Annotated in this window: 94 protein-coding genes (2 of these 94 cut by a window edge); 53 read left to right on the top strand and 41 right to left on the bottom strand. The window is 46.1% G+C overall.

The window, feature by feature from the left end:
* The 4 genes from VCHENC03_RS07500 to VCHENC03_RS07515 all read right to left on the bottom strand — a co-directional run.
* Positions 1-1,940, bottom strand: the 5' portion of a protein-coding gene (locus VCHENC03_RS07500) for an error-prone DNA polymerase (RefSeq protein ID WP_009707014.1). The gene continues 1,135 nt to the left of window position 1, outside the view; only the first 1,940 of its 3,075 coding nucleotides appear in the window; it begins with the start codon at positions 1,938-1,940; its stop codon lies off the left edge, out of view.
* Between the two features lie 27 nt (positions 1,941-1,967).
* Complete coding sequence (locus VCHENC03_RS07505; RefSeq protein WP_009707013.1) at positions 1,968-3,371, bottom strand: Y-family DNA polymerase; 1,404 nt, start codon at positions 3,369-3,371, stop codon at positions 1,968-1,970.
* Between the two features lie 4 nt (positions 3,372-3,375).
* Positions 3,376-4,068 carry a translesion DNA synthesis-associated protein ImuA gene (gene imuA, locus VCHENC03_RS07510; RefSeq protein ID WP_009707012.1) on the bottom strand — a complete coding sequence of 231 codons (693 nt, stop codon included), beginning with the start codon at positions 4,066-4,068 and terminating at the stop codon, positions 3,376-3,378.
* Positions 4,069-4,198: 130 nt separating this feature from the next.
* On the bottom strand, positions 4,199-4,945 hold the full coding sequence (locus VCHENC03_RS07515) for a YciK family oxidoreductase (RefSeq protein WP_005439551.1): 747 nt from the start codon (positions 4,943-4,945) through the stop codon (positions 4,199-4,201).
* Between the two features lie 274 nt (positions 4,946-5,219).
* On the opposite strand from VCHENC03_RS07515, the gene sohB reads away from it, so the two are divergent.
* On the top strand, positions 5,220-6,281 hold the full coding sequence (gene sohB, locus VCHENC03_RS07520; RefSeq protein WP_005439550.1) for a protease SohB: 1,062 nt from the start codon (positions 5,220-5,222) through the stop codon (positions 6,279-6,281).
* 83 nt (positions 6,282-6,364) lie between these two features.
* On the opposite strand, the gene VCHENC03_RS07525 is transcribed toward sohB, so the two are convergent.
* Positions 6,365-7,408 carry a polysaccharide lyase family 7 protein gene (locus tag VCHENC03_RS07525; protein ID WP_009707010.1) on the bottom strand — a complete coding sequence of 348 codons (1,044 nt, stop codon included), beginning with the start codon at positions 7,406-7,408 and terminating at the stop codon, positions 6,365-6,367.
* Positions 7,409-7,701: 293 nt separating this feature from the next.
* On the opposite strand from VCHENC03_RS07525, the gene cmk reads away from it, so the two are divergent.
* The 7 genes from cmk to VCHENC03_RS07560 all read left to right on the top strand — a co-directional run bounded on the left by cmk (position 7,702) and on the right by VCHENC03_RS07560 (position 15,345).
* Positions 7,702-8,382 carry a (d)CMP kinase gene (cmk, locus tag VCHENC03_RS07530; protein ID WP_005438973.1) on the top strand — a complete coding sequence of 227 codons (681 nt, stop codon included), beginning with the start codon at positions 7,702-7,704 and terminating at the stop codon, positions 8,380-8,382.
* A gap of 110 nt (positions 8,383-8,492) precedes the next feature.
* The gene (rpsA, locus tag VCHENC03_RS07535) at positions 8,493-10,163 is read left to right on the top strand and encodes a 30S ribosomal protein S1 (protein ID WP_005438969.1); all 1,671 of its coding nucleotides are present in this window, start codon (positions 8,493-8,495) and stop codon (positions 10,161-10,163) included.
* Positions 10,164-10,376: 213 nt separating this feature from the next.
* Positions 10,377-10,661 carry an integration host factor subunit beta gene (gene ihfB, locus VCHENC03_RS07540; RefSeq protein ID WP_005438967.1) on the top strand — a complete coding sequence of 95 codons (285 nt, stop codon included), beginning with the start codon at positions 10,377-10,379 and terminating at the stop codon, positions 10,659-10,661.
* A 140-nt stretch (positions 10,662-10,801) separates the two neighbouring features.
* On the top strand, positions 10,802-11,095 hold the full coding sequence (locus tag VCHENC03_RS07545) for a lipopolysaccharide assembly protein LapA domain-containing protein (RefSeq protein ID WP_009707009.1): 294 nt from the start codon (positions 10,802-10,804) through the stop codon (positions 11,093-11,095).
* An 18-nt stretch (positions 11,096-11,113) separates the two neighbouring features.
* Entirely contained in the window at positions 11,114-12,289 is a 1,176-nt protein-coding gene (gene lapB / locus VCHENC03_RS07550; protein ID WP_005438965.1) for a lipopolysaccharide assembly protein LapB, read from the top strand.
* An 83-nt stretch (positions 12,290-12,372) separates the two neighbouring features.
* Positions 12,373-13,074 carry an orotidine-5'-phosphate decarboxylase gene (pyrF, locus tag VCHENC03_RS07555; protein WP_009707008.1) on the top strand — a complete coding sequence of 234 codons (702 nt, stop codon included), beginning with the start codon at positions 12,373-12,375 and terminating at the stop codon, positions 13,072-13,074.
* Between the two features lie 423 nt (positions 13,075-13,497).
* A complete protein-coding gene (locus VCHENC03_RS07560) occupies positions 13,498-15,345 on the top strand; it encodes an extracellular solute-binding protein (protein ID WP_009707007.1) in 1,848 nt (615 codons plus the stop codon).
* A gap of 70 nt (positions 15,346-15,415) precedes the next feature.
* Here the strand turns inward: VCHENC03_RS07560 and VCHENC03_RS07565 are convergent, their stop codons facing one another.
* The 3 genes from VCHENC03_RS07565 to VCHENC03_RS07570 all read right to left on the bottom strand — a co-directional run bounded on the left by VCHENC03_RS07565 (position 15,416) and on the right by VCHENC03_RS07570 (position 17,158).
* Positions 15,416-15,655 carry a hypothetical protein gene (locus VCHENC03_RS07565; RefSeq protein WP_005438959.1) on the bottom strand — a complete coding sequence of 80 codons (240 nt, stop codon included), beginning with the start codon at positions 15,653-15,655 and terminating at the stop codon, positions 15,416-15,418.
* A 158-nt stretch (positions 15,656-15,813) separates the two neighbouring features.
* Positions 15,814-16,296: an SRPBCC domain-containing protein gene (locus tag VCHENC03_RS0126095; protein ID WP_005438955.1), complete on the bottom strand. Its 483-nt coding sequence runs from the start codon at positions 16,294-16,296 to the stop codon at positions 15,814-15,816.
* Positions 16,297-16,378: 82 nt separating this feature from the next.
* Entirely contained in the window at positions 16,379-17,158 is a 780-nt protein-coding gene (locus VCHENC03_RS07570; protein WP_009707005.1) for a hypothetical protein, read from the bottom strand.
* 440 nt (positions 17,159-17,598) lie between these two features.
* On the opposite strand from VCHENC03_RS07570, the gene VCHENC03_RS07575 reads away from it, so the two are divergent.
* Positions 17,599-17,985, top strand: a complete 387-nt coding sequence (locus VCHENC03_RS07575) for a DUF4345 domain-containing protein (RefSeq protein ID WP_009707003.1) — start codon at positions 17,599-17,601, stop codon at positions 17,983-17,985.
* 9 nt (positions 17,986-17,994) lie between these two features.
* Complete coding sequence (locus VCHENC03_RS07580) at positions 17,995-19,497, top strand: arylsulfatase (RefSeq protein WP_009707002.1); 1,503 nt, start codon at positions 17,995-17,997, stop codon at positions 19,495-19,497.
* Between the two features lie 114 nt (positions 19,498-19,611).
* On the opposite strand, the gene VCHENC03_RS07585 is transcribed toward VCHENC03_RS07580, so the two are convergent.
* The 10 genes from VCHENC03_RS07585 to dsrO all read right to left on the bottom strand — a co-directional run bounded on the left by VCHENC03_RS07585 (position 19,612) and on the right by dsrO (position 31,936).
* Positions 19,612-20,184, bottom strand: coding sequence for a TetR/AcrR family transcriptional regulator (locus VCHENC03_RS07585; RefSeq protein WP_009707001.1), 573 nt, complete (start codon positions 20,182-20,184; stop codon positions 19,612-19,614).
* Between the two features lie 95 nt (positions 20,185-20,279).
* A complete protein-coding gene (locus tag VCHENC03_RS07590; RefSeq protein WP_009707000.1) occupies positions 20,280-20,849 on the bottom strand; it encodes a PqiC family protein in 570 nt (189 codons plus the stop codon).
* The gene (gene pqiB, locus VCHENC03_RS07595; RefSeq protein WP_009706999.1) at positions 20,849-22,495 is read right to left on the bottom strand and encodes an intermembrane transport protein PqiB; all 1,647 of its coding nucleotides are present in this window, start codon (positions 22,493-22,495) and stop codon (positions 20,849-20,851) included. Before pqiB ends, VCHENC03_RS07590 begins: the two co-directional genes overlap by 1 nt.
* Positions 22,488-23,819 carry a paraquat-inducible protein A gene (locus VCHENC03_RS07600; RefSeq protein ID WP_005438939.1) on the bottom strand — a complete coding sequence of 444 codons (1,332 nt, stop codon included), beginning with the start codon at positions 23,817-23,819 and terminating at the stop codon, positions 22,488-22,490. Before VCHENC03_RS07600 ends, pqiB begins: the two co-directional genes overlap by 8 nt.
* Positions 23,820-23,952: 133 nt before the next feature.
* Positions 23,953-24,957: a substrate-binding domain-containing protein gene (locus VCHENC03_RS07605; RefSeq protein ID WP_009706997.1), complete on the bottom strand. Its 1,005-nt coding sequence runs from the start codon at positions 24,955-24,957 to the stop codon at positions 23,953-23,955.
* Between the two features lie 150 nt (positions 24,958-25,107).
* Positions 25,108-26,169, bottom strand: coding sequence for a c-type cytochrome (locus VCHENC03_RS07610; RefSeq protein ID WP_009706995.1), 1,062 nt, complete (start codon positions 26,167-26,169; stop codon positions 25,108-25,110).
* Positions 26,166-26,789, bottom strand: a complete 624-nt coding sequence (locus tag VCHENC03_RS07615) for a c-type cytochrome (RefSeq protein ID WP_009706994.1) — start codon at positions 26,787-26,789, stop codon at positions 26,166-26,168. The genes VCHENC03_RS07610 and VCHENC03_RS07615 overlap by 4 nt, the downstream gene beginning before the upstream one ends.
* Positions 26,790-26,964: 175 nt before the next feature.
* Positions 26,965-30,057, bottom strand: coding sequence for a tetrathionate reductase subunit A (locus VCHENC03_RS07620; RefSeq protein WP_009706993.1), 3,093 nt, complete (start codon positions 30,055-30,057; stop codon positions 26,965-26,967).
* Between the two features lie 17 nt (positions 30,058-30,074).
* The gene (nrfD, locus tag VCHENC03_RS07625; RefSeq protein WP_009706992.1) at positions 30,075-31,172 is read right to left on the bottom strand and encodes an NrfD/PsrC family molybdoenzyme membrane anchor subunit; all 1,098 of its coding nucleotides are present in this window, start codon (positions 31,170-31,172) and stop codon (positions 30,075-30,077) included.
* Positions 31,169-31,936 carry a sulfate reduction electron transfer complex DsrMKJOP subunit DsrO gene (gene dsrO, locus VCHENC03_RS07630; RefSeq protein ID WP_009706991.1) on the bottom strand — a complete coding sequence of 256 codons (768 nt, stop codon included), beginning with the start codon at positions 31,934-31,936 and terminating at the stop codon, positions 31,169-31,171. The genes nrfD and dsrO overlap by 4 nt, the downstream gene beginning before the upstream one ends.
* Before the next feature lie 171 nt (positions 31,937-32,107).
* Between dsrO and VCHENC03_RS07635 the strand changes: the two genes are divergently transcribed.
* Together VCHENC03_RS07635 and VCHENC03_RS07640 are read left to right on the top strand one after the other, a co-directional pair.
* Positions 32,108-34,000 (top strand): sensor histidine kinase, encoded by a 1,893-nt coding sequence (locus tag VCHENC03_RS07635; protein ID WP_009706990.1) that lies wholly within the window; start codon positions 32,108-32,110, stop codon positions 33,998-34,000.
* Positions 33,993-34,592, top strand: a complete 600-nt coding sequence (locus VCHENC03_RS07640) for a response regulator transcription factor (RefSeq protein WP_009706989.1) — start codon at positions 33,993-33,995, stop codon at positions 34,590-34,592. Before VCHENC03_RS07635 ends, VCHENC03_RS07640 begins: the two co-directional genes overlap by 8 nt.
* Before the next feature lie 97 nt (positions 34,593-34,689).
* On the opposite strand, the gene VCHENC03_RS07645 is transcribed toward VCHENC03_RS07640, so the two are convergent.
* The 3 genes from VCHENC03_RS07645 to VCHENC03_RS07655 form a co-directional block, all read right to left on the bottom strand.
* Positions 34,690-37,782 carry a beta-galactosidase gene (locus VCHENC03_RS07645; RefSeq protein ID WP_009706988.1) on the bottom strand — a complete coding sequence of 1,031 codons (3,093 nt, stop codon included), beginning with the start codon at positions 37,780-37,782 and terminating at the stop codon, positions 34,690-34,692.
* 90 nt (positions 37,783-37,872) lie between these two features.
* Entirely contained in the window at positions 37,873-38,748 is an 876-nt protein-coding gene (locus VCHENC03_RS07650; protein ID WP_009706987.1) for a MalM family protein, read from the bottom strand.
* A 69-nt stretch (positions 38,749-38,817) separates the two neighbouring features.
* Positions 38,818-40,059 carry a carbohydrate porin gene (locus VCHENC03_RS07655; protein ID WP_009706986.1) on the bottom strand — a complete coding sequence of 414 codons (1,242 nt, stop codon included), beginning with the start codon at positions 40,057-40,059 and terminating at the stop codon, positions 38,818-38,820.
* An 838-nt stretch (positions 40,060-40,897) separates the two neighbouring features.
* Between VCHENC03_RS07655 and VCHENC03_RS07660 the strand changes: the two genes are divergently transcribed.
* From VCHENC03_RS07660 to VCHENC03_RS07670, 3 genes are all read left to right on the top strand, one after another.
* Positions 40,898-43,015, top strand: coding sequence for an alpha-galactosidase (locus VCHENC03_RS07660; protein ID WP_009706984.1), 2,118 nt, complete (start codon positions 40,898-40,900; stop codon positions 43,013-43,015).
* Between the two features lie 395 nt (positions 43,016-43,410).
* Positions 43,411-44,784 (top strand): melibiose:sodium transporter MelB, encoded by a 1,374-nt coding sequence (gene melB, locus VCHENC03_RS07665; protein ID WP_005438913.1) that lies wholly within the window; start codon positions 43,411-43,413, stop codon positions 44,782-44,784.
* 178 nt (positions 44,785-44,962) lie between these two features.
* Complete coding sequence (locus tag VCHENC03_RS07670; RefSeq protein WP_032802910.1) at positions 44,963-48,097, top strand: HD domain-containing phosphohydrolase; 3,135 nt, start codon at positions 44,963-44,965, stop codon at positions 48,095-48,097.
* 65 nt (positions 48,098-48,162) lie between these two features.
* On the opposite strand, the gene VCHENC03_RS07675 is transcribed toward VCHENC03_RS07670, so the two are convergent.
* Positions 48,163-49,068: a LysR family transcriptional regulator gene (locus tag VCHENC03_RS07675; protein ID WP_005438909.1), complete on the bottom strand. Its 906-nt coding sequence runs from the start codon at positions 49,066-49,068 to the stop codon at positions 48,163-48,165.
* A 139-nt stretch (positions 49,069-49,207) separates the two neighbouring features.
* Between VCHENC03_RS07675 and VCHENC03_RS07680 the strand changes: the two genes are divergently transcribed.
* From VCHENC03_RS07680 to VCHENC03_RS07710, 7 genes are all read left to right on the top strand, one after another.
* Positions 49,208-49,606, top strand: coding sequence for a hypothetical protein (locus VCHENC03_RS07680; protein WP_232310361.1), 399 nt, complete (start codon positions 49,208-49,210; stop codon positions 49,604-49,606).
* A 62-nt stretch (positions 49,607-49,668) separates the two neighbouring features.
* Complete coding sequence (locus VCHENC03_RS07685; protein WP_009706981.1) at positions 49,669-51,780, top strand: protein-disulfide reductase DsbD family protein; 2,112 nt, start codon at positions 49,669-49,671, stop codon at positions 51,778-51,780.
* Positions 51,777-52,289 carry a protein disulfide oxidoreductase gene (locus tag VCHENC03_RS07690; RefSeq protein WP_009706980.1) on the top strand — a complete coding sequence of 171 codons (513 nt, stop codon included), beginning with the start codon at positions 51,777-51,779 and terminating at the stop codon, positions 52,287-52,289. Before VCHENC03_RS07685 ends, VCHENC03_RS07690 begins: the two co-directional genes overlap by 4 nt.
* A 106-nt stretch (positions 52,290-52,395) precedes the next feature.
* Complete coding sequence (locus VCHENC03_RS07695; protein ID WP_009706979.1) at positions 52,396-53,025, top strand: class I SAM-dependent DNA methyltransferase; 630 nt, start codon at positions 52,396-52,398, stop codon at positions 53,023-53,025.
* A 25-nt stretch (positions 53,026-53,050) separates the two neighbouring features.
* Positions 53,051-53,806, top strand: coding sequence for a class I SAM-dependent methyltransferase (locus tag VCHENC03_RS07700; RefSeq protein WP_009706978.1), 756 nt, complete (start codon positions 53,051-53,053; stop codon positions 53,804-53,806).
* Positions 53,807-53,823: 17 nt separating this feature from the next.
* The gene (locus VCHENC03_RS07705; RefSeq protein WP_009706977.1) at positions 53,824-54,258 is read left to right on the top strand and encodes a GNAT family N-acetyltransferase; all 435 of its coding nucleotides are present in this window, start codon (positions 53,824-53,826) and stop codon (positions 54,256-54,258) included.
* Entirely contained in the window at positions 54,255-54,779 is a 525-nt protein-coding gene (locus VCHENC03_RS07710; RefSeq protein WP_009706976.1) for a GNAT family N-acetyltransferase, read from the top strand. Before VCHENC03_RS07705 ends, VCHENC03_RS07710 begins: the two co-directional genes overlap by 4 nt.
* Positions 54,780-54,821: 42 nt before the next feature.
* On the opposite strand, the gene VCHENC03_RS07715 is transcribed toward VCHENC03_RS07710, so the two are convergent.
* Complete coding sequence (locus VCHENC03_RS07715; protein ID WP_009706975.1) at positions 54,822-55,331, bottom strand: GNAT family N-acetyltransferase; 510 nt, start codon at positions 55,329-55,331, stop codon at positions 54,822-54,824.
* Between the two features lie 107 nt (positions 55,332-55,438).
* Complete coding sequence (locus tag VCHENC03_RS07720) at positions 55,439-55,978, bottom strand: TetR/AcrR family transcriptional regulator (protein WP_009706974.1); 540 nt, start codon at positions 55,976-55,978, stop codon at positions 55,439-55,441.
* A gap of 257 nt (positions 55,979-56,235) precedes the next feature.
* Here VCHENC03_RS07720 and VCHENC03_RS07725 point away from each other — a divergent pair, with 257 nt between their 5' ends.
* From VCHENC03_RS07725 to VCHENC03_RS07775, 11 genes are all read left to right on the top strand, one after another.
* Entirely contained in the window at positions 56,236-57,084 is an 849-nt protein-coding gene (locus tag VCHENC03_RS07725; RefSeq protein ID WP_009706973.1) for an MBL fold metallo-hydrolase, read from the top strand.
* A gap of 30 nt (positions 57,085-57,114) precedes the next feature.
* Positions 57,115-57,579 (top strand): acyltransferase, encoded by a 465-nt coding sequence (locus tag VCHENC03_RS07730; RefSeq protein ID WP_009706972.1) that lies wholly within the window; start codon positions 57,115-57,117, stop codon positions 57,577-57,579.
* A 39-nt stretch (positions 57,580-57,618) separates the two neighbouring features.
* Positions 57,619-58,089: a GNAT family N-acetyltransferase gene (locus tag VCHENC03_RS07735; protein ID WP_009706971.1), complete on the top strand. Its 471-nt coding sequence runs from the start codon at positions 57,619-57,621 to the stop codon at positions 58,087-58,089.
* Positions 58,090-58,139: 50 nt separating this feature from the next.
* Positions 58,140-58,595: a GNAT family N-acetyltransferase gene (locus tag VCHENC03_RS07740; protein WP_009706970.1), complete on the top strand. Its 456-nt coding sequence runs from the start codon at positions 58,140-58,142 to the stop codon at positions 58,593-58,595.
* A gap of 74 nt (positions 58,596-58,669) precedes the next feature.
* The gene (locus VCHENC03_RS07745; RefSeq protein WP_032802908.1) at positions 58,670-59,125 is read left to right on the top strand and encodes a GNAT family N-acetyltransferase; all 456 of its coding nucleotides are present in this window, start codon (positions 58,670-58,672) and stop codon (positions 59,123-59,125) included.
* A 148-nt stretch (positions 59,126-59,273) separates the two neighbouring features.
* On the top strand, positions 59,274-60,455 hold the full coding sequence (locus tag VCHENC03_RS07750) for an alpha/beta hydrolase (RefSeq protein ID WP_032802907.1): 1,182 nt from the start codon (positions 59,274-59,276) through the stop codon (positions 60,453-60,455).
* Positions 60,456-60,790: 335 nt separating this feature from the next.
* A complete protein-coding gene (locus VCHENC03_RS07755; RefSeq protein WP_009706967.1) occupies positions 60,791-61,927 on the top strand; it encodes an efflux RND transporter periplasmic adaptor subunit in 1,137 nt (378 codons plus the stop codon).
* Positions 61,920-63,191: a TolC family protein gene (locus tag VCHENC03_RS07760; protein ID WP_009706966.1), complete on the top strand. Its 1,272-nt coding sequence runs from the start codon at positions 61,920-61,922 to the stop codon at positions 63,189-63,191. Before VCHENC03_RS07755 ends, VCHENC03_RS07760 begins: the two co-directional genes overlap by 8 nt.
* Positions 63,188-64,402 carry an ABC transporter permease gene (locus VCHENC03_RS07765; protein WP_009706965.1) on the top strand — a complete coding sequence of 405 codons (1,215 nt, stop codon included), beginning with the start codon at positions 63,188-63,190 and terminating at the stop codon, positions 64,400-64,402. Before VCHENC03_RS07760 ends, VCHENC03_RS07765 begins: the two co-directional genes overlap by 4 nt.
* Positions 64,403-64,404: 2 nt before the next feature.
* On the top strand, positions 64,405-65,688 hold the full coding sequence (locus VCHENC03_RS07770) for an ABC transporter permease (protein ID WP_009706964.1): 1,284 nt from the start codon (positions 64,405-64,407) through the stop codon (positions 65,686-65,688).
* A 22-nt stretch (positions 65,689-65,710) separates the two neighbouring features.
* Entirely contained in the window at positions 65,711-66,403 is a 693-nt protein-coding gene (locus tag VCHENC03_RS07775; RefSeq protein ID WP_009706963.1) for an ABC transporter ATP-binding protein, read from the top strand.
* 55 nt (positions 66,404-66,458) lie between these two features.
* On the opposite strand, the gene VCHENC03_RS07780 is transcribed toward VCHENC03_RS07775, so the two are convergent.
* The 4 genes from VCHENC03_RS07780 to eamB form a co-directional block, all read right to left on the bottom strand.
* Entirely contained in the window at positions 66,459-67,073 is a 615-nt protein-coding gene (locus tag VCHENC03_RS07780) for a 3'-5' exonuclease (protein ID WP_009706962.1), read from the bottom strand.
* Positions 67,074-67,224: 151 nt separating this feature from the next.
* On the bottom strand, positions 67,225-69,897 hold the full coding sequence (locus tag VCHENC03_RS07785) for a TrlF family AAA-like ATPase (protein ID WP_009706961.1): 2,673 nt from the start codon (positions 69,895-69,897) through the stop codon (positions 67,225-67,227).
* Between the two features lie 221 nt (positions 69,898-70,118).
* On the bottom strand, positions 70,119-71,900 hold the full coding sequence (locus VCHENC03_RS07790) for a hypothetical protein (protein WP_009706960.1): 1,782 nt from the start codon (positions 71,898-71,900) through the stop codon (positions 70,119-70,121).
* A 280-nt stretch (positions 71,901-72,180) separates the two neighbouring features.
* Entirely contained in the window at positions 72,181-72,765 is a 585-nt protein-coding gene (gene eamB, locus VCHENC03_RS07795) for a cysteine/O-acetylserine transporter (protein WP_009706959.1), read from the bottom strand.
* Between the two features lie 112 nt (positions 72,766-72,877).
* Between eamB and VCHENC03_RS07800 the strand changes: the two genes are divergently transcribed.
* The 3 genes from VCHENC03_RS07800 (at position 72,878) to VCHENC03_RS07810 (ending at position 76,041) form a co-directional block, all read left to right on the top strand.
* A complete protein-coding gene (locus VCHENC03_RS07800; RefSeq protein WP_009706958.1) occupies positions 72,878-73,753 on the top strand; it encodes a LysR family transcriptional regulator in 876 nt (291 codons plus the stop codon).
* A 254-nt stretch (positions 73,754-74,007) separates the two neighbouring features.
* Positions 74,008-74,982, top strand: a complete 975-nt coding sequence (locus VCHENC03_RS07805) for a DUF1852 domain-containing protein (RefSeq protein WP_009706956.1) — start codon at positions 74,008-74,010, stop codon at positions 74,980-74,982.
* Positions 74,983-75,012: 30 nt separating this feature from the next.
* Positions 75,013-76,041 (top strand): methionine synthase, encoded by a 1,029-nt coding sequence (locus VCHENC03_RS07810; protein WP_009706955.1) that lies wholly within the window; start codon positions 75,013-75,015, stop codon positions 76,039-76,041.
* 413 nt (positions 76,042-76,454) lie between these two features.
* Here VCHENC03_RS07810 and VCHENC03_RS07815 read toward each other — a convergent pair whose 3' ends face one another.
* Both VCHENC03_RS07815 and VCHENC03_RS07820 read right to left on the bottom strand, forming a co-directional pair.
* A complete protein-coding gene (locus VCHENC03_RS07815; protein ID WP_009706954.1) occupies positions 76,455-77,474 on the bottom strand; it encodes a DUF2955 domain-containing protein in 1,020 nt (339 codons plus the stop codon).
* 9 nt (positions 77,475-77,483) lie between these two features.
* Positions 77,484-78,548: an HlyD family secretion protein gene (locus VCHENC03_RS07820; RefSeq protein WP_009706953.1), complete on the bottom strand. Its 1,065-nt coding sequence runs from the start codon at positions 78,546-78,548 to the stop codon at positions 77,484-77,486.
* 114 nt (positions 78,549-78,662) lie between these two features.
* Here VCHENC03_RS07820 and VCHENC03_RS07825 point away from each other — a divergent pair, with 114 nt between their 5' ends.
* The 4 genes from VCHENC03_RS07825 (at position 78,663) to VCHENC03_RS07840 (ending at position 81,289) form a co-directional block, all read left to right on the top strand.
* Positions 78,663-79,523: a LysR family transcriptional regulator gene (locus tag VCHENC03_RS07825; RefSeq protein WP_009706952.1), complete on the top strand. Its 861-nt coding sequence runs from the start codon at positions 78,663-78,665 to the stop codon at positions 79,521-79,523.
* Between the two features lie 118 nt (positions 79,524-79,641).
* Entirely contained in the window at positions 79,642-80,184 is a 543-nt protein-coding gene (locus VCHENC03_RS07830) for a hydrolase (RefSeq protein ID WP_005435018.1), read from the top strand.
* A 51-nt stretch (positions 80,185-80,235) separates the two neighbouring features.
* Entirely contained in the window at positions 80,236-80,712 is a 477-nt protein-coding gene (locus VCHENC03_RS07835) for a GNAT family N-acetyltransferase (protein WP_009706951.1), read from the top strand.
* An 82-nt stretch (positions 80,713-80,794) separates the two neighbouring features.
* On the top strand, positions 80,795-81,289 hold the full coding sequence (locus tag VCHENC03_RS07840) for a GNAT family N-acetyltransferase (RefSeq protein ID WP_009706950.1): 495 nt from the start codon (positions 80,795-80,797) through the stop codon (positions 81,287-81,289).
* Between the two features lie 79 nt (positions 81,290-81,368).
* On the opposite strand, the gene VCHENC03_RS07845 is transcribed toward VCHENC03_RS07840, so the two are convergent.
* The 3 genes from VCHENC03_RS07845 to VCHENC03_RS07855 all read right to left on the bottom strand — a co-directional run bounded on the left by VCHENC03_RS07845 (position 81,369) and on the right by VCHENC03_RS07855 (position 85,524).
* A complete protein-coding gene (locus VCHENC03_RS07845; protein ID WP_009706949.1) occupies positions 81,369-82,820 on the bottom strand; it encodes a hypothetical protein in 1,452 nt (483 codons plus the stop codon).
* 93 nt (positions 82,821-82,913) lie between these two features.
* The gene (locus VCHENC03_RS07850) at positions 82,914-84,266 is read right to left on the bottom strand and encodes a LysM peptidoglycan-binding domain-containing protein (RefSeq protein ID WP_009706948.1); all 1,353 of its coding nucleotides are present in this window, start codon (positions 84,264-84,266) and stop codon (positions 82,914-82,916) included.
* A gap of 361 nt (positions 84,267-84,627) precedes the next feature.
* Entirely contained in the window at positions 84,628-85,524 is an 897-nt protein-coding gene (locus tag VCHENC03_RS07855) for a 1-aminocyclopropane-1-carboxylate deaminase/D-cysteine desulfhydrase (RefSeq protein WP_009706947.1), read from the bottom strand.
* Positions 85,525-85,746: 222 nt separating this feature from the next.
* Here VCHENC03_RS07855 and VCHENC03_RS07860 point away from each other — a divergent pair, with 222 nt between their 5' ends.
* The gene (locus tag VCHENC03_RS07860) at positions 85,747-86,985 is read left to right on the top strand and encodes a leucine-rich repeat-containing protein kinase family protein (protein WP_009706946.1); all 1,239 of its coding nucleotides are present in this window, start codon (positions 85,747-85,749) and stop codon (positions 86,983-86,985) included.
* 96 nt (positions 86,986-87,081) lie between these two features.
* On the opposite strand, the gene VCHENC03_RS07865 is transcribed toward VCHENC03_RS07860, so the two are convergent.
* Together VCHENC03_RS07865 and VCHENC03_RS07870 are read right to left on the bottom strand one after the other, a co-directional pair.
* Positions 87,082-88,380 (bottom strand): sensor histidine kinase, encoded by a 1,299-nt coding sequence (locus tag VCHENC03_RS07865; protein ID WP_009706945.1) that lies wholly within the window; start codon positions 88,378-88,380, stop codon positions 87,082-87,084.
* The gene (locus VCHENC03_RS07870; RefSeq protein ID WP_005389368.1) at positions 88,377-89,054 is read right to left on the bottom strand and encodes a response regulator transcription factor; all 678 of its coding nucleotides are present in this window, start codon (positions 89,052-89,054) and stop codon (positions 88,377-88,379) included. Before VCHENC03_RS07870 ends, VCHENC03_RS07865 begins: the two co-directional genes overlap by 4 nt.
* Positions 89,055-89,206: 152 nt before the next feature.
* On the opposite strand from VCHENC03_RS07870, the gene VCHENC03_RS07875 reads away from it, so the two are divergent.
* The 8 genes from VCHENC03_RS07875 (at position 89,207) to VCHENC03_RS07910 (ending at position 99,026) form a co-directional block, all read left to right on the top strand.
* The gene (locus VCHENC03_RS07875) at positions 89,207-90,247 is read left to right on the top strand and encodes a glycosyltransferase family 2 protein (protein WP_009706944.1); all 1,041 of its coding nucleotides are present in this window, start codon (positions 89,207-89,209) and stop codon (positions 90,245-90,247) included.
* Between the two features lie 2 nt (positions 90,248-90,249).
* A complete protein-coding gene (locus tag VCHENC03_RS07880) occupies positions 90,250-91,656 on the top strand; it encodes an ArnT family glycosyltransferase (protein ID WP_009706943.1) in 1,407 nt (468 codons plus the stop codon).
* A 4-nt stretch (positions 91,657-91,660) separates the two neighbouring features.
* Entirely contained in the window at positions 91,661-92,065 is a 405-nt protein-coding gene (locus tag VCHENC03_RS07885; RefSeq protein ID WP_009706942.1) for a GtrA family protein, read from the top strand.
* Between the two features lie 389 nt (positions 92,066-92,454).
* The gene (locus VCHENC03_RS07890; protein ID WP_032802906.1) at positions 92,455-94,551 is read left to right on the top strand and encodes a methyl-accepting chemotaxis protein; all 2,097 of its coding nucleotides are present in this window, start codon (positions 92,455-92,457) and stop codon (positions 94,549-94,551) included.
* A gap of 552 nt (positions 94,552-95,103) precedes the next feature.
* Entirely contained in the window at positions 95,104-95,772 is a 669-nt protein-coding gene (locus VCHENC03_RS07895) for a helix-turn-helix transcriptional regulator (RefSeq protein WP_005434997.1), read from the top strand.
* Between the two features lie 24 nt (positions 95,773-95,796).
* Entirely contained in the window at positions 95,797-96,180 is a 384-nt protein-coding gene (locus VCHENC03_RS07900) for a RidA family protein (RefSeq protein WP_005434996.1), read from the top strand.
* A 40-nt stretch (positions 96,181-96,220) separates the two neighbouring features.
* The gene (locus tag VCHENC03_RS07905; RefSeq protein ID WP_009706940.1) at positions 96,221-97,627 is read left to right on the top strand and encodes a cation:dicarboxylate symporter family transporter; all 1,407 of its coding nucleotides are present in this window, start codon (positions 96,221-96,223) and stop codon (positions 97,625-97,627) included.
* 76 nt (positions 97,628-97,703) lie between these two features.
* Complete coding sequence (locus tag VCHENC03_RS07910; RefSeq protein WP_009706939.1) at positions 97,704-99,026, top strand: CoA-disulfide reductase; 1,323 nt, start codon at positions 97,704-97,706, stop codon at positions 99,024-99,026.
* A 79-nt stretch (positions 99,027-99,105) separates the two neighbouring features.
* Here VCHENC03_RS07910 and VCHENC03_RS07915 read toward each other — a convergent pair whose 3' ends face one another.
* The 5 genes from VCHENC03_RS07915 to VCHENC03_RS07935 form a co-directional block, all read right to left on the bottom strand.
* Positions 99,106-100,059 carry a hypothetical protein gene (locus VCHENC03_RS07915; protein WP_009706938.1) on the bottom strand — a complete coding sequence of 318 codons (954 nt, stop codon included), beginning with the start codon at positions 100,057-100,059 and terminating at the stop codon, positions 99,106-99,108.
* A 3-nt stretch (positions 100,060-100,062) separates the two neighbouring features.
* The gene (locus VCHENC03_RS07920) at positions 100,063-101,010 is read right to left on the bottom strand and encodes a hypothetical protein (protein ID WP_009706937.1); all 948 of its coding nucleotides are present in this window, start codon (positions 101,008-101,010) and stop codon (positions 100,063-100,065) included.
* 3 nt (positions 101,011-101,013) lie between these two features.
* The gene (locus VCHENC03_RS07925) at positions 101,014-104,535 is read right to left on the bottom strand and encodes a T6SS effector BTH_I2691 family protein (protein ID WP_009706936.1); all 3,522 of its coding nucleotides are present in this window, start codon (positions 104,533-104,535) and stop codon (positions 101,014-101,016) included.
* A 381-nt stretch (positions 104,536-104,916) separates the two neighbouring features.
* Positions 104,917-105,399 (bottom strand): hypothetical protein, encoded by a 483-nt coding sequence (locus tag VCHENC03_RS07930; RefSeq protein ID WP_009706935.1) that lies wholly within the window; start codon positions 105,397-105,399, stop codon positions 104,917-104,919.
* Positions 105,400-105,718: 319 nt separating this feature from the next.
* Positions 105,719-108,082 (bottom strand): YgiQ family radical SAM protein, encoded by a 2,364-nt coding sequence (locus VCHENC03_RS07935; protein ID WP_009706934.1) that lies wholly within the window; start codon positions 108,080-108,082, stop codon positions 105,719-105,721.
* A 413-nt stretch (positions 108,083-108,495) separates the two neighbouring features.
* Between VCHENC03_RS07935 and VCHENC03_RS07940 the strand changes: the two genes are divergently transcribed.
* From VCHENC03_RS07940 to VCHENC03_RS07950, 3 genes are all read left to right on the top strand, one after another.
* On the top strand, positions 108,496-110,952 hold the full coding sequence (locus tag VCHENC03_RS07940) for an EAL domain-containing protein (protein ID WP_009706933.1): 2,457 nt from the start codon (positions 108,496-108,498) through the stop codon (positions 110,950-110,952).
* 88 nt (positions 110,953-111,040) lie between these two features.
* The gene (locus tag VCHENC03_RS07945) at positions 111,041-111,751 is read left to right on the top strand and encodes a hypothetical protein (protein ID WP_032802905.1); all 711 of its coding nucleotides are present in this window, start codon (positions 111,041-111,043) and stop codon (positions 111,749-111,751) included.
* A 184-nt stretch (positions 111,752-111,935) separates the two neighbouring features.
* Positions 111,936-112,136, top strand: coding sequence for a DUF4250 domain-containing protein (locus VCHENC03_RS07950; RefSeq protein ID WP_009706930.1), 201 nt, complete (start codon positions 111,936-111,938; stop codon positions 112,134-112,136).
* 22 nt (positions 112,137-112,158) lie between these two features.
* On the opposite strand, the gene metR is transcribed toward VCHENC03_RS07950, so the two are convergent.
* On the bottom strand, positions 112,159-113,070 hold the full coding sequence (gene metR / locus VCHENC03_RS07955) for an HTH-type transcriptional regulator MetR (protein ID WP_009706929.1): 912 nt from the start codon (positions 113,068-113,070) through the stop codon (positions 112,159-112,161).
* Between the two features lie 264 nt (positions 113,071-113,334).
* Between metR and metE the strand changes: the two genes are divergently transcribed.
* On the top strand, positions 113,335-115,343 hold the 5' portion of the coding sequence (gene metE, locus VCHENC03_RS07960) for a 5-methyltetrahydropteroyltriglutamate--homocysteine S-methyltransferase (RefSeq protein ID WP_009706928.1). 274 nt of this gene lie beyond the right edge of the window; only the first 2,009 of its 2,283 coding nucleotides appear in the window; the start codon lies at positions 113,335-113,337; its stop codon lies off the right edge, out of view.

Genomic DNA, 115,343 nt, shown 5'->3' with positions numbered 1-115,343 from the left:
TCTTGGAAAATCGGCACGCCCATAGTGCGCTCTAGTACGCTTTTCACTTCTTCCGATGGATAGCTGATCGGTTCTTCACCATTTCGTCGTTTTAGAAACGGATGGACCATATCACCTTGAATTGGGCCCGGGCGAACAATAGCAATCTGTACGACTAAGTCGTAGTAACGTGCAGGCTTTAAGCGTGGCAACATGCTCATCTGCGCGCGAGACTCAATTTGGAATACGCCAACGGTATCGGCTTTTTGGATCATGCGGTATACGTGCGGATCGTCTTGCAGGCGCGTGATCTCAGCAATCGACAGGGATCGCTGGTGGTGCTTCTCGACCAATTGAAAGCATTTACGGATCGCGTTCAACATGCCGAGTGCAAGTACATCGACTTTCAACAGCTTTAAGCTTTCTAAATCATCTTTATCCCATTGAATAATCGTGCGATCTTCCATCGAAGCATTCTCGACAGGCACCAGTTCATACAAAGGGCCAGATGAAATCACAAAGCCGCCTACATGCTGAGATAAATGGCGCGGGAATCCGATGATCTCGTTCACCAACTGGATAAACTGCTGCCCTTTTAACGACTCTGGTTGTAACCCCAATTCGATGATTTGCGCTTGCCAACCTTGGCTACGATCACGGCGATTGACGTTTTTGATGAAGAAGTCTAGCTGAGTTTCTTCAATCCCCAACGCTTTGCCCACTTCACGCACGGCACTTTTAAAGCGATAGCTGATCACGGTGGCTGCCAAAGCGGCACGCTCGCGGCCATACTTTTTGTAAATATATTGAATCACTTCCTCACGGCGCTCGTGTTCAAAGTCGACATCAATGTCTGGCGGCTCTTTTCGCTCTCGACTAATAAAGCGTTCGAATAGAACCGAGATTTGCCTAGGATCGACAGCGGTGATTTCTAAGCAGTAACACACTACCGAGTTTGCCGCAGAGCCTCGTCCTTGATAGAGAATGCCTTGCTGCTTAGCGAACATTACAATGTCGTGAATGGTCAGAAAGTAATAATGATATTCCAGCTCTTCAATGAGGGTTAATTCATTCTCGATGGTCTGATGAATGTCTGTGGGTACGCCTTCAGGGAAGCGCAGTTTCTTACCACGCTCGACCAACAGACGCAGATAAGAGGTTGGAGTGTGACCGTCAGGGATGAGCTCTGTCGGGTATTCGTATTTCAAATCTGAGAGGTTGAATTCGCACAAGCTCGCAATATGGGTGCTTTCTGCCAACCATTCGGGTCTGTAAATTCGAGACAGTTTGTTCAATGGACGCAATGCTCGTTCGGCATTGGATAAACGACCAAAGCCGAGCTTATCAACGCTACAACCGTGTTTTACTGCTGTCAGGACATGTTGTAACGGTAAGCGTTCAACAGCATGCATCAAAACGCCACCACAAGCGGTAATCGGCAGTTGGAACTCGTTTGCTAATAATTCACAGTGTGTGGTGTAAGCATCGTCATCACCACCTAAATGACGCTGAATCGCGACCCATAAGCGATGAGCGTGATGCTGCTGGAGCCAGCGCCCCCAATAATGGTCATTCTCTTGATGAGTCGGGAGCCACAACACAAGGCAGTGACGAATCGACATCAAATCCCACTCCGACAGTTGATAAGTGCCTTTCTCGCTGCGTCGTCTGGCATTGGTGATGATACGGCACAGCTCAGCGTAAGCTTTACGGCAAGGGCAAAGCAGCACGACTTGGCACTCGCCATTGAGCCAAAACATGCTGCCGACGATTTGTTTGATGTCGAGTTTGTGTTGCTCGATGGTCGCATGAGCTTTTACTACGCCTGCAACTGAGCACTCATCGGTGATCGCAATGGCTTGATAGCGATAAAATGCCGCCTGCAGCACCAACTCTTCTGCATGAGAAGCGCCAGTGAGAAAGGAGAAGTTGGACTGACAAAACAGTTCTGCGTAACTCATAACGACCTAACAAAAATAACTGTCGATTTAACAAAAATAGCCATGGAGAAACCAGCGCTTGTGCTGATCGCGAAACACCCATAACCAGCGACCTTGCTTGGTGTGCGCAATGTAGTAATCACGCATGATCTCGTCACCATCCCACCATCCAGAGACAATCCGCTCAGGTCCATGCACTAGAGATACTTGCTCTTGTAGCGCGATAGGGGCGGGTAATTGCATCGCTGGGCGCAGCAGTGCAGGGATGGTGTTAATCGGCACATCCGGCTCATCGGCTTGGCGATATTGACTGGCCTTCTCTGGCCTTGGATCGCAGGCTATATTAGGTTTGAGTACCGCGCTTTTGCCCAACTTAGCTTGCAGCAGAGAGAGCAACTCTAACGCGTTCATTTGCCCTTTTTGCCCAGCAAAGAAATCGCGTGCAGAGCTTAAAGGTTCACCTTGACGCTCTACTTTTAACGTCAGGCCAATAACAGGACCGTTTAACGTGACGGATTCCAAACTCAAACTCGCCAATTGTTGCCAGCGTTGGCACAAGTAATCGCCTTGCGCGGATGTGAGTTGAAGGTGCTGTGCTTGTTTGTCCCGCTGATGCAGGGTTAAACACAGCTCAAACGCGACTTTATCGCGCAGCTTGAGAAAGGTTTCGAGTTGACGAAGCAATTTAGCCAGTGGCTTCTCCACCCATTGGACGTTTTCAATCTCAAATAACAGTTCCAAATAGACTTGGAAGGATTCGGTTGGGTGATAAAAGTCGACAGGATGTTTAAATTGCCCTGTCAGGCGACCAACATAGTTCACCAAATCAATGTCGAATCGACGCGCGATGTCTTGCAGTGGCAGTTCAAGTAACCCTTGCAGTGTGGTGACACCTACACGTTGTAGCTTCTCTACGGTGGTGCTTGATAAATCCGTTAATGTGAGCGGCAGCGGTGATAAGGCTTGTTGCATGACAGACCTATCTTCACTGATGAAGTTCGCTCCTGCTAATGCCATCAATTTGGCCGAAAAAGGCGAAAAGCCACACCCGAATTGAAAACTCAGTTTCAGCTCCGATAAATGAGCGCTGACTTTAGTCCAATAGTTTTGTAGCCCTTCATACAGATTAAGCATTGGGGTTGCGCGTAACAGAATACCTTGGCTTGGCATCAAGACGACATCAGACGTAATCAAATACAGCCATTGAGCAATTTCTTGTAACTTGCTCAGTTCGGTTTGCGGATGATAAGGATGCACTTGCAAATCTCGGCACAAAGAAGCCGCGCTACCCAAGCCCATATTTGGCTTAATGCCTTGTTGCTCGGCAATCTCGTTGTATTGAATGATCCGACAACGTTGGCTTTCTACAATCACCACGGGCTGCTCTTGGTTATCACCAAAGAGTGCATCTAACTGTAGACGAGGGAAGTGCAAGTATATCCACAAAGCCATGTCACTAACCTTGGTTCGCCAATGGGAAATTGACCACTGTGGATGGAATACGAGTTGTGCTTGGCATCACCAGTTGCGGATAGTGGTGCTGGAAGTTGATATCGACGCTACCTTTGCTCCAACCGCCTTTTCGTTTGAGAACTTCTACACTTACACCTTGCTCATGACCTTGTAGCTTCAGGCTCAATGAAACTGGCAAAGACAAGCGATTTGTCATGTTAGGTTTGAGCATAAACAGAGGGCAAGAGCCTTGCTCACTCGCCACTTGCAGACGTTTTACCTGATGGATCTCTAGCTCATCTTGCCATAACAAAACGTTGGTACACACGCCGCTCTTGAGGCATTGCTCTGCTGCCCACAGCGCATCGCGTTGATGTTCAGGCGTGATTACCCATACTTGGTTGATGTCCAAGCCAATGCTGTGTAGGAACAATGAATTCATCAACGCTGGTGGTTGAATGAATGCCGTCACCCCTCTCGAAAGAGACGCTTCTAAATAAGGCGCAAGCAAGCGCAGTTCGCCAATGCTGCCAACAGATTCCATTTCCACCACGCCATGAGGAGGAAAGCCGCCGCCAAGCAGGGCGTCGAGTTCAGGGAAACCTGAGCTATTAAGGAACTGATGCTCGTCCGCTTTGGTCAAATTTGCTTGCCAAACAAGGTGTTGGCTTTTTAAGTGTTGGATGATGTCTTGCATAAATAAATACCTGTATATATGTACAGTATATTTCTGTGATGGAAAGTCGCAAGATTTTTATAGGCAGAAATACGAAAAAAGGCAGCGTTTGCTGCCTTTTCAATCGATTATGTGAGGTGACCTGAAGAGGTTACTTACGCTTTGGTTGAGCGTCGATGCACTGACCGTTTACATCTGTAACCGCTGGGTCCATCAAGTGAAGGTAAAGCGGCATGATATCCAGTGGTGTTTTTAGTGTGTTTGCATCTTCACCTGGATAAGCTTTTTCACGCATTCGAGTACGAGTTGCACCTGGGTTAATCGCGTTAACACGCATTGGTGTATCGCTAAGTTCATCTGCCAATACTTGCATCATACCTTCTACAGCAAATTTGGAGATGGCGTACGAACCCCAGAAAGCGCGGCCTGAATGGCCCACCGTTGAAGACGTAAAGATAATACGACCTGCGTCTGAATTACGCATAATAGGCAGTAGCGCTTGAGTCATTAGAACTTCTGCTTTCACGTTAATCTGCATGATGTCGTCGAAGTCTTCTTCATTGATTTGCTCAAACGGGCACAGCGTGCTTAAAACGCCAGCGTTGTGTAGCAGACCATCCAAACGACCAAACTGACCTTCGATGGTTTCTGCCATATCGATGTAGTGCTGCTTAGTTGCGCCTTTCAGATCAAGTGGAATGATCGCGGGTTGAGGGTAACCTGCAGATTCGATTTCATCATAAATGGATTCAAGGTTTTGAACGTTTCGACCAAGTAGAATCACAGTCGCACCGTGCTGAGCGTAAGAAAGTGCCGCTTGGCGACCGATACCATTGCCTGCACCAGTGACAAGAATGACTTTACCTTTTAGGGCATCTGCTGAAACGGAGTAGTTCACGGTAGTTAATCCTTATTATTGTATCTAATTCCGACGAACAGACGCCATCTTAGTGTAGAAATGCGCCTGTTTCTCAATGGAAAATCTTGGTAATCGTGACAAGTTGGTTACAATACACCAATTCATGTGTTATACCAATTCCAGAACGGTTGTCCGGTATGTTATTTGAACGCCATCAATCAGAACAAGAGGTTACCGATTTTCTTGCCTTCTCTCTGATTTTTCTACGTAACATATTGATGACTATTACTGGTATGAGATAGAGGAACTCTCATTGGAATTTTTATTAGATTACGGTCTGTTTTTAGCCAAGATTGTCACCGTTGTTGCGGCAGTAGTTGTGCTGCTGATTATTGCAAAATCAGCGGGTGGTAAATCTGGTGCTGCGAAGGGCGAATTGGAAGTCACTAATCTTTCTGAACGTCACAAAGATGCAATCGAACAATTAGAGCATCACCTACACGATGACGCTTTCATCAAAGCTCGTGATAAAGCGGCTAAGAAGGAAGAAAAAGAAAAGAACAAATCTCGCGAGAAAGAAATCAAACAAGCGAGCAAAGAAGGTTCTCTTGATAGTAAGCGCGAACCGCATCTTTTCGTGTTGGACTTCAATGGCAGCATTGATGCAAAAGAAGTGGGTTCGCTACGCGAAGAGATCACTGCGGTATTAGCAGTAGCTCGTGAAGGCGATGAAGTGCTACTTCGTCTAGAGTCTGGTGGCGGCATGGTTCATGGCTATGGCTTAGCATCTTCTCAACTTGACCGAATCAAAGCAGCTGGTTTACCTCTGACGATTTCTGTCGACAAAGTGGCTGCAAGTGGCGGCTACATGATGGCATGTGTGGCAGACAAGATTGTTTCAGCTCCGTTTGCAATTGTCGGTTCTATCGGCGTTATCGCGCAGATCCCTAACTTCAACAAACTGTTGAAAAAGCACGATATCGAATATGAGCAGCTAACAGCAGGTGAGTACAAACGCACACTAACGATGTTTGGTGAGAACACCGACAAAGCGCGCGATAAGTTCAAACAAGAACTTGAAGAAACACACGTACTGTTCAAAGACTTCATCAGTGAACGCCGCCCAGCACTAGAACTTGAGAAAGTCGCAACAGGTGAGCACTGGTTTGGTACGCAAGCGAAAGAGCTAGGACTGGTAGATGAAATCAGCACTTCCGACGATCTAGTTGTCGCAGCATGCAAAGAGAAAACCGTACTAGCAGTGCACTACGTGCAAAAGAAAAAACTGGCAGACAAGCTTGCCGGTGTTGCAAGTAAAGTGGCTGATAGTGTCGTACTTAAACTTGCAGAACGTGGTCAAAAGCCAATTGTGTAATGCTTAAGAAATAACAACAAAAAAACCAACTGTTTAGTTGGTTTTTTTGTTTCAGCGGTGGGTTATTAGTTCAGCTCTAACCGTTATTGTTTCAGTTCTAACTGATAGAAGCTTGCTTGAGCATAATCACCCGCTTCCATGCCGCGCCATTCACAGTCTGAACTGCTTTTCTTCGTATTACATTGGTTGTAAGCACCGGCTTTGTAATACATCCAATCGTTACCATAGCCTTGGTCTACTTCATGACCTTGGTATTTGCCTTCTGCTAAATTCACATCAAATGTCTTAGTGACTTCATTTTTCTCACCTGGGTTCTTAGTGAAAGTCAGGTGCATGATGTTACCTTCTACGTTGACGCTGTATGAGAAGATTTCACCCAGTTTGATGCCGTCTTGTGGGTCTGCGTCGCCTTTACGTAAGTTGTATTGTCCGAATACGTTGTGGCGGATGTCTTGGCGAAGCTTCTTACCATTTTCATCTTTCGCGTCTTGAAGTTCTTTGGTTGGGTTTAACTCGTAGTTCCATGAAAGAGAGCCGTATTCATGTTCAGGCAGTTTGCGGTAAGAAATCTTTAAAGGCTCATTGTCAGAGCCATGAATTTGGCCAATCACGACAGCGAATGCGCCATTCTTTTTGTAGTTGCCACTTGTACTGACTTGGTCAACAGACAGGGTCGCGTTTAGCTCGCCACCAATTGCACCATACTCAGCAGCATTTGGGTGAGAAGCGACGACAAAGTTGTTTTTTGGCTCACCGTAGTGTGTTGCCAGCATGGCACGAAGTTCACTACGAGTGTTCTTACTATTAGGAGTGGTCGGTGCTTCATTTGGTGCAACAAAAACCACGGCGCCTGTTTCTTTGTTGGTATAGAACCACTCAGAGTGAACATAAGGGGTTTCTGTATTGCCCAACTCATCTTTGGCTATTTCTAATGCTTTACCTTTGCGTTCACCTTCTTTAGTCAGTTCAGGCAAGGTAATTTTCCAATTCGTCATATCAAAGTTTTGAGCTGGAGCCTTTGTCGGATCTAGCTGATATTTGCTCGCTAATTCATTAGACGAAGTTGCAGCCATAGCAGACGCAGAGGCAATGCTGGCAGCAAGAAAAGTAAGCGCTAATTTCTTCATATTGTGTTCTCAATTTTTATAGGGTCGTCGATAAGATGATTTAATATACAATAATATTGTATTACTAATGTGTGATCGGGTCGGAAAAATGAAACTTAGAGAAAATTTGTCATTTAGTATTGCGCTTTAAAGAGAAAGAATCAGAACAGAGAAAACGGCAAATTCTGAACCGGGGAGAGGGCAAAGAAATGGTATCCTGAGACTATTAGGTATATACTCCCGCACCGTAAAATTAAGAATGAAATGAATTTGGGTGGAAGTACCGAAATTCGCACATCAACGTGGAGAAAAACATGTCCTCTCAAACTCCGGTTGTTACCGTAGATGGACCTAGTGGTGCAGGTAAAGGCACTTTATGTATGTTGCTAGCGAAGAAGTTAGGCTTTCAACTTCTTGATTCTGGCGCCATTTACCGTGTTCTTGCACTCGCAGCGATTCACCACGGCGTAGACACTGAGTCAGAAGATGCGCTTGTTCCACTGGCTACTCACCTAGACGTTCAGTTTGTTGCTGAAGGTGACCTAGTAAAAGTGATTCTAGAAGGCGAAGATGTCTCTGGTGAACTTCGTAAAGAAGAGACGGGGATGGCAGCGTCTAAAGTGGCTGCACTGCCACGCGTTCGTGAAGCATTATTGCGTCGTCAGCGCGCATTTGAGACCGCTCCGGGTCTGGTTGCTGATGGTCGTGACATGGGTACGGTTGTATTCCAAAATGCACAAGCGAAAATTTTCCTTGATGCGAGCGCAGAAGAGCGTGCAAATCGACGCCTTAAACAGTTGCAAGATAAAGGGTTAGATGTTAGATTTGCTGACCTTTTGAGCGAGATCCAAGAGCGTGACGACCGAGATCGTAACCGCCCAGTGGCGCCACTACGCCCTGCAGAGGATGCGCTTGTGCTAGATTCTACGTCGATGACTATCGACGAAGTAGTAGAAAAGGCACTACAATATATCGAATCGAAGCTAGCTGAGTAATTACGCTCGGCTAGGCTAAGAGCGTTGGTCGCAAGGATGATGACTGGCGAATTTAATAACCCCATGCGGTAGGATACCCGTGGACGTTTAATTTATTGAAGATTAAATAAATGACTGAATCTTTTGCTCAACTCTTTGAAGAGTTTCTAAACGAAACAGAATTCCAACAAGGCAGCATCGTTAAAGGTACTGTAGTAGCTATCGAGAACGGTTTCGTTCTTGTTGACGCTGGTCTTAAGTCTGAATCTGCTATCCCTGCTGAACAGTTCAAGAACGCTGCTGGCGAACTTGAAGTTGAAGTTGGCGCTGAAGTAGACGTAGCTCTAGACGCTGTTGAAGATGGTTTCGGTGAAACTCAACTTTCTCGTGAGAAAGCTAAGCGTCACGAAGCTTGGATCGTTCTTGAGAAAGCTTACGAAGAAGCTGAAACTGTTGTTGGTATCATCAACGGTAAAGTTAAAGGCGGTTTCACTGTTGAACTAAACGGTATCCGTGCTTTCCTTCCTGGCTCTCTAGTAGACGTACGTCCAATCCGCGACACTGCTCACCTAGAAAACAAAGAGCTAGAGTTCAAAGTTATCAAACTTGACCAAAAACGTAACAACGTAGTTGTTTCACGTCGCGCAGTTATCGAATCTGAGAACAGCGTTGAGCGTGACGAGCTTCTAGAAACTCTACAAGAAGGTTCTGAAGTTAAAGGTATCGTTAAGAACCTTACTGACTACGGTGCGTTCGTTGACCTAGGTGGCGTTGACGGTCTTCTACATATCACTGATATGGCTTGGAAGCGCGTTAAGCACCCATCTGAAATCGTTAACGTTGGTGACGAGATCCAAGTTAAAGTTCTTAAGTTCGACCGTGAGCGTACTCGCGTATCACTAGGTCTTAAGCAACTAGGCGAAGATCCATGGGTAGCAATCGCTAAGCGTTACCCAGAAGGTCACAAACTAACTGGTCGCGTAACTAACCTAACTGACTACGGCTGCTTCGTTGAAATCGAAGAAGGCGTTGAAGGTCTAGTACACGTTTCAGAAATGGATTGGACTAACAAGAACATCCACCCATCTAAAGTTGTTAATGTTGGCGACGAAGTTGAGGTTATGGTTCTTGAGATCGACGAAGAGCGTCGTCGTATTTCTCTAGGTCTGAAACAGTGTAAAGCTAACCCATGGCAGTCATTCGCTGAAGCACAAGCTAAAGGCGACAAAGTTACTGGTAAGATCAAGTCTATCACTGACTTCGGTATCTTCATCGGTCTAGAAGGCGGCATCGACGGTCTAGTTCACCTATCTGACATTTCTTGGAATGTTGCTGGCGAAGAAGCTGTACGTGAGTACAAGAAAGGCGACGAGATCTCTGCAGTTGTTCTAGCAGTAGACGCTGAGCGTGAGCGCATTTCTCTAGGCGTTAAGCAAATGGAAAATGACCCATTCAATGCTTACGTTGCTGACAACAAGAAAGGTGTTCTAGTTAACGCTACTGTAACTGCTGTTGACGCTAAAGGCGCTACAGTTGAAATCGCAGAAGGCGTTGAAGGTTACATCCGTGCTTCTGAAGTATCACGCGATCGCGTAGAAGATGCTTCTCTAATCCTAAGCGCTGGTGATGTTGTTGAAGCTAAGTTCACAGGTGTAGACCGTAAGAACCGCGTAATCAACCTATCTATCAAAGCTAAAGATGAAGCTGAAGAGCAAGAAGCAATGGCATCTATCAACAAGCAAGACGAAGCTGCTTTTGGTAATGCAATGGCTGACGCTTTCAAAGCTGCTAAAGGCGAATAATTTACTCGCTTAAGCTAAAAAGGAGCCGCAAGGCTCCTTTTTTATGCTTGCTACTTTCCGAGTAGTAATACTAATGTTGATAAACTATGCTAAAAAAAGACATTTTTTGATTGCGCATTTTGTGTAAAATTTGTCTAGAATTGATAGCAAGTGTTTGTTGGAATTAGTATTACTTACTATAATGAGTGATAAAGATACTCAAAGAGGGCAACTATGACTAAGTCTGAACTGATTGAAAGACTCTGCGCTGAGCAAACACATTTATCAGCGAAAGAGGTAGAAGATGCTGTAAAAGATATTTTAGAGCACATGGCCTCTACACTAGAGAGCGGTGATCGTATCGAGATCCGTGGCTTTGGTAGTTTTTCTCTTCATTACCGCGAACCTCGCGTAGGTCGTAACCCTAAAACGGGTGATAAAGTGGAGTTGGAAGGTAAATACGTTCCTCACTTCAAACCAGGTAAAGAGCTTCGTGAGCGTGTAAATATCGATAGCTAAGGCTCTCTTATTAGTTTGAAAAAGCGGCATACTCTCGTGTATGCCGCTTTTTTATAACTAGATTATTGGTAATATACATGGTCTGAAGAAACATTTTACTGCATAATCTTACCTACTTACTCCTCGAAGGGTGATGTAACATGAAAATTATAAAAATCATTGCTGTTTTAGCTCTCTTTTTAATTGCACTGGCTTTAGGTTCTCAAAACCAAGAGATCGTAACCTTTAATTATCTTCTGGCGAAAGGCGAGTTCCATCTATCAACGCTATTGGGTGTGGTATTCGTGGTTGGCTTTGGTCTAGCATGGATTATCTTTGCTAGCATCCAATTTAAGACTCAACTTCAAGTTCGTCGTCTGAAAAAGAAACTTAAAAAGTATGAGCCCGCTGAAGCAGAGAAACCTGCAAAACCAGCAGTAGAAAAACAGGCATAAGGATAAGGCTTAACTTTAATGCTTGAACTACTCTTCTTGTTATTGCCGATAGCCGCCGCTTATGGCTGGTACATGGGCCATCGCAGCGCTCAGCAAGACAAGCAGAAGCAATCTCATCAAATATCCCGTCAGTATGTGACGGGTCTTAACCTGCTCTTATCTGATCAGTCAGATAAGGCGGTTGACCACTTTATTGAATTGCTCCAAGTTGACAACGAAACGATAGATACACACCTAGCGTTGGGTAATCTTTTCCGTTCTCGTGGTGAAGTCGACCGTGCAATTCGTATCCACCAAAACCTCATCTCCCGTTCTGGGCTCACTCTAGATCAGAAAAACTTAGCGCTTCAACAGCTCGCGAAGGACTACATGGCGTCCGGCTTTTTAGATCGTGCTGAGAAAATCTTTGAGCAATTGGTGGAAGAGCCCGATCACCGTGAAAGTGCACTTCAGCAACTTGTCACCATCTACCAGCAAACGCGTGAGTGGGAAAAAGCCATTCATTACGCAAACCAACTGGCTAAGATGGGTAAGAAGCGCACTCGTATTCGCGCCAATATTGCACACTTCTGGTGTGAGCTGGCCATGCTTGACCAAGCCGATGGCAATACCAGTAAAGCGATTCAACACTTTAAAAAAGCACTATCAGAAGATCCAAAATGTGTGCGTGCAAGCATTGCGCTTGGTCGTATCTATCTTGAGTCAGAAGACTACAAACACACCATCAAATATCTGACGGGTGTGCTTGAGCAAGATAAAGATTTCATTAGTGATGTTCTACCGACTATTGCAGAGTGTTATCACCACTTAGGCCAAGAAGACGAGCTGGTGGAATTCTTGCGTGCGTGTATCGATAAGAAAGCGGGCGTATCGTCTGAATTGATGCTAGCGCAGCTTGTCGCGCATCATGAGAGCGTTGGGGCAGCACAAGAGCTGTTGACCAAGCAACTATTGAAAAACCCAACCATGAAAGGCTTCTACCGTCTTATCGATTACCATATTGCTGAAGCAGAGGATGGCCGTGCGAAAGACAGCTTGTCGACGCTACAAGCGATGGTTGGTGAACAGTTAAAAGTTAAACCGCATTACCGATGCAGGAAATGTGGTTTCTCCACCCATTCTCTTTACTGGCATTGTCCATCGTGTAAAGGGTGGGGGACGATCAAGCCAATCCGAGGATTGGACGGTGAATAGTTTTAATGCAGCTGGCAGAGTTTCTGTCCGCTGCATTTTTTTGACCTTTATTTAATAAGAACCAAAAACAGTTAGGAGATGAAATGATCGACCAAAAAGTTATTGTCGCACTGGATTATGATAACCAAGCAGATGCGCTTGCGTTTGTAGATAGAATTGATCCTGCGTCATGTCGCCTAAAAGTAGGCAAGGAAATGTTTACGCTATTTGGTCCTGATTTCGTACGTGAGCTTCATCAACGTGGTTTCTCTGTATTTCTAGACCTGAAGTTTCACGATATCCCGAATACGTGTTCAAAAGCAGTTCGCGCTGCGGCTGAACTGGGTGTATGGATGGTGAACGTGCACGCGAGTGGTGGTGAACGCATGATGGCGGCATCACGTGAAATTCTTGAGCCTTACGGTAAAGACCGTCCGTTGCTGATTGGTGTGACGGTATTGACCAGTATGGAGCAAAGTGACCTTGCTGGTATTGGCTTGGACGTTGCGCCTCAAGAGCAAGTGATTCGCCTAGCTACGCTGACTAAAAACTCTGGCCTTGATGGCGTGGTGTGTTCAGCGCAAGAGTCTTCTTTGCTTAAGAGTGAATTAGGTAAAGAGTTCAAGTTAGTGACACCTGGTATTCGCCCTGCAGGTTCTGAACAAGGTGACCAGCGCCGTATCATGACGCCAGTCGATGCAATTCAAGCAGGTTCTGATTACTTAGTGATTGGTCGTCCAATTACTCAAGCAACAGATCCTGCGGCTGTGCTTAAATCTATCAACGACAGCCTAGCGAACATGTAAGACTAGTTTGGGGCTAAAACGAAAGGTGAAGTGGTAAACACTTCGCCTTTTTTATTACCTGTAACACAAACATGCTCAACATAAAGACACTATATCGCTGGGCAATAATGGCTTAGCGGATGGTACTGTTATGATCACACTTCTCTAACATAAATCGCTGTGATAGTCGGAATGTGCAACCATGTGTTATGGATGGGTTGCGTTACAAATGTGTAACGAATACTATGGAGTGGATGCATTCACTGCGTTGTAAGGTCAGGATGACCTAGTGAAACTCTCTGATATTAATACGGAAGTGGGCAGGACTTCACTTTGTATTCGCTCCCTTTATTTTCTTTGCTGTGTATCGCGCGCAGTCATTCTGAGATTCACTTGTTGTCGCTCTTCCTACCTCACTGCGCAAACACAACAAGGAAGAAAACAATGATAAAGACCCTGCCATTTTCGGCACTGGCAATGTTGGTTGCAGGAAGTTTTCAGCTAAACGCAGCTGAGTTACCTGCAGATATCGAATGGACTTCGAACAACAACGAACCGCTTTTTGCTTCAGAAGAAGCGGTCCGTGGTGGTACTTACCGCACCTCTATCCGTAGTTTCCCTCAAACGCTTCGCAGTGTTGGCCCTGATGCGAATTCAGGTCTTCGTCAGTACCTAATGGATGGCACGCCGAAACTGGCGCAACGCCATCCAGATACAGGCAAATGGATTCCACAGCTTGCGAAAGCATGGGCATTCGGTGAAGACAACAAAACCGTTTACTTCCAATTAGATGAAACAGCGAAATGGTCGGATGGTGAAAAGATCACGGCAGACGATTACGTGTTCATGATGAAGTACTACACCTCAGAAGACATCATTGATCCGTGGTACAACGACTTCTTTAAAACGAGCATCTTAAGTGTCGAGAAAATTGATGATTACACCATCAAAGTAAATCTTGCTGTGGAACAGAGCCAAGATGCGTTGATGGTTCTGATCAATATGCCAAGTAACGGCTTCCAACCTCGTCCAGAGCACTTCTTCGAGGGTGAAAAAGACGCGAACAACGATGGTATGCCAGACAACTTCGTACGTAAGTTCAACTTTAAATCTGAGCCTACCGCTGCGCCTTACTATATTGATAAAGTGAAGAAAGGTAAGAGCGTGACATTCAAACACGTTGGTGAAGATTGGTGGGGCTACAACAACCGTTATTACAAAAACCGTTACAACGTAGACAAAGTTCGTATCACAGTCATTCGTGATGAAGACATCGCAATGAAGCACTTTGAGAAGGGTAATTTAGATTACTTCGAGATGGTACTACCAAACTTCTGGCACGATAAAACAGACAGTGAAGTGTACAAGAAAGGCTATGTGCAAAAATACTGGGGCTTTAACCAAGCACCTCAAGGTGCGGGTGGCCTCTGGATGAATACCGCGATGCCAATGTTGGATAGTCTAGAAGTGCGTAAAGGTATCATGGCGGCGACTGATTACGACGGTATGATCGAAAACATTATGCGTGGTGACTACTCTCGTAAACCGCATGGCCTTGGTTTTGGTCATGGTGATTACGATGATCCAAACAACAAGCCGCCGAAGTTTGATCCTGCAGAAGCGATTAAGCACTTCGAAAAAGCAGGCTTTGACAAGGTTGGCTCTGATGGTATCCGTGTAAACGACAAAGGCGAGCGTCTAAGTTTTGCAATTACCTATGGTTACAACTCACACACACCACGTATCGCTTATCTAAAAGAGCAAGCGAAACTCGCCGGTTTGGAGTTTACTCTGAATCTAGTTGATGGCTCTTCGGCGTTCAAATACATTCTCGAGAAGAAGCACCAGTTAGCGTTCTTGAACATGGGTTCTGGTGAGATCCCTGCGTACTGGGAGTACTTCCATTCAGATAACGCGAACAAGCCACAGACAAACGCACACACCAACTACAGTAGCCCAGAGTTAGATAAACTGATTGAAGCGTATGACAATGAGTTTGAACAGCAAAAACGTTACGATTTGTCGCGTCAGATTCAAAAATACGTGGGTGATGCGAACGTGATCGTTCCTGGCTACATGGTACCTTACACGCGTGATGCGCACTGGCGTTGGGTTAAGATCCCGAAAAACGGTATGACAAAAAATACTGAACGAATTCTTCACCCAATGGACATTGCGAACTTCTGGATTGATAAATCTGTGAAGAAAGAAACTGAGAAAGCAATGAAGGCGGGCAAATCGTTCCCTGAAGTGACGGTTATCGACGACCGTTATAAGCTTTCAGCGAATTAGTTGTTTAGTAGGTAGACAGTAAAAAGCCCCGATGCTTGATTGCATCGGGGCTTTTTTAGTTCTCAAAACATTAACTTACAAGGTAAGAAGCTTCCAGCAAGTAAGTTTTAACGTCACCAAGTGAAGCAAATGCTGTATCGATGGTCTTAAAACGTTCATCAATAGAGCTACTTGAAACGATTTGGCTAAATGTATTTAGTGAGAAGGTCTCATTTGCTTTAAAAAACTGGTGCACGTTTTCCAATTGAACTTTGTGGATGTGTTCAACCTTGTTTAAAGCGGCGGTGAGATCGGAAATATTAATCGACATTGCTAATTTAACGCCTTTCTATCGACCAACAGGTCATAGGATTGGGGATTTATAATTTTGGCTAAGGGTATCTCATGCAATGTGTCTCAAATATGATTGAGATCAGGGAGGGAGCATTTATTGTACATATCTGGTCGGTAGGCGGTGGAAATTGGTGTTTATTTTCCGCAGTGACCATGAGACTGACGACATAACTCTTCTAGCCATTTGAGATGGTATTTTCTCAACCTTTTTGGGGCAAAGTATTTGGTAAGCCAAGTCATGCCACCACGTTGCGTGCTTTCGGTGACAATACTGCAACCGGTTTTGGTTGGTTCCAACACCCACGCGTGGTACATATCAACGCCGCCTTTTTTCCCTTTCCAAGCCAAGCGCTGATGCTGTGTGTATTCGACAACCGTACAATGGAAGTCTAGCCAAGAGGCTTTCCAACGAAACATGGTGTTTTTGCACAATGTGCTGTCACCACTTAGGATCTGCACCATGGTTTTTCCGTCTCGCCACGCAGGCCATTCATGAGCTCGAACTAGGTGCTGCCAAACAACCTCGGGCGGTTCGGGGATTTCGATTTGGCTACGCACATGAATGTGGGAATGTTTGGGATGATAATAATCCGGCCAGATAACTTCCGATTTGTTCATCTAAGCAACACCTTATGACACTCGTTCTTATTAGCTTAGGAGAATCCGGTACGAAGTGCCGAAACACTTCGCCCTAAAGTGATTAAAAGTACAAACCAAGACCGATTAAGAAGCCGTGCGAAGCGGTATCGTATTCAAAAGTTCCTTCGTTTACGTAATCAACCCAAGTGGATTTATAAGCGAGGTTAACGTCCGACCAATCATTAATGTGGTAACGCAAACCAAATTGGGTCGCATAGGTAAAGTTTGTGTCTTTGCCTAAACCGGCATCCAAGCTGGCATGAAAGCGCCAATCTTTGGTTAGGTCATTGATCCATCTAACACCCATTAGAAAATCAACCCAGTCTTCTTTGATGTTGAGCCTATCCACCAGAATGCGGTTATCGTTGCGGTAAACCTTGCCCTTGATGTCGTTATCCCACCAACGTAAGCCAAACATGTAATCGATCATGCCGAAGGAGTAGGTTTCACGCTGAAATGCTTTTGCTTCGAGAACGCCTTGGCGGATCTCCAAATCAGCACGATAACTGACATTTGGGAGAATACCTGACAGGTTATTTACGTCACCACTGAGGTCCATAAAACTGTAATCGATGTAGTAACCCCATTTGTTTTGATATACCCCTTCAAGTCTTGCCATAGCACCAATGTCGAGATGATCCATGATGAACTTTGGATCGACATCGAGACTGGAAGAGAAGTTACCCATGGTGGTATCACCATTGATATTTAGGGCGAGCATGTAGATCTCGACACTGTGTTGCCAGTTACTTGGTGGGGATTGCGTATCTTCTGCTATTGCGTTTGGCGCCACTGCAAGCGAGGAAATAAGGGCGATAGAAGGGAAGGTCATCTTAGCCATATCAACGTCCGTGTTTGTAATCGTTATTAAATGAATTGCACAAAATTAGCGTAGAGCATGGATTGCAGTAATTCAAAATCTCAGGTTTATGGATAAGTTTCTTTTCAATTCAGCGTGATACCGATTCTCTATGATCGAGCTAAGATCTTTTTTGTAAATAACTCTAGACCGACCGGTTTGTATTGTGTATTCTTTAACCATCGAAGAGCGTGGTAACGCGTTCAAAATTCAACGTCGATGGAATGACATTTGACGGAGAATCCCAGATGAAAATCGAAAACGTCCTGCTATCCGGTTTGTGTATTTTGGCGCCTTTATTGATGTTTGCTTAAGGACACACAGGCTTCATCAAGCCTCTTTCAAAAACGCATTAGTTATGCAACTTGTTTAATTTGTTAATTTAACTACGCTGTATGTGAAACAGCGAATCAGGAGATGTCATGAAAATTCAAAGTATTTTTCTTCTCTTAGCTGCGGCAGGTCTTACCCCAATTGCACTTTCTTATGGTTTTTCACCAGTTGACTCGCTCTCATTTTTATTTGGGGTTGATGCATCTTCGGTGAACGTTAGCCACATTTTCCGAGCGGTCATGGGATTGTATTTAGCGCTCGCTATGTTTTGGGTAATGGGGGCGATGAGCACCAAATATCGTCTATCTGCACTGTATAGCTTGGTCATTTTTATGTGGGGCTTAGCGATGGGAAGGCTCTTGAGTTTGCTAGTAGACGGAATGCCGCATTGGTTGTTAGTCGTGTATCTATTTTTGGAGTTCGGCTTTGGCTTAGTGGGGCTGAAGATGATCAGAAAAGAAGAGCAAACAGCATAAGGAAAATTTATGAAAGGGATACTTCGTCGTATAGCGCTAGGATTGGCTTCATTGATGTCCTTCGCTGCAACTGCAGCGCAGGACCAACCCAATATCTTCGTGATATTTACTGATGATATTGGTGTCTCTAACGTCAGCGCTTATCACCGTGGGTTGATGAGTAGCCAGACGCCAAACATTGATAGCATCGCTGAAAAAGGCATGTTACTTACCGATTATTACGCCCAGCCATCTTGTACTGCTGGGCGTTCTGCTTTTTTAACTGGACAATTACCGGTAAGAACAGGCATGCACACTGTCGGCCTACCTGGTGGTCCTGTTGGGCTTAACCAAAATACTCCAACTCTACCTGAGTTACTTAAAGAGCTTGGCTACGTCACAGGGCAATTTGGTAAAAACCATTTAGGTGACCGCGATGAGTTTCTTCCTACCATGCATGGTTTTGACGAGTATTGGGGTTGGCTTTACCACCTAAACGCTATGGAATACACCGAAGATCCTGATTGGCCAAAGGATGAAGCTTTCCAGAAGTTTGCACCCCGTAATGTGATTCATGCGAAAGCCGATGGAAAAGGCGGCCAGTCGATTAAAGATGATGGCGCTCTCACCATTGAGCGAATGCGTACTCTTGATGATGAGGTCAACAGGCATGCGATCGATTTTATTGAGCGTGCGGTGAAGGCCGAAAAACCGTTCTTTACTTGGTACTGCCCATCACGAGGCCATGTATGGACGCATCTCTCTCCGAAATATGAAGCGATGCTTGGTACTAACGGTTGGGGATTGCAAGAGGTCGTAATGAAAGACCTCGATGACCACGTTGGAGAAATGCTTGCGAAGCTTGAAGAGCTCGGCGTTGCTGACAACACCATAGTGATCTTCACCGCCGATAATGGGCCTGAGATCATGACATGGCCAGACGGTGGTATGACGCCTTTCCACGGTGAGAAAGGCACAACATGGGAGGGTGGGGTTAGAGCACCTTTCTTGATCAGTTGGCCTGAAAAAATCCCAGCAAATAAAGTCAGCAATGGTATGTTTGATGGTATGGATCTACTGCCGACGTTGGTTGAAGCAGCTGGTGGTCCTGCTGATTTAAAACAGCAAATGCTGAAAGGTTACAAAGGCCACAAAGCACACCTTGATGGCTACAACCAAATGGAGATGCTAACCAATAACGGCAAATCTAATCGCAATGAAATCTTTTACTACGAGCGCGATAAACTGCAAGCCGTTCGTGTGGGGGATTGGAAAGCGCATTTTGTGGTACAAAACCACGGTTGGAGTGGCCCCAAAGAAGAGTTGAATGCGCCACTGTTATTCAACCTACGCCAAGATCCTTATGAACGAGCGGAAGAAGAGTCCGGTATGTACTTAAAATGGATGGGGCAGAAAATGTGGGCCTTTGGTCCAGCCCAAGCCGCTGTTCAGCAGCATTTGGAAACCTTCAAGAAGTGGCCTCCAGTGACGCCAGAAACACCTGCAGAAACCGTCGGTGGAGTCGGAAATTAGCATTAGCCATCTAATCAACATAAAGCCAGCGAAATGCTGGCTTTGTTGTCTTTGCCTTGATGGGGGCGACGTATGTGCTGCGCTGTGTTTTGCCGAGTATGTGAGAGGTTCAGCTTACTCGTTTAGGAGCTTGACGGTGGTTTGCATCGCATCATCTAAAATTGCGCGATCCTTTTGCATTGCCGCAAGCAAGGTATAACCCAACCACAAGCTAAACAGTGTTTTTGCTGTTTGTTCCGGTGCAGACAAACTAAGCGTGCCTTCTTGGTTGCTGCGCTCAAAGAAAGCCGTCATTTTTTCAATCATTTTCTTAGTGCCCGCAGCCATTTCACTTTGCATTTCGGTGTCGTGACCAGAAACTTCACCAGCGAGCTTGACGACTAAGCATTGAATACGAAAGTCTTCGGTCAACTTAACGACGCACCAATCATCAAAGTAGGCTTGTACGCGTTCGCTTGGCGCTTTGGATTCGTCACTCAAAAAACGTTCGAGACGCTCAAGGTGCGTTTCAAAGTAGTCGTGCAGCAAAATCGCACCAAAGTGTTCTTTTGATTTGAAGTAGTGATAAAACGACCCTTTAGTACCTTCTGCTTCGTTAATGATCTTCATTAAACCCACACCAGCAAAGCCGTGTTCATTGATCAAATGCAATCCGGCATCGAGCAACGCTTGTCGCATGTCTTTCATTCTTTATCACTCACTAAAAGGGCAGGGTTACAGTGTATCGAGAAAACAAGGGGAGAAAAAGTCGCCCACTCAGAGAACTGAATGGGCGAGGAGTGTTATAGCTGCGCTGCGATTTGATCTGTCAGGTTGTTCAAGCCTACCGATAGTGCATCGACAAGCGCATCGTAGCCTTCATCTTGTAAAGGCATGCTGATTTTGACTGGTGCACTGGTCTTCACTTTGCCGTTAGCATCAACAAGGAGCCATTCACCTTCGATTTCAGCGTTGCCTTCATAACTGCCATTGAACTTACTTAACGACAATTGAAGCTTGCTCTCATCACTCTGGTCGAGCAGGTTATTTACTTCTACCGGCCAGTATTGGCTTTGCTTGCTACGCAGTTCGTCGATTACACGTGTCGTGATTTGCTCAGAGATACTGTGCGCCCACTGATTATGCTTCGCTTGGATGATCTGAGTCTCTGAAGCGCGATACACAATACCACTGTCGGCAAGGTAACTTGCCAATTCAACTGGGCGAACCACAAGTTGTGGGCGTTGTGCGATCATAGTATCGCTTACTTTTGCTGAGCTTGCTTCCGGTAAGACATACAAAGCGCCTGTGTCTTCAGGAGCACTACTACAACCTGCCAATAGGGCAGAAATCAATAAAAGTCCGCGTTTCATTATTTTTGCCCTCTTGCTGGAATTGGATCGCTCACTTCATCTTCACCAAACACCAATGAGTTTGGTTTTTCATTCAATTGTTTTAACACTGGTTTGAACTCAGTCATTACTTTTTCAAGCTCTTTCAGTGTTGATTCCATTTCGCTGTACATGGTGGAGTTTGGACCATAGCCATCCAACGTTTTTTGCAATTGTTCCAAACTCTTACGAATATCCGATGGAATCGCTTTAGTGTCTTCTTGGTTTAGGAGACGATCCACGCTGTTCGCAACACGCTCTGCCGAAGCCAGTGTTTTTTCTGAGTTCTTCAGTGTCTTATTCAGTGAGTTCAACGTATCTTCCATTGGTAAGCTGTTTAGCTTGGATAGGAAGTCATTCACTTGGCGCTGAACCTGAGCAAAGCCACCTTGTTTGGTCGGGAATACATCGAAATCTTCGAACTTGCTTGGTACGTATGGGTCTTCATCTGGGTAGAAGTCTGTGTCGATGTACAGCGCACCGGTCAACAAGTTGCCGGTTTTCAGCGTACCGCGAAGCCCTTTGGCAAACTCTTCTTTGAGCTTCTCTTTGAATCTTGGTAGTTCGCTAGACGGTAGGTTTTCATAAACGCGACCGAGCTCAATACGCACAAGTACTGGGATTTTTTTCGCCGAGAAATCTTCTTCCGGTGTTGGCATACGCATTGGCACTTTCATAACTGTACCGATACGAAGGCCGCGATATTCCACAGGTGCTTTGCGTTTTAGACCACGTACCGATTCTTCAAACATCATGACGAATTGAATGTAGTCGTCGTACATACCTTCGCGTACTTGCTTCACATCATCGAAAAGGCGGAAGTGCAACATATCTTCTTTGACTTCATCACCAGCGCCTTGACCTGGAAGTGTGTCAAAAGTGACACCGCCTGTAATGAGGCTTTCTAATGAGCCAAACTTCACTTCAAAGCCTTCTGCATTAAGCTGTAAATCGACGCCAGAGCTTAACCAGAAATGGGTTTTGGTGCGTACTAAGCTGTCGTATGGTTTGAAAATGAACAACTGGTACAGTGCACGACGAGTTTCAACATCAAAGCTGGTTGTTTCCACTCGACCTACGGTAAAGCCTTTGTAGATAACGGGATCGCCAACACCAAGTTTTCCGGCTTCACGGTGAGTTAAAACGATACGCAGGCCTTCTGCATCAGGGGAGGCTACTGGCGGCACATCGAGTACGTCGAAATGATCTTTTTCTATCTCAGAATTGCCCGGTTGCAGTTGAATATAAGCACCTGATAACAAGGTCTCTAAGCCAGAGACACCTTCACGACCGATGCGAGGTTTTACCACCCAGAACATTGAGTCTTCACGCAGCATACGCTTCGCGTCTTTGTTCATTTGCGCCGTGGCAATGATGTGGTCATAGTCTTCGCTAAGTTTAACGTCCGTAATCACGCCCACCTTTACGTTCAGAGCTTTGATTTCGGTTTTGCCGACTTCAATGCCTTCCGCTGTAGGAAGTTTTAACGTGATTTCTGGTCCAGTGCTGTTGATGTATTGGAACAGCATCCACGCTCCCATCGCTAGCGCAAGGATCGGGATGATCCAAATCGCAGAGACCTGCTTTTGAGGTTTTATTTGAGCGGTTGCGTTGTTCTCATCACTCATATTTGGCTTTCTCAGTTAAGTTATTGTTCATTGGCTCCTGCGCTTCGTTTTGTGGTAATTGCCACAACAAACGCGAGTCAAAAATCATTGCAGAGAGCATGGTTAGTATGACCACTGCAGCAAATGAGAGTGCAGCTGGACCAGGGTAAATCGCCATTAGGTTTTGCAACTGTACGAGCGCAACCAAAATCGCGACAACAAAAATATCAATCATTGACCAACGACCGATAAATTCTGTAATTCGATAGACCTTTAAACGGGAAATGCTTTCTTCCGGTGGTAAGTACTGTGCTTTTTGAGCGTTGTAGTAAAGCCACGCTAATGCCAGCATTTTTGCCATAGGGATGAACACACTAGCAAAGAAGATAACCGCTGCAATAGGGTAAGAACCCAGTTGCCACAGGAGAACCACACCTTCCATGATGGTGGAACCTTCGGAATGACCAAGGCTAACGGTATACATCATTGGATATAAATTGGCAGGAATGTAGAAAATGACCGCTGCAAACAGCAAAGCCCAAGCTTTCTGCATGTTATCTTTTGGGTTGTATCTGTGCACTGGGCTATCACAACGAAGGCATTTTTGGTGTTTTTTATCTTCAATTGGATTGAGTTGATGACACGTGTGGCAACCGATGTGGTTTTCGTTATGGTGTGTGTCACCTTCTTTCACATTTGGTAATTCAATCGCAGGAATGAAGTGTCCCCATAGCCAACTCTTGTCGACCATCGAAATGCACTTCACGACCAGCACGGTGTACACACAGAATGCCCAGAATGAGCTGCCCATACCGATTTCTGCCAGCGAGGCAATCTTAATCAAGCTCACCAAAACGCCAATCAAAAATACATCAACCATCAGCCAAGGCTCGACTCGGAATAAGAGTCGACACAGCGTTTTTGCCATGCGGATTTGTTTTTTACCCAACGGATGTTTGAGTGATTTTAAGGCTTCAAGGTGAAGAAAGAGGATCAAACCAACATAGATAGCGGGTAACACGACCACAGTCGCGAGCAGTAACGCACCGAGTAGCGCGTTATGAAATTCCGCCAACATCTTCGCCGCGTGCATCAAAGTGATCTCTTGAGAAAGACCTTGAACACTGAATGACATGAATGGGAAGGAGACACTTAAAACCAAGGTGATCAGGCAAGCCACCGACACAGCGATAACGCTTTGATACGGCTTGGCGTTGACTTTGGTTAGCGAATGCTCACAGCGAGGGCATTGGGCTTTTTGACCTTGTTCAATATCGGGGATACGAACGACCAAGCCGCACTCCTCACAGGAGATCAGTTGACGTGAATTTGGTTGAGTGCTCATTCAGTTATTATTTCGTACTTTTAATAACTAAGAATAACTCTTTTTCTTCTTAGGCGCTTGTTTTTGCGGGGATGTTTTACAAGCTTCTAACCTGTTTAGATGGAAAAACCAGTCTCGGAGACTGGTTTGAGCTTTATTTGATACTGCCAACGGAAGAGCGTCTGACCAGAATTGGCATGAACAATTTGTGTTCCGTACGTTCTGTTTCTTCGTTATTGACCAACTGAAGTGAGAGCTTCACAGCCTCGTTTGCCATGACTTGAATTGGGTAACGAATGGTCGTTAGGCGAGGGTAAATGTAGCGCGCGATATGACCATCATCGAATCCAATCACTGACATGTCTTCAGGAATACGGATGCCATTTTCCTGTAGCAAGGTCATGCAGCCCGCAGCCATGTAGTCGTTGTAGGTAGCAACAGCAGTGATGGGGGTGTTCTTCGCCATCAGGTTCACCATAGCTTGTTCACCGCCGGTTTCATCTGGCTCGCCGTACTCGATGTATTCTTCACGAATCTTTATGCCGTTATCTCGCAGAGCATCAAGGTAACCGTCGCGGCGATCTCTTGCATCTTCTATGTCATGGCCTGAGCAGATGTAGCCGATGTGTTCGTGTCCATTGCGAATCAAATGCTCAGTGGCAATGTAAGAGCCTTTGCGGTTATCCAAAGCAATACAGCGTGAAGCGATGTCTGGCACGATACGGTTGATCAGCACCATGCCCGGAATTTCATTGGCAAGCGTGGTTAGCTCGGCATCCGTCATGCCTTTGCTGTGTACGACCAAAGATTCACAGCGGCTGTTGATCAGCAAGTTGATTGCGTTGCGCTCTTTCACGGCATCATGATAACCGCTGCCGATCAGAAGCTGTTTCTCTTGCTCACTGGCAATGGTGTCGATGGCTTTGACCATGGTGCCAAAAAAGGGCGCAGAAACGTCGTTCACCAATACCCCAATCGCGTTGGACGATTTACTGACCAATGCGCGCGCATTGGCGTTCGGCCGATAGCCTAGTTTCTTCATTGCTTCTTTGACGGCGACAATCGCGGATTCACTGGTGTGTGGGGCGTCATTGATGACGCGAGATGCGGTTGCAATGGATACGCCTGCTTCTTTTGCGACGTCTTTGATGGTAGCCATAGGGAACTCAGGATCTGAAATTTGCTTCATTTAACAATGCGCAGCGGATGAACTCAAACACCCAATTGAGAATAGTGGCGGTGTATCAAGGTTTTAAAACAAAAAAGCGTGCTCAGGTGAACACGCTTTTAGTTGAATCGAAGCTCTTGCTTAATCTACCGTAGTTGGCTGGAAGGCTTCGCTGCCTAAAACATGACCATTCACTTCTTTGCCGTAGTACCCTTGGTGATTGTGGTACTTCGCCGCGTTTGCTTGCAAATCACCTTTGTAGCGAGGGTCTTGTGGTCGTTCGTAGCTGTTAATATAAGCCGCGACATCCCATGCATCTTGTTTACTCAATTGAACGCTTTTGCCCAAAGGCATGTTCTCGTAGATGAAGTAAGCCGCAGTGTTGATGCGGTGCATACCAGCCCCCCAGTTGTAAGCGTATTCGCCCCACAAAGGTGGAATGTAAGAGCGGCCGTTTTCATCGTGAATACCTTGACCACTTTCTCCATGACAGGCCGCACAGTTGTCGACGTATACTTGCGCGCCACGCTCTGGTGAAGGCTCAAGCTCAGGATTATCTATTTTTGGGTAGCCACGGCCTGCTAGGTTGCCACGTTTCTCCGCAGGTAAGGCGTTAGCGATTTTTTCCGGCAACGGAAAGTCTTCTGCTTTACCGCCCGTTAATAATTGTTCAGTGCTGATGGCAGGAACTGGCTCATCTTGCATACCGTATTGATCCAACAAGCCTCCCATTGCTAACCAGTAGGCATAAGCGCTGAGCGCCTCTAATTCCTTTGAGTCTTTTGCTGGTGGCTTACCGTTCATCGAATAGGTGAAACAGCCTTGAATGCGGTCGGCGTAACTGTTTACTTTGTCGTTCTTTTTGCGATAAGCAGGGTAGGCCATATAAGCTGCCCACAGAGGTGCGGCGTTAGCTTTACGTCCGGCTTCCATGTGGCAATTTACACAGTTTTGCTCGTTACCCACATAACGCCCACGCATTTGCTGTGAGTTCACAAACAGTGAGTAGCCGTATCTTACTTTCTGACCAAATTCGTCGTTTTCGATGGTGCTTAAATCGCGAGGTTTAAGGTACTGTGTGTCAGCGTGCTTTTGTACCGCTGGCAATTCGGTTTGGCGATCTGGCAGTTCATGGTTTGCTGCATCACTGGCGTGTGCAAGGGTAGAGATGCTTGCAAGCAGTAGGGAATAAATCAGTTTCATTTCGACTCCTCATAACGCAAAGAAGCGAAGTAGTAAGACAAGTTTTCGATTTCTTTATCGGTGAGCTTTTTCGCAATGCTGCCCATCATATTGAGCGGATCACCGCTGCGTGTGCCGTTCTTCCAAGCATGAAGTTGGTTTTGTAAGTAATCGGCTTGTTGGCTCGCAAGGCGCGGGAATTTGTCTACGCCCATACCACTTGCGCCGTGGCAAGTTGAACAAGCGGGAATGTTTCTATCCCAGTCTCCTTGATAAACCAGTTTGCGATAAGGATTGCTGATATCGGCTTGATCACCGCGCTGCTCAAGGTCGGTAAATTCCCAAGTCGGCAATTGAGCAAAATATTGCAGAACTTCTGCACGAAGTGTCGGGTCGCTAAGCTCATCGGCCATGCCTTTCATGATGACATTGTGGCGCTTGTCGTTCGAGAACAGCTCGAGCTGACTTTCCATATAGTCGGCATTAAGTCCGGCAAGCATAGGTGCGATACCTGCTTGACCTTTACCGTCGACACCATGGCATCCGGTACAGATCTCACCGTGTTCGGGGAGTGGGGCAGAATAGGCTGCGAAAGAGGCGGCACTCAGGCAAAGCACAGCCAAAGATAAGTTACGAAACATGCTGACTCACATTTGATTATTATTTGAGCGCATTATTGTGAGTATTGTTATTAGTTGTGGCTATTGTGGAAATCCACATAAATCCTGTGGAGAGGCATGGCGGCTTACTGCAGAAATAAAAAAGGCTTCCACCCTATAAGGGAAGAAGCCTAACGAACAAATGATGGCTGAATCGCTACGCTTTGCGAATCTTCGCAGGCAGAGATTGACGAGCTGCAGCACCAACCACCCAATCCAGCATCACACCTTTACCTTCACGAGTAGGGTCAATTAAACCTATGTCGTTGATGTTGACGCCATCATGGCCGCTGGTCTTGACTGGTTGTTGTTTATCACCAATCCAGTGCGCACGCTGACCTAACTCTGTGTGGCCAAAACCATGTTCAAAACCGAGCGTTCCTTGGCGAATACCAGACATGACCATTGCAAGCGCTGTGGTGCTGGCTCCTGGAGTTTCAATCACGAAATGATCGCCAGTTTGAATGCCAGCCGCTGCGGCATCCGTTGGATGGATATAAACAGGGTTAACGCCTTTAATCGAGTTCAAGCGTGGTGACAAATTGGATACCGCGCTGTGAATGTTCGATTTAAAGTTGGTTAGGCTGAATGGCCACTCGGCTTTCGGATACTGAGTCTCAAGTGGCGTGCCATCTGCGAGTTTTTGTGGATGCCAAGTCGGACAGCCACTGTAGAACTCGCCTGTCATAGTGTTTCTTGCGCTGCCAACACGCTCGTTCCAAATCGCGACAGGACGTGACCACTTATATTTCATTTGCTCACCTTTGTAGGCTTCTGTGGCGTTTTCAAAACGACCACCGCGAGCAAAAATGTACGCCACGCGCTTCATCTCATCTGGTGTTAGTGCTTTTTGCATGCTTGGCAATAGGCGCTCAAGACCAGACCAAGCAATGTCTTCTGCACTCACTTCCGGAACGCCACCTTTCACGTAGGCAAGGTTGGCTGCTGAGCGAAGATAGAAGTCTTCAGCAGAGTGAATACCGTGTAAACGACCTTGCGTGTCTTTGATTGCGTTGTCACCAAAGCCGCCTAGCTGCATCTTTTTGGCGATATCAATCAGGAAGTTCTCTAGACAAATACTGCGACCATCGGCGGTTTTTTCTGTGCGAGCTTCCACGATTGGCCAGCGAGCCGTCACTGCTTTTACTGGAACATCATGCCAAGGTGATGCCATGCCCCAGCTTTCGTAAGTGACAGTATCTGGCACAATGTAGTCCGATAGTGCAGTGGTCTCGTTGATGAAGGCATCGACAGAAACAATCAAACCAAGCTGCTTTGGATCTTTTAGCTTGTCTTCAAGCAGCGTTTTTAAACCCGGCACACCATAGATTGGGTTCGCCATGTGGTTGATCCACGCTTTTACTCGATATGGATAACCATCGATCGCAGCCGATAGATGCTCGGTAAGCAAAGGCGCTGCAAACGGATACCAAGGTGCACGAGTAGGGTAAGGGGATTCGCCTGCCTCCACGCGACGTTTGTATTCGCTGGTTTTCTGGTAAGGGAATTTGCTGCGTGAAAGGAACACGCCTTTTGGTCCCACCTTGCCTTCAAATTGAGTGAAGTCGTAGCGAGGGCCTGCCGCAGATGTCGGATAACCGCCTGCTTTCGCCATTGCGCCGCCTTTCATATTGATATTACCAATCAGAGCATTGAGCATCATGATGGTGAAGGCGTTGTAGAAGCCGTTGGTGTGCATGTTGCCGCCGTGAGTATCAACCACCGCTTTAGTACCATGACTGGTAAAGCGTTTTGCTAGCGCGATGATTTGATCCACTGGGATCTCACATTGCTCGCTGTAGAAGTCCAGATCGTATTTAAACGCTTCTTCTTTCAAACGTTGCAATGATGACTTAACGCGAACGACACCAGATGCCAGCTCTACATCTTGGTCGACAAACAACGATGCTTCACCTGCCTGCTTGTGTACGCTCAACTCACCGCTTTGCGCATCGACAATCACGTATGGATCTGTCTCTGATAGTGCTTCCCCTTCAAATGGCATGCCCATTTCCGATGCACGTAAGAAGTGCCCGTGACGTGGGTGAGATTCGTCGCTGATCACAAGGTGAGTGGCATTACACCAATGTGCCGTGCCCGCTCTTTGCATCGCCGTTGCTCCTGGTTGAGCAAGGAAGGTTTTGTTGTAGCGTTCGTTGGCGATGATCCACTGAATCATGCCAAGAACCAAGGCTGAATCGGTGCCCGGTTTAATTGGCATCCAATGGTTGTTGTCACCCGCAGCAAGGCTTGATGAACCTGCTGGCAAGCTCGGCGTGATAATGGTGTATTCCATTTTGCCTTCGGTGCGCGCTTTGGCTAGCTGACGGGCTTGACGTTTGAACGGGTTGCCCGCTTGTGCTGGTGACATGCCAATAAAAATAACGTATTCGGCATTATCGAAGTCTGGCTTTAAGTGGGCGTTCTTATCCAGATCGTTCATGAACGCGCCGCTGCCTGCACGGAAAGCGTAGCCACAGTAAGAACCATGATGGCCAAAGTTACGCGTACCAAAACTATTAAAAGCAAAACGCTTGAAGATGTCGTCACGGCCTTCGTTACCGGCGTTAGTCATCAACAGCTGGTTGGCTTTCGGGCCGTATTCAGGGTTTTGCGGATCAACGGGCGCCGTGAGGTCACGAATGTCTTTCAAACCTTCAACATGACCTTCGCCAAACAGATCACCACCGTTGACGACTTCGTCCACCAACTGCTCGTAGCTGATCGGTTCCCATTTACCTTCACCACGTTTGCCCACACGCTTCAGTGGTTGGGTTATACGATAAGGGCTATTTCGAATTTCCATCATGCCGTTACCGCGAGCACACGCTGTGGAGCGGCCTTCTAAACCGTTTTCCCCCGCCAAGCTCAAGTAAGCGTCTTTTACAGGCGTCTCAAATGGAACGTGTTGCTGATGTGATAACGGATGGTAAGGGTTGCCCGAAATGCGCAGGATCTCGTCGTTACGATTGTCGATACGAACGCGCAAACCACATAGGCTCCAACAACCAAAACACATTGATGGCGCAACACGCTGATTTGGATTCGGGATTAAGTTGCCCTTGTCGTTCACCTTATATTCGGGCTCCAGTGAGTTGCCGTGGTGAATATCACGGGTTTTCTCACCCGCAGTGCCGTGAATAGCACCTTCTACCATGTGTTTTGTGGTGGTTGCGTAGCCCGCAGCAAAGGCTCCAAGCCCGCCCACTGCAAGGCCAGATTTCAAAAACTGACGGCGTTTGTTATCCATAATGAAATCCTCTTAGATCAGTGTTGAGTTAGGGTTGAAGATGTAGATTCACGCTTTGGTTGAATCAGTTCGGAACCAAGTAATGCCAGCGCAATCCACAGTCCAAACATGCCGATGATGCCGAGCAGACCATTACTGCCAATTGGCAAGTCATATGGATATGGGCCAACATCAAACTTAGCGATGGTTTGTACTTCCATCATGGTGATCCAACGAACCGTCCATGCTGTGGTGAGAGCCATCCCAGACATGAATAACACTCGAATGAAGTGACGATTAGTATCACGCAGTGTAAACAGTGCAAGCAGTACGCTACCCAGCAGCAAAGACGTTAGTAATGCGATGTGCTGTACCCATAATGGGGAAGCGTAAAGGGATGAGCTGGCATTGTTCGAAGCCCAGATAGGAATCAACAGCAACGATAATGCGCCGCTAATTGCGGTCGTCTGACGCAGTAAACGAGTATCTCCGAAGGTCAGGCGGTCCGACTTCGATGGAATCAAAAGCCAAATAAGTAGGGTAAAACCGACCGCGCCAATAAACGCAGTCACAAACCAAAGCACAGGTGATGCAGGTTGATGCCACAACGAACGAGATTTCACGATCGCAATCTCTGCGCCAGTGTAAAGCGCGATGGTGAGGCCAGATAAGACCGTCACAATCGACACAGTAATCATCAGCTTACGGCTGGTTTTCCAACGACCTAGCGAGAGCTTCGCAAGAAGCGGAAATACCTTACCCGGTTGGCTCTCTAGGTTGATCAATTCATTACGCAGATATAGCCATGCCGTTGCCACAGCCAAGCCAGAGAACAGAGGTAAGAACAACGAACCTAATGACATCCAAGACCAAGGGGTGAGATGTGCGTAGAAATGCCAAGCACGCCCCGGCTGGTGGAGATCGCCTGTTAACGCGAGCGGGCCAACGATCGCGCCAATTGCAAGAGTCAGCACCAAGGCGGCGCGCAGACGATGGCTAGTGTGAGATTCAAACAACAGCGCGATTAAGAACAAAATAGCCGCCGCATAAGCTGAGCCAATGTAGAAGAAATATTGTACCGCCCAAGGAAGCCAAGCGATGGCCTGAGGCTGTACGAGCACTTCGGTTATGTTCATGCTTTTTCTCCTTGTGGATCGTAAATCGCAGGCTGACCTTCAATGTGTTGAGTGAAGCGTTCATTCATGCCGATGTAGAACACGTGAGGTTTGGTGTCTTCGTTTGGCTTAAGCACTTTGATGTCGTCTTGGTGCTCTGTCATCAGGCGGCGAACTTCGCTGTTCGGATCGTTGATGTCACCAATCACGCGAGCACCACCGACACACGTTTCCACACAAGCTGGCAGCAAACCTTCTTCAAGGCGATGTGCGCAGAAAGTACATTTATCCGCAGTTAGGGTCTCTTCGTTGATGAAACGCGCATCGTAAGGGCAGGCTTGAACGCAGTATGCACACGCCACGCAGCGACTGTTATCGACCATCACGATGCCGTCTTCTCGTTGGAAGGTGGCTTGCACCGGACAAACAGCCACACACGGTGGGTTATCACAGTGGTTACACAAGCGTGGCAGCATGAAAGACTTCACTTCTTCTGTCGCGGTTGAGCCATCATCGAGGGTGACTTCATACTGTTTAACCGTGGTTCGGAACTGGCCAATAGGGGCTTGGTTCTCGATGCTGCAACCGACAGTACAAGCCTGACAGCCAACGCATTTACGCAAGTCGACAACCATGGCGTAGCGTTTACCGACTTGGCCTTTACGGTCTGGTTCATTGTTGTTTCTGATCACCGTGCCTGCTGTGGCTGTGCCAATTCCGGCTATCGGAATCAGCGCAGCGCCTGCGGTAACGGCACTGAGAAAACGGCGTTTGGTGGAATCCATAACTCACCTGCTAAGATTGATTAGAGCTTGTTTTCATTGTCAGAATTGCAGCCGTTTGCCGATATAGTGGATTTCCACATACCGAGAGCAAAGTTGATCTAAAACAAATGTGGATTCCGCTATGTTGCTGTTATTCTGATGCTCCCAATACCGAGGATTAAGAAACAATTCATGCTGAAAAAATCGCTAAACTTCATTCGCTTATGGATTGTTTTTATCAGTCTTATGCTCGGCTGCTTGATGGCTTCTTTTGCACATGCAGCACCAACGCAGACATTAGATTCCAGCGCTTTCTCTAAACCGCAAGTCGATGTAGGTGTGCTAGCCATACGTGGCCATTTATATGCGGAGCAGCGTTGGCAACCGACGATTTACTGGCTCAATCAACAGATCCCTGAAGTGCGGTTTGTTCTCCATCCGCTAGATCTCGATGGCATGACCAAAGCAGTCGAAAACCAAAGTATGGATTTCATTCTCACTAACCCCGGACAAGCGGTGCGTTTGGGACGTCAGTACGCGTTGTCTTGGATAGCGACGTTGACCAGCCAAGCGCCAGAAAACTCCAATTACGGCATTGGGTCGGCGTTGGTGGTGCGTTCTGATTCGCCTTATTCCACACTCAATGATGTTTCCGGTTTGCCGATTGCAGCAGTGTCAGAGAAAGCCTTTGGCGGTTACCTCACATTGCGTTATCAAGTGATAGAGAAAGGATTAGATCCGAATGACTTTTTCTCGGACGTGCGCTTTTTAGGTTTCCCAATTGATGCCAATCTCTACCAACTGCGTGATCACAATGTGGAAGCCGCCGTGGTTCCAGCTTGTTTGGTTGAGCAAATGGAAGGTGAAGGGCTATTGGAAGAGGGGCAACTGCGGGTTTTAAGTCCGCTTAAACTTCCTCAAACCGAGTGTGCAGTGTCGACGCCCTTGTATCCAAATTGGTCCTTTGCGAAAACGGAACGTGGCTCGTCTCAATTAGCCAAGAAGATCAGTCGAGTCTTACTTGCGATGCCTGCCGATAATCCCGCTGCGATTGCAGCTAAAGCATCCGGTTGGACATCACCAGTCAGCTTGTTGTCGATAGATAAACTCTACCAAGCGATGGACTTGCACCCACTGCAGCAACCTTGGTGGAAAGAGGCGCTACGCTGGCTGCGTTTCCATCAAGAATGGGCGTGGGCGTTATTTCTGTTTGTGATTGTGTTGAACATTTACCACTTCTGGCTGGAGTATCGTTTCAGCAAGAGTAAACAAGCGCTAGAGAAAACCTTACTGCGTTTAAAAGAGAAGAGCGAAATGCTAGAGCACTCACAACGAGTGGCCATTGTGGGCGAATTAGGCAGCAGTCTTGCGCACGAGATAAACCAACCTTTAGCGGCGATCCGAAACTACAGCGAAGGTGGTTTGTTACGATTAGCTAAGAAGCGTCCTCATGAAGATATCGTGCCGGTATTAGAAAAGATCCAGACCCAAGTAGAACGCGCCGACGCGATCGTTTGTCGCTTGCGAACCTTAATTAAAAAGCGCAGTGTCGACATGGCGGCATGCGATGTGGAGCAACTGATCTCTGATACGGTGGAGCTGCTGAATTTCCGCTTGCAGAAGCAAGGCATTGAAGTGGTTCGTAGCAGCGAAGGACAAGCCCAATGGGTCGAAGCTGATGCCGTAGGTCTGCAGCAAGTGTTGGTGAACGTGATGAACAACTCGATAGATGCTTGTGTGATGTACGCAGAAAATCACCCTAATAATTATCAAGGCAAAATTGCGCTTCACACGGATTATCAAGCGCAAAGTATGTCGATTCGAGTGTTGGATAACGGTACGGGCTTGGAGCATGAGAACCCGACCGCTGCCTTTGTGAGTACAAAACAGGAAGGATTAGGGCTGGGGCTGGCGATCTGTCGTGATGTTATGGAGATGCACGGTGGTGAATTCGTTATCCAATCTACTCAGCCACACGGTTGCTTGGTGGTATTAACCTTGCCGTATCAAACCATGAAAACAACCGATGCAAAACGCAATGAAGAAGAGCAAACAAAAAGAAACACAGGAGAAGTGAATGAGTGATAAGCAACTGCCCGTATTTGTGGTCGACGATGATGAGTCGGTGCGAGATTCGTTGGCGTTTATGCTCGAAGAACATGACTTCTCTGTGACGACGTTTGCCGATGGACAGGCATTTCTTGATGGCGTGAATATCCATCAAGCAGGTTGTGTAATTCTGGATAGCCGAATGCCCAATTTGCGTGGCCAACAAGTGCATCAAATTCTCAATGAAGCCAAAAGTCCACTGGCGGTGATTTACTTAACCGGACATGGCGATGTGCCAATGGCGGTGGATGCGCTGCAAGCAGGCGCGGTGAATTTCTTCCAAAAACCGGTAAAAGGGGATGAGCTGGCACAAGCGATTTTGAAAGGCCAAGTTCAGTCTGCGGCGAATCTGGATATCGCGGGCGCGAAAGCGGCATATGAATCGCTGACGCCAAGAGAGAAAGACATTCTGCGTTTGATCATCGCTGGCAAACGCAATATTCGCATTGCCGATGAGCTGTGTATTGCGATGCGAACGGTGGAAGTGCATCGCGCAAGTCTGTTGAAAAAGTTCTCAGCGAAAACCGTGGCAGAGCTCGCTTACATCTACGGCAAACTGGCGCAATAAAACCAGCATAAAACTTATGCTCAAATAAAAAAATCCCCAAGCCGAAACTTGGGGATTAAGCCACACTGACGTGTTTTATGTTTAGGATATCAATCGATTACTGAGCAGGTTTAAACGTCACTTTGTAAGCGTATTGATTGTCCGTTAACTGGAATTCCTTGTGCACACTAGGGCTCCAAGAGTCATCACCGCCAACGCCCATGTGTTTATGGTCTAGGCGCACGTAAATCTTCTCTTCCGCGACCAAATCGTTGGTGTGTTTCGCTGTTGCTAAGTGTTGCTGAGCGTACTGACTCACACTGAACTGGAAGTCACCCGAGATTTCTAACTCATTCACCTTCAACCATTGCGTACCACAACGCAGACCGCTATCGGTTGGGAAAATGTATGGCGTGTGCATTTGCTCAAGTGTTTGTGTGTGCTGGCCGAAGCGCGCCGCTGCCAAACGGTCAGGGTAGTTTTCAAATGGACCTAAGCCTTGCCATGTGATCGGCGCGTTTTGCTCATTCAATGGCAGTTCGAATTCCAAACCGATGCGTGGCATTGGTGGTAAATCATCAGCCAATTTCACGTCGACAGCCAATGCCATCTCACCGTTATTGCTTAGTGTGTGTGTCCAAGTCGTGATCGCCTGTACTTCACCATTAAAGTGGTAAGCGAACGTCGAAGTCACTTTCACTGCATGCGCCAGAGTTTCACTGTGGCAAGCGACACATTGGCGTTCCCACTGGCCGATACCCGCCATGTCCCAACGACACATCCAAGCGTTTGGATCGACGTTGTCGATTTCGCTCACACCGATGTCGTTATCTAGTGGCGCACGGAAGAAGTTATCTTGTGGTGCCGCAAGCATTTGTGCTTCGCCATCGACACGCCAGTCGGTCATCAAGCCAGTTTGACTATCCCAACGCCATTGATATTTTTCATCCACGCTAGACACCAAAATGGCATTGTCTTGCTGCGTTAACATTGGCGCTAGTTGCGTTTCCAATGTTGGTAGAGCAAGGCCTGCTGTATTGCGTAGTGACATTTGCTCAGAAGCAACGACGTGTTCTGCGTCTGCCCAAGGCGTTGCAGCAATCAGAGTAATGTCGGTATTTAAGTGATATTGCGCTTCCGCATTTGGCGTGAAGTTAAGGGCAATCTCAATGCTTGCTTGGCTGTCGGCTTCTACGTTAAGCGCCAATGAACCCGTTTGGATGACTTTGCCATCTTCCAACAGAGACCAGTTCAATTGCTCGTTATCGGTTGCGCGGAACAAGTTCTCGTTAGTTACCAATAGTGTGCAAGCTTCTTTGGTTTGCTTTTGCAGTGACACAGTGATCATGCGTTGGCAATATTTTGCTTCTTCCAACGTTGGATGAACCGTGCGATCTGGGAAGATCAAACCGTTGATGCAGAACTGACGGTCATTGATTTCATCGCCAAAGTCGCCGCCGTAAGCCCAGAAATGTTGGTCGTTTTCATCCCATTGGCTCAAACCTTGATCCACCCAATCCCAAATAAAGCCGCCTTGTAGGCGAGGGTAATCGCGGAACGCATCCCAGTAGTCATTAAAGCTACCCAGACTGTTGCCCATCGCGTGTGCGTATTCACACAAGATCAAAGGACGAGTTTCATTTGGTAACGACACCCATTTCTTGATTGCCCATTTAGGCACGGCTTCGTCTTCGATGACCGTATTAACACGCGCGTACATTGGCGCAATGATGTCGGTTGCCGTGGTGTTTGAACCGCCGCCTTCGTATTGCACTGGGCGAGAAGGGTCGTAGTTTTTAGACCAAGCGTACATGGCATTGTGGTTGCTGCCGTGACCGGATTCGTTACCTAAAGACCAGATGATGATCGAAGGGTGGTTCTTATCGCGCATCACCATTTGGGTGTAGCGGCTCATGTAAGCGTGCGCCCATTGTGGATCGCTCGATAGGCGGTTCATTGGTTGCATGCCATGGGTTTCGATGTTCGCTTCATCGCACACATACAAGCCGTATTGGTCACACAGTTCGTACCAACGAGGGTGGTTCGGGTAGTGCGCTGTACGTACCGCGTTGAAGTTGTATTGCTTCATCAAGCAGATGTCGCGGATCATGTCTTCTTCCGTCATCACATGACCAAGCTCTGGGTGATGTTCGTGACGGTTCACGCCGCGGATCAACAAAGGCTTACCGTTTAGCTTCAATTGGCCATCGGTGATTTCGACTTTACGGAAGCCCACAGGGTACGCTTCGCTTTCTAAGTGCGTGCCATTTTCATCCAACAATGAAACGACTAAGCGGTAAAGGTTCGGTGTTTCCGCTGTCCATTTCTTTGGCTCGCGTACGTGCAATGTTTGGAATACCACGTCATCCCACGTACCACGTTCGTCAATGCGACGGTTGTGCGGACAGTCGATGCGTGGCTCTGTCACGGCTTGTTCGCCATCAAACAGCTGCAATTGAACTTGGTAGGTGTCAGGCGCAGAAATCGAAGTCACAACCGACAGTGAACCATCGCGGTAACACGCGTCTAAATCCGGTGTGATGAACACATCTTCAATGCAGTGTTGTGGTTTAGACAGCAAAGTCACGTCGCGGAAGATACCACTTAGCCACCACATATCTTGGTCTTCTAGGTAGCTGCCATCACTCCAACGAATCACCATGACGGCAAGACTGTTGTCACCCGCAACAAGGTAAGGCGTTAGGTCGAATTCGGAAGGCAGACGGCTGTCTTGACTGTAGCCAACCCAAGTGCCGTTACACCAAAGGTGGAAAGCTGAGTTCACGCCATCAAAGATAATGCGCTGCGTATTGGCTAAGTCTTCTGCTGAAAGTGACACGGTAGTGCGGTAGCAACCCGTTGGGTTATCACTTGGTACAAACGGCGGGTTTACTTCGAATGGGTATTTCACGTTGGCGTAGATAGGCTTGTCGTAACCTTGCATTTGCCAGTTTGAAGGGACAGTAATCTCATCCCAGTCTTTGTCATTGAATTGTGACTCGATGAACTCGCCGTCAACTTGCTCTGGCGCATCAAACAGTTTGAATTTCCATTGTCCGTTCAGCGATTGACGCTGGGCTTGAATACCGTCGCGGGCATGGTCAATATCGCGGAAACTGGAAAGAGGGCTGTGAGCCTTAAGACAGTGAATGTTCACTGATTGCGGGTTTTCCCAGTCGCGTCTTTGGAGAATTTCTGAAAATGCCTTCATGGTTTTCCTACTTAACTTTTTGTTTCTAATCTTGTTTCGCTACGGAGTTTGAGTCCGTAGCGAGAGTGTCTTTGTTCTTGTTGTGAAGCGTTATTTTGCTAATTGCTTCACGAGATAATCTTTTGCTTGGGTAAAGCCTTGCTCAGCTGCTTGGTTGGCAATCGCCGCCGCTTGTTTTACGTCGTTGTCTTTGAGCGCTGCATCGATTTGAGATTGATACAACGTCCATTCATCTTGTGCTTCAGGCGATGCGGCAGGGGTTAACTCTGCTTTTGCGGTGTCGTTGGTTTGTGTGCCCAATTCCGCCAAAAGCGTTAATACCGCGTTGTTGTCGGAGGCACTCGCCGTAACATCAATAACGCCAAAAGGTTGGAACTGAGCAGTGAGCGGAAGCTGTTTACTGCCAATGACGTTTTGCGTTTCTGCATAGACTTCTTCTGGGTGTTTGCGAGTCAATTCGGTGCCAAGCAGTGTCGAATCTGAAGCGATGACCACGTATTTCGCGCCATTAAGTTGTGGGTTCACCGCGATCACTTGTTCAACACGTTCTAAGCCGCGCATGCCCGTTGTGTGGTAGCTAAAGTCTTTTGCTGAGTAATCGGATAGAAGCTGCCATTTCGCGTCATAAATAAGAACGTTCGCAGCAAATAGCGCATTGTTATCAATATAAGAGCGAACAAGTAGCGAGAATGGCGCGTCAGAAGTGATTTGGTAGCTCATCACCGGGAGCGGTTTGGATGAAGCAGAATCTGAGGAAAGTAAAACCGCACTGCTCAAGCTCGGCAGATTTGCATCCATAACCACCTGCTGGTGGAAAGGAATCGATAGGGCGGTCAGAGGCAAAGCATCTAACGTTGAGCAACATTGCGGTTGGCTCAAATCAGTATTAAAGGTTTGCTCTGGTAATCCACTGCACGCGCCAAGAGACAGAGCCATGAATAGAGTTGCTAGCGGTTTTAGTTTCATCTGCGTTGTCCTTTGTGGGGTGAGCGTATTACTCACCCCGTTGGGTTCATAAATAGTAGCGGGTTTGGATTACCACCATGTTTCGACGTTAAAGCCGAAGGTGATTTCGTCGACGTTTTGTCCACCAGTGCTGCGAGCATGGCCGTAGACTTCGCCGCCACGGTTCCACTCATCGGTTTTCTCTGAGTAGGTCGCGAACAAGCGCAGTGATGGACGAGCCCAAACGCCTTTGCCTGCTTGGAACATTTGCGCCACCGTTACTTTGTACATGTCGTTGGTGCCAGCACCGTTTTGTGCTTCGACTGATTCGTAGCCAACTTCAAGTGCGGTTGCCATGTATTCTGTCCAGCTGTATTGAGGGCGAGCACCCACACTGAACCATTTCTCACCTTCGTTGTTATCCAGGTTTTTGTCTTGGTAAGCGATGGAGTACATCACTTGGAAATCTTCATTCACGTTAAGATCGCCAGAGTTGAAAATACGCCAGCTGTAACCATCGTGCTCAACGCCTGTGTTGTATTTACGGTTTGAGCCGCCTTCAGCACTCATTAAGCCGCCCGCAAGCGCATCCGTACCGTATTGGAAAGCGAATGTGTTTGAACCATAGTTCCAAGCTTGACGGTAAAGTGCAGAAAGCATGGCGCCAGAAGTGGTGATGTCACTTTTGTCATAGCTAGAGTTTTGCGTGAACACATAGTTCAAACCGACCGTAAGATCTGCACTGTCGCTCAGTTCAATACCGCTCAAACGTGCGTCGATGTTGTGTAAACTGCGGCCATCTGCGCTAGAGTTTGGCGCCATCCATGCGATGTGGCCTTTAGCAAAGCCAAGATCCCAGTTTTCAATACCGATACCTGTGCTCGATGTGTCCCAGTATTTAATGTCGATCATGTGCACTTCATGACGGCGGTAAAAACGTTCGCCCGCCCAAACAGTCGCATCCGCTTGGCCTTCAAACAGCCCATGACCTGACGACCACATTTGGATCAAGCTAACGTCACCCCAGCTTTCGCCACTACCAAGGTAAAGAGTGGTATCAAAGTACGCGTCGCCTTGTTGCCAAACGTCGGCTTTGAGGCCCGCTTCCCACCAGTTCAGTTCGTTACCCAAACGGTAGTTACCGTAACCTTGACCAGCACGAATCACATCGTTGCGTTCGCCTTTGCCACCATTGTGTTCATCGTTATCGGTGTAAATGTTGCCCCACTTGGCGTAGCCAAAGTAAGTGATGTTCTCCACTGCAGCCATACCAGCAAGCGGTGCTAGGGCGAGGGTTAACCCAAGCGCTCTTACAAGCGTCTTTTGTTTCATGAAGTGTCTCCATTCTATTTTTATGGATTTATTCTTTATTGGTTTGAGTCCTAACTCGCTGCGCAGTGTAAATAAACTCTGGAAACGTTTTCATGATGAGGTTGGCATTTTTGTCGTAATGAGGGGTTTATTACTATTTTGTGTGATTGCGATCTCTTAAATTGAGGTTTTAAGCGCGATTTTAGATTGATTTCTAACCGCGCAAGTTGGAATCGTTTACTTTGGTTGGGCTGTGTTTGGGGGTGGATATTTGGGTTGATGTTATTTAAAGTTCTGATTTAAATTGGATTTTTTCTAAGAAAAGGAAGTTATTAGGAAGAAGAGGAAAGAGAGCCCAATTGAAATCAACTGGGCATGTGAGACAAGGAAGCATATACAACAATTGGTTCGCGGGCGCACTGCACACGAGCATTTGCGGTATCGTCAAACTGGGATTTTGAGTTAGGACCCAAGAGAGACACTTCATAAAGAATCTCGAAGCCTCAAGAATACGGTTGTCGGTTAACCACTTCAAGAGGTGAGGAGTTCAACTGAGCGGTCTGTAACCTTATTTATGATTTTATTGTTGTAAGGTAATGAATTAAATAACGAAAAATTCTTTATAAATCAGTTTGGTATTCGAATTTACGTGCAGTGCTTTAAAGAACTCAGTCAACAAAGAATCTGAGATTTTTGGAGCTGATCGTAGCGTAATATAAGAAGGAATAAGGCGTAGCGGGCGATGGCACAAGTTTGAAAAACTTACTGTAAACGTTTCCATGATTTTGGTGTGGCTCACAGATTTTTTTGTTTTTTTCATTATGATGCAGCGTAATTTCCAGTTTCAAGGTAAGACAAGATGACGGACAAAACACTGATTGAGCTAACCGGTCAGCAAACTCAATTGATTGTAGAGTTGGGCGAATATGCAGAGATTCTGCATTGGGGACAAAAAGTAAGTGGTGACCTTAGTGGTTTTCGCATGGCTTTACATCGTCCCGTGCCATACGGTCGTTTGGACAGCGATGTATCCATGACTCTACACCCAGAGCTTGGTCGTGGCGTTTTCAGCAGCCCTGGTGTGGAAGGGCATCGCGATGGTCAAGATTGGGCTCCAGTGTTTGTCATCTCCCATATTGAACAACAGCAAGACAGTATTGTGATTGAGAGCGAAGATGCAATCGCAGGTCTTCGTTTACAAACCGAGCTTAAGCTTGATAGCAACGATGTGGTGAAAACGCGTCATACGCTCACCAACAAAAAAGCAGGCGTTTATCATGTGAACCGTCTTGCCAATACGTTGCCTTTGCCAGCTCGTGCGAATGAGTTGATGACTTATTACGGGCGCTGGGTTCATGAGTTCCAAACGGTGCGCCAGCCATTGCTGCAAGGCGGCTACCAACAAGAAAACCGTCGTGGACGTACTTCTCATGAGCATTATCCTGCGCTTGTTGCCGGCACGACTCACTTTGATGAAATGAATGGCGATGTGTGGGGCTTCCATTTCGCATGGAGTGGCAACCACAGATTACGTGTAGATGTGAAAGCCGATGGCCGCCGTTACATGCAAGCTGAAGTTATTTACCTGCCTGGTGAAGTGGCGCTAAAAGAAGGTGAGAGCATTACGACGCCTTGGTTGTACGCGAGCCACAGTAATTGTGGTTTGAATGGTATGAGTCATCACTTCCACTCTCATGTGCGTGAAACGATTTTGCCGAGTGATTTCACGGACAAACCTCGCCCGATCCACCTCAACACGTGGGAAGGCATCTACTTCGACCACGATCCAGAATACATCATGTCGATGGCAACTCAGTCGGCAGAGATGGGTGTAGAACGCTTTATCATTGATGATGGTTGGTTTAAAGGGCGTAACGGTGACAAAGCAGGGCTAGGGGATTGGTTCCTGTGTGAAGCTAAGTACCCAAATGGCTTGCACCCGATTGTGGAACACGTAAATAAATTGGGCATGGAATTTGGCTTGTGGTTTGAGCCAGAGATGATCAACAAAGATTCCGAGTTGTTCCGTACTCATCCTGATTGGTTACTGGCTGTAAACGGTTACGATCAGCCAACTGGTCGCAACCAATACGTGATTAACCTACAAAACGATGATGCGTTTAACTTCTTGTTTGAGCGATTGGATCATTTCCTCTCGACTTACAATATCGCTTACATCAAGTGGGATATGAACCGCGAAGTCGTTCAGCCAGCGCACTTAGGTCAGGCTGCGGCGCACAATCAAACCCAACGTTACTACCAGTTAGTTGATAAAGTTCGTGAAAAGCACCCGAAAGTGGAGATTGAATCTTGCGCGGCAGGTGGTGGTCGTATTGATTTTGAGGTTCTGAAACGCACGCATCGATTCTGGGCTTCAGACAATAACGACGCACTTGAGCGTCAAACCATTCAACGCGGTATGAGCTACTTCTTCCCGCCAGAAGTGATGGGCAGCCATATTGGTGCTAGCCACTGTCATAGTACGCGCCGTCGTCACAGCATTGAGTTCCGTGGGCTTACAGCACTGTTCGGTCACATGGGGATTGAGCTTGACCCAGTGAAAGAAGAACAAGCGGAAAAAGAAGGCTTTGAACGCTACATCAAGCTGCACAAGATGCTGCGCCCATTGCTACACAGCGGCAGAACTTGGCGAATCCCAACGGACGATAAAGCGCATCTAATTCATGCGGTTGTCTCAAACGATCAATCGGAAGCTGTGGTTATGATTGCGCAACTCGCGATGCCAACGAACTCTTTAAGTGGGCATTTGCGCGTACCGGGCTTGGTTCCACAAGCGACATATCGAGTGACGGTATTGGATAAACCGTCTAACTACGATGACATCGTGAATTACCAACCGCCTTGGACTGAATCGGGTTGTGAGCTATCTGGCGCATGGTGTGAAGAGGTAGGCTTGACCATGCCAATCCTCGATGCTGAAAGTGCCATGCTGGTGAAGTTCGAACGTATTCATTAAGCCTTATCTATTTAGAACCTTGCCTATTTAGAATCATAGCTATTTAGACGATTTCATCGTTTCTCATTGGTTTTCTATCGCCGTACAAACATCAGGTTTGTACGGCTTTTTGCGTTGGTTTTAAATGGCCGATTTGAAATCGTTCTCATGCTTAATGAGCGTAAAGTGTTGATAAAATGGCGTAAATAACACGATCTCCTCGCATTAATAGGTCTAAATATTGTTCGATGTCTCATTTTGAAAACTTGCCTGTAAACGTTTCCATAAAGCGGTTTTTGATCACAGTAAGGCATTCAGTGTGTGAGTAGCATTAGCATCGAAATATAAATAAAAGACGTCGACGTTATGAATTCTAGTTAGGGGAATGAATAGCAGTACGACACTAAGGAACTATTATGTCTGATAAAATTACGCTACAAACCAAGCTGTCCTACGGCCTTGGCGCACTCGGTAAAGACTTTGCCTGTGCACCTATCTACATCTTCTTAATGTTCTACTTCACTGACGTAGCTGGCTTGTCTGCTGCTTTCGTTGGTACCATCTTCTTAGCCGCTCGTATTATTGATGCGATTACTGACCCAATGATGGGTGTGATCGTGGACAACACGCGCTCAAAATTCGGTAAATTCCGTCCTTGGATTGTGATTGGTACGTTATTAAACGCAGTAGTACTGGTTGGCCTTTTCAGTACTCACATGTTTGAAGGTACTACGCTTTACATCTACGCAGCAGCGGCATACATCCTTTGGGGTCTAACGTACACCATTATGGATATTCCTTACTGGTCAATGATTCCTGCGCTATCAAGCTCTCGCCAAGAACGTGAAAAGCTGGTGGTATGGCCACGTCTGTTCGCTAGCCTTGCATGGTTCATTACTGGTACTTACGGTCTGCACATCGTGGGCGAGCTAGGTAACGGCAACCAAGGTGACGGTTTCTTCAATGTTGCGATGCTGATTGCGGTTCTGTTTGTAATGAGTGCATTCTTGATTGCTCGTAACGTAAAAGAGAAAGCAGCACCAGCTAACGCAAAACCAGCAGAGAAATTCAGCTTCAAAGACGTTTTGACTATCATCGGTAAAAACGATCAGCTTAAAGCGCTAATCGGCACGGTTCTGTCTTTCCAAATTGCGAACCTATTGGTTGGTGGCTTTGCGATTTACTACTTCTCTTACGCACTGGGTAACGCGGAGCTATTCCCGGTTTACATGGCGGTTGCAGGCGCAGCAGAAGTAGCGGGTGTGTTCTTGTTCCCTCGTATCGCTTCTCTATTACCACGTAAACTTCTATGGCCTATCGCTTGTGGCTTCCCAATTCTGTCTTGTGTACTTCTACTATTGATGGGCTTCATCGCTCCAGCTAACGCGCTAATGATTGGTATGGCGGGTGCGGCAATTAAATTTGGTGTGGGTATCGCGAACGCGCTGCAAACTGTAATGCTGGCCGACGTGGTGGACTACGGTGAGCACAAAACAGGTCGTCGTAGCGAGAGCGTTATCTTCTCAGTACAAACCATGCTTGTGAAATTCGCAGGCGCAGCAGGTGGCTTCATCGTGGGTGTTGGTCTGTCTGTTGTGGGTTACGTACCAAACGTGGAGCAATCAGCAAGCACCATTATGGGCTTAGAATTTATGATGATTGGTCTACCTGCAATCATGATGACCATCAGTGGCGTAATTTACCAACGTTACTACCATCTGCACGAAGGCTTCAACAAAGAAGAAGCTGAGCAACAAACTCAAGTTGAAAGCGTACCAGCACAAGCGTAATCGTTACGTTTTCACTTAAGTACCCCAACTCAATTTAGTCACTAAGATAAAGCGCCTCCAGATGGAGGCGTTTTTGTTTGCTTCGATAAAATTTCTTGATTGGCTGAAATCCATTTTTTAGACAATAATTTCAGTTGGTTAAAGGATTAAGGCGCTTGGATTACTCCAAGATAAAACGATGAAAAAACGTAAACGCATTTCGTTAAGGACAGCGCTAGGGTTGATGTTTGTCTTCTGTACCCTAGTGACAGTAGGTGTGGCGATAGTTTTGCAATACCACTTTGCAAGAAAAACTGAGCTGCAACACACCCTCACTCGATATCAAGCCATCGCGACAGGGGTATCGAGTCATCTATCGAATTTACAACACTTAGCTGAGACCGTGACACGAAGTGGTGCGCAGTTAGTGTCGCTCATCGGGGTAGATACACCCGAAGAGAGCATCATCATCCCGTTATCTAAGTTACTGGTTCGTGAGCCCAGTATTCACAGCATTTTTGTTGCAAAAGCGAATAACGATTTCTTCCAGCTGATCAACCTTTCTTCAGACGAAATACGTTCCCGAGTGGAAGCGCAACCCGGCGATAAATGGTTGTTGATTGTTCACAGTGGCGTGAAGCGAGAACGTCGTAAGGTGAGTATTTACTACGATGCAAACTTTGTATCACGCCATGCTTCTGATGAGTTCAGTAACTTCATCCCGACTCAGCGCAGCTGGTTTGAAAATGCCGATTACGATGACACTTATAACACCTCTCCGTATCTGTTTAACACGCTAAAAGTCTCGGGAGAAACCTTCTCCATCAAGGTGCCAGAATCCGATACCGTAGTTGGGGTGGACATTCTTCTCTCCTCGCTTGAGGCTCAACTCACCAGCCGTTTTATCGAAAATAAGCAAGCCTCAGAAGCGGAAGCGTTTATCTACCAAGCGAACGGTCGGTTGATTGCAACCAACAAGATGATCGACATCGAAGAGCGCTTGCCCTTGGTTTCTCCGGTGAACTTAACGGATGAGCAGCGAGCACTGGTAGCACAAACGCCAGAGTTGAAAGTGTCGAACCAAAATAACTGGGCTCCGGTTGATTACACTGTTGGCGGTCGGCCAAATGGCTTCTCGATTGATCTGTTTAAGATGATTTCTGAAATGACCGGATTAAAGTTTAAGTTTGTGAACGGTCGAAGTTGGAATGAGCTCGTCAACGACTTTAAAAATGGCAATATCGATATTCTTCAATCGATTGCCGACCAAGATGATCTTTCGAGTATCGGTGTAGTGGGTGAACCTCTTTATCACGCAAAGTTTGCGTTACTCACCAAAGAAGAAAACAAGCACATCAATACCTTAGAGCAAGTGAAGAATGAAAGAATTGGCTTGCTGAAAGGGTGGAGCATTCAAGATGACTTGTTAGAAGCTTATCCGCAAATGACCATCGTCAATTACGCTTCTTTGCACGATGCGATCGACGGGGTATTGAACGGTGACATCGTCGCTGTGCTCGACATTCGTCAAATATTGGTCAACAAAATACGCGAAATGTTCCGTCAGAACTTAGCCATCACTTTGGTTAAGGATTCCAACTTTCCCAACGCATTTTACTACTTGGCGAATGAGGAACAAAGACCTTTAGTTGAGATCATTAACCGCGCCATTGATGCGATTACGCCAGAGCAAAGAAAAGAGCTGCGCGAAAAATGGTTTGAGGGTAAGGAAGCACTGTCGACTTATACCTTTACGCCATACGAAGAATTGGTCAAATTTGCCAAAGATCCTGAGTTCATCAACTCGGTTCAACTGGTGGAGATCAATGGGAAAGACAAATATGTTTTCGTCTCCAAACTTACTCATAAGGAAGAGCGTTACTTTGCTGTCGTGATACCACAAGCTTACGTCATGTCCGGTGTAAATGAAGTGACGCTGTATGCTGTGGGCGCATCTTTGTTTGTTCTTGCGTTGTTGATTCCAGTGGCATGGGAGATGGCGAAACCAATCTCTCAGCCAATCAATATGTTGAGAAAGCAAGTCAGATTTGTACGCGATCGCGAATACGACAAAGTACAGCGTGTTCATTCTCGCATCGAAGAGATTCACCAACTTGGTCTTTCAGTGATGCGAGGCAGCAACTCGCTTAAGCAGTTTGAACAAAGGCAAAATGAGTTCTTTGAATCTGTCATTCAGCTTATCGCACGTGCGATCGATGAAAAGTCTCCGTACACGGCAGGACACTGTAACCGTGTGCCGGAGATTGCTTTGATGTTGGCGGAAGAAGCCGAGAAGTCAGAACAAGGGGCGTTTGAGTCGTTCGCTTTTGAAAGCGATGAAGAGCGTCGTGAGTTCCGCATTGCTGCTTGGCTTCATGATTGTGGCAAGATCGCGACGCCTGAGTATGTGGTTGATAAAGGCAGTAAACTAGAAACCAACTACAACCGCATTCACGAAGTTCGCATGCGATTCGAGGTGCTGTGGCGAGATGCGCAGATTCAATATCTACTCAAAAAGCTAAAAACGATGGGTGTCGATGAGCAACCCGAGAAAGCATTGGAACAAGAATTTGCGGCGCTGAAAGAAGAGTTCGAATTTGTCGCCAATGCGAACGTGGGGGCGGAGTTTATGTCGGATCAAGACATCGAGCGTCTACACAAGTTGGCCGAGAAAGAGTGGACGCGTTACTTCGATTGTGGACTTGGTTTATCGCCATTAGAAGAAACGCGTTATCAACCACAACCAACGCCAGCAACGGAGAAGCTGCTTTCTGATCGTCCTGAGCATGTAATTGAGCGTGAACAGCCGTTTGATCTCGACCCTGAGTTTGGCATCAATATGACGGTGCCAGAGAAGCTCTACAACCATGGCGAGCTGTATAACTTAGCCGTACAGCGCGGCACGTTGTCAGCAGAAGAGCGCTTTAAGATTAATGAGCACATGATCAGCGGAATCAAGATGCTCGAAAGCATACCGTTCCCACCCGAACTTGAGCGCGTTCCTCGTTACGCTACTACGCACCATGAGGCAATGGAAGGCTTTGGTTATCCAAGAGGTTTGATGGGAGAGGAACTATCAATCCCTGAACGTATTCTGGCAGTAGCGGATATTTTCGAAGCGTTAACCGCGGCTGATCGACCTTACAAGAAAGCCAAGTCCTTGAGTGAGGCAATCAGCATTATGTCGAAAATGGCACTCGGTGGACACATTGATAAAGACGTATTTAAGCTGTTGTTAACCAGCGGCACTTATCTAAGTTACGCCAAGCGTTATCTGCCAGATGAGCTTATTGATGATGTCGATATTGAGGACTATATAGAGAAGCTATCTTAGCCTTCATCAGGTTTGAAAAATGTGCGTAAGCGCTTCGGTTCTTACGCACTTTTTATGCGCCAAACTTAAACATCAAAATCTTGTTCAAATTTGGTTTTGACGAAGTCGATGAAGGTACGAAGACGTTTAGGTTGGTAGCGATCACGATGGAAAATGGCGGATAGCGGCACCGACGGGATCTCCCATTCCGGCATCACTTTAACCAGTTGGCCTTGCTCGACTTCCTCGTCACAATAACTCAATGGTACACGAATAATTCCGTTACCGTGTAGTGCACCCATCACAAGTGCGCGGCCGTTCTTGCAACGCAGATTGCCTTTCACTATTACATCGCTGTGCTCTTTCGGGTTAGCAACATTGCGGTAACTCCAGCGAGTGACTGAGCCCGTTAGCGTGCGATGTTTCGCCAACTCTTTTGGGGTGACCGGCTCGCCATAAGTCTTCAAGTATCTCGGGCTTGCAAGCGTCACCATATCAATCATCATCAGCTTGCGTGCGACAAAGCCTGCATCTTCCAACTCGCCCATGCGAATCGCCACGTCGAATTGATCTTCAATCAAATCAATGCGTGGTGAAGAGAAGTCGAGATCGACCGTAATGTTCGGGTATTCCAACATGAACTCATTGACGTATTTAGCAATGATGTCTTCACCGATATAACCACCCACGCAGTTTACGCGAATCAAACCGCGCACTTCTTGAGTGTCGTCGACCGCGGCGATTAACGCTTGGTCGATATCGTGCAATGCCTTCTCACATTCTTGATAGAAACGCTCTCCGGCATGAGTCAGGCGTAGCGTCCTTGTCGTGCGGGTCAGCAAGGTCACGCCCATTTGTGCTTCGAGCCCACTGATTTGGCGAGACACATGAGAACGCGACACCGAAAGGGCTTCTGCCGCTTTGGTGAAGTTACCCAGTTGAGCGATCAAAACGAAGGAGCGAATATCAGCAAGATTAACTTTATTGAGCATGTTGAATTATTTACGGAAACAGTAGTCATAAGACTATCATAATTAGTTACCAAAGAGAGCGACGCAAAAAATCATACCACTTGAGGTTTATGCTAACTTGCGTATGATTTCCGGCGTTTCCACATTTATCGAAGTTAGAATGCATTCATCCACCTCACAATCTGCTGCGTCACGACAACAGGGAAAATGGCTCCTAGCGTTAATTGGCTGGGTGATTGTGGTGTGTCTGATGAAAAATTCTGGCTTGATGTTCAGTTGTGCCATGCAATATGACGCAAGCTCTACTTCTGCGGTCGTTGGCGATGAAGTCAAAATCGTAAAAGCAGAGAGCGGACACAAATCTGGTAAGTGTGAGTTGTCTGAAAAGCTGATTCAATTTGCTCAGCAACAACTGGAAACCTTGGTCGTTGTTTTGTTTGTTGGCATTCTCGCGCTTGTCGTGTGGCGCTGTTGTGCGTTTTCCAGCAAAAGGCAATGGACCGAACCGATAGCCCGAAAGTATCGAGTCCACCTCACCCTGTGTGTATTCCGTGAATGACAAGTGATTTCTGACGAGTTTCGTCAGCGATTTTCTACACTTGTTTTTAACTAGGAATAACTATGAACCACATGAAAAAAACGACTCAAGCCGCGTTGATGCTCATCATGACGCTGGCACTGAGCTTATTCTCACTGTTTGCCCAAGCACAAACGACGGACACAGGTTGGCTGACCAATCCTCAGCACCCACCTGTGCAGACACGCTTTGTCTTAACCGGACAGCAAGACCCGAATACCAACACCATCACAGGTTACCTTGATGTCAAACTGACTGGTGACTGGAAAACCTATTGGCGTTCGCCAGGTGAGGGCGGTGTTGCTCCTTCCATTGATTGGGAAAAATCACAAAACCTGACCAAAGTGGATTGGCAATGGCCGTACCCACAGAAATACGAACTGCTTGGCATCGAGACGCTAGGCTACAAAGGTGACACTGTCTTCCCAATGACGCTGCACGTCGAAGACATGAACAAGCCAGTCACGATTGATGCGACGCTGACGCTGTCTTCATGTACAACGATTTGTGTCCTGACGGATTACCACATTCAACTGTCTTTCCTACCTTCCGATCTACAAGTCGATGAAGATGTGATGTTCACTTACGCGCAAGCGGTAAGCAGTGTGCCTCAAGCTTCACCATTTGTTGAAGTGACAGAAGCGAACTGGGATGCAAACCAATCTAAGCTACAAATCAAACTGACTAACTCACAAGGTTGGCAAAAACCAGAAGTGTTGGTTGATGGCGTTGACGAAGCAACCAGCGATTACAGCTTCAAATTAGAAGGGCTGCATCAAGAGGGCAATACGCTTACTGCCAACTACCTAGTCAGTACTTGGTTGGGTGACGTAGAGCTGGATAACCAATCGGTTTATGTCTCAATCAAAGACAACAACTTATTGGCGCAAGAAACCGCGCAAGCCAAAGCGGGTGTGATTACTGAAGCCTTACCAAGTACATCACTGGTGAACATTTTCTTGTTCGCGTTACTCGGTGGTTTGATTCTTAACATCATGCCTTGTGTATTGCCAGTTCTCGGCATGAAGTTAAGCAGCATCGTAGCGGCGCAAGGGGTTGAGCGTCGTCAGATTCGCACTCAGTTCGTGGCTTCTTCGCTAGGTATTCTGACGTCGTTTTGGTTGCTGGCTGGCTTTATTTTAATGTTGAAGCTCACTGGTAATGCTATCGGCTGGGGCGTTCAATTCCAAAGCCCTTGGTTCTTAGGTCTCATGCTGTTGGTGACCGGATTGTTTGGTGCCAACATGCTTGGTTTGTTTGAAATTCGTTTGTCTTCGGGAACGAACACTTGGTTGGCTTCAAAAGGGGATAACTCACTGCTTGGGCATTACGTGCAAGGTATGTTCGCGACTCTGCTGGCAACGCCTTGTTCTGCACCTTTCCTAGGCACTGCGGTGGCGTTTGCACTGGGTGCAGACGTAGTGACTCTATTTGCTATCTTCACTGCGTTAGCTCTGGGTATGGCACTGCCTTGGATCTTAGTGGCTATCTTCCCGGGGATTGCACTCAAGCTACCAAAGCCAGGCCAATGGATGAATGTCGTGAAAATCGCATTCGGCATCATGATGTTGGCAACCAGTGCGTGGTTGTTGTCATTGATGGCGAATCACTTACCGGTATTTTGGGTCATTCTGATTGGTCTAGTTGCCTTCATCGTTATCATGGCGCGTGTTAAGCGCATTTATGGCAATAAAGCGTTGGCGATTTCTGGCACGGTTTCGTTGATTCTGATTGCTGGTGGTTTGGTACTAGGCAGTGTGACTGCAAATCATTGGGCGACGCCATTGCCAGAAGATTTGGCTTGGGAAAAACTGTCAAACGAAGCGATTGCAGACCACGTAAAGAATGGTCGTGTGGTGTTCGTCGATGTGACCGCAGATTGGTGTGTGACCTGTAAAGCCAACAAGATCGGCGTGATATGGCAAGATCCGGTTTACTCACTGTTGCAAAGCCCGAACGTGGCGACACTGAAAGGCGATTGGACACATCCGAACGGCTCAGTGACTGACTTCTTACGCGCGCACGGTCGCTTTGGTGTGCCATTTAACATCGTGTATGGCCCAGCAGCACCAGAGGGGATTCCTCTGCCAGTAATTCTGACTGACGATGTAGTGGTGAAAGCAATCGAACAGGCAAGTGGAGGCGCAATTAAGTGAACACAGTAAAAAAGCGCAAGTCGCTCAAATACTGGCTCAGTCAAGCGCTACAACTCGTCCTTATGGTGACCGTGATTTCGGTCGCCATGGATTGGTATCGCACCAAAGACGTCCCTAGAGAGCAAGCTCCGCCTCTGAGTGCGATCATGGCCGATGGCGAATTTGTCGATGTGATTGCCAAAAGCCACGAAGAACCCGTTGTGGTGTACTTTTGGGCGACTTGGTGTCCAGCGTGTAAGTTTGTTAGCCCAAGCGTCAGTTGGTTAAGTGATTACTATGAGGTGGTTGCGGTATCTGGCGCGTCTGGCCCGCAAGAACGGGTGCAAAAGTTCATGCAGTCTAAAGACTACCAGTTCGATAACATCAACGATCCGAAAAGCGCCATCATGCAAGAATGGAGCATTAGCGTGACTCCAACCATCTATGTATTAAAAGATGGAGAGGTGAGCTCAATCACCACTGGCGTCACAACCCCAATGGGCATTCTAGCAAGGATCTGGATGGCCTAAATCAATGCGTAGTACGTCGACTTTTTTCACGCTTTTACAATGACATAAGTGTGTAGGTGAGTATGGCGTGCTACATTGGCAAACGTTCTAAGATCAAGGAGGAATCATGGACGTTGCCAAAATGTATGATGAAGTATCTGAGCGCTATCAGAAACTAATCGAAGACAGTCAGTACGTTGGTCCGCGCTGGATAGATGGGAAGCTAAAAACGCTCAATCTCCAACAAGCATCTGCTCTCGATTTGGCTTGTGCCACAGGCAGTATCGGGGAGGTCATCAAAACGCATTACCCAGAAGCTACTCTTCACGGCTTGGATATTTCATCCAAAATGGTCGATAAAGCACGCGAGACAAACTTCTATCAAAGTGTCAACGTTCATAATCTTGACCAACCTTTCTCTCCGATTTTCAATCAAACCTTCGACATCATCACCGCTCTCGGTTTCACGGAATTCCTTATCAATCCCCAGTCGCTACTTGAATGCATTGCTAACAAGCTGAATGCTGATGGACGCTGTTTTATCAGTTTCCAATGCCACGACCCAGATGGAAAAGACCTGCCAAGAAACACTTATAGTGGCACCGTTGTACATACCGCTTACACCGAGAGTGAAGTCCGCGAATTCAGCCAAAATGCAGGGCTAGAAGTCGTGTCTTTAGAAAACCTCGTCGGCTACACATCAGGTGCAGGTTATGTATGTCGTTACCTGCTCTTAGAGCTAAGAAAGCCAAGCTAATCAATTAAATAAACAAGGACTGTTTTTGAAGACACAAGATCTCAGTGAGTTTGCATCAGGCATGGAATACGATGCTCAATATGATAAACATTATGAAGATGATATCGCTCTGATACAAAAGCACATTACTGCGATGGGAGTTCGAAGTTTGCTGGATGTGTGCTGTGGTACGGGTATTGTCACCATACCTGTCGCGAAGAAGCTCGATAATGTTGTCGGTATTGATATTGCCGAGGGGATGTTAAAACAAGCTAAACGAAAAGCGCAGGGATTAGATAACCTTTCTTTCTTGCAACAGGATGCCACTCAATTCTCTCTCGATAAATGCTTTGATATGGCGATTATGACGGGCAACGCTTTCCAAGCTTTCCTCTCCGATGAGATGCTAGTTGGTGTCCTTAATTCGATTTCTAATCACCTTAATAGAGGTGGGCGTTTCATCTTTGATACCCGTTTACCAACGCCGAATAACTTGGAAATTGATGCTGAAATGTCGCTGTGGCAAACCTATGAATTGCCCGACAAAGGCGAAGTAAAGTACATGGGAATGCGCGAACGTTATGACGCTGAAAGTACAGTACTTTATTTGAAGAAAGAACGTCACTACCAAGATGGGAGGATGGTCTACTCAAGCATTGACTTGAAGTATCGAAAGTTATCTGAAATTGAAGCGTTTCTTGCTCAGGCGGGTTTATGTATTACCGAAAAATACAGCTCGTGGACAGAAGATAAGTTTTCGGAAAACTCAAACAACCTAATTTGCGTCGCAGAGAAGCTTTGATTTATTGGGAGAACGCCATGCAAGGATATCGTATTAGCACAGCCTTTGAAGAGATGGATTTGGATTGCATTCATCAGTTCATCTCACAGAGCTATTGGGCGAAAGGGGTGCCAAGGGACACGCTAGATAAAGCGATACGAAACTCCTTTTGCTTTGGTGTGTTTACCGAGTCGAATCAGCAAATCGCGTTTGCTCGCCTTATTACTGACAAAGCCACCTTTGCTTATCTCGCCGATGTTTTCGTGCTCCCTGATTACCGCGGCAGTGGCATTAGTAAGTGGTTGGTTTCTGAAATTGTGTCCCATGCAGACCTTCAAGGTCTACGTAGAATGATTCTTGCGACGCGCGATGCACACGGTCTTTATGAACAATACGGCTTTAAGCCCATCGAGCCCGCCGAAAACTTTATGCAGATTTGGAATCCAAACGTGTATCAAGGTGAGAACCAATGAGACTAGAAGCGCAAGAGATAGCAATCAGGTACCTTGAAGAAACAGATGCCGTTCCTTTGTTTGAAAACTACCTTGGTGATGAGCAAACGTGTTTGTATCTCAATCGACAAGCCCATCAAAGCTCAAACGAAACGTTACAAGCGATCGGTCGATGGCGAGATCAGTACGAGTTGGCTCACCCTAATATCTTGGTACTCGCAATTGAAGTAAGCGCAACTCAAGTTCCCATTGGTTGCTTAGTCTTAATCCCTGAAAACAGTCATAGCGAAATTCACTTTGGGATCTCTAGAAATTATCAAGGTAAAGGGTATGTGACTCAGGCGTGTAAGCTTGGGATTGAGTATCTGAAAAGCATCGGAGTCGAAGAGATTTATACGGCTCCTCATATTGACCATCAAGCCAGTATTCGCGTGCTCGAAAAATGTGGATTTAAGAAACAAGGTGTCTTGAAAGAGTATGCGGTATTTCCAGCACTCAGCCCCAACCCACAAGACTGTCTAGACATGTGGTTGGAAGTTTAACTAAGCCCAAAACAAGTGTTTTGGGCTTTTGTTATTTAGGCGTTATTGAACCTGCTCGTCTGGATGACCCCACATCAATGGTTCTGCGTAAGGACCTTTGATGGATGAGGTTGATTCGCCGATACCATCTAGTGCGCCAGGTGTAAGCTCACGTGCAAACCAACACTCCAAAGGAGCTTGAGTTCTTACTGGTGGAAACACATTGTGTGGCGTGTTGTAGCGGTTTCCGTAGTGGAACGGCTCACCCATTACAAAGATAACGTCTGCATCTAACTGTTTTTCTGCTTCTTCCATCAATCTTGTCGCGTAGCCTTTGCCTTGGTATTCAGGTAGTACGGCTAGTGGCGCAAGTACATAGCATTTTAGGTGTGGTGCTGCGTCAATCACGATAGGGGTATAGCATGCGTGTGCCACGCCTTCGTAGGCGATTGAAAAACTGCCATCTGCGATAAGATTGTCGGCAAATTCTGCATAGAGTTTGGCGTGTCTCTCGTCATATAGTCCACCTGCTTTTGCGAACGCTTCGTATTGAATTTGATAAGGTGTATTCATTGGTTTCTCCTTCGTTTTTAAATGTAATGAACATGCTGACTGACCGTTCGGTCAGTTTGTTTGGCCAAAAAAATCACGCATCGATATGTGCATGATTTTTGGTTTTTCTAACAGTACTTTTTGATGAACTCTTGTCTGATTTCTTCGATAGGGAAGTCTTCATTCAGCAAGTAGTTCATGGCAATGCCGTCGATCTCTGCGATGAACATTTTTGTCACCACTGCCGGGTTCGTGTGCCCTAGCGAGCGGAAGACTTCTTCAGTGGATGCCTGTAAACCTTGGTAGCGTTCGTCTATCAGGTCGACAACAATCGCTCTGGTTGTCGGGTGAACCATCACACTAAAGTTGAACTGGTAAATCTTGCGATGTTCAGGAACCGTCATGCCATCGAAGATCGAGTGGATCATGGCTTCTAGGCGATCGTCACTCTCGGTTACGTGTTCATCATTTTTGTCGGCTTCTTCGATAATCTGAGTGATATGAATAAAAACTTCTCTTAACAGTTCGTTTTTATTTTTGAAGTGGTGAAACACCAAACCCTTTGAAATCTCAGCCTTCTCACAAATGGTGGAGACGGGCGTTTTCTCAAAACCGTGTTCCGCAAATAACTGCGTTGCAACTTCAATGATCTGTTGTCGTTTGTCCATCGTGTTCACTCTACATACCGACTGACCAACTGGTCAGTTTTGCGAATGATAGTGCGTTTATTGCTCTTCCGTCAAGTCTTAATAGGATCAAAACCGCTTGATTGATGTTTTAGGAGGGAAGCGAAAATCAAGCATGATTTAAAACGAACACCGTAAACCTCTGTCTAATCACACAATTACCATTACTTTTTTCTACAAGCATCAAACCTCGTTATTGTCTCATCCACTAAAGCGGTTCAACGTCATTAGGAGACACCATGATCGTTACCACTCTCGTTGATAATTCTCGTGTTGAGGATCGAGCCGATCTCTGTGTTGAGCGCGGTTTATCGCTGCATATCGATACAGAAGGAACCAAACTGTTGTTCGATATGGGCAGTGGGCGAACGTTTTGCGACAACGCGCCTTTACTAAACATCGATATCCAAGAAGTTGATCTCGCGGTTATTTCTCATCGACATCATGACCATTGCAACGGTACTTCTCACTTTCTAGAGCAAAACGATGTAGCCAAAGTCTATTTAAAATCGTGTGGAGATCAGGATTACTACTTTCGAGCTTTTGGTTTCAAGAGTGATGTTGGTATCGATAAAGCTTTGTTAGACACAACCAATGACCGCATAGTGCAGGTAAGCGAAACGACGCAAGTTGCTCCGAATGTTCATGTGATTACCAAGATCAGCGGCAAGTACCCACAACCCAAAGGAAATCAGTACCTCTATACCCAATCGAAAGATTGCGGTTATGAGCAAGACGCTTTTGAACACGAGTTACTTTTGGTGATAAAGGAAGAAGATGGCTTGGTTGTGTTCACAGGATGTGCGCACAGCGGAGTATTGAATATGATTGAAACCGCCATTGAATTATTTCCAAACTGCAGAATCAAAGCGGTAGTGGGTGGCTTTCATCTTGTGGGCTTACCTGTATTTAATGGCATCGGCGGTACTAAAAACGACATAAAAGCATTAGGTAAAGCCCTGTCTGAATACCCTATTGAGAAGTTTTACACGGGCCACTGCACAGGCATGAAAGCGTATCATTTGCTAAAAGAAGTTCTTGATGATCGTTTAGAGCATTTACCAACTGGGCGTCGTGTTGAAATCTAATCAATCGCTCATTTTTATTTTGGAGAATAGATGTACAGTCCAAAAGTCTTACACGCACAAATCAAAGATGTGACTTGTGGTGAAAACGTCACCATCATCGAACCTGCAAACGTCTATGGCTGTGAGCTAAAAGAAGGCGTATTCGTTGGCCCTTTTGTTGAAATCCAGAAAAACACAGTCATTGGTGAGCGAACTAAAATCCAATCTCATACCTTTATTTGCGAATACGTGACCATCGGCAGTGATTGTTTTGTTGGTCATGGGGTAATGTTTGCCAATGATCTGTTCAAAGACGGAAAACCAGACGCGAATCCAGACAGCTGGGGGCGCACCGTTATTGCCAATAACGTAACCATAGGCTCGAATGCCACGATACTAGCCGTGAAAGTTTGTGAAGGTGTGGTTATTGGCGCAGGTAGCGTGGTGACGAAAGACATCACAGAGAAAGGCATCTATGCAGGGAATCCAGCGAAGAAGTTGAGAGATTTACCCTGACGAAGAACACGAGCATCCACGGAAGAACCACGAAAAAAAATGAAGTTTAGAGAAGTGACAGCGTCTGATTTAGCGCTGCAAAAAGAGCTATTGTTGGTGGCGCTTTGGACACCGGACGATGAACCCGACCATGATCCAAAAGTGCTCGAACTGGCGCACATCAAAGCCTACTTTGAAGAATGGGGCAAAGCGGGAGACCTCGGATTATTCGCATTAAACCAATTCGATGAGCCAATTGGCATCGTTCAGATTCGTTACAAATCGAGCCAAACTGTTCAATATGCTGAGTATCCAGAATTGGCAATGGCGGTTCATGCAAGCCATCGCGGCAAAGGCGTCGCTTCAGCACTTATGAAAGCATTATTACAGAGAGTAGAAGGCTCTTGTGATGGTATTCGTCTTGGCGTTCATCCTAAAAACGAAGCCGCACAAAAGCTGTATGAGAAGTTTGGATTCGTCACCTATGAAATCGCGCAAAGCGGTTTTCCTCAAATGGTACGAACGAAGTAAGACACTCTCGCTTAACACAACACGAAAAGCAAAAATACAAGGAAGAATCGATGCCACTGACATACCGCAGCGCGACATTTGAAGATTTAACCAGCTTGGTTGCATTGCTGGCTAATGACCCGTTAGGAAGCAAGAGAGAAGACGTAAGCTCGCCACTGAATCAGGCTTATGTTGCTGCGTTTGAAGCGATCGATAAAGACCCAAACAACCAATTGCTGGTGGTAGAACTAGAGGGTGCTTTGGTTGGCATGTTACAGCTGACTTTTATCCCTTATCTGACCCACATTGGCAGTTGGCGTTGCCTGATTGAAGGCGTCCGAATTCATCAAGATTATCGCGGACGTGGCTTTGGTGAGCAGATGTTCGAATACGCGATAAAGCAGGCGAAAGACAAAGGTTGTCAACTCGTTCAATTGACCAGTGATAAACAACGTCCTGATGCGCTTCGCTTCTATGAAAAACTCGGTTTTAAGGCCACGCACGAAGGCTTCAAACTGGCGTTGTAAATACTTACTAACCAGAGAGTTAAGCCTCGACGTAGTGCAACCAAGCGCAATAAATGGCGATAAAGAACAAAGCGATGAGATTCAGAACTTACACCCCACAAGACAAGCAGCCGGTTATCGACATTCTGCTGTCTAACTGCCCGAAATATTTCATCGAAAGTGATGAGGCGGATTTAGTCGATTTTTTAGATAACTACGCCGATGAAAACTACCTCGTGGCTGAAGAAAACGGACAAGTGCTCGGTTGTGGTGGACACTACACAAAAGGTCAAACTCATGGCATTGCGTGGGTAATGTTTCGTCACGGCTCGATAGGGCATCGCCATCTGCTTTCGACGGCAGACCGTTTTTATCAAGAGATGGAATCGCGCATAAGAGCAGAAGGCCATCTCTATGACATCCACATCAGCACCACACAATTGATGGAAAAACTCTTCAATCGATACGGATTCATCACGGTGAGCATTGTTGAAAATGGCTTTGGCGAAGGGCTGCATCAGTACGATATGGTCAAGTCCTTCACACGTTAATCCGTGCGCCAAATGTGGAGCATGAGTATACAAAACCCCAAAAACTGAAATCCTGTAGTTTTGTATACAACTTCTGTAGTTTTGTGTACTGACCTAATGCTTAACTCGCTTTACTATGCTCATATCTTCTTTTTATACGGGTATAGAGATGAAACCAATCGTACTTATGGCACTGCTTTTCGGGCTGGTTGTTTCTGTGGTGGGGTGTGCGTCAAAACCGCCTGTCGCGCTGAATCAATCAGAGCAGTACTACAACTACATTCAACCGACATTTGGCGACTACTTGTCGGTGACCAAGGATTGGTTAGTCGAACATCGTGGTTATATCAGTGATGATCATGACAAAGAAATCGCGATGAACATGCCTTTTGAGTTGAAGCCAGAGCACAAGTCCAACAAAGCGATCTTACTCGTGCATGGACTGGGTGATTCGCCTTATAGCTTCTCAGACATTGGTAAAACACTCCAAGCGCAGGGTTTCTACGTGCAAAGCGTTTTGCTACCGGGTCACGGCAGTAAGCCATCGGATCTTATGCTGCCAACCTACAATGATTGGCAAACTATGGTCGATCACTATGCGGCGCTACTAAAGCAAGATTACGATGAAGTTTGGTTAGGCGGCTTTTCTACTGGTGGAAACTTGGTGACCATCAACGCCATTGAACAAGGCAATGTCGACGGTTTGTTGCTGTTCTCTCCGGGCTTTCAATCTAAAGCGCCGATACTAGAGAAGTTTGCGCCTTTCGCTTCACTGTTTGTCGATGGCTATACAACCAAAGAAGATAACTTAGCGCGCTACAGTTCTGCGCCGCTGAATGGGGCTATCGCGTATTCAGAAAGCGCGACCAAACTAAGAAGCTTGCTCAAAGAAAACACCGTTAAGGTACCAACATTAATCGTGTTGAGCGAAGCCGACAGCGTGGTTGACCCAAAAGCCGTCAAAACCCTTTACGAAGAGCGTTTTGTTAACCCGGCCAATCAACTGCTTTGGTATGGTGAATCGGACATCGCGCTGCCTTCCGCAACGTCGCTGACCATGAGACTCGACTCGATGCGAATCAGCACAGGGTCACACATGAGCCCGTTGTTCGCACCTGAAAACACATACTATGGCCAACATGGCGAGCACAGAATGTGTATGAATAGCATGGACGAGAAGGCAACCGCTTACTGCGAAAACGGCGGAGAAGTTTGGTGGTCTGCTTGGGGACATGAAGAAGAGGGCAAGGTCTACGCGAGATTGACTTGGAACCCGTATTACCAACAACTCACGCAGAGCTTGGCAGAAGTCACCGGAAACCAAACTCAATCGACGGCGGCAATTCATTAAGCCCATTCATTAAGTCTTTATTCCCAAAGCTTAAAACTAGACCTCAAGTTCATTTACGCGTGAGCTTGAGGTTTTCTTTATTCTGTCTCTTTATTTCTAGGTTCTAGGTTCTAGGTTCTAGGTTAGCGTCATCTCTGCGAGTTCCATTTTGCTCAAACAAGTACAAAATCTAACCGTTTAACGCCGATTTCAGCTATTCATCCTGCTTATTGTCAAAGCGCCCTGACAAAACCTTACTAAATATGACAATCTTAGCGGCTTCAAACCACGATATCCTTAGAACTTAATGTTCATGAGATGGTCACAAGACTACAAAACAATAATTGGAATCAATGATGGCAAAAACTTGGCTTGTCGCTGCTGTGAGCGTTGCATTGCTTGGCGGCGGTGCGTATTTCTATCTGCAATCTTCGGCTCAACCAGAGGCATTTCCGACTCTGGCAGTGGAAAAGGGAACCATTGAGAAACAAGCGGTCGCAGTCGGCAATATTGTCCCTGCACACTCAGTTTCGATTAAGTCGCAAATTGACGGTATTGTCGGCGAGATTTACGTCCAAGTTGGCGAGAAAGTGAAACAAGGCCAGCCATTGATTAAGGTTCGTCCGAACCCGACGCCACAGGCACTTACGGATGCGTCCACGGACTTGATGCGCAGTGAAGCAGACCTCGAATCCGCTAAGCAAAAGCTCGCCAACTTAGAAAGCTTGGTGAAGCAAGACATCATTCCAAGCAACTACGATGAATACGTTAGTGCGCGCTCGACGGTAAAATCGGCTCAAGCGAACGTGCTTCAAAAACGCCAGAACCTCGAATTGATCCGCAGCGGTGAAGCATCGATCGGTAACGCGCGTCTGACCTCTACCATCTACGCGCCTATTGATGGCACAGTATTGAACCGCAAAGTGGAAGTCGGTGAGCCAATCATCTCAACCGAATCTAGCCAAGCCGCGACAGAAATGATGTCTCTGGCCGACATGAACAGCCTGATCTTCAAAGGCAGCGTAAGCGAGCATGACGCAGCGCAGCTTTCTCCGGGAATGCCGGTATTGCTGACCGTTGCGCCGTATCCTGATGTGGAAATCTCTGGCGTGCTGACCAAAGTTGCGATTCAGTCAGAGAACCTAAACTCGCCAGAAGGCAATGCGTCGGCAAAAAGCTTTGATAACGGCTTTGAAGTGGAAGTGGGCGAGCTGAAGATCCCACAAGAAGTACTGCTTCGCTCAGGCTTCTCATCCAATGCGCAAATCACGCTGAAGAAATCAGAAAACGTATTAACTCTGCCTGAGCGTGCGCTGCAATTTGATGGCGATACACCTAACGTGTTGATTCCAGATAGCTCAGAACAAGGCTTCCATAAACAGAAAGTGAAGCTTGGTTTATCAGACGGTATCAATGTAGAAGTATTGGATGGCGTTGAGCTAAACGAAGAGATCATCGATAACAGCATGATGATGGGAGCCGCGTATGGCTAAGCTGCATTTGTCTAGAATTGGTTGCGCGATATTAGCCGCAACACTCAGCTTACCAAGCTATGCGATTTCAATTGAACAAGCATGGCAACAAGCGAAACAGAGTGACCCAAATTACGAGAAAGCCAAGATTGGCGTGCAACTCGGTGAAGTCGGTGTGGATGCGAGCCGCAGTTCATTACTGCCAGGTTTGAGTGCGACGGCATCGGCGGATTGGAGTGAATCGGCCGATAACACCAACAGCTACGGTGCATCGCTTTCTCAAACCATTTGGGACAGCAGCTTGTGGTCCGATCTAGACCAAGCCAATGCCAATTACATTAAAGCTCAATTAGAACTGGCTCAATCACACAATGAATTAGCACAAAGACTGCTTTCATCGTATTTGGATGTCGCGAGCGCACAAGGCGATTTGCAATTGGCGCAATCCAAATTGGAAGAAGGCAACAAACTGCTGAAGATCATCGAGAAGCGTTACCGCGCCGGTAAGGTGAAATCCGTTGACGTCGAAGAGATCCGTGCGACTCAAGTAGCAGACAAAGCAGGGATTTTGAGCGCAAGATCTGATTTGGAAGTCAAACGTGCTGAGCTTGCTGCATTGATCAATCAGATCCCACAAAGCGTTGACCAAATTCGCACCGATTCTCTTATTCAACCGCCAATGATGGTGGACTCTCAAGAGCAATGGCTAAAGCTTGCCAAAGACAGCAGCCCAGAGTTGTTGGTGGCTGCGCAAAACGTGAAAGCCAGTGAGTTTGCTAAAGACTCGGCTCAAGGTGGTTACTACCCAACGGTAAAAGGGAACGTCGGCTACAACGATGATGACCGACGCAAAGATGGTGAATTCAACGCAGGCATTACTCTAAGCGTGCCGATCGATCTAAATGGTGCAACGCGTGCAAGAGTCGACGAAGCATCCTTGAATATCCTCAGTGCCAAACAAGATCTACGCAGAGTCGAAATCGACATTCAAAAGCGCGTTATCCAGCAGTTTACTCAAGTCGACATCAACTGGAACCAAGTCTTGATGGCAAATGAACTGGTTATCTCTCGTGAGAAAGTGCTGCGCAGCAAAGAGAAACTTTACGATGCGGGGATGTTAGAAGTATCGGAAGTCATTAGCGCGCACAACAACTTGTTTGAGGCCAAAAATAGCCTACAAAGCAACTTATACAATTACTGGCGTCAGCGCATCGGTCTGCTGCAAACCGCAGGTAAGCTAGACGACGACACCATGGCACTGATCTCCCGAGCTTTTAATTCATGACCAGTTTATTGCAACAAACATGGCAAACGCTGATGGCGCATCGCATGAAAAGCATGCTTGCCATCATTGCCATTGCTTGGGGCGTGATATCCGTGGTGGTGCTGATAGCGCTGGGTGAGGGCTTTTATCGCCATCAAACCCAGCAGTTGTCGTTTATGGTCAACAACGTGCAAATCGCGTTTCCGTCGAGCACCAGCAAACCATGGCACGGCTTACCTTCAAGGCGTCAAATTCAGATCCCGCAAGACAAAGTCGATATGATTAAGCAGTCTGGTTTTGTCGAAGCGGCATCGAGCGTTTATGCCAAATGGGATGCGAGCGTCACCAATGACAAAGGGCAGAACCTGACCAGTAACGTCAGCGGTATTGACCCGTCTTACTTCTCCCTCATTCAGCGTAAGTTGGAGTCTGGCTCGCGCAACCTGTCACCAACTGATATCGCTAACCACACGCGTGTTGCCGTGCTTGGTGATCAAATTGCCAAGATGGGTGAAATTGGCATTGGACAAATGGTCAAAGTGAACGGTATTCCTTTCTTGGTGATTGGTATCATCAAAGATGAAGATGCCGGCATTTCATTTGGCGACAGCCGCAAAGTCTTCATTCCGCAAACCACGTATCTCGATTTGTGGGATGCCAAACCGTGGATGCTACTGCTTAAGCCAAAAGAAGGCATGAATGGTTCAGCTTTCCGACAAGCCATTGTGAACTTCTACGCCAAACAATTGCACTTTGACCCAACCGATAAAGAAGCGATCAACCTACCGGACTTTAGTGAAGGTGCTGCGTTAATCACGGGTATTTTCCGAGGCATTCAAATCTTCCTTGGGGCAAGTGGCGCAATGACCATGGCTGTTGGGGCACTCGGTGTTGCAAACATCATGTTCCTCTCAGTGACAGAGCGAACGCGAGAAATCGGCGTGCGTTTGGCAATAGGCGCGACACAAAAATCCATCCTTAGCCAGTTCATTCTTGAGGGCTTGTTCTTGGTAGCTGTCGGCACGGCACTAGGCCTGTTAGTCGCGTATATGGTGGTGGCGCTGTTAGGCTCTATCACTTTGCCTGAGTGGCTAGGTTTCCCAGTAATCACACCGGATTCCATTGCTTGGTCACTGTTGGTGACGCTGGTTCTGGCATTGTTGGCGTCTTACTTCCCGGCGAGACGAGCATCGCGACTCACTCCGGTAATTGCTTTGAGCGCGAGGGCATAATCATGTTGCTACCAATGAGACAAATCTTTCAGGAAATGGCGGCAGAAAAGCTTCGCTTAGGCTTAACCATTCTTGCTGTGGCATGGGCGACCTTGTGTATCGCCGCAATGCTGGCCGTGGGCGAGGGCATTCGTCAGGGCGTATTAAGAACTGCGCAAAATGGTAACGGGAACCTGATTTACCTAACGGGTGGTATGGCAACGGTCGATTATGGCGCTTTTCATCAAGGTAAGTTCTTAACCTTAAAAGTCGACGATACCGATGTGGTCAAAGCCCTTCCAGAGGTGAAGAGCGTCGCACCGACCGCTATTTGGAATGAGCGCATTACCGTGGGCGACCGAGGTTCATGGCAAGAACCATTAGCCGTCACCACAGATTTTGCGTCAATGACCAACCTAACCCCAATGGATGGCGGACGTTGGTTAAATCCACTCGATCAAAAGCAGATGCGCAAAGTGGTCGTATTGGGTTATTCGCTCGCGGCTGACTTGTTCAATCCTGTCGATGACTTCAGCTGGTTTGCGCCAGTGACACTGCAAACCGATCCCGCGGGGGAAAAGGTCAAGATCGGCAGCGAAGAATTCACCGTGATTGGTGTATTGAAGAAGAGCAGTGCCGAGATTGAGCAGGGCGACCAAATCAACTATTCCAGCTTTGTGCCGTTAGCAACGTGGCAACGCTTTCATACCAATGGCGATATTGGTGGCATCAACGTGGAGCCACAAGCCAACACCGACCGCAAAAAGCTCGCAGAGACCATTCGCCAAGTCATTGCTCGCAAACATGGCGCTAGTGTCAGTGATGAGCAAGTGGTGCAAGTGGAAGACATGTTCCTCAAACAGAAAAGCATGCAGCAGTTCTTGATTGGTCTGCAAAGCTTCCTTGGCATCATCGGCTTTGTCACCCTTGCCGTTGCGGGCGTGGGGATCGCCAACGTTATGTACGCGACCGTGAAGCGTTCAACCCGAGACATCGGCGTGCGAATGGCGGTGGGTGCTACACCAACAGCGATTCGCTTGCACTATTTGGTCCAATCACTGATGACCATGATGTTAGGTGGCGTATTGGGATTAGGCGTGACTTACGCGTTGGTATCGGCAATCAGCGCCATCAACCTAGAAGGTAACGTATTCTATGAGCACCTTGGCAAACCTGTCCCAGAGCTGTCATGGATTGTCGTCGCGATTGTGATTACCACCTTGGTGATCATCGGTGTCGCATCTGCTTGGTTACCTGCAAACCGAGCCGCGAAAGTGAGCCCGTTGGAGGCATTGCAAAGTGAATAATAATAAGAATTCTGGAGAGAAGGTGTCGAACAAACCACTTGTTGAGCTAACCAACATCTGCAAATACTACTCAAGCGGAGAGGCGGAAGTACGTGCGCTAGACGGCGTAGACTTAACCATTAATCAAGGTGAGTTTCTGTCGATTCTTGGCCCATCTGGCTCGGGTAAATCCACGCTGATGAACATGCTCGGCTGCCTAGATAAACCGACCGATGGCGAGTACCAACTGGGTGGTCAAAATGTGGCAAGTTTAAGCGCGAACGAGCTAGCGGGTATTCGCAACCAAAAGATTGGGTTTGTCTTCCAAAGCTTTAACTTGTTGGAATACGCGACAGCGTTGGATAACGTGGCACTGCCTTTGGTTTACTCTGGCGTCAAAGCCAAAGAGCGCCGTCAACGTGCCGCGAAGCTGTTAGAACAAGTGGGGCTAGGAGACCGTCTCGACCACAAACCAAACCAGCTTTCTGGCGGTCAAAAACAGAGGGTCGCGATTGCAAGAGCCTTGGTGAACGATCCACAAATCATCTTAGCCGATGAACCTACAGGGGCATTGGATTCGAAATCTGGCGCAGAGATTGAAGCCTTGTTCAATCAACTCCACGCCGAAGGAAGAACGTTGATCATTGTGACGCACGATAACGCCCTAGCAGAGCGCACCAAACGCATCATCACCATCAAAGATGGCAAGGTGATTTCGGATAGAGTGCCGCAATAACGCTCCAGCGTTGGAGATAAACTCTCGAACGATGAAGCGTGAATACTCGAGTGGATTAGGCACGGCTTTTAGCCAGTAGCTGATCCACTTTTCCTTTTGCTGTCTTACTTACCGTCTGCATAAACTTGAAGGTTGGCGCTGCAATGCCCGATTGCTCAAGCTCTTCCACCATTAGCAACCACAGTTTGGCTGTTACCTGTGCATCGGCTAACGCGCGGTGGAATACACCGTCGTTTTCGATGTTCTTATAACGAACCAACTCACCCAACTTGTGTGACGGTGCATCTTGAATCAAGCGTCGTGCTACCAATAAAGAACACGCGAACTCACCAGAATAACCGCAGTTAATTCGCTCCAGTTCCGCATCCAGAAAGCGCTTATCGAACGACGCGTTGTGCGCGATAAGATTCTCACCCGCAATAAACTCACTGAACGATGCCATCACTTCATCGCAGCTTGGTGCGGTACGCAGCATGTTATTGGTAATGCCTGTGTAGCCCTCAATAAATGAGCTCACACGAAAGCCAGGATTCATAAGTTGCTGAAAACTATCGACCACCTCACCATCGACGATCTTAACCGCACCGATTTCAATCGCGCGATCCCCCATATTCGGAGACAGACCTGTGGTTTCAAAGTCGAGTACGACAACGGAGTTAGCTTGAGGCATGAAGTTTTCCAACTGAACAATAGGGCGCAAGAGTATCGTTGAAAGTGGTGGAAAAGGGAAGGAGGTTAGAGCATTCCTTTATTACTGATCATTACTAGGAAGTAAGGGAGCCAACAGTAATTTCTGGTTAACTCCCTTTTCGTTGATATATTTAACGATTTATTGTTAAACCGTATTTTTTTTCCCTTTGTTCAAAGGCATATCCACCACCTTCAAGAATTTCACATACACGAGTACGGATGCTGTCGGTCTCATTAATAGTACCATCCTCAACAGACCCCGACTGATAGCTTAGAACTTCGCTTTCGTTGTTAGCAATAATGATTTGCTCTGCATCACTATTCACTACTAAGTTGGCATTGTGAGTGACAATGATTACTTGGCGATATTTTTTAATTCTTCGGAATAGAGGCACTAACTGCTTCATGATGAAGTCATTGTCTAAGTCATCTTCTGGTTGGTCAAAAATGAAAGGTGAGCCAAACGGATCAGTAGCCAACTTGAGGCATACATAGAACGTTCCTCGTTGTCCTACGGATAGCTTGTCTACGGTTTTGCCTTTGTAGTTGAACTCAGCGTTAACATGCAGATATGTCTGAATTCGGTGTGGCTTGTAGAGGTAGTCCAATAGTTCGAATCTGCCTGCTTGATTGAAGTAGTCACTTTGCCAGCAGAAGTCTTCTAAAGATATTGGATCAACATACTCAGGGAGTAAGATTATTTTTTCATTCTTTAGTAGCTTAAAGAAGTCATCGATCGAGTTAACGTTGAATGTCTGTTGTAGTTTGTGCAGCGAACTTTGGCTTGCTGTTCCCCTAAACTTTCCTCCGTTGAGACAGCCCAATAGACCAGCATAGAATGCTTCTGGATTAAATGACTGAGAACCATAGATGTTAATATCCGTTAATATGTCTTTTACCAGTGCATTCTGATCCTGGTTCCATGTTGTTTGTTCCTGCCCCAACTTGGTGAATGCATTATTTACTTCTGACTTTTGGTTGCTTAGATAAACTTGGTACTTTTGAGCAAATGCTACGCGTTCACTTACTAGAGCGAAATATTGAGCGTTTCTTTCCCCGATTTCTTTTAGCTTGTTGCTCGCTAGATCGATATGCGTCTGACACTCATTAACTTTGTTTAGCAGAGATGAAATGTCTTGATTGATGCCTTGCTTCTTAAACTCATCAGTTATTGCTTCGTTCTCTTGGGATAGGGCAGCTAAGTTTTGTTGAGACAATTCAATGTTGGTTTGAAGGGCTGCAGATGTAGCAGAATAGTCGACAAACGGAACTCGCAACGCTAGCAAAGTGTTCCCATTGATGATGCTAATATGATTGTTCAAAGGATCAATAGATTGTTTGAGGTTACTCTGCGTGTTCGAACATTGAACTATGAATTGATTTATCTGGTTGATCCTTTGAACATTAACCTGATATTTCGTTATCAACCCTTGGTTTTGAGGGTTGGTTAGAGTCTTCATTAGCTCAACATTGTAGCTAATTACACTTTGCTGATAACTCTCATCGTTAATCTTGTTTCCCTGAGAGTCGGTAGTGTTTCTATAGTCAATGTAAGCTCTATAGTTTGCTAAGCAATTTTGAATTATCTGTGTTTGAGCTTGATCAAACGTAACTTCACTTAGACCAAGCATTCGCTTAATCTCTTTGCTTAATTCGTCCGGTTTTTGGCTTACATGCTGAATGTCACCCTGACTAACATGCAAGTATGAATAGACGTTTGCGGGCTGATTGAAGTGTATCTCCGAGCCATCCCCTTGGTTTAGCGTTATTTCTAAACCACCAGCATCCACAGTTCTTAAGCCCGGTGTTGCTGGATTATTTGGGAACTTAGACCTAATAGAGTCTAGCAGGATACTTTTTCCGGTTCCCCGTCCTCCAATAATAGCAACCATGTTTTTGTTTAAAGGTAATGTTGCTGATTTAAACTGTAGGGGCTGATTTGGGAAAAGAGTCCCATTTAGTGTGATTGATTTGAAATGAGGCTTTTGGAAGCTTCTTTCTACAAAGTCATCCACTATTTGAATGCGGTCTTCTGGTTCAATGAGAACTTGTCTGAGTCCCTCAAATGTTGGCCTTGCTTTGACCCAAGAGTGTTGAGTTCCGATACTTTGCATTGTATGTGCATCTGAACATAGAAAAACAGGCTTCGGTGGTAGATTTGAGCCTCTACCAGATAGAAAAAAATCTCGATCTTTTACTGTTGAACCAAAAATAAAGTCACCAAACTTATCGATTTCTTTGGCTAAGGCGAGAGAACGACCTTCAGTAACGTCTGGTCTGAATCCACCATATCCATTAGGGCAAGCAACCATAAGATAATCGATACCTCGCTTGAAGTTCTGTGAAAGGTGTTCTTCAAGTTCGGCATAATCAATCATGAGTTCTTCTACCTTCACACCGTGTTGCTGAAGGCTGGCTTGCTCACAATAAATTGCGCCGTTCGATTGGGTTGTATTCTTCACTTTAAGTTTGGACATAACATCATTTATCAGAGTGGTGCTAAGATGCTCTGCGAAAACACAGTGTATGTTGATAAATTCACTATCTTTGTTTGGCTGGGAGATTCGAAACTCCAAATTCCCGAGCACTTTGATATTGAAGCCATTACTATGAATAGCCTCACGAACCTGTTCAAGTTCATTGTTCGCGAAGTAGAAATAATTGGTGATACCAACTAATGATAATTCAGCTTCGTTTAACTTGTTGACATACTCATCAAGAGATGCACCGCTGAATTGATTATTTTGATGTGTAAGTGGGCTGTGTATATGCAAGTCCCACTTTTTCCAAGTCGCACCGATCATGAAAATTACTTTAAGTGTATAACAATATAGAATGCGATTTTATATTAAATTCACTTATTGTAATTTGATCTAAGCAACTAAATGACTATTGATGTCACAAGTTATACGCCTTATGGAAAAAGAGCCAAACGAACTGTCTCTCTGAACCTGTAAGGCTCATTTACAACTTCAATGTTATAAATTCCAATGGATATTCGATTTATAAGATCTGTATGTAGTTGCTACACTTTTTTGTTGCTAACTGTGACAATGTTTGGGCGAAGGTAGTGCTCACATAAGCCAGTGCTAATATTTTCTGGCCAAGTGTCAGGGACATTAGCTTCATGTCTAATTAATCTCATGTTGCCTAGTATTACCTTTCTTATTTTAGGCTCTTTTTCATTAGGTTGAAAATAAATTACGGCAGGAATAATATAAAGTTGAACATTTTCATTTTGATTGAAATATCCTTTTTGTGGTTTGTTTTTTCCTCTCGAATAATAATCTAATACTCTTAAGTTTGTTGCTGTTATTGAGTAATCATTCTTTCCTGTCTCTGTCGATATAGATGCAAACGAACATTCAGGGTATTGAACAAGCTCCAATAAATTTTTTGCACCAACTTGTCCAGAGCTTGCCCAACTATTTTTACCTTCAGGTGGTGAAGGTAAAATAGTGTTGTCTAAGACCAAAATTTCAAAATTGTTAACTTCAAATATTTCATTCATATCAACTCTACTCGACATCTTCGCCCTGATTCTTTTTAGAGTCGAGTTCCAAGTTGCATTTGTGTGAATATACCTAAAGGTAAAGTCTGGGTTCAAAGACTTAAGTCGGTCAATATCGCTGCCTTGAGTCGAGCCTTTTACTGTTTCGGTGAAGCAACGATCATTTCTTATTTCTGCGTCGTAATCATAATTACTATATTCCTTCATGATTGCCCACATTATGACAAGGTGATCATCTTCAGATAAAGGGATTTTAGAAGAAAAGTGTTCATTTAGTTTTCGACATTCCCCCCTTATTTTATTGAGATCATCTTTGCCTTCTAAACTGCCTAATGAAGTTGGCGTAACTCCGATTGCACCACTATCTAATTGTTCTGAAATAGAACTATTGTTGCCTGTGTATGACGTCACAAGTGATAAAAGGGTAAAGGGGTCATTTGGATAAACTACTCTACTTGTTGTGAAGTCCCACTGTCCTATGACTGACTTTTGGTATTCTAGTTCTATAGCGATCTTTGCGTTATTTAAACTAGGAGATAATTTACTTATATCTAATTCAAACTTATCATAATAATTATCAAAGTTTCTTTGAGGAAGAGTTACAGTTGATGTAGTGGAGTTTGATGTTGTAAATCCGGCAGAAATAGCAAGATCAAAACTTTCAGCAATATCTTTTAACCCTTGATTAGTCCACGCTGATACTACAGGTATTGAAGAGGTAGCACCAAAAGAAGACTTGTTGACTAGTTCTAAGATTTTACTGAGGGTGTTAACTTGAGTACTTTCCTTGGAGTAAATTGAGTACTCTATATCAAAGGCAACGGACATATCTGAACGGAAAAACTCGGTTATCCTAGTTGAATTAAACCAACTTACACACCTAGTCCCCTCATTCCCATCTGGTTCATACTTTCCTATGAAAAGTATTGGTATATCTTTTCTTATCTCTTTTCCTTTAGCTCGAATTGTACTTGTAATCAGGAATTCATTATCTTCTGTTACGCCTGAAAAGTTTTTAAAACCTTTCCAAAGCCCGTTAACTGCTTCATTACAAACCCCTACACCTGTCGGTATGCTTTGCCCTTTTACCTTCAACGAAACATAGTGGTTAGCTGTTTTTAAATCATACTTACCAAAGTTTCTCGATGTTTCAGTGTAACTAGTGTTTTGTAGTTGATCTAACGTTAATGCCGGTGTTTCTGAACGAAGGTCATCACCAGCATCGTTCATCTTACAGCCGATTAAAATTAAACATAGAGTCAGAGATAGAATAATTCTAAAATTATACCCAGCCATAGGTTTGCCTAAAATTATATCCGTAATGAATGTGTGGAATTTTAGTCAACAGAGTGTTTTTTGCACAACCTGACGACGCTATATTCGTTATGTATCATATTTATTGTGATTTTGATCGCAAAAAACTGTTCTTATTACATTCTTTAACGACGTGATTCTTGGCGAAAAAATTGATCTATTGTCAATGCTATGCATGCAAAATCGTGGGTAAAAAGACGGGTTGCATGGTATTTAAGGCAATGATAATTGTTTTAAGTAATGCTCTTACTTGCTCTCAAACTCAAACAAACAACTGCACCGCGCAGTAAAGTAACGTCGCCGCTAAAGTCATATTGATCGCTTTACCATATTTCTGAAATTGCGATTGAAGCAGTTTGCCGGCGATTGCCCAGATCAAGTTGCTCGCCAATGCGATAAATGCGAGCACTAGGCTGGTGGTTAAGATCCAGTAGATGTTTTGTGTGTAAGGCAGCACGAATGTCGAGATGGATGTTACGCCGTACAGAATGATTTTCACGTTCACGAACTGCAAACCAAACCCCGTTAAGAAAGTGATGCCCTCAGAATCTTCTGATGTAGTTTTGATATCACTTGTCGCGATTCCCCAAGCTAACCAAATGATATAAGCCGCACCCACCCACGTGAGCCAAGGTGTAATCACAGGAAGCAGGCTGACCATGTGATAAGTGAAAACGCCACACAACAGCATCAAAACAATATAGCCGCAGAACATCCCAGAAATGACTTTGGTAGAACGCTTTAGCCCGTGTTGTGTTGCAACACTGAGCGACAAAATGTTGTTGGGACCCGGCGTGATCGAAGTAATGATGACGTAGGTGAAAAATGCGGTGTAGATGGCACTCATCTCTATCTCTCCTGTTTTTTGTGCACTATACTTCGCGTTAATCAATTAAAAAATTGAATATATTTAAACTAAGAGTTTTAACTTTTCGAACTATTCAGTTAGGAGTTTGGTCATGAATCTAAAGCGTTTCCTTACGTTTAAAACCATTGTTGAGGAAGGCTCGTTTCTTAAAGCATCGCAAAAGCTTTATTGCACTCAGTCGACAGTGACCTTTCAGATCAAACAGTTAGAACAAGATCTCTCATTGCAATTGTTTGAAAAGATCGGCCGAAAAATGGTGCTGACGCAGGCAGGAGAAAAGATCCTTCCGTACGTTTATGAGCTCGCACGAGTGATGGAAAACATTGAAGGCACGGCACAGCAGGAAAGTTCTGAGCCGACAGGAGAGTTGAAGGTTTTAATCGCAGAAACTCAGCTCGCTTATAAAATGGCCAATGTTTTGAAGGAATTCAGAATACGAGCGCCGAAGGTCAGGCTCTCTCTGCAATCACAAAACTGCTACAAGATTCGTGATGAATTGATTGCTGATAAAGCCGATTTGGGTGTGTTTTATCGTGTCGGTAATGATGATTCACTCAAGGTGCATGAGTTTGAACAAGAGCCGTTAGTCCTTGTTGCTTCGCCGCTTTTAACTGGATTGGATTTACAGAAAAGGGATCAACACATTGATTTGGGGTTCATCAGCAATGGTCCTAAGTGCCTTTTCCGTCAGACTTTTGAGAGCATCATCCAAGAGCGCAACATCAGCATCGATAACATGATTGAGCTGAGCAGCATTAACACCATCAAAAACTGTGTAGAGAGTAATATCGGTATCTCGTATCTGCCTCGTTTCACTGTTGAAAAAGAACTGCAAGAGGGCAGTCTGCAAGAGCTCGCATTTACCGACGCACCACAAATGATCAAACCACTGTGTGGCTACCATGCCGGAAAGTGTGTCACGCCTGCAATGGAGGTCTTTATCGACTGTATGCGTAACGCGCACTAGACAGTTTTTTCCTCAAACCATGAAATTCCTTCATGTTCAACGTGAAGTATTACCAATGTTATTCAAGTAACGAAGCAAGTATAAAAAACAGACTGCTCTGGTGTTAGGCACTGTGACAGCTGTTTTTGAACTGAATTTTCGAAGTAAACGCTGCACACACTGACGATTGGGAAAATCAAAAAACACAACCATCCCCAAGAACAGAGTTAGGAATCAGTCAGCGTTTATCTAAGGAAATAGGATACCAACTCACCATGAATAACGATTTCAACTTTGCTATTAAGAGCATCCGTTTTGATGAGAACTACCAACCATCAGACAGCACGCGCATCACGACCAACTTTGCCAACCTAGCTCGTGGTGACAGCCGCCAGAATAACCTTCGCAATGCACTGCGTATGATCGACAATCGTTTTAATGCCTTGGCGCATTGGGATAACCCAAATGGCGATCGTTACAGTGTCGAGTTGGAAATCATCTCTGTGGATATGGATATCCAAGGCAGTGGCGAAGCGTTCCCATCCATTGAAGTGCTTAAAACCAACATTATTGACCGCAAAACCAATGAACGCATCGAAGGCATTGTGGGTAACAACTTCTCTTCTTATGTGCGCGATTACGACTTTAGCGTTCTGCTGTTAGACCACAACAAAGACCAGCCTCAATTTAGCATTCCTGCTGATTTTGGTGAGTTGCACGGCAAACTGTTTAAAGCGTTCGTGAAGTCGGAATCGTACCAACAACATTTCCAAAAGCCGCCAGTGATTTGTTTGAGTGTGTCGGACAACAAGGTTTACCGCCGTACTGACAACCAGCATCCAGTGTTGGGTTTTGAATACCAGCCAAACGAATCGTCATTGACCGAACAGTACTTCAAAAAGATGGGCTTACAGGTGCGCTACTTTATGCCGCCAAACAGTGTCGCTCCGTTAGCGTTCTACTTCTTCGGTGACTTGTTGAATGACTACTCGAATCTAGAGCTTATCAGCACCATCAGTACCATGGAGACGTTCCAAAAGATTTATCGCCCAGAGATTTACAACGCGAACGCGGTAGCCGGCCAGTGTTACCAACCGAACTTGAAGAATCTCGATCACTCGTTAACCCAAATCGTTTATGACCGCGAAGAGCGCAGCCAGCTTGCGAAAGAGCAAGGGAAGTTTGCTGAGAAGCACTTCATTAAGCCTTATCAAGCCATCCTTGAGCAATGGTCTGCAAATTACGCGTAATCGAAAACGAGAATCTAGAAGGGAATGACGATGAAAACACTATTACCGACTTCAACGGCGGGCAGCTTACCTAAGCCTTCTTGGCTGGCTCAACCAGAGACGCTTTGGTCACCGTGGAAATTACAAGGCGACGAGTTGATTGATGGCAAACGCGATGCGCTGCGTGTCTCTTTACAAGAGCAAGAACTGGCAGGGGTCGATATTGTCAGTGACGGTGAACAAACTCGCCAACACTTTGTGACGACCTTTATTGAACACCTAAACGGCGTAGACTTTGAGAACCGCAAAACCGTAACCATTCGTAATCGCTATGACGCGAGTGTACCGACGGTTGTTGGCCCAGTAAGCCGAACCAAACCTGTGTTTGTGGAAGATGCGAAGTTCTTGCGTCAGCAAACCAAACAACCGATCAAGTGGGCGCTACCGGGGCCAATGACGATGATCGACACATTGTATGATGATCACTACGGCAGCCGTGGAAAACTGGCTTGGGAATTCGCAAAGATCCTTAACCAAGAGGCGAAAGAACTTGAAGCGGCAGGCGTCGATATTATCCAATTTGATGAGCCTGCATTTAACGTCTTCTTTGATGATGTGAACGACTGGGGCATTGCTTGCTTAGAACGAGCCATTGAAGGACTAAAGTGCGAAACCGCAGTACATATCTGTTATGGCTACGGCATCAAAGCCAACACGGATTGGAAGAAGACGCTGGGCACTGAGTGGCGACAATACGAAGAGGTGTTCCCGAAGCTACAAAAGTCCAATATCGATATTATCTCACTTGAGTGTCATAACTCGCGTGTGCCTATCGAGCTACTAGAACTGATTCGCGGCAAGAAGGTGATGGTTGGTGCAATTGATGTGGCAACCAACGAGATTGAAACACCAGAAGAGGTTGCAGAAACACTGCGCGAAGCGCTTAAGTACGTCGATGCCGACAAACTTTACCCATGCACAAACTGCGGCATGGCGCCTCTATCTCGTGAAGTTTCAACGGCAAAGCTTAATGCACTCAGCGCAGGCGCTGAGATCATTCGAAAAGAGTTGGCTGACTAATATCAAAACTTAGGTTCGACGCAATAAACTCAAGTTAGGGTCATTCCCTAGAACGAAGATGAGCGAGTAGGGAACCCCATTTCACACTCATGCTCTAAACGTAGTCATTCTGAAAAACGAGGGACGAGTGTAATTCAGAATCTACTAACCAAGTGCTGTTGAACCACAGTGTTATCTCAATTCTACAGCTTGTTGAAACCAGATTCCTAGTCGCGCTTAGGCTTGCTGGAATGACCCTGTAGAGGACGTATTTGTTGTTGATGACCACGAACTCAGACATCGTCACTCCCCACAGAGAAGATGAACGATGATTACACACGAACGCTCTAAACGCCGTCCCTCGTTGTTCACGTTGACCGTTTCTAAATAAAAATGCCGCTCACAGTAAAGTGAGCGGCATAGTTCGTTTCCCGTCAATTCAATTCCACATTCTTCATCTCAGGATGCTTCAATAACATCACGCGAATCCAGTGGTGTACCACCCACATCACCATTGTGGTCAGCAGTACTGCAACGAATATCGAACTGAATCGGTACAAGATGGAGAAGAACGCGTCTTTCTGCTCAGGCACTAATGATGTGGTCAGCGGAACAGACAGGGCAGACATCGCCGAGAACGCAATGGCGGCTTTGACTTGGCCTTTCGTTAGCCACAAACAGAATGGTCCCATAGCGATGGTAAACGCCAGCCAGAACAACAACCCATGACCAAACCAACTGCCCAAGATTAACTGCACCGCCATACCCGCAATACAACCCAGCGCGGTACCGATGATACGGATTTTTGCCATGGCCATTGAGCCTGCCAGTGTCATTGGCGTTAGGATGATGAGGATCGACGCTTGTGCCGAAAGCGAGTCGTACAAATCACCAATTTGGAACACCAAAAACGCCGCCATCGCCACCACCCAACCCATAGCAACTTGGCTGATGTAGTCGATGTCGCTTTTTACTGGCGTAGTCATTTCTGTTTGTAAGATCTTCGATTCCGGCTCTGGAAATAGCCAATAGGCGAGGGCACAGACGAAGATATTGCTGAACGAAATCACCCAAAGGTTGACGTTGAACTCTTCAATATCCATGAAGTCGTAGCTCGCAAAGTTCAGTACGATCGAGCCTACCAACAATCCCATGTAACCAAACAAGTAGGTTTTTGGGTTCATCATCGCGATGCATTTAAACAGCATCATAATGCCCACTGCCGCGAACATCAGAGTAGGATGGAACTGCAAGTATTCGAGAATAAAGGTGGCTTGAACCGTGGTCCAAACCGCCGAGAACAGCACCATCAAGACGAGTGGCAGACTGAAGTGGTCCATGCGGCCGAGCACGAACAGTGGCAGCATGACGGCAAAGAAACCGTAAGACCAACCAAAGATCATGCTCAACGCCAAACCCATTGAGCAGCCGAACCAAATGCGTAAGGTTTTCATCGCAGCCGCCTAGTAGATAAAGTGGAACCAGCTAGCAAGGTAGATTTGAACTTGTGCCATCATTGCCCAGAACGGACTGTTATCTGGGTAAAGAACGATGGTGGCACGAGAACCAACGAACAGAGAGGAAGGCAAGGCTTCTTCGCTGGTAAGGTTCACGCGAGTTCGCTGCGCATCACGTACCCAACGGTTGTTCACTTCAACTTTGGTCAGTGCGCCGTTTGGAGTTTGTTGTGCGGCTGCGACACCGTAATCTCGGCTCGATAATTCGAAGTCGTACACAGAACCTGGATTTGCATCGAATGCCACCATTGCGTGGTAATCTTTGCTTACTCCTGCCACAGACTTCTCACGGAAATCCGCTGCTACCCACATTGAGCCTGTTGGGACAAACGTGAGCAATGGCATGTTGGTGTTTGCCATAGTGCCGACTTCCAATTGTAGGTTCGTTACCACGCCATCACTCGGAGCTAGGACTGCGGTGTTGGTTAGGTCTAGCTGTGCCTTCTCAATGCCGTTTTTCGCGATTCGGACTGCTGTGCTTTGGCCTTTTTTGTCACCAAGTTGTGCTTCAATCACTTTCAAGTTTTGTTGTTCTGCTTTGAGTGCCGCTCGTGATACTTGGTTTTGTGCGAAAGCATTGTCCAACGTGGATTGAGAAATCACTTTCTGTTTTGACAGCTTTTGCAAACGTGAATATTCACGGTGTGCGTTATTGTAGGTCGCTTCTGCTCGTGCAATGTTCGCCAATGCAGCTTCACGTTGTGAGTAAAGGGTGGCTTCTTTTTCGTAAGCCGATTGCAGTGACAACTCCGCTTGCTCTAGGGCAATTTTGTATTTTCGGTCATCGATTTTGAATAGCACATCGCCTTTGTGTACTGACTGGTTGTTGTCGATAAGCACGTCGGTTACTTTGCCAGAGACCTCTGGCGCGACTTGCACCACATAACCTTGAACTCGCCCTTCGGTGGTGATTGGCGCGTGACGGTCAGCAATGATGATGTAGAAAAAGAGTACAATGAACAGGACAATAAGTGTTCGCATCCAGTGTTTGAATTTATGATCCGCTGTCATAAGAGATACCTGAATTTATGGCGCTAACAAGCAAATAAGACAGGCGATTATAGAGAAGTTGGTCACAGTTCAGTAGAATGACATTAAGTGCATGAATGACCTAAAAGTAGGACAATGAACGTAAGTTTTGATGATCTTCACCTGTTTAGCCAAACCGTTGTACACGGAGGCATCAGTGCTGCCGCAGACGCTAACCAATTACAGCGCTCCAAAGTGAGCCGCAGACTACAGGAGTTGGAAAAAGCGCTAGGCTGCCAATTGCTGATTAGAACCACGCGAACCATTGAGTTGACCGAGCACGGCAAGCGTTTATTTGAGCTGGTGGGGCAACCGATTGAGCACATTCAGCAAGGTTTGAATGTGATGCACGAATATCAACAAGAACTGACGGGCAAAGTGCGCGTCGCGATTCCGTCTGCATTGATGAGCTCTGCCGCGTTTAACTGGATCATTAACGAATACACCACGCGTTACCCTGAGATGTCGGTGGAGATTGAAAACCACCAAGAGAGTGTCGATCTCAAGCGTCAGGCATTTGATCTTCAGCTTCTTCCTAGCGTGGCGAAAGTGTCGGATGACAGTTATGTTCAGTTCAGCCTGTTGCCTTATCGCAGCCATTTTGTGGCGTCTAAAGCCTACCTAGAGGCGCATCCACCATTAAAAACCATGGAAGATTTAAAGCACCATCGTTTGCTCACCAACCGTTACAACGCGGACTTACTCGACGCTGAATTGCATGTGGCATTGAAATCAGACGATTTGAATTTGCTTCGCTCTATGGCTATCGCAGGCAACGGCATTGCGTTTATCCCTCAAGTGCATTCCAAGCCCGCATTGGAAGACGGCATGCTGGTGGAAGTCCTGCCAGAGTTTACGCATCCTAAGCAGCACTTGACTCTGATTTATCCATCCAATCTATTTTTGCCGAACAAGGTAAAAGTGCTGATTGAACTGTTTCGAGAACGATTCAAATAGCGTGAGCGGACAATAACTTTGCGAATTTGCCCATCTGATTATCCTGCGCTTCTGGTACATTCGTTTTATTCAAAGGCTTGAGCAGAGTGATATTTGAGCCCACTCATAGGAGATGAGAATGTTATCGAAAAACACCACCGGACTGATTGTTGTCGATGTGCAAGGTAAGTTGGCAACGCTCATGCACGAAAGCGAAGCACTGATTGAAAGCACCACCAAGTTAGTCAAAGGCGCAAAAGCACTCAACTTGCCGATAGTGTGGTTGGAGCAAAACCCAGATCGCTTGGGACCAACGGTTGAGCCGATTCGTGAAGTGCTCGCGAAAGATCACTTACCCATCGCTAAGTACACCTTTGATGGTTGCAAAGAACCGACATTCAAACTCGCGGTAGAAAATGCCAAAGTCGACACTTGGCTAGTTTGTGGTATCGAAGCGCACATTTGTGTGTATCAAACCGCGGTGTCGCTACGTCAAATGGGTTACCGAGTGGAATTGGTGACCGATTGTGTCTCTTCCCGAACGCCAGCGAACAAAGCGTTAGCGCTTGCAAAACTGACCGCGAATGGCGTTGGTCTAACGGGCGTCGAAATGTGTTTGTATGAAATGGTAGAAGATTGCCGAGCACCAGAGTTTAAAGAGATCTTAGGGCTCATTAAATAGCACAACCGCAGTCGTAGACAATTGTTACGGTGAAACATGGCAGAGGCAAAGATGGAACTGAGAGCATTTGAAAAGGAAGATTACGAGGCACTCATCCGCTGGATTGATTCAAACAAATTGAACTACCAGTGGGGAGGCCCAAACTTTCATTTCCCTTTGGATGATGAACAAATCAGTGCTCATTGCTCCAAACCTGAAGTCTTCCCGTTTATCCTAATTTGCGACGGAAAGAAGGCGGGGTATGTTGAGCTGTTCAAAGTCTCAGATTCACACTTTCGTATTTGTCGCGTGTTCATCGCCAACGCGTTTCGAGGGCAAGGAATTTCAAAGGTCATGCTCACGCAGCTCATCGAACTGTCTCAAACTCAGCACCGTGCTCAAGTCTTGTCGTTGGCGGTGTTTGAGCGTAATACTGTCGCGAAGAATTGCTATGAATCGCTTGGTTTCAAAGTGACTTCTCATGAATCAGGAACCCGTTGTTTTGATAACGAGGTTTGGGATCTTTTACTTATGGAAAAGCGACTGTAGAAAAGGTTTAAAGCTGGAGAAAGGGCATTGGAGCTTCGCTCCTCGCTCACTTTGGGTATGTGTTAGGGATTAAGGATGACGAATGGAAATTAGAGAAGTTAAAGACACGGATTCAGCTCAAATTGTTGAAATATATAATTACTATGTGGAGTCCACGTCGATTTCTTTTGAGGAAGAACCGATTTCCGTCGAGGTGATGCAGCAACGAATAGAAGAAGTGCTGAGTTTAGGCTTACCTTGGTTGGTGGCCGAGGTCGGCGGCCAAGTATTGGGGTACGCTTATGCCAATCGATGGAAGCCGCGCTCTGCGTATCGCTTTACCGTAGAACCTTCTATCTACGTGAAGCAGGGCATCACCAGCAAAGGCATTGGCAGCACTTTGTATTCACACTTGCTCGATAACCTGAAAGAGAAACAGATTAAGAACGTGATTGGTGTGATTACGTTGCCTAACGAATCGAGTATCCGATTGCATGAGAGACTGGGTTTCAAGAAGGTAGGGGAGTTTCCTAATATCGGGCTCAAGTTCGGCGAGAAGAAGTCTGTCGGGTATTGGCAGTTGGAATTGAATGCGTAACCTCGGACTTTAAACTCTCTCCCTTGGTAACCTGATTTTTTAAACAGTTGACCAAGGGAAATCGGCCTCTCGTGCTGACTTAGGCATCCCTGTTCTTATTCGATGAACGCTTACTAGAGGACAGCGCCGCTTGTGTTTCTTCCAGCCCTTCCGCTTCATATTGATAGCCCGAGTTCATGCTCATGTCTTTGTACTTCACCAGCATCTTTTCAATGATCAGAGATTGAATGCGAAGAGCATCTTTCCCAAGCTTTGCGGCAATAAATTCACTGAGTGTTTTCACCGTCACTTTGTGCTTTTGCGCGTTTGATTCGGTTCCGGTTTTGACTTCAATCACCATGTTCTGCTCTTTCTGAGCAATTTGAGTCAGATGTGCTGTGAACCGCTCGTTGTAAACCTGAGATGTTGGGCTTAAACGGAGTTTGTTGATTCTTGGGTACTGACTTGCCAATTCATCCTTAAGTTTTTGGTGCAGTTTTAAGTCTTTTAGAGCAATCGACTTTTGCTGGTTGATGCTATTGAAGAACTTCATATCGTTAGACACATCAATGTCTTCGGAAGAAGAGATAAACGCAGGGTCAAACAACACATTGCGGTTGAGCATGGTGAACTGCTCGATTGGTCGGCCCTTTACTGCGCCCTCGTTGAGCAACCCTTTCGGCGCTTTTGAGCCTTTTTCGTAGGTGTCTCCACTTGTCACACCAAGTGAGATGTACAGGGTGGTGTCATCTTTTACTTCCGATGTGGCTTCTTCCGCTGCGGAAATAAGATCCATTTCAGACATCAACACATTGCAGTCCATCATGGTGACTTTTTTGAGTTGTTTGAGTTTACAAAAATCGACAACAGCCTTTCTTGTTGCACCAAAACCAACGGTGCCAGATTCGAACGCCCATCCAACCAAACCTATGCCAGCTGCTTGAAGTAGTGTCCCCATTTGCTCGTGATATAAGTTCAGTTCGCTTTGGTGCACAAACAAGTACACGGGTCTGTCGCTGCCTTCTGTGTACCAATACAACTCTTCCAGTTTCTCTTTGATCTTAAACTCTTTCGGCATACCGACAGAGGGAACAATCAAAGCAGTGCCCGTGGTGGATTGAGGCTCTATTCTTACTTCAAAACGAGAAGCGCTTGGTGACGTTGAATGTTGGCTTTGTTGTCGAGTTTGCACCGGACTTGGATCGTGGATTTGTCGGCGGTAGTAAACACGCTCCAGTTCGCGATAGTTATTCAAAACCTGATCGACGCTGACAGGCTCATACTTGAGCGCACCTGTGTTGTCGTTAACCACGTAGCGGTAGTTAAAGCGTATTAGCGCTTCAGCGGCTTGGTCTGCGATAGTGAGGTTGTTCTCTTCAACGTGGTTTTGCCAATCTCGTTGAAACGCTTCCCACTTGTCGGCGTTTTCTTTTGTCTGATCCTCGCGCGAGCGCTTAGTTGCTGAACCTCCTTGTGAGGAGTTGGAGGCATCATTCTTTCTTTTTTTCGCTTGGCTTGAGGTAGCCGCCGAAGTGTTCGTTTCACCGTACATGCGTGTGTTCACTTATTTTGAATATGAGTGATGAGGGAGGTTCTCCCTCAAGTGGCATCTTGATTTGCCTTGTCGATCAGCAAGTCTTGCAAACTAGACTGAAGACAGGCTGGTTATGTGCGTCAACTGTATGTCGTCTTCGACGAAAGAAACGGCCACTCGTAATACGCGGCTTTCAATTTTTTGCACATTCAATACCGGCGTGTTTTGCGACAATCCCGAGTGATTAAATATATTGATCACTGAAGAGGGCTGCGTTAAGTCCGAATATTCCCCCCACACATCGCGTTTCGTGTACTCTCCCCAAACATCTCCAAGTGGATAGGCTTGGCCAACCGCAAAGGTCTCTTGAGGACATATTTGTTCAGCATTGGTCGCTTTTTGTGGTTGCTGAGCCGCACTGACATTCAACACATCACCAACTTTGAGTGCGATCGGATCGCTTTCATAGCTTGGATTAAGCTTGAGCAATGCTTTTGCAGACAACCCATATTGAGGCGCAATATCCGTCCATAGTTCCGGTGTTCCATCGTCGTTGGTACTGACTTTATGGGTCTTCGCTTTGCTTGTTTCGTTGTTCGATTGTGTCGCTGTATTTTCTCTTGGTAGCAAAGACTGCTTCACAATCGCTTTAAGGGCAGCAATATCAATGAGCGTAGCATTTTGCTCCAACCAAGTTGGGTTAATCTCGGCAAGCTCATCGTTGGTGAGCTTCTCTTGGCGGTAGAAAATGTGCTGGGGTGCGGCTTTCTTACCCTCGATTGCGACCGGTACCAGTACGGTGTTGAATGTTTTGGAGCTGGCCAGTATTTCTGTAATGCCATGCACGTTGGAAGTGGTCATTTGCCAAGAAAACTTGTCGTTACCAAGAATGGCCATTTCATGCATTAACTTTCCATCATGGAAATAATAGTAAAAGCCTTGCGCTGCCCATCCCAGTAGACCTTTGGTCTCGACGGCAGGAATAAAAGGAATGAATTCAGCATTGGTATATTCACTGCCGAGCGGTTTTGGCGTGACAGTGTATTTTTGTTGTAAGCCGACGTCTTGAAAAAGTTCGTGTAAAAGGGTTTTGTCTTCGGCTTCGAAACATTCTGCTGATAATACAGTACAGGGCGACGGTTGGGTTTTCTCTAATTTTCCCCAGCGTTTAATAAGCGGTTCTTTTGCCGTTTTCGCCAGAGAAAAAACTCCCGGTCGAAGAGTATTTAAATCGTCTTTTGGCGCATGGATTTTAATTCGGCATTCAAATTCCGCCTCAGCCTGAGATTGATAGTCGTGGACTGACGAGCTGTAGCTTGCTGGCGCACTGTTCTGTGAACTGGATTGATTAGTTGTGTTCGAATGACGGCTAGCAGCTGAGTGTTTGTTTGACGTAGTTGGTGTGGATTCGATAAGTGGCGAGTAGCCAGCTCCCCTCACACGTGTTGATGTTGGACGCTTCATTAATATCGCCTCTTGGATTTAATTGGTGATAGCTTAGCGGCAAATAAAAGAACGCACTATAGACAAAACAACCAATTCTTTTTGCTTAGTTACTAAATCTATAGTCAGAACGAAAGTCACGCAGGGTAAGGTATTTAGTGATAATAATGTTTATTAAAGCGAGGGGGTGGTGCAATAAATAATATTAATGCGAAGGGTGGGTAGATATATTAATGGTATATTTTAGGAAAGCGTGAAGCGCTAATTACTGGTTATTAATGACAAAAGCTTAATAACCGGCAGTTAAGAGCTGATAGTTAATAACCGATAGCCAATCATAACCATTAACCAGCGTCGTGATCTATTGGAAGAACCAATAAGCTTACTCAAACTCTCTTTGGTATCTCGGCAACATGGATTCATTGCCAAGCAACCCGCCTTGATGGATGTAAATCAACGTCTTATCTTCATTTTCTGCCAACCATGGCTGTAAGCATTGCCACATGTAAGGGTCATACAGCAGATCGAATTCTAGGTTGGTTTGATCGTAGAGTGCATTCCACGTCTCGTAATCGCTTTGATATAAACGACCGAAATGGTGCTTATCGCGTACCGACAAAATGGTTGGGTGATTGTCTGATTCTAGCGTGTTGAATTGTTCAGTGAGGTACTGGGTATCACCGACACAAGCACAGGTAACAACCTCGATTCCGTGTGGTTTTAAATGTTTGCTCAAGTACAGCGCGGTGGTTCCGGTTCCTGATGGTAGTGCTACAACAAACTGCTTCTTGCCTTCAAGGCGAGTCCAATCAAGCAGCTCACGCGCTAATTGCTTTACTCCTGCTTCGGCAATTTTCGCTTTACCGCCTTCTGGGACCACCAAGGTCGTGTCGTCCAAGCCACGAACCTGTTCGATGTATTCGGTTGGATGCAAAGTAGATTCGATGTCCTGCATCGCCGTGATACTCATACCCAAATCAAGCGCTCCACGATAGTTGCCGATAGGGGAGTCTTTAAGCCAAGACGGAATGTGTTGAACGTAGAACTCGAAATTCCAGCCTTTGATTTGCGCCAGAGCGGCAAGCGAATACATCGCGTTGGATTGAGCAGAGCCATAACTGATGAGGGTTTTGATGTCGCTGTTCTGCGTTTCCATCAACGCCATAAACTTACGTGCTTTGTTCCCAGAAAAGTGAGAATGCAGCATGTCATCACGCTTAAGGAAAAAGGTATGACCGTTGAAGTTGTGTTGAGTTATCGGGCTTTCAGAGAGTTTCATGCTACTGCTGACGTGTCCAACCACGCGACCTTGCCGTTAAAAAGGGCGCGTAGTGTAACGCCATTAAACCCAGATAAAAAGTCTGGGTTTCAGTACATCCATTTCGGTTATTCCTGATGTTTTGGCCGCTTTGGTTTCAGGGGATTCCATCCATGACTCGCCTTTCTGTCTCAAGCCAAGTAGACTACGCCGCTTATTTCAACTCAATCAGAAGGCTTGGTTTTGCAAACTCTAGAACAATTAAAAACAGGACAATTAATAGGAACGAAACAACTGAAGTTGGCGGAAGGGCTAACAGAGTTTCCTATGGAAATTTTAGAGCTTGCAGAAACGCTAGAAGTGTTAGATTTATCTGGCAATGCACTGTCAGATTTACCACCAGAACTGGAACAGCTGACCAAGCTAAAAATCATCTTTGCTTCCAACAACCAGTTCATCCATTTGCCAGAGGTATTGGGCAAACTGCCAAACCTTGAAATGGTTGGGTTTAAAACCAACAAGATTAAAGTGGTGAGTGAAGCCTCACTACCAACTCAGTTACGTTGGTTGATTCTGACGGATAACGAGATTGAAGTTCTCCCAAACAGTATGGGTGAAAGACCGCGCCTAAGAAAGCTTGCATTGGCGGGCAATCGCATCAAGCAACTGCCAAACAGCATGGAAAACTTGGTCAATTTAGAATTGATTCGTTTATCTGCGAACCAGTTAGAGCACTTCCCGGATGTGTTGATGAAGCTGCCTAAATTGGCATGGTTTGCTTTCGCAGGTAACCCATTCTGCAAACACCCATCTTCGTTAGACAGTGTGCCGAAAGTGACGACAAACAGTTACTCGCTTAATCATGTTCTTGGCCAAGGTGCGAGTGGCGTGATTTCTCATGCTAACTGGATTGACACTCAATACGACTTCCCGAACGAAGTGGCGGTGAAAGTGTTCAAGGGCGAAGTGACCAGCGACGGCTACCCACATGATGAACTTGAAGCATGTTTGCAAGCCGGGCATCACAACAACTTGGTGAAATCCATCGCGCAAGTGGATGACGGCAATGAGCTTGCTTTGGTGATGGAGCTTATCCCAAACAGCTACTACAACTTAGGTTTGCCGCCAACGCTGGAAACGTGCACCCGAGATACATTCCCACAAGGGTTTACGCTGACGGTCGAGCAAGTGAATTCCATTGTGGAGCAGATGGTGGACGTGTTTAATCACCTGCACGACAACAAGGTGTGCCATGGCGATTTGTATGCGCACAATACTTTGGTGAATGAGCAAGGTGAGATGATCTTCGGCGACTTTGGCGCGGCAAGCATTTACGGTTACTTATCTGACGAGCAGCAAGCGGCAATCCGAACCATTGAATCCAGAGCGTTGAAGTACTTTATCGAAGATATGTTTTCTGTATGTGAAGCGTCGGAATCGGCATCGCAAGCATTCAATCGACTAGCAGCACTTGCAGCATAAGATTTCATTCAATCGAAATTAGAAAGAGGTATCTAATTGCTTGTTTTGAGACTGAGCAAAGTAGATACCTCTCAATTGGATTAGGCGCTGCGGAATTTACTCTGCGCAAGCCTCTTGATGCTCTGACGCAAGATCAATTACTGCCTCACAACCACCCTCTGGATGTGTACCAATCTTAAATTGCCAGCCATAGCGTTGGCACAAATCGTCCACAATCATCAAACCTAATCCGTGCCCATCAGAATGTGGAATGGTTGAAAAGCCTTCACCTTCATCGCGCACCGAGATGGTGTTTTCATCCATATTGATATGAATTGATCCCGATGGTGTCGCGGCGATGCCGTTGCGAATCAGGTTGCCAAGAATAATGGTCAACACGGCATTGGTTGCGCGCGTTCTTGGGTTGCCGTCGATCTGTACATCAAAGCTGAGTGCTTTCTCATCCGCCTGAGCTTGGCTTTGGAAGATGATTTGGTTGAGTTCTTCTTCGGTGATGCTGCGTACTGGTGAGTCATCTGCATTACGCTCGTAACGCACTAAGCCGAGTAGGGCATCCACCATAGTCGACATTTGCTGCGTTGCATCCTGAATTCGGTTCACTTGGCGGGTCTGGAAATCCGTGTTCGCACTTCTCGCCAGTAAGCTGCTTGAGCCTTTCATCACGGTTAACGGTGTACGCAGTTCATGGCTTGCGTATCGTGCAAAGGCTTGCTCACGCTTGATGACTTGGTTGATTTTGTGGCGGTACTCATTCAACTCATCCGCAAGGGTTTGGAACTCTTTGGCCGAGCCCTCGGGCACACTAAAGGTCTGCGTGGCATCGCCTTGGTGGTGATCGAGTTGAGTTTTAAGCGCATTGACGGGTTCAATCAAGCGCTGTGATAAACGCAGCAGCAGGCTACCAAACAGAAACACCAGCACGGCGACAATGGACAGTACCATAGCGACGACGAGAATGAATTCCTCTGAGGTGATCTCGATTTCATCAATCAAGGAAACCAGAATCACAGGATGTTCAACGCCTTTGTAGGTGTAAGTACTCATGTAAACCATGCGCGAGTATTCACCGTCTTCTACTTCATCAAGAAAGTGCTTTTGACCAATCAGGTATTTTTGGTAGCGCTCGGCAACCAAGGAGATGTCGTTGTATGCGGTAGTGAGCAGGTCAAGCTGAATACTGCCTTGCTCTGGATGAGACTGGAAATGTTCAATCGCTTCTTTTTTGTCGACCATAATACGACGCTCGCCCACGCGGTCTTCAGACCAAAGCAGGGAGCCAGTAATCAACAAAAAGCAGAAGATGCCAATCACGACCGACACAAAAGAGAAAAACAGAGCGAGTCGCCCTGTCATACTTTGTGTGCTTTGCGTGCTAGCAAGTAAGCGATTGATCATGCACCAGTCTCCAAGCGGAAGCCAACTTTCGGTACGGTGATAAGCACATGTTGTTCAAATGGCTTATCAAGTTGGTTGCGAAGTTGGTAAATGTGGCTGCGCAGAACGTCGTTGTTCGGCTCGTTCTCTTGCCATAGTTGGAAGGCGATTTCTTCACGTGTTACTACGTCCGGCGCGCTTTTCACAAGCATTTCCAGAATGGTGTAAGTGGTTGGGTTTAGCGCCAGCAGTTTATCTTGGCGGTAAGCTTTACGCGTTTTTTGGTCGATAGACACTTCACCGTATTCCAACTTGCTCGATGCAACAGTGCCACGGTAACGGCGGATCAGTGCCATCATGCGCGCTTCAAGAATATCCAAGTCGAAAGGTTTGGTCAGATAGTCATCCGCACCGTGTTGGAAGCCTTTGAGCATATCGTCGCGGCTATCGAGTGCAGTGAGCATAAGTACCGGTGTGTTGTTACCCGCGTCGCGAAGTTTATTACACATGGTCAGGCCATCCATGCGTGGCAGCATGAGGTCGAGCAAGATGATGTCGAAGGTGTTTTCCATCGCCAGTTTTAGGCCGAGCTCGCCGTTGTCTGCATAATCGAGTTCCATACCTGCACACTCAAAATAATCAAACAGCATGCCTGCGATTTCTCGATTATCTTCGACTAAAAGTACGCGTTTCATGTATTTCTCTCCAAGTGGGCGGGGTTTCGAAAATAAGACTTCGTCTTAACCGAACATTATTCACTAAGAACGTGAAAAAGATGTCAACAACATCTCTTTCACATTGATGTTTGTAGACTGGATTCATTCATCGGATTTAGTGGAAGAGTAGCATGTCAACCTTCAACATTCACGCTGCAACCTTTTCAAAGGTGAGCCAACACACTGAGCCTAAAACAGTTTTGTCTGTTGTGGTGCCATTCTTTAACGAGCAAGAAGTCTTGCCTGAATTTCATCGTCGTTTAGCCGCCGTTTTGGATGAAATGCCAGAACGCTGCGAAATCGTCTATGTGGACGACGGTAGCAAAGATGACAGCCTAATGATCGCGCAAAACTTTTCTCAATCTTCTAGCGACGTTCGTTGTATTGCATTAAGCCGAAACTTCGGCAAAGAGTCCGCCATGAGTGCGGGGCTGGAACACTGCCAAGGTGAAGCGGTGATCGTGATTGATGCTGACTTGCAAGACCCACCGGAGTTAATCCCGCAAATGGTATCAAAATGGCGTGAAGGGTATGACGTGGTGAACATGCAGCGCAGCGAACGCCACGGTGAAACTTGGTTCAAGCGCTTCTCGGCCGCTTGCTTTTACAAAGTGCTCAATAGCATGGCGAAATTAGATGTGCCTGAGAACGTGGGCGATTTCCGTCTACTGAGCGCAAAAGTGGTTAAACACATCAATGCGCTACCAGAGCGTAACCGATACATGAAAGGCATTTTTTCTTGGCCGGGTTTCAAGCAAGTGACGGTTCAGTTTGAGCGTGACGCTCGTTTCTGTGGTGAGACCAAATGGAACTACCTCAAGCTGATTGGCCTTGCAATGGACGGCATTACCTCGTTTTCTATTCGTCCTTTGCGCTTAGCGACACTTGCCGGTGCGTTAGTGGCGTTCAGTGCCTTTATCTTTGGCGCATTCATTGTGATGAAAACCGTAGTGTTTGGTGAGCCTGTCACTGGCTACCCATCCATGATGGTCGTCCAACTTGCATTGGGTGGTGTGCAACTGCTGTCGATTGGCCTTTTGGGCGAATACATTGGCCGCATTTTTGTCGAGACCAAGCAACGTCCTCTTTATCTTGTTCAGTCTGTTTACGAGCAGCCTGCAAAACATCAATCCATCCAAACCATGAAGTTTAAACTGGGAGAAACCGCGTAATCATGAGTATTAATAAAACCCATTTGTGGTTGTTGTTGGCGTTTGCTCTTTTACTCCGTCTTATTTCACTTGCCGCTTACCCTTTGATGGACACCACAGAAGCCCGCTACGGCGAAATGGCGCGCTTAATGGTGGAAACCGGCAATTGGCTTACCCCACAGTTTGATTACGGCGTGCCTTTTTGGGGGAAGCCACCGCTGTTCACTTGGATGAGTGCTTATGGCATTGAGCTGTTTGGATTGAATGAATTTGCAGTGCGCGCGCCTCATTGGTTGGCGGGTGTTGCGACGATTGTTTTTGTTGCTTTCATGGCGTATCGCGCTGGCTTTAATGCTGTCATCGCAGCGTTGGTACTGGCGACGTGTGGCATCTTTTCAATTGCGGCGGGTGCGGTGATGACAGACATGGCACTGACGTTGGCAATGACGATGGCGATGGTTGGTTTTTACTATTGCTGGCTCGGCAAAGACAAACACAGCCGTTTGTGGGGTTACCTCGGTTTCTTTGGCTTGGCTTGCGGGCTGTTAGCAAAAGGTCCAGTGGCGATCGTGATCATGGGAATCGCAGTGTTTCCTTGGCTTGTGATTCAGCATGGTTTCTTCGGTGCCTTCAAAGCCCTGTGGCAGCGTTTTCCAATTGTATCGGGTTTGGCGCTCATGCTGGCGATTGCTTTACCTTGGTACATCATGGCAGAAATGGCGACGCCTGGATTTATTGATTACTTCATTGTTGGCGAGCACTTTAAGCGTTTTGTTGTCAGCGGTTGGGAAGGGGATCTGTATGGCTCTGCTCATGATCAACCACGTGGGATGATCTGGGTATTCTGGCTGCAATCGGCTGCGCCTTGGTCAATTGTATTGCCTATCTTGGCGTGGAAACGTCGTAAGGTGCTCAAAGCCATTGAAACCGATCATCAAGGCCTATTTAGCTTCCTGATGTGTTGGCTGATTTCCCCAATGATCTTGTTCACCATGGCTGGGAATATTTTGCCTGCTTACGTACTACCGGGTGTGCCTGCATTGGGTATCTTGATTGCAATGCTGGTGGATAAACACGATTTCAAATGGCTGACCGGAACGGCAGCAGTGTTGCCAGCCCTGCTTATGATTGCGATGTTGGTTTTGAATATGGGCAAAGCGGATAGCCGCAGCGACCGCATAATCTTCGCGCAAATTAATGACAACGCTCCGGTCTTTTATATTGGTAAGCGCCCGTTCTCAGGTCAGTTCTATAGTCATGGTCAGGCGAAAAAGCTTGAAGACAAGAATGACTTAAACAATCTGAAGAAATTCCACCTGATTGGTAAATCGCAGCAAGTGGATAGCATGATTCATGAAAATGCGTTGAGTTGTACCAACGAGTTCACAGCAAAATCGAAACGCTCACTCTACACCTGTGTGGTTGGATAGCGGAATGGGCAAATTACCAAAATTTGCTTCGCTGGAAAGGTTTGCTCTAGTAGGTGGTGTCGGCTTTATGGTCGACACCCTTATCTTTTCTGTGTTGTTCCATTGGTTTGGTCTGGAGCTGATGCTGGCTCGTGGGATTGCATTTTTGTTTGCGGCAACCACGACTTGGCTTGGCAATCGCTGGCTGACTTTCTCTCAAGCAGAAAAAACCAACCCTTTCGCTCAATGGCAAAAATTTATGGCGAGTGCCTGTATCAGTGCTTTGCCGAACTTTATTGTGTTCAAAGGCGTAACACTCGCGCTAGGAACGCAAGGAGTGATGGTCTATTTGGCTTTGAGCTTAGGCATATTGGCAGGCATGGTGAGCAATTATTTGCTCAGTGCAAAATGGGTGTTTCGCCAAGGGTAAGTAGGGTGGGTTGTCGAGAGTGACGATAATTCCATTTAAAACAGGGAGATGGATGAAATTTTAGTGTGACCTATGTCACGTATTGAGTAATCTGTCTCTTTCTATCCATGCGCTCTGATATCTCTCTATTTTCATATAAAAACCATTTTATTATTAAGGGTTAAGTTCTATAAATACAAGAGCTTAGGCTTTCTTCTGATGTACTTTATTTATTGTACGGCTCATACTTAGAAAATATAAAACCGCTCTCCGCCGTAACTCTGTTAATAATGCAGATCTTGCTGTTCTCTTTCTGTTCATATTTTGGCGTCTTCTATTCACTTCTGTTGTTTAAAATCCACGAAATTTCAAAAGCTAACGCCAATTTATCATCAGTCATAGAGGCTAATATGTTTAACAGTATACGTACGCGAATTGCAGTGAGTGCGGGTGGAGCAATGGCTTTCACTTTGTTGATTGCAATGGGCATGACCACCAACGCTTTCACGGATGTGAACAAGCAAATTAACGAAAAAGTGAAAGCGCAATTGACCGATGCGACCAACACAGATCTGCAAAATACTGCGATTCAGCAAGGTTTGAATATCGCTAACCAGCTTGATCCTGTTTTGGCAAACCTAAAGCAAGCGCGCTCTATTATTGAGTTAAGCGCAGAACGTAACGCAAGCGCAGACCTTATTGTTAAACAGTTTACTGCCGCGCTAGAGGCTCAGAATAAAGCCGTATTTGCTGGCTACATGGTTTGGCAAGATAAAACATGGCCACAGCAAGTGACGTTCAACGCAGAAGACGGGTTTAACAGCCAAGGTTACCTCGCGCCGTTTTTCTCGCCTAACGATCACGACAGCTTTGATGCGGTCGCCATGGAAAGCTTCAGCAATACAGAACTCAACAGCAATGGTGAGCGCAAAGATGATTGGCACCTTATGCCTTACGAAACGGGCAAGACGTTTGTCATGGAGCCTTACTTCTATCCAGTAAGAGGCAAACAAGAGCTGATCACGACCATCAGCCAACCCATTAAGCAGGATGGCAAAATCATCGGTTCTTTAGGCTTCGATTTGTCGCTGCATGAGCTGCAAAGCCAGAGTGAACGCTTTGCGCATAACCTGTTTGATGGCGAAGGCAAAATCCTTATCACGTCTTGGAAAGGTATTACGCTCGCGAACAGCCGTGCTGCCGATATGGTCGGTAAGAAAGTATCGTCTGAGCTTGCTGCAGAATGGTCAAACATCCAGTCTATTGCGAAACGTGATGGCGCAGGTTTGGTGACTTTTGGTGGTGATGAATACGCGATCACGGCTATCGATACGAGTGATGCTCCGTGGGTAGTCATGGTGTCGGTTCCCAGCAACCACCTTACAAAAAGCGTCGACGACTACCAACAATGGAGTGATGACCAGAATTCAGAAGCGCTTGAAAAAGGTATCTGGGCGGGGATCATCGCTGCTCTTCTAGGCATTGCTGCAATGGCATTTATTGCAAGCTCGCTTGGTAAAGTTCTGAACAACTTGGTTGAACGTTTCAAAGACGCTGCACAAGGTGAGGGTGATCTGACTTACCGTATTGAAGTGAAAGGCAAAGATGAAACCGCGCAACTGGCGCATTGGTTCAACACCTTCCTATCACGGATGCAAGAGATGCTGCTGACTGTGATGGCAACGGCTGACCAAGTCGATAAGAACGCCACAGAAGGCCAAACACGTGCCGCGGCTTCTCGTGACCAATTGAATGCTCAATTAAATGAGGTGAACTCGCTAGCAACCGCCATCAATGAAATGAGTGCCACAGCACAAGAGGTCGCGAACTCAGCAGTTCAAGCGGCAGCGGCAGCAAGCCAAGTACAAAGCAACAGCTTGAACGGTATGACACGCATGGATAACGCCGCAAATGCGGTAGATAGCTTGGCAATGCAAGTGAATGATGCGCAGCAACAAACACAGAACTTGGTCGATTCCAGCACAGCGATTCAAGGCATTCTGAGCGAGATCGGTGGTATTGCAGAACAAACCAATCTGTTGGCTCTTAACGCAGCGATTGAAGCGGCTCGCGCAGGTGAGGCAGGCCGAGGTTTTGCAGTCGTTGCCGATGAAGTTCGTAATCTGGCAAATCGTACTCAAGGTTCAACAGAAGAAATCCGCGCTATGCTGGCTCGACTAGAGCAAGAGACGCAATCTATCGTGGTGTTGATGGAGCAAAGCCAAAAACAAGCCATTGATACCAAGGGCGAGACTCAAGCAGCGCATTTGGCTCTGTCTGAAATCAACCAAGCGATTGAAGTCATCAATGACATGAACAACCAAATCGCTTCGGCAGCAGAGGAGCAAAGTTCAGTATCGGAAGAGATTAACCGTAACGTCGTGATCATCAATGACACGGCGGTAGAGGTGATGGATACGATGACCTCTTCAGTTGAAATCAGTAACGAGTTGACGGTAAAAGCCAGCGATCTTCACGGCGAGCTGAGTAAGTTCAAGCTGTCTTAATCGTCTCTTTTATTGAGTCTCCATTACAAGCCGAGTGCATTATGCGCTCGGCTTTTTTGTTCGTGCCAATAACACTAACCCAAACTATTCAATTCAACTTTTTCTTCTTTCGTTGCGTCTTTTTGAAAATGAATGCGTCTTATAGGCATGGAATGGAATTAAGTGATGTATGCATGGTGATGTTTTATTCATCTAATGCCTTTTTGAGAGAGCTGTAATTGACGTCGATTTTATAAATCAAGTTGCGCTTCAAATTGATTATTACCGTACGAGGTTTTTACTGGATTTTGGAACTTGTTCTAGATCATTAAAGCGTTCAAAAATGCAATCTTTGATTTTAAATATTTAAACTTTGATGTGGTTTAAGAAATTAAACCTGACTCATATGTTTTTGGTGATCTTGTTCAACTATTGTGCGTGATTTCGATCAATTCTTAGTGATTTGTTGGTGTTTTAAGCGCATTTTTTAGGTTTACAGAAGTTTACTCTGTATTGCTGAACTCACCCGAAAGGAGTAGTTTGCAGTCATTGAGTTCAAAAATGTAAACCGAAATGATGAGTGTAAAGCAAGTTCGATTCACCGACGAAGACAGAGAATGTTTAAGCAACTACTTTCGTTTAGCAGACACGATTGCCGATTTGATCGGACCATACTGTGAAGTGGTTATTCATTCATTTGAAAGCCTAGAAAATTCAGTCGTGAAGATCGTGAATGGTCATCATACCGGGCGTGAAATTGGCTCGCCAATCACCGATTTGGGCTTACGTATGTGGAGCACATTCGAGAAAACGGGCGAAGTCTCTCCGAAGAGTTATTTCACCAATGCTGCCGATGGCTCGCTACTGAAATCGACTACGTGCATTTTGGCTGGTCCAGAGCAAAAGCCGATTGGCATGCTGTGCATCAACATGAACTTATCTTTCCCATTCCCAGAAATCGTCAAGACGCTGATGCCACAGTGTCACGTATCGCAAACCTTGGTGAGTGAAACCTTCAGCAATAACGCGAACGACGTGATTAAGCAGGCACTGAGCGCTGCCATGCAAGAGGTGGATCAAGACGAGACGGTTTCCGCAAAAGGTCGTAACAAAGCCATCATTCGTTGTTTGTTTGATAACGGCGTGTTTGAGCTAAAAGAGACGACCACACAAGTATCAGAGCAACTTGGGATCAGCCGTCAGGCGGTCTACAAGTTTATCCGTGAATTTAAATCAGAATAAAACTAATAACTTAGGAGTTATATCGTGAAACAGATCATTGCCACTGAACAAGCACCTGCCGCTATTGGTCCTTACTCTCAAGGGACGTCTTACGGCGACATGGTTTACACATCAGGCCAACTACCACTGGTTCCAGAAACCATGCAGTTTGTTGAAGGCGGCATCAAAGAGCAAGCTCGTCAGTCTCTAGAAAACTTAAAAGCGGTTCTAGAAGCAAGCGGTGCTGGCCTAGACACAGTATTGAAGACGACATGCTTCCTATCAGACATGGAAAACTTCGCCGCATTTAACGAAGTGTACACAGAGGTATTTGGTACAGAAAACGCACCAGCTCGCTCTTGCGTTGAAGCAGCAAGACTACCAAAAGACGCATTGGTTGAAGTTGAAGCCATTGCATACAAAAAGTAACCGATTTTCGGACATAAATGGGTATCAATAGGAGATTCTCATGAGCGTTTCATTTATTGGATTGAGCATCCTGTTCTTTGGGTTCTACGCATTACTTGCGAACTTCAAAAAACAAAAGAAAAGCTTTAACTTCCGCGTACTGAGTGCGCTTGCTGCTGGCCTGTTATTCGGCGGTGCGATTCAGCTCGTATTCGGTGTAGGCAACGTTGCAACGGCAGGTTTTGCTGAACTGATTTCTGTGTTCGGTAAAGGCTACATCAAGCTTCTACAAATGATCGTAATCCCGCTAGTATTTGTGGCGATGATCTCTTCGATCATGAACGTAGAAGGCGGTGGTGCACTATCGCGTATCGCACCAAAAATCATCGGTATTCTACTTTTCACTTGTGCTATCTCTGCTGCAGTGGGCATCGCAAGTATTTACCTATTCGGTATCGATGCTAACGCGCTAGTCAGCACTATCGGCACTAACAGCGCTATCGAAGCACGCGGTGATTCTCTGATTGCAACACAAGATGCGATGGCGAGCAGCGGTCTATCAGGTATGGCGCTGTCTATCATCCCAACCAACATCTTTGACATGCTAACGGGCTCTCAACGTACGTCGACGCTATCAACGGTATTGTTCGGTATGTTCCTTGGCTACTGTATTCTGCAAGTGAAAAACCGTAAGCCTGAGAAAGTGCAAAACTTCGTTGATTTCATCAACTCTGCAAAAGAAGTCGTACTTTCAATGGTACGTGAGATTCTGAAACTGACGCCTTACGGTGTATTCGCTCTGATGACCACGTTCATGATGACAAACGATTTGTTCGCACTAGCAGAAATGGGTCGCTTCCTACTAGCAAGCTACGTGGCAATCGGTGTAATGTTCGCTATCCACTTCGTGATGGTGTCTATGTTCGGTCTGTCTCCTGCGAAGTTCATGAAGAAAATCTGGCCAGTGCTTGTATTTGGCTTCGGTTCTCGCTCAAGCATGGCGGCAATCCCACTAAACGTTGAAACTCAAACTCAACGTCTAGGTGTGGACGAAGAAACAGCAAACATGTCAGCAACATTCGGTACCAGTATCGGCCAGAACGGTTGTGCGGGTATCTACCCAGCAATGCTAGCTATCATGGCGGCTCAAGTAATGGGCATGCCAGTTGACCTAGGCTTCATCTTACAACTGATTGCTGTCATCGCGATTGCTTCATTCGGTATCGCAGGTGTTGGTGGCGGTGCAACGTTCGCGGCGGTAGCGGTGCTGACTATCATGGGTCTAGACATTACGGTTGTGGCGATTCTGGTTTCTATCGAAGCGCTTATCGACATGGCTCGTACCGCGCTTAACATCTCTGGCTCAATGTTGTCAGGTGTACTAACCGCGAAGAAGAATGGCTCACTAAACACTGAGCAATACAATGCTGATGTTGCTGCAACAGTGTCAAAAGAAGCTGCAGTGTAATTTCCAAACTTAATAAAGAGCACCCAACGCGGGTGCTCTCCGTTTTTCCTGAGTTCAGGTTATTTAGGTAATAAATATGAAAGTTGTTGTCGTAGGCGGTAGCGCTGCAGGTATGAGTTTCGCAGCGAAATACAAACGTAATCAGCCATCAGATGAAGTGATTGTGCTGGATAAGCGCGATTACATCTCGTTCGGTGCGTGTGGTTTACCTTACTTTGCTGGTGGCATGTTTGATGACACTGAGCGCATGATTTCTCGTACGCCAGAGCAAGCGATTAAATCTGGTTTAGATGTGCGCATTGAAACTGAAATGGTGGCACTAGACCGCACTGAAAAGCAGATTAAAGTTCGTCACCAAGGTGAAGAAAGCACCATCGATTACGATATGTTGGTGATTGCCACTGGCGCACGCCCAATCGTGCCATCGTTCGGTGAGTTCAACCCAGAGCACGTATACACGCTAACCAGCATGGAAGATGGTTTGGCAGTAAAAGAAGCGCTTAAGGACAGCAGCAAACAACGCGTTTGCGTGATCGGCGGTGGTTTTATCGGCCTTGAAGTATTCGATGCTGCACACCTACTAGGCAAACACGTCACCATCATTGAGCGTGAACAACACGTGATGAGCCGTCAGTTCAGCCCTGAGATGATTGAAGTGGTAGAAGGTGCGATTCGTGAATCTGGCGCTGAGCTAAAAACCGGTTGTAGCGTATCAGCCATCCGCGACGCGGAGCAGGGCGGTTACATCGTAGAAACCGACAACGGCAATGTTGAAGCAGACGTTGTGCTCATGTCACTTGGCTTCAAACCTAACACAGAAGCATTCGAGTTACCAAAAGCAGCGAACGGCGCACTACTAGTAGATGAGTTTGGCGCAACAGAAGATGCACACATTTACGCTGTTGGCGACTGTGCAGTGGTTCACCACATGGCGCTAGGAAAATCAGTGTATGTTCCACTTGCAACCACAGCTAACAAGCAAGCGCGCATGATGGCTGACAAACTTGCAGGCAAAGACACTTACATGAGTGGTTTCTTAGGCTCGTCATGCTTGAAAGTGTTAGATTACGAACTGGCATGCACAGGCGTATCGGAACTTCTAGCTAAAGAACACGGTTTGGAAGTGAAGGTTTCAACCATTTCAGATAAGAACCAAACCGACTACTACCCAGGCCAAGAAGACATTAAAGTGAAGCTGGTTTACCACCCAGAAACTAATGTGCTGCTTGGTGGCGAAATCGTGGGTAAGAAGGGCGCTGTAGGCCGAATCAATGCACTCGCTGTTGCCATCACAGCGAAGATGACCACACAGCAACTAGGCTACATGGACTTCTGCTACGCACCACCATTCGCACGTACTTGGGATGCACTAAACGTTGCAGGCAACGTAGCGAAATAATTTAGCTCTCCACGTAAATCAAACAAAGCAAAAGGGCTCCAGAGTTATCTCCGGAGCCCTTTTTCATGCTTGTTGTGAGCTACGAAGCGGGAGTGGCTTGCTGTGCACCTTCCGCTTTTAAGCGTTCGATTTCTGATTCAGTTTGCCACTTGCCGTTGTAAAGGTACTCTCGCTCTGGGAGCGGGGCATTTGAGGCCCTTAAATCAAATACCTCATCGGTTTGATATTCTTTATAACAAACTGGCGTACTAAACAGTCTAGCCTCTGGCTTAGCTTCAAATAGCTTTTTGTGGTCTGTGACTTCTGTACAGTCAAGCTTATATTCCGTGGTTAGCTGATTGACCATAGACTCTAAGTCAGATACGGTTTTGAAAAATACGTAACAGTGGAATCGATTGTGTAAGCGTGAAATCTTAGTATGTTCCATATTAATATATTCGCATGTGTCATGCTTAAAAAAGAACTTAATCACTTTTCTTTTCTTATTGTAATCAGCAAAGAGCCAGTCTTCTCGCTCACCGACTCTCACTTCTGTTGGTTCATCAGGCTGACGTTTTAACATACCAAATGAAACCAATATAAAGCCACCAGCTCCGACAAGAACCATAAGTCCAGCAACTCCAACCATCACGACACAAACTATTGCTCCAATCCAACCCATGGCTTGAGTCGCAGAGTTGACCCAATTCGGTAAATCACGTCGCTTTTTTATAACCAATCCGCGATCGGACAAGGTGTAATCATAACGATTGTCCAAACCAAATGTCAGATAAGATACACCAGACATGATTATCGTCAGACCCGATAAAATATAAGTTAAGATCATGTCACTGTTATCATGTAGGAAATAGGTAAGGAAAAATAATGGACTGACAGTGGCTATAGCAATCGATAAGTATAAGAATCGAAAAGGTTCTTCAATATCGTACTTGTGCCAGACTGTCAGATTATTCCCTTTCAGGATCTGTTGTTCTTGCTCTTCTTGATAAGCCGAAAACTCGTCTGGGGTGATGTAAAAAGGTAAATAAGCCAAAGGTTACTCCTTGGCTGTTGTTAGTTCAGGTTTTGATTGTTCGATTTCAGATTCCGTTTGCCACTTGCCGTTGTAAAGATACTTACACTCTGGGAGTGGCGCTTTCGCAACCCTTAAATCAAACACTTCATTGGTAGGATATTCTCGATAACAAGCAGGAGTCGTAAAAAGTCTAGGTTCAGGCGTCGCTTCAAACAGCTTTTTATGATCATTGACTTCTTTACAGTCCAGTTTGTAGATATTTGAAAGTTGCGTGACCATGGATTCTAAGTCTGCTTCATTTTTAAAGAAAATGTAACAATAGAATCGCCCCTGTGAGCGAAAAGTAATCTTCTGAGCAGTATCTTGGTATTCGCACCTGTCATACTTAAAAAAGAACTTAACTACTTTTCTTTTCTTATTGTAATCCGCAAAAAGCCAATCTTCTCGTTCGCCCACCCTTACTTCTGTTGGTTCATCAGGCTGACGTTTTAACATACCGAATGAGAATAAAATAAGGGCTCCAGCTCCCGCTAACGCCATCGGGCCTACCACCGCTACCATTACCACACATACTACTGCACCTATCCAGCCAACAGCTTGCGCGGCGGTATTTATCCATTTAGGCATATTGCGACGCTTTTTCATCACAAAGCCTTTATCTGAAAAAATATAGTCATAGCGATAGTCTCGTCCATACATGTAGTAGCTTAACGAGTACACAAAAAATGTGATAAGTACCGATATGGCATCATTAACCCATCCTCGAGACCAAAAGCCAAGGAAGTAGAAAAGTACAATTATCGGCAACATTGCTACAATCGAAATGAACAAATAAAGGTATCGACTTGGCTCTTCAATATCGTACTTACGCCACGTTGTTAAATTGTTTCCTGTGAGAATTTCTTGCTCTTGCGCCTCTTGATAAACAGCCAACTCTTCTGGGGTGATATAAAATGGTGAATACGCCAAGGGTTACTCCTGAAAAACTAATGTGCTAACAACGGGGGTGAGTGTTTTTTTAATGATGTCTTGTTTGGTATTGTCTGAAATTGAGCCATAAGTTGCACTCTGTTTTACGCCGTTTTGGAACCAATACTCACGCTTAGCTGGGGCATCATCTTCCACATCATAAGCTACTTGCATAGCAAGGTATTGATCGGCCTCTTTAATTGGCAATGTTACCTTGTACACCAGTAATTCTTTGCTCGTTTGGTCTTGAGTTTGTAGCGTGACTAAATCTGCGTTTTGATGCCAGGAGCCGGACGTTAAATCATCTTCTGTTGCTTTGGTGTTAGTACTCACCATAATACCATTCGTTGCAGCTCGTTGTGGAAGCTGAACATGCACTTCCAAACCAACTAACTCACGATGTGTATAGCCTGGATAAGCCTGTACTTTTTCAATAGGCTGATGGTATACCGTAGGTTGCTGAATAATAGATTGTAAGTCAAACAGCGCTTGCTGCACCAATGCTGAATTATGCTTTTCTCTTTCAGGCAAGCTTGCAGATTGGCTCCACTGAGTGCGAGCAGGGTGATAACCCCAAGGCAGTTTATCTAACCATTTTTGGTAATCATCTTGTTTTACTTTACTCAGAACGTGATTGGCAACTAAAGTAATAATCGTTACTGCAACTAAAGCAGCCATAACTGGAGCACCAAATGTTATGTTAGGTGAGAGCCATCCTGTTAATGTGCCTCCAAATTGCAACGTGGCGATAGCGCTTGTTACGCCTAAACTAGCTGTACTCAACCTTTGAAACACTAACTCTCGACCATACAGCTCATCTTCTCGTTGCCAAGAACGGTAAGCCTCTATACCTGAAGCTAGCGCACCTAAAGCCCCTGTAATCGCGAGCCATTTATTGAATAGCTTTAAGTCATCAAGGATCAAGTTTTCAAAACCTTCGACGTTATGACTCACTAACTCCTTTAATACTTTATATGAATGGGCTCTTAACTTAGGGTCACCCTTCACACTATCCCAGAACTTACCTGTACGGATACCTGTCCAAGCTCCGGCCGTGTAAAACAGCTTTTGTTGAACATCTAAGAAATCATCTTGCGACATTAACCCTGTTTCTTGAATACTGTTCATTGCATCAGCAAGTGCGAGGCAGTTGAAAATCAGAGCTAAGAAGCCTAAACCACCCACATCTTCAAACCGTTGATTAAGATTGTTTAATCTGTTGTCCCATATGTCTTTACGCATTTGAATTGTTGCCTTAAGTACGTCATCTGGAAGTTCTACGTACTGTGGGTATTCAAATGTCGCAACGGCTAAGCTTTTTTGAAGGTGCCGCTGTTGCTGTAGAGCCTTCTTATACTGCGTGTTTGATATAGTTTTATCACCCTTGTTGAAGGCTGCTAACACTTCCTTGTTTTGGTTAGATGCGATGAGTTTTTTATCATGGTCGGACTTCCAAGTACCAAAATTTTGAGCGTAGCCTTTATTGACATTGATTGGAGTATCTATCGACAAGCGCTCTACAACGGCTGCTCTTAGGTAAAAACTTGTTCGGGTGAACGGTTTTGACAATAGAGATATCATTAAGATCGACGCTTGGGCTGTAAGGCTAACGCCAACCTCTATTACCCCCTTCAATAAAGCACTGTTCGTCGCTTTGAATATGGTATCTAGCCCATCGAATCCTTTCGCTATATCTCTTAAAAACTCGGTTTCTGCAGTATTTGGGTTAGAAATAAAGTCCATTACTTTTGCATACATACCTATACGGTTACTTGCTGCCGAAACGTAGTCCATAAATTGTTTGTCTGAGCTTTCAGTGTCTGGAGCAATTTTGGCGACGTCTACTTCACCTACCTGATTTGAAACTTGTTCAGGAATTAACTTCTCCACTTGTTTAAAGAGGCTACGACTAAACCCAGAAGTGTAGAGTGCGAGTAAGCTGGTTGGTTTCTCCCATTGGCTTTCTGCCCATTGGCGGTCTTCTTCTTGCACCACCAAAGTAAATGACTCAACTGCTTGCTTATGGAGTTGATACAAGCTGTACTGCGTATCTTCGCTGTATAGGTCGAAGGTTCTCTCGAGATGATGCGGTGTCAAAGATTCCATTACAGCGATAAAGTCGCTTTTTACCGAGACAACTTGGGCTAGCATGGTTTCTTTTTGTTCTGACAGCTCTTGCATTTCGCTCAGCATTTGCTTCCAGTTGAGCTGCTTGCGCCAGCGTTCAGTCGCTATCCATTGTTCGTATTTACCAAATCGGCTTGCAGAAATTCGATATTTGTCCTGTACTGCTTTGGCAATGTCACTTTGGGTATGTTGGTGTGATTCAATCGCTCCGGCAGAAAACTTGGCAGGATAGCCGGACTGAACTGAGCTTTTGTTTTGTTCTGCCAAATCGAGTTGACTAGATGAGTCATAATATTCTGCCATGTCGGTATAAAACGACAGCTCTACGCCGTTACGCTTAACGCTAGCTGGCATGTCTATCTCGTCACTTGCCCCGAACATGCACAGCTGCATGGCGGTTTGCATCAAGTTCCACTGGTTTGAAAACTGGTCAATGAAAAGGCGGTAGGGGCTTGCGGCACCAACAAAATGCAGCGACATATCTTGAATGTCTGCGGCGTAATCTTTTATCGCGACGAAGTAGCCTGATTCTTCTTCTGGAATCGCAGAGGTTAAATCACTCTCGGCTGCGACAGGTTTAAAGATAGAGCCATCTTCATCAGCTTTGGTGGCGATGCCAGAATCCGCAAAACGCCCATCATCAACGGCGGAAGATTCAATATCAGCCACTTGAGTTAACTTATCTATGGGTGCAATGTTGGGCTGATTCTCGTTTGCAGACAGAACAACAGTCTGCATGCGATCGATATGATTACTCGGATTGTTAAGGACGCGCATGAACATGTTCCATGTCCAACGGTGTTCAGAGTAACAAATCGACAGCACGCTTCCGTCTTCGTAGGTAAGGAAAGGTTTTGCACCTTCTGGTGTCCCACGCTGTTCGGATTCTGGGCTTTCCGACTCTCCCAGCTTGTAGAGCGTGAATTGCGTTCCTTTGATTTCGTATTCGTCTAGGCTTTTGTTGATTGCATCATAGACATACAACCAACCATCACGAAGCTGACGCAGGGTGTAGCCAATGGTATTGAGTTTGGCTGGGTCTTGGCCTTTCCATTCTTCAGGCAAACCAAAAGGTTGTGTTTCTTCTGTCTCTAGCTGATCGATGGCGTAGCGAACAGGGATGAAGTGTGTCGGTAAAGCCTCTGTTGGTTCTTTCTCGGTTTTTAAATTGAGAGGTTCTGGTTCAGACGGCGGTGGCGGATCGATTTTTTTTGTTTCTCCCTCCCAAAACATACTGCGCTCTGGAGGCGAGCCAGCCATATCATCGGATGCGGTGGTTGGAACGGTATTCAGAGATTTCAACGTGCCATCGCTTTCAAATGCCTGAACAGCTTCTTCGTGGGTATAGCTGTTGTCGTGCCAAAACATCGAAGTTTTTGGAGGAAGTGGATTACTCATCGTCAGCCTATGTTTAAGAGTTTTACTCCATTAGGCAAATATCGCACCAAAATAAAACAATTAAAAATCAGTGTGTTATTCCTTGCGTGATTCTGCTTTAACCAAAAAGTTGTTTGTTTTTCCAATAAGTTGGTTGGCGTATACGATTTTTTGTATCGATAGGGCTCAAGGGTGACTTAGAGTCGAATTGTGAGTTGTGATAGGGCTGTTGAGAGCTGCATATAAAAAAAAGAGGCCCCGGAGTTACCTTTGGAGCCTCACTAGTATCGGTTTCTAGTACGATTTTTGGGGAAGCTGATGGCTTAAAAAGGGAATATGAAGTTTAGAGCATCAGTTTTATTACCATTGATTGTTGGAGAGAAGCTTTAGCCCCAAAATCGCTTAGTAGTTTCTGGTCATTAAACCAAGGATAGAAGCACTATTCTCATCAAAATGCAAAGTGACGGACTTCGTTTCTCCTTGAGCGAATTTATCGCCCTGCTCAATCGAAGAAGGGGATAAGTACACTTGGCCACCAAAGTACGCTTTGATTTGAGATGTCTTGAGCTTAATACCACCACCTGAGTTGTTGGTGATAACAGCTTGAATCATACGCTTGCCAGAAGGGCTGCTGAATATGTCGTAGCTCTCTATCGTGAAGTAACTGTAAGAAGGCATATCTTTACTGTGTTTCGGTTCCGGCACAAAGGTTGACCCAGAAACCGATCTCACGAATTGCATTGTGTCTTGCGATTGAGAGAGGCTATCTTGGATATCGCCAATTTTGTTTTTAATGTTATCAATGTCATCTTTGCTTTCTGCATTCGCACTCGAGGCAAAGGCGCACAACAGCATTAAGGTGGTTACGTAGTTCTTGTTTGACATACTTAGACTTCCTGTTTTAATTATGCGACACACAGTAAAATTGATTTAGATTAATTATGTCAATGTTGCGTCAATTCAGTAATTTGTATTCCTGCGCTCATATACATGACTAGATATCACGTGCTCGCTTACCTTAATCCGATTATAGAAAGGGATAATCGGATGCTCTAGAAAGGCGCTTCTCTGAGGGGTTAGTTTCTAGTGTGTAGTTTTTAATGGCATCGCAGTGATAGTCACAAACGAAAGACAAAAAAAGGGCTTCAGAGTTACCTCTTAAGCCCTTTTTTCTATTCAAGTTTACTGTTCAAGCTCTATTGAATTAACGGCGTTTAGGTTTGCGTTGACCCGCTGGTTTGCCTTGCCCTTGAGGACGACCTTGACCTTGTGAGCCCGCACCGTTTGAACGGTTTTGGTTGTTGCTACCAGGACGTGACCCCGTATTAGGACGCTGACCGTTTTGGTTGCCACGACCTTGGCCGTTTTGACCACCTTGCGCTTTACCTGAACCGTTGCGGTTGCCAGATGGCTTGCCATCACGCGAACCACCTTCAGAGCGTTTATTCAAGTGACCACCGAAGCCCGGTTGGTTCTTGGTGTGTTTGGTCGCAAAACGGTTTGCACCGTGACGACCAGACTTACGACGCTGTGCTGGTGTTTGCGCATCAATGTCTTCTGCAGGAACCAGACAGTTTGGCTTATCACCAATCAGGTGTTTTTTACCCATGTTGATCAGCGCTTCGCGGATCATTGGCCAGTTCGCTGGATCGTGGTAGCGAAGTAGGGCTTTGTGTAGGCGACGCTGACGTTCACCTTTCGCCACTGGCACATCTTCACGTTGTTTGTACTTCACGCGCTTCAGAGGGTTCGTCTCTGAGTAGTACATCGACGTAGCGTTACACATTGGCGATGGGTAGAAGTTCTGTACTTGGTCACACTCGAAGTTGTTCTTCTTCAGCCATAGAGCCAAGTTCAGCATGTCTTCGTCTTCTGTACCTGGGTGCGCCGAGATGAAGTAAGGGATCAGGTATTGTTTTTTACCTGCCTCCGCGCTGTACTTCTCAAACATCTCTTTAAAGCGGTCGTAAGTGCCCATGCCCGGCTTCATCATCAGATCCAGCGGGCCTTTCTCGGTATGTTCAGGAGCAATCTTCAGGTAACCGCCTACGTGGTGAGTCACAAGCTCTTTAACGTATTCTGGTGACTCGATTGCAAGGTCGTAACGTACGCCAGATGCGATCATGACCTTCTTAACACCTTTTACTTTGCGTGCTGCGCGGTAAAGATCGATGGTGTGTTTGTGGTCGGTATTCAGTTTGTTACAGATACCCGGGAACACACAAGAAGGGCGACGACAGTTTGCCTCCGCTTTTGGATCGCTACAGCCAAGACGGTACATGTTTGCTGTAGGACCACCCAAGTCAGAAATCGTACCGGTAAAGCCTGGAACCTTGTCGCGGATCTCTTCTAACTCGTTGATGATGGAATCTTGAGAACGGTTTTGAATGATGCGGCCTTCGTGTTCGGTAATCGAACAGAAAGAACAGCCACCAAAACAGCCACGCATGATGTTAACCGAGGTTTTGATCATGTCGTAAGCTGGGATTTTTGCTTTGCCATACATAGGGTGAGGAACACGCGCATAAGGCAAGCCAAATACAAAGTCCATCTCTTCTGTCGTCAACGGGATTGGCGCTTGGTTTACCCAAAGTTCGCGATCACCATGACGTTGCAATAGGGCACGGCCAGAGTACGGGTTGGTCTCTAGGTGCATAACACGACTTGCGTGCGCATACAGAATGCGGTCGTTGTTTAGTTTTTCGAAGGCAGGTAAGCGCACCGCTGTGTTCGCCGCATCATGACGTGATGGGCGAATCGTAATTGGCTTCGCTTCTGACTCTTCTTTTTTGGTGTCGCACTGAGTTTCTACTTCGTATGGGTTCTTAGGTACGAACGCTTCTTTACGAGGCTTCTCAATACGAGAGGAATCGATAACCGTGTAACCTTCTGGTTCTGCAGGTAAGTTAACCGCAGTACCACGGATATTGGTCATGTTGGTGATGTCTTCGCCATCGGCTAAACGGTGCGCTACTTCAACAAGAGCACGCTCGGCGTTACCAAATAATAGGATGTCTGCTTTTGCATCAAACAGAACAGAGCGGCGAACTTTGTCTGACCAGTAGTCATAGTGAGCTACACGACGCAAACTTGCTTCAATACCGCCAAGAACAATAGGTGTGCCTTTGTAGGCTTCACGACAACGTTGTGAGTACACCAACGTTGCACGATCTGGGCGTTTACCACCTTCGTTATTAGGTGTGTAAGCGTCATCGTGACGAAGCTTTTTGTCAGCAGTGTAGCGGTTGATCATGGAGTCCATGTTGCCCGCAGTGATCCCGAAGAACAGGTTTGGCTTACCAAGTTGCATGAAAGCATCTTTGTTTTGCCATTCTGGTTGAGCAATGATGCCGACACGGAAACCTTGAGATTCCAATAGACGGCCAATGATCGCCATACCAAAGCTCGGGTGGTCTACATACGCGTCACCCGTGACAATGATAATGTCACAACTATCCCATCCTAGGGCGTCCATTTCTTTGCGACTGGTCGGCAAGAAGGGTGCCGTACCAAAACACTCAGCCCAGTATTTTTTGTACTCATGAATAGGAGTAATGTCGTTGGTCATATTTTGCTCTCTGTTCCAGGGAGCGCGAATTATAGCGATTTGATAATCAGGTATCTATACCCAAGTTCCCTTATCAAGCTTAGTTCAGTAAGTTTTATTCGTAGATGAAAACTACTCGCAATTGCATTGGTGTTTTTTACTGCGTTATGTCCTTCAAAGCCTTGTGGTTATTGGCTTTGCTAATGGTGAAAATTTATTGATAAGCAATGGTGTGCTTATTGAAAACTCTTCCTATAATTTATTTAAGTGCATGCTAATGCATACGTCATTTTGACTCTGAATACTGACCGAACGCCGTGACGTTCCAAATTGTGTATGACCACTTTGCAATCATAAAACTACAGCAAAATCAGGCGACACGATGGGGAATCAGTACAAAGAGGCAATGGCTGATAAAAATAGGGGGCTAGGTAATGAGTGAACTATTGTCTATTGCACAAGGAGAGGTGCAGCCAGCGTCCGGTCATTCTCAGGTTATCGATTGGTCTTACGATATTCAGACCCGAGAATTTGAATGTGACCAGAAGGGCATGATGGCCGCTTTCGGTTTAAAGCAACCCATCAGCGGATTGGACGACTTGCTCGAACACATGTTGTTAGGCCAACAAGATGTCGCAAGGGAAAAAATAGCGCAAATTGAACGAGATGGCGGGCATGGCAATTTGTCTTGTTGTCTGATGCCGAATGAGGCCATGTTGGTTCATGTCGACATGAGCTTTGAACGCCTGAATGATCACATCGTTCAAGGCAATGTTATTCCACAATTGAGTATCACCGGTTGTGAGGAATTGGCAAAAATCCTCGAAACCATCTTCGATTTGCCTAACGTAGGTATCTTAGTAGCAGATCAAGAGACGCGAATCCTTGGTTGTAACCGTGCTTTTGAGCAACAAATGGGATATGAAAATCGCGATATTGTCGGTTTGAAAACCAACATTTTTAGCTCGGACCATCACAGTAAAGCCTTCTACGATGATATCTGGGAGCAGATTGGCCAAGAGGGTTACTGGAGTGGCAATCTATTAAGTCGTGCTTCAAACGGAAGTAATCAAGCCCACCATTTGTGTATCTATCGTCTTAACTTTACCTCTGGTCGAACACTGTTCCTTGGCTTTTCGACGGATATCTCTGCCTCCCTCCTTTGGATGAAAAAAGCGGGAGAACAAGCTCAACAATGGTCGGCCTTTCTTCCCCCTCGTGACGAATTCGAATCTCAGCTTGCCAATCTAGCAAGAGAAAATGGCAACAAAGATTTGAACATCGTCATGACGTTACGTCCTAATTTCTCGCGTAAAAACTTGCTTGAGCAACAGCTCGGTTTAGCGGATTTCATGATGCGTAGTCGACACGCGAGCATTGCCGGTCAATTATCCAAAGATGTATTTGCCGTTTGTTTGCAGACACCGCGCTGTCAATGGCTTAGCCCTTTGAGGCTGATTCAGATTGCGCTGAGAGGCTTTTTTGTTGAACTAAGAAGTGAGCTGGGTTCGAGCATGCATGATGTGATTGTAGAAGGTCAAACAGGGGTATCAGTACTGGGTTACGATACCAATAATCCAAGACAAGCTTTGGTGCATGCCGCGCAAGCGATGGTCTCTGCACCGACAGGCGACCAAAGTTACTTTAGTTTTTACAACAGTGACTTGCATGATGAGTTGGTCAAGCGTCATCATTTGGAGGCGTTTTTAAGAACGCAAATTGAGAGCCAATTGGTGGATGTGTATTTTCAACCGATTATTGAAACGCGCACTGGTAAAATCGTGAAGTTTGAGGCGTTAGCTCGTTTCTACCATCAGAACAAAACCTACGACACACAAGAGATGATTTCAGTGGTGGAAGACCTAGAGTTGATCGCTGCACTCGACGACGTAGTGTGCAGAACCGCACTGAAGCAATTGTCTCATATTCAAAAAGTCTATGGTGAGGAGATTGGCTTAACGCTTAACCGCTCGTTAAATACCAAATTAGATTCCCTTCAAGTTCTGCAAAGTTCTTTAGACTTAATCGCAGAGAGTGGTGTAGACCCAAGCCGTATTACCATTGAGCTGACTGAAACCGCGTACTTCGAACAAGACCAAGAGCATACAGTCGCGTTGGAAGAATTGCGCGGGCAGGGCATTAAGATCGCGATTGATGATTTTGGTACGGGATATTCTTCGTTTTCCTATCTCGAAAAAGGCCAGTTTGATCTACTCAAGATCGACCGCAAGTTCGTGAAGAACATCGAGGAGGGCAGTACAAAATACAGCATCGTTAAGATGATCACTGAGCTCGCTCATAAGCTGAATGTCAAAGTCGTTGCCGAAGGGGTTGAGTCAGAAGAGGAACTAAAAGTACTTGCTAGTGTTGGCGTGGATTACATGCAGGGGTTCTTGTTTTCTCAAGCTATTCCTGTGGTTTTATTGGACAAGCCGCAATGTCACAAGAAGCGATTTAACGGGGTAGCCATCAAGCCAACATGCGATGAATCTTTACTTTCACTGAGTCATCGTGATGTGAGGCGTTTAGACCCAGGAGAGCCATTATCATTGGCGGTTGAGTACATGAATCTCAGCCCAGATGCACCATTAGTCGTGATCAATGAAAAGTGTTGTGTTGGTCTGATCACTAAGGAACAGGTCAATTTGCATTTAACACCTGCGATGGGGACGGATCTGGAATCAGAAAGAGAGAACCGCATTTGGAAACGTCCGGTTAACCAAGTGATGAATACGGAGTTTGAAAGAGTGGATGCAAACCTGCCGGTCTCTGAAGTGAAAGCTTTAGTAAAAGCAGGCACCAAGTTCCCTTGGATTTTATGTGACTCGCAAAACGAATATCGCGGTTTGCTGACGCAAGAAGATGTGTTGAGTTATTTGGCCTCACTGTAATGGATGCTTACCCATAAGTAATAACGAAAAGCCATGTTGTGTTTAGGTGGTTTGGCGGTAGGCGATTTGCTATTATCGCCACCCCAAAATGACTTTTGAGTTTGCATTCAACATGATTCAACAACTGCTGTTAACTTTTCCTCCAATGCTGTTTGGCGCGCAAGCGCTGTTGACTTTGCTTTTGATTAAAGGCGATATCTGTCCGGGTCAACGTGGTCGTCTGCATAAGATGTTGCCATCAATTGGTATTCTTTGGTTGGCAGTGGCTTCGCTACGTATTGAAGCGTTTATGGTCGTGTTCGCGATCTTCTATTTCTACTCTCAAGTTCAGACTAAAAAGACTCGTGAAAAAGGTCCGCTATGGGCGCTGCACCTTGCTAACGGATTGGCGTTTGCTTATGTGAGCATTCAAGTGTTTGAGCAACCGCATTGGGCAGCCTCGGCTTCGATGGCGCTGATGATCTTCTTCTTGGGTGCGGCATTTGCTCAACTGCTTCTGGTTATTGCGCGTAGCCGCCTGCAAGCTTTCCACCGTATTTTGCCTGTGACTGGTGTAGTTTCAGGTATGTTGTTGGTCGTAATGACCTTGTTCTCGGCGTATCAATTGGATGAAGCGACGCTAAACTCAGTGACGCAACACATCTTGGCGTCATTGGCGATGCTGATTATGGCCATTGTCGTTTGGTGCTGGCATATCTTTACTCACAAGGCGCCGAATAAAGTTCAATTGGCGGCGGCGCTATTACTGGCTCTTGCTTCAATGACCAGCCTTCAAGGTCTATTCTTGCTTGGCGCATAAGCCTACGTGACCTTACATCCTCTCAGAATTCTGCTTAATGAGCTCGGGATTTAGACCGAGCTCACTTTCAAATCATCCGATTAAGTCTACGCTTTAGATATAGCCTCTATTCGTTTAGAGTGCGCCAAGACGCATGTGCTCAACAGAATTGAGGTCGAATACCTTGTCTTAGAGGAGTGTCGCTATGGACTTAAGCAATGTTAGTAACTGGGACAGCATTATTTTGCTGGGTATCGTCAATGAAAAGCTGCGCTTAGAGTGCGACAGCTTTGAAGAGCTCGTTTCCATGTACGAAATGGATGTGGAATCGCTAGTGGGCAAGCTTGATATGCTCGGCTATCAATACGACCCACTTACTAATCAATTCAAATCTTACGAACGTTAAATTCGTCTCGCTTCCCGAATTTTTAAGCCATCTTGATGCCGTCAAGGTGGCTTTTGCATTGTTGGCGCGCGGTTGCAAAGAAGGCTTGTAAATAACGTTTATCTTTTTCCGAGTTTCGTGTTGCAGCAAACAAGCGACGCCATAACCCATCACCAAACGGCTTACTGGTAATGAGTCCTTGACGCGAAAACTCCGAAATAGCCCAGTTAGGCAACGCCGCGACGCCCAATCCTGCTGACACCATTTGTACCAGCATTAGCGTGTTATCTGCTTGCTTCCATTTTGCTGGCTCTATACCTGCTGGCTGTAAGAAGTGTTTCACCACATCCAATCTTTGTTTCTGAACTGGATACGAAAGCATGGTTTGATCGGCAAGATCTTCAGGTTCAATGATCTCTTTATTGGCAAGGGGATGGCTGGTGGACGTGATCAAGCGCATTTCGAAATCAAACAGCGGTTCGTAGTGCACTTCAGAGCGAGGCTGAATGTCGGAAGTGATCACTAAATCAAGTTCCCCGGCGAGTAATGCAGGTAGAGGCTCAAAGCCAAAACCGGACGAGAAGTCGAGCGTAACGCTTGGCCACGTGATCTGATACTCCTTAAGCGCAGGCATCAACCACTGAAAGCAAGAGTGACATTCAATTGCCATGTGCAAGCGGCCATTTACATCTTCTTTTAGGCTCGCGAGCTCGTTCTCGGCTCTGGCAAGCTTTGGCAAGACGTCATCGGCCAGTCGAAGCAAGATTTCTCCTTCAGACGTAAATTTCACGGGGCGAGTTTTACGCAAGAATAGCTGACCGCCAATACGAGATTCGAGATCTTTGATTTGGTGAGAAAGGGCTGATTGCGTCAGATGCAAAGCTGTCGCTGTCGCTGTGAGTGACCCTGTATCTCGTAACGAGGTGAGGGTACGTAAGTGTTTCAACTCTATCATGAATCCCTTTCATCCTTATGTGTCTGCCATGAGCTTTATTAACTTACCGATAAAAAATGGATATGTAAACGTCTAGACGTCCATTTGTTTTGATTGAGTGCGAATGAGATCCCTCACTATGAAATTATTTAATAAACAAGTTGAATAATTGGATGTTGTTCAATTCGCCTGTCAGAGAGATAGTTTTAGCCATCCAGACATCTTGGTGAATTTCATACTCGATGCTCTGACTCAAACATCAGACACTGAATAAGGAATACGGACATGGCGACGACAACGCATATTCTTGGTTACCCACGCATTGGTGAAAAACGCGAACTCAAATTTGCTCAGGAGAAATACTGGCGAGGAGAAATAGATCAAAACGAACTCAAACAAGTTGGTGCGGCATTACGTGAGAAGAACTGGAACACGCAGACGGAAGCGGGTTTAACCTTCGCTACTGCTGGTGACTTTGCTTGGTACGATCATGTGCTTACGACCACCTTGCTGCTTGGGCATGTACCGAAGCGTCACGCCAATAGGTTTCCAGATCTAGACACGCTATTCAAAGTCGGCCGTGGGCAGTCTCAAGCTAGCTGTGATTGCAAAGGAGCTGCTGCCTCTGATATGACGAAGTGGTTCAACACCAACTATCACTACATTGTTCCGGAATTCAGTAAGGACGATTCATTTGAAGTCAGTTGGCCGCAATTGTTTGAGGAAGTGAACGATGCGATTAAAGCAGGGCATAAAGTGAAGCCGGTTCTGCTTGGTCCATTGAGTTATCTGTATTTGGGCAAAGAAGTGGAAGAGGGCTTTGACCGCCTAACGCTATTGCCGAGAATTTTGACTGCGTATCAAGCCATTCTCTCTAAGCTGGCAAGTTTGGGTGTCGAGTGGGTGCAGATTGATGAACCTATTCTTTCACTTGAACTTGAAGATAAATGGGCAGACGCATTCAAGCTCGCGTATCAGGTGATCCGCAGCGATGTGAAAGTTTTACTGACGACCTATTTTGATTCTGTTAGTGATACGCTGAATAAGATTATTGAGCTGCCAGTCGATGGCTTACATATTGATTTGTCTGCATCACCAGAGCAACTGGATGAAGTTGTCGCTAAGTTGCCAGAGGATTGGATATTGTCTGCGGGTGTGGTGAATGGACGTAATGTGTGGCGTACTGACTTAAGCAAACAGTTGGAACGTTTACAGCCCGTTAAAGATAAAATTGGCGACCGATTATGGGTTGCGAGCTCTTGCTCACTGTTACATAGCCCTGTCGACCTCGATCTTGAGCCTTCTTTGAGTGATGAAGTGAAAAGTTGGTTTGCGTTTGCGAAGCAAAAAGTGACGGAAGTGGCGCTACTTGGGCGTGCGCTCGATGGTGACCAAAACGCCATTCTCGCTTGCGATACTTACAGCCAGCCAATTAAGGATCGTAAGACAGCCACTCATGTGAACAAACCTCAGGTACAGGCACGTTTGAATAGCATTACCGCGTCACTCGGTGAGCGAAGTGCACCGTATGTTGAGCGTGCTGCCCACCAAGCTGAGGTACTTGATTTGCCGCTACTTCCGACAACGACTATTGGCTCCTTCCCGCAAACAGGAGAAATCCGTGTTCAGCGCAGCGCGTATCGCACTGGTGAGCTTTCAGAAGCTGAGTATCACCAAGCGCTAAAAGGTCATATTGCTGATGCGGTAAAACGCCAAGAAGCACTCGACCTTGATGTTTTGGTGCATGGCGAAGCAGAGCGCAACGACATGGTGGAATACTTTGCCGAAAACTTGGCTGGCTTCCAAACCACAAAGTTTGGTTGGGTACAAAGTTACGGCTCTCGTTGTGTGAAACCAGCCATTGTTGTGGCAGATATTGAACGCGAAAAGCCGATCACGGTTGAGTGGTCTACCTACGCGCAGTCATTAACCAGCAAGCAGATGAAAGGCATGCTCACAGGTCCGGTGACAATACTATGTTGGACATTCCCGCGAGAAGATATCACTCGTAAAGAAATTGCAGACCAACTAGCGCTCGCTTTACGTGATGAGGTGTCCGACCTACAAGATGCAGGCATCAATATTATCCAGATAGATGAACCTGCAATACGTGAAGGTCTGCCTTTGAAGAAGCGCGACCACAAAGCGTATCTGCAATGGGCTGTTGATGCGTTTAAGATCTCTGCGGCAAGCGCGAAACCGGAAACGCAAATCCACACCCACATGTGTTACAGCGAGTTCAATGAGATTATTGATTCGGTGGCGGCGTTGGATGCGGACGTCATTACCATTGA

It is taken from the genome of Vibrio sp. HENC-03, from assembly GCF_000305755.2.
Taxonomy (GTDB): Bacteria; Pseudomonadota; Gammaproteobacteria; order Enterobacterales; family Vibrionaceae; genus Vibrio; species Vibrio owensii.
This window is presented reverse-complemented; position numbering and strand designations above follow the sequence as displayed.

Coding starts and splice junctions, on each gene's coding strand:
- VCHENC03_RS07675 (WP_005438909.1), bottom strand. CDS start 49,068: ATGCTCAATAAAGTTAATCTTGCTGATATTCGCTCCTTCGTTTTGATC.
- VCHENC03_RS07710 (WP_009706976.1), top strand. CDS start 54,255: ATGAGACTAGAAGCGCAAGAGATAGCAATCAGGTACCTTGAAGAAACA.
- VCHENC03_RS07645 (WP_009706988.1), bottom strand. CDS start 37,782: ATGAAGGCATTTTCAGAAATTCTCCAAAGACGCGACTGGGAAAACCCG.
- VCHENC03_RS07905 (WP_009706940.1), top strand. CDS start 96,221: ATGAGCGTTTCATTTATTGGATTGAGCATCCTGTTCTTTGGGTTCTAC.
- VCHENC03_RS07545 (WP_009707009.1), top strand. CDS start 10,802: ATGAAAATTATAAAAATCATTGCTGTTTTAGCTCTCTTTTTAATTGCA.
- VCHENC03_RS07945 (WP_032802905.1), top strand. CDS start 111,041: ATGACTTTTGAGTTTGCATTCAACATGATTCAACAACTGCTGTTAACT.
- VCHENC03_RS07735 (WP_009706971.1), top strand. CDS start 57,619: ATGAAGTTTAGAGAAGTGACAGCGTCTGATTTAGCGCTGCAAAAAGAG.
- VCHENC03_RS07740 (WP_009706970.1), top strand. CDS start 58,140: ATGCCACTGACATACCGCAGCGCGACATTTGAAGATTTAACCAGCTTG.
- VCHENC03_RS07850 (WP_009706948.1), bottom strand. CDS start 84,266: ATGAAGCGTCCAACATCAACACGTGTGAGGGGAGCTGGCTACTCGCCA.
- VCHENC03_RS07560 (WP_009707007.1), top strand. CDS start 13,498: ATGATAAAGACCCTGCCATTTTCGGCACTGGCAATGTTGGTTGCAGGA.
- VCHENC03_RS07755 (WP_009706967.1), top strand. CDS start 60,791: ATGGCAAAAACTTGGCTTGTCGCTGCTGTGAGCGTTGCATTGCTTGGC.
- VCHENC03_RS07635 (WP_009706990.1), top strand. CDS start 32,108: ATGCTGAAAAAATCGCTAAACTTCATTCGCTTATGGATTGTTTTTATC.
- VCHENC03_RS0126095 (WP_005438955.1), bottom strand. CDS start 16,296: ATGAACAAATCGGAAGTTATCTGGCCGGATTATTATCATCCCAAACAT.
- VCHENC03_RS07640 (WP_009706989.1), top strand. CDS start 33,993: ATGAGTGATAAGCAACTGCCCGTATTTGTGGTCGACGATGATGAGTCG.
- VCHENC03_RS07840 (WP_009706950.1), top strand. CDS start 80,795: ATGGAAATTAGAGAAGTTAAAGACACGGATTCAGCTCAAATTGTTGAA.
- VCHENC03_RS07605 (WP_009706997.1), bottom strand. CDS start 24,957: ATGGCTACCATCAAAGACGTCGCAAAAGAAGCAGGCGTATCCATTGCA.
- VCHENC03_RS07935 (WP_009706934.1), bottom strand. CDS start 108,082: ATGACCAACGACATTACTCCTATTCATGAGTACAAAAAATACTGGGCT.
- VCHENC03_RS07670 (WP_032802910.1), top strand. CDS start 44,963: ATGAAAAAACGTAAACGCATTTCGTTAAGGACAGCGCTAGGGTTGATG.
- pyrF (WP_009707008.1), top strand. CDS start 12,373: ATGATCGACCAAAAAGTTATTGTCGCACTGGATTATGATAACCAAGCA.
- VCHENC03_RS07835 (WP_009706951.1), top strand. CDS start 80,236: ATGGAACTGAGAGCATTTGAAAAGGAAGATTACGAGGCACTCATCCGC.
- VCHENC03_RS07730 (WP_009706972.1), top strand. CDS start 57,115: ATGTACAGTCCAAAAGTCTTACACGCACAAATCAAAGATGTGACTTGT.
- VCHENC03_RS07620 (WP_009706993.1), bottom strand. CDS start 30,057: ATGGATAACAAACGCCGTCAGTTTTTGAAATCTGGCCTTGCAGTGGGC.
- nrfD (WP_009706992.1), bottom strand. CDS start 31,172: ATGAACATAACCGAAGTGCTCGTACAGCCTCAGGCCATCGCTTGGCTT.
- VCHENC03_RS07780 (WP_009706962.1), bottom strand. CDS start 67,073: ATGCCTCAAGCTAACTCCGTTGTCGTACTCGACTTTGAAACCACAGGT.
- VCHENC03_RS07760 (WP_009706966.1), top strand. CDS start 61,920: ATGGCTAAGCTGCATTTGTCTAGAATTGGTTGCGCGATATTAGCCGCA.
- VCHENC03_RS07725 (WP_009706973.1), top strand. CDS start 56,236: ATGATCGTTACCACTCTCGTTGATAATTCTCGTGTTGAGGATCGAGCC.
- VCHENC03_RS07615 (WP_009706994.1), bottom strand. CDS start 26,789: ATGTTTCGTAACTTATCTTTGGCTGTGCTTTGCCTGAGTGCCGCCTCT.
- VCHENC03_RS07805 (WP_009706956.1), top strand. CDS start 74,008: ATGAATAACGATTTCAACTTTGCTATTAAGAGCATCCGTTTTGATGAG.
- metR (WP_009706929.1), bottom strand. CDS start 113,070: ATGATAGAGTTGAAACACTTACGTACCCTCACCTCGTTACGAGATACA.
- VCHENC03_RS07875 (WP_009706944.1), top strand. CDS start 89,207: ATGTCAACCTTCAACATTCACGCTGCAACCTTTTCAAAGGTGAGCCAA.
- VCHENC03_RS07810 (WP_009706955.1), top strand. CDS start 75,013: ATGAAAACACTATTACCGACTTCAACGGCGGGCAGCTTACCTAAGCCT.
- VCHENC03_RS07950 (WP_009706930.1), top strand. CDS start 111,936: ATGGACTTAAGCAATGTTAGTAACTGGGACAGCATTATTTTGCTGGGT.
- lapB (WP_005438965.1), top strand. CDS start 11,114: ATGCTTGAACTACTCTTCTTGTTATTGCCGATAGCCGCCGCTTATGGC.
- VCHENC03_RS07925 (WP_009706936.1), bottom strand. CDS start 104,535: ATGAGTAATCCACTTCCTCCAAAAACTTCGATGTTTTGGCACGACAAC.
- VCHENC03_RS07585 (WP_009707001.1), bottom strand. CDS start 20,184: ATGAAAGACATGCGACAAGCGTTGCTCGATGCCGGATTGCATTTGATC.
- VCHENC03_RS07680 (WP_232310361.1), top strand. CDS start 49,208: ATGCATTCATCCACCTCACAATCTGCTGCGTCACGACAACAGGGAAAA.
- rpsA (WP_005438969.1), top strand. CDS start 8,493: ATGACTGAATCTTTTGCTCAACTCTTTGAAGAGTTTCTAAACGAAACA.
- VCHENC03_RS07715 (WP_009706975.1), bottom strand. CDS start 55,331: ATGAATACACCTTATCAAATTCAATACGAAGCGTTCGCAAAAGCAGGT.
- VCHENC03_RS07655 (WP_009706986.1), bottom strand. CDS start 40,059: ATGAAACAAAAGACGCTTGTAAGAGCGCTTGGGTTAACCCTCGCCCTA.
- VCHENC03_RS07695 (WP_009706979.1), top strand. CDS start 52,396: ATGGACGTTGCCAAAATGTATGATGAAGTATCTGAGCGCTATCAGAAA.
- VCHENC03_RS07820 (WP_009706953.1), bottom strand. CDS start 78,548: ATGACAGCGGATCATAAATTCAAACACTGGATGCGAACACTTATTGTC.
- VCHENC03_RS07940 (WP_009706933.1), top strand. CDS start 108,496: ATGAGTGAACTATTGTCTATTGCACAAGGAGAGGTGCAGCCAGCGTCC.
- VCHENC03_RS07830 (WP_005435018.1), top strand. CDS start 79,642: ATGTTATCGAAAAACACCACCGGACTGATTGTTGTCGATGTGCAAGGT.
- eamB (WP_009706959.1), bottom strand. CDS start 72,765: ATGAGTGCCATCTACACCGCATTTTTCACCTACGTCATCATTACTTCG.
- VCHENC03_RS07800 (WP_009706958.1), top strand. CDS start 72,878: ATGAATCTAAAGCGTTTCCTTACGTTTAAAACCATTGTTGAGGAAGGC.
- ihfB (WP_005438967.1), top strand. CDS start 10,377: ATGACTAAGTCTGAACTGATTGAAAGACTCTGCGCTGAGCAAACACAT.
- VCHENC03_RS07770 (WP_009706964.1), top strand. CDS start 64,405: ATGTTGCTACCAATGAGACAAATCTTTCAGGAAATGGCGGCAGAAAAG.
- VCHENC03_RS07525 (WP_009707010.1), bottom strand. CDS start 7,408: ATGAAGAAATTAGCGCTTACTTTTCTTGCTGCCAGCATTGCCTCTGCG.
- VCHENC03_RS07610 (WP_009706995.1), bottom strand. CDS start 26,169: ATGAAACTGATTTATTCCCTACTGCTTGCAAGCATCTCTACCCTTGCA.
- VCHENC03_RS07575 (WP_009707003.1), top strand. CDS start 17,599: ATGAAAATTCAAAGTATTTTTCTTCTCTTAGCTGCGGCAGGTCTTACC.
- VCHENC03_RS07825 (WP_009706952.1), top strand. CDS start 78,663: ATGAACGTAAGTTTTGATGATCTTCACCTGTTTAGCCAAACCGTTGTA.
- VCHENC03_RS07765 (WP_009706965.1), top strand. CDS start 63,188: ATGACCAGTTTATTGCAACAAACATGGCAAACGCTGATGGCGCATCGC.
- VCHENC03_RS07845 (WP_009706949.1), bottom strand. CDS start 82,820: ATGTACGGTGAAACGAACACTTCGGCGGCTACCTCAAGCCAAGCGAAA.
- VCHENC03_RS07880 (WP_009706943.1), top strand. CDS start 90,250: ATGAGTATTAATAAAACCCATTTGTGGTTGTTGTTGGCGTTTGCTCTT.
- VCHENC03_RS07865 (WP_009706945.1), bottom strand. CDS start 88,380: ATGATCAATCGCTTACTTGCTAGCACGCAAAGCACACAAAGTATGACA.
- VCHENC03_RS07785 (WP_009706961.1), bottom strand. CDS start 69,897: ATGATCGGTGCGACTTGGAAAAAGTGGGACTTGCATATACACAGCCCA.
- VCHENC03_RS07600 (WP_005438939.1), bottom strand. CDS start 23,819: ATGAGCACTCAACCAAATTCACGTCAACTGATCTCCTGTGAGGAGTGC.
- imuA (WP_009707012.1), bottom strand. CDS start 4,068: ATGCAAGACATCATCCAACACTTAAAAAGCCAACACCTTGTTTGGCAA.
- VCHENC03_RS07890 (WP_032802906.1), top strand. CDS start 92,455: ATGTTTAACAGTATACGTACGCGAATTGCAGTGAGTGCGGGTGGAGCA.
- dsrO (WP_009706991.1), bottom strand. CDS start 31,936: ATGGATTCCACCAAACGCCGTTTTCTCAGTGCCGTTACCGCAGGCGCT.
- cmk (WP_005438973.1), top strand. CDS start 7,702: ATGTCCTCTCAAACTCCGGTTGTTACCGTAGATGGACCTAGTGGTGCA.
- VCHENC03_RS07790 (WP_009706960.1), bottom strand. CDS start 71,900: ATGGCTGGGTATAATTTTAGAATTATTCTATCTCTGACTCTATGTTTA.
- VCHENC03_RS07895 (WP_005434997.1), top strand. CDS start 95,104: ATGATGAGTGTAAAGCAAGTTCGATTCACCGACGAAGACAGAGAATGT.
- VCHENC03_RS07815 (WP_009706954.1), bottom strand. CDS start 77,474: ATGAAAACCTTACGCATTTGGTTCGGCTGCTCAATGGGTTTGGCGTTG.
- VCHENC03_RS07870 (WP_005389368.1), bottom strand. CDS start 89,054: ATGAAACGCGTACTTTTAGTCGAAGATAATCGAGAAATCGCAGGCATG.
- VCHENC03_RS07750 (WP_032802907.1), top strand. CDS start 59,274: ATGAAACCAATCGTACTTATGGCACTGCTTTTCGGGCTGGTTGTTTCT.
- VCHENC03_RS07565 (WP_005438959.1), bottom strand. CDS start 15,655: ATGTCGATTAATATTTCCGATCTCACCGCCGCTTTAAACAAGGTTGAA.
- pqiB (WP_009706999.1), bottom strand. CDS start 22,495: ATGAGTGATGAGAACAACGCAACCGCTCAAATAAAACCTCAAAAGCAG.
- VCHENC03_RS07660 (WP_009706984.1), top strand. CDS start 40,898: ATGACGGACAAAACACTGATTGAGCTAACCGGTCAGCAAACTCAATTG.
- VCHENC03_RS07705 (WP_009706977.1), top strand. CDS start 53,824: ATGCAAGGATATCGTATTAGCACAGCCTTTGAAGAGATGGATTTGGAT.
- VCHENC03_RS07885 (WP_009706942.1), top strand. CDS start 91,661: ATGGGCAAATTACCAAAATTTGCTTCGCTGGAAAGGTTTGCTCTAGTA.
- VCHENC03_RS07930 (WP_009706935.1), bottom strand. CDS start 105,399: ATGTCAAACAAGAACTACGTAACCACCTTAATGCTGTTGTGCGCCTTT.
- VCHENC03_RS07580 (WP_009707002.1), top strand. CDS start 17,995: ATGAAAGGGATACTTCGTCGTATAGCGCTAGGATTGGCTTCATTGATG.
- VCHENC03_RS07570 (WP_009707005.1), bottom strand. CDS start 17,158: ATGGCTAAGATGACCTTCCCTTCTATCGCCCTTATTTCCTCGCTTGCA.
- VCHENC03_RS07650 (WP_009706987.1), bottom strand. CDS start 38,748: ATGAAACTAAAACCGCTAGCAACTCTATTCATGGCTCTGTCTCTTGGC.
- VCHENC03_RS07505 (WP_009707013.1), bottom strand. CDS start 3,371: ATGGCTTTGTGGATATACTTGCACTTCCCTCGTCTACAGTTAGATGCA.
- melB (WP_005438913.1), top strand. CDS start 43,411: ATGTCTGATAAAATTACGCTACAAACCAAGCTGTCCTACGGCCTTGGC.
- VCHENC03_RS07910 (WP_009706939.1), top strand. CDS start 97,704: ATGAAAGTTGTTGTCGTAGGCGGTAGCGCTGCAGGTATGAGTTTCGCA.
- VCHENC03_RS07590 (WP_009707000.1), bottom strand. CDS start 20,849: ATGAAACGCGGACTTTTATTGATTTCTGCCCTATTGGCAGGTTGTAGT.
- VCHENC03_RS07745 (WP_032802908.1), top strand. CDS start 58,670: ATGAGATTCAGAACTTACACCCCACAAGACAAGCAGCCGGTTATCGAC.
- VCHENC03_RS07855 (WP_009706947.1), bottom strand. CDS start 85,524: ATGAAACTCTCTGAAAGCCCGATAACTCAACACAACTTCAACGGTCAT.
- VCHENC03_RS07720 (WP_009706974.1), bottom strand. CDS start 55,978: ATGGACAAACGACAACAGATCATTGAAGTTGCAACGCAGTTATTTGCG.
- VCHENC03_RS07685 (WP_009706981.1), top strand. CDS start 49,669: ATGAACCACATGAAAAAAACGACTCAAGCCGCGTTGATGCTCATCATG.